This window comes from Anabaena sp. 54, from assembly GCF_017355725.1.
Lineage (GTDB): Bacteria > Cyanobacteriota > Cyanobacteriia > Cyanobacteriales > Nostocaceae > Dolichospermum > Dolichospermum heterosporum.
The window spans coordinates 1-115343 of record NZ_JAAVWA010000004.1 but is presented as its reverse complement, the minus strand read 5'-3'; the positions used below and the strand labels follow the sequence as shown (position 1 = coordinate 115343).

Here is a 115343-nt window from a genome sequence, read left to right as displayed (position 1 = left end):
TGACACCCGCACCTATGGAGATTTATTAACTCCTACTGGTTTGAAAGAAATTGCTGCCTACGCTGATGGTATTGGACCTTGGAAACGGCAGATTGTTTCGGTGAAGACGGTAGACAATAACAATGATGGTAAACCTGACGATCTCAATAACGATGGTGTGATTAACGATGCGGATAAAGTTACCCTAGCACCCACCAGCTTAGTTAGTGATGCCCACAAAGAGGGTTTGGTTGTCCATCCTTACACCTTCCGCAATGAAAGCCGTTCTCTGGCATCAAATTACAATAACAATCCTGAATTAGAGTTTCGTCAATTCATTAATTTAGGTGTAGATGGTTACTTTACTGATTTCCCAGGGACAGGTGATTTAGTCCGCGATCAAATTACGGCGAATCAAGTCCGATCGCCCCAAAATCCCACTGTGCTTTCTACGCCTAAATTTGATACACTTACAGGCAAAGCCCCCATCGTCATCGGTCACCGGGGTGCAAGTGGTGAACGTCCAGAACATACCCTAGCATCCTACAAATTAGCGATCGCTCAAGGTGCAGATTTCGTTGAACCCGATTTAGTGGTAACAAAAGATGGTGTCTTAATTGCCCGTCATGAACCCATGTTAGCAGTCGGCGTTCTCAATACTGATGGCACAATTCAACGAGATGCTAATGGTAAGCCAGTTATCAATACTACTGATACGAGTACGGATGTTTACTTACGGGATAAGTTTGCCGATCGCCTGAAAATCAAAAATTTAGATGGTCGCAATGTCGTCGGTTGGTTTGCTGAAGACTTTACCCTGGCAGAAGTTAAGGAACTGAATGCGATTGAACGGATTCCTGCTTTGCGTGGTACTACTTTCGATCAAGATGGATTGAAAGTACCAACCCTGAAAGAAGTCATTGATTTGGTGAAACAAGTCGAACTAGAAACAGGTCGCAAAATCGGTATTTATCCCGAAACCAAACATCCTACTTTCTTTCAACAGCAAGGTATCAATACTAGCCAAATCTTAGCAGACACCCTCAAAGCTGAGAACTTTACCGACCCATCTCGGATCTTCATTCAATCCTTTGAAGTTGCCAACCTCAAGGCGCTGAAAAATACCATCATGCCCACCGCAGGGATTGATATTCCTCTAGTGCAATTGTTTGGTGGTTCAGGTCAACCTTATGACTTTGTAGTTGCTGGTGATACCCGCACCTATACCAATTTGTCCACCCCCGCAGGTTTAGCCGAAATTGCTACCTACGCTAAAGGAATTGGTCCTAATAAACAGCGCATCGTTCCTCAGTTGACGGTAGATGCCAATAAGGATGGACAGCCTGATGATCTCAATGGTGATGGACAAATCAGTGATGGCGATCGCGTTTTAGGCACACCCACAACCCTGATTCAAGATGCCCACAAAGCTGGTTTAATCGTTCATCTCTACACTTTAAGAAATGACGAGTTCTTCCTTCCCGATACTTACAAAAACGACCCCGGTGCAGAGTTCCGTAAGTTTATTGATTTGGGTGTAGACGGCTTTTTTACCGACTTCCCCAAAACAGGACGACAAGTTCTAGTTAATGATTACCTGGCTGGTACAGGCTATGCCAATCCTAACGGGAATTTAAATACCCCTTACTTCAATAATTCCCCGGAATACTTTGCACCCAATCAGCCCTACTACGGCGACCTCGTAACGGCAAACATCAACCGCTCCCAAGGCTTTGAAGGCATGGCATTTAGTCCTGACCGTCAAACTCTTTATCCTCTCCTGGAAGGGACTGTTATAGGCGATCCTGTTGGGTCATTACGGATTTATAAGTTCGATGTAGCCAGCGAAAGCTACCAAGGTTTGGTAGGACGCTATCAATTAGCCAGTACCAGCAATGCGATCGGTGATTTCACCCCCATCAATAACAACGAGTTCCTAATTATTGAACGGGATAACGGACAAGGTAGTACCGCCCTTTTCAAGAAGATATTCAAAGTTGACTTCAGTAAAATTGATGCCAACGGCTTTGTCTCCAAGGAGGAAGTAGCAGACCTACTCAATATCCAAGATCCCAAGGATCTCAATGGTGATGGTAAAACCACCTACAATATGCCTTTCCAAACCATTGAAGATGTGTTGGTAATTGATAGCAAAACCATTTTAGTCGCCAACGATAACAACTATCCCTTCTCCATTGGTCGTCCTCCAGGAATTGACAACAATGAGATGGTGGTCTTGGAACTAGACAAACCCCTCGCCCTTGATTCCCGTTTAGGTCTATCTGCGTCTATAGCAGAAGCTACCCAATATGTGGCGGGGACAACTGGTAAAGATGATTTGTTTGTCAGTGGTGGCACTGATGGCATCAACGACACCATCTTCACTGGCGCAGGTAATGACACTGTTGATACTGTCTTCGGGGCAATTTCTCCCTTTGCTGGTAACAACATCATTGATCTTGGTAGCGGTGATGATACTATCTTTGTCAACAAAGGCGATCGCACTTTTGGTAGTGATGGTAATGACACCTTTGATGCCAGAGATGGTCAAGGTGGCAACCGCATATCCGGTGGTGTGGGTGATGATACCTTCTACTTGGGTAGCAATGACCGCGCTTTGGGTGGTGATGGTAAAGATATCTTCAGAGTTGGTCTTGGTGGTGGTAACTTAATTTCCGGTGGTGCTGGCGCTGACCAATTCTGGATTGTCAATGCTGAATTACCCTCTTCGGCTAATACCGTGCTTGACTTCCAACTGGGTACTGATGTTATCGGTATTCAAGGTGCTGTTAGCTTAGGTATTACCACATCAACATTGAAGTTAAATCAAGTTGGTGCAGATACCGCGATCGTCTTCAATAATCAAACTTTAGCTACTCTGACTGGTATTCAAGCCAGTAGTTTGAGTTTGACGGATTCTAAACAGTTTGTCTTTGCTTAGAATCTAATTCTCCCATAGGGGTTTAGCGCAATGCGTTAAGCCCTGACGGGGCAAAATCTCTGTAGTTTGGTTTGCATTTTTTTGATCGAAAACTGCTGTAAGACCTGAGTTCGATGTAAATAAAAAGTCTAAAAGTACGTAACAGCAACAGTTCCGTCAATAAGTATTGGTTATTGAGAATTAAAGCCCACGCCAAAAAGTTCTCAAAAAATTAATTTTTTGAAATGTATTTACTATTAGGTAATATTGATATTTAATTGGTAATTAAGCTAATAAAACTGGTAAGGTTTCAATTTCATTTTCATCAAATCTTAAAGAAGGTTTTTTAGGTTGCCAAGTATAAGCTATTATTGCAGCAACAACATTAACCATGAAATTAGTAACACTTCGATGTCGAGAATGAGCAAGTTGTGAAATATTTTTGAGTTGGTCATTAACAGTTTCAATTAAAGAGCGTTTTCGGAGCATTAATTTCTCCTCCAGGGACAAGAGCTTATTCCGCATATTTTTCTTGAAAGGAGTGATTAATTTGAGTCCATTAGACCAAAGTTCAAGCCAGAGTTTTTGAGAAATATATCCTTTGTCTCCAAATATTTTCCCAAATAAGTTCTTAGTCAAAGTGGGAACAGGTTTTCGGTCATCTGTATTTCCAGGAGTAATTTGAAACGCAAGTAACTCTCCTTGATCATTAATAATCAAATGAAGTTTAAACCCAAAATACCAACAAATAGAACTTTTCCCCCAGCCAGCTAAATCTTTAAAGACCTTATTTGTCTTGGCTCTTTTAGAATGACAAATGGGAATAGAGGTACTATCAATAAAACTTATACCTGTATTGAGTCCTTTTCGTGTATTCAGATAATACATCAAGGGAATTAAAGCATTTGGCATTAATTCAACAAATCTTTGATAACTCACTAAATTGGGAAATTCACCTTGGCAATATTTGAAGATATGTTTCAGGTAATAATCTTTAAAATTGCGGTAACTAGAGCGATGAAAATACACAATTATTGTCATAATTTCACTTAGACATAATCGGCTGGGTCTAATTCTTTTTTTTATTTGGGATGGGATAAGTTGAGCTTGAAATATTGGCTCAAAATAGGTACAAAAATCATCAATTTCACAGAAAATAGTTTCTAATTCCATGAGTTATAATCATTAATTTTCTTTAATTAAACCTCTTCTATTGTCCCTAATCTGAGGTACTTTGAGTTTGTATTCAAATAGTATTCGTAATATAAATTTAGATTTTGTTATGAAAATTTACTTAAATCTAGGCTGGTTTCCTATTAATTCTCAATAATTAAGGCTTATTGAGAATATAGGCTCTTTCCAGAAAAGCCTCTAACCCTTTTGAATACTCATTTTTAGCTGGTTTTCTTACATCGAACTCAGGTTGTAAGAGGTTGTTTGAAAAGTATTATATGAAACCCATAATCTCCAAAAACCTAACCCCCCTACCCCCCTTCCCTACAAGGGAATGGGGGTTTTAAAGCCTCTCCCCTTGCAGGGGAGAGGTTTGGAGAGGGGTCAGTTTATACATTAAAAACTTTTCAAACATCCTCTTAGAAGTGTAATCAATCTCAGGAATCTGGGTTATTTTGTAATCACAACAGTGACAAACAGAGATTCCTAGGTCGGGCTTCGCTATCGCTCCTAATCTCAAAGCAAGTTATTGTATTGTAAAATAGGAAATATGAATTGAGTTTGTAATTAGGAATATACTATGACTATAGAACGCTGGAATGACGAAATGCTTGATGAATTAGCATCAAGTGTAAGTGAATTAAGAGAAAGTATGACTGAGGTTAAAGATGGTATAGATGGTTTAAGAATAACTGCTCAAGCTTTGTTACAATTGGCTGCTCAAAATCAACAAAATATAGAATTAATAAAAGAAAGACAGGCTGAAAGTGATCAGAGATTTAATGTTATACTTGAGGAAGTTCGCTATTTAATTCGAGGTAATCAAGCGAGCTAGGGATTGAGTATTACATGGAACACTAATGGTAAGTTTAAACGTACTTCAGGAAGAAGGGCTGCACCATCGAACAGAGCATCTAAGGTTTGAATCATAACTTTTTCCTATACTGCATTACTACCATTATATCGCCTTCAATCTCCTTGTTAAAAAGCGAACTGCTTGCAGCAGTGCTTGCGCTATCGCATCCCATCATCCCCCAAAACAGCGAACTGCTTGCAGCAGCGCTTCGCTATCGCACCTCCCATCATCCCCTACAACAGCGAGCCTATTTAGTTGAGGATGATAATGTTACGAGCGGCTGAGTAATAACTTTTCTGTTTTTAGCTACCTGTTTTTTTCTTAAATCTTGACAAATTTCATGCAAATCATAGTTAAAAGATTTAGCGTGTTCTTCTCGGATTTTGTAAATTTCTTCTAATACTTCATCTTTCCACATATTTAATCTCCCATAAGTTCATAAGGTGTACAAATCGTTGGTAGTTCATATCCAGATTGAATACTAATTTGTGAGAGTTTTTTCTGGATTTGTGCATTGGCAATATGTTTACAGTTCCATGTTAACAAATAATCTACTTTATAAACAGTGGCTAAGGCAATATGCAAGGCATCATCAGATGCTTTAGGAGGAAGATTGCTTTTTGTCAGAAATTGCTGGGCTAATTCTTCCACTGCTTCATTGAGTGCTAATAATGGTAACTCACTTATTAGATCCAGTCGTTTAGTAGCTATTTCTTGATCTCCTCTGGCTAATTCTTCTAGAACTACTTCCGAAATATATAGAGTAAAATTTTCCCGACGAGTATCCCACCAATTTTGTGTAATTACTGAATTTGAAGCAGTAATTAGATTAGTGCTTGGTCTAATTGTTAGATAGCCAATAATACTGGTATCAAGATATAGACTTTCAATCATTATTAAATATTTAAAAAAATTATTTATTATTTTACTATATGATTGCTACAAACAACCGATCGCATCCCACATCCCCAAAAATGGTACATCCCACATCCCAAAAGCGAACTGCTTGCAGCAGCGCTTCGCTATCGCACTTCCCACATTTCCAAAAAGCGAACTGACAAGTCAGCGCTTGGGCTGTCACAAATTAAATTCCTGTCAGACTATAATAAAATCAAGGGATAATCTACTAAATAATAGCCTTGGTGATGACTAAAAAAGAAAAACTATGGCAAAAAGCTAAAAATAGTCCAGAAAATCTAACTTTTGATGAATTTGAAACTCTCCTCATTCAGAATGGGTGGGAATTTAGTCGTCAAAAAGGAAGTCATCGTTTATGGTATTCACCGAGTGGCAAACCTTTACCAATTCAACCTCGTAAAGATGGAAAAGCAAAACTCTATCAAATTCAGCAGTTCTTTGAATATCAAGAGGGAAATCAGTAATGACTTTAAATAATTATAATTTTAATGGCTTTACAATTAATTTATATATTGATGAACAAGGAGATTGGTTAGCACATTTACAAGAAATACCTAATATTTCAGCTTTTGGTGATACTCCTGAAGAAGCTTTGCAAGAACTAAAATTAGCCTGGGAGTTAGTGAAGGAAGATTATCAACAAAAGGGTAAAGAAATTCCCTTTGCTCCTGTGCGTAGAAAATTGTACTCTTCATGAAGCGATTCCTGCGGAGCGCTTCGCTATCGCACTCCCATCATCCCTGAAAGCGAACTGCTTGCAGCAACGCTTCGCTATTGCATCCCACATCCCCTACAACAGTGAACTGCTTGCAGCAGCGCTTCGCTATCGCACCCCCATCATCGAAAAGCGAACTGCTTGCAGCAGCGCTTCGCTATCGCACCTCCCACATCCCCTCACATCCCCTACCCTAAAACAGCGAACTGCTTGCAGCAGCGCTTACGCTATCGCATTCCCATATCCCCAAAAATGGTACATCCCATATCCCCAAAGCGAACTGCTTGCAGCAGCGCTTCGCTATCGCCCTTCCACATCCCCAAAAAGGCGATCGCTCTATTTAATAAATATGATTAATCTCAAGCATCTGGGTTATTTTGTAACCATTGTTCTAAATCAGTAACAGAAGAAAAATCTAACAGAGCCTCACCCAATAATTCTAATTTATCAATTGTTAATCTACGAATTGAGTCAATCAATGATAATTCAATTTCACCAATTCGCCGATTTAGTAAGCGTATAACTAGCTGTTGCTCTCCCCGTTCCATAGCTAGTTGTTCTGTTGGGCTAATCAAAGGCATTTTTCTTTCCTCCTCGAAATGTTTAATTTTAGTAACCAATCCTGCTTGCAATTGTTTAGGTAAAGTCATCATTGTGTCGATGATTTTAAATAACTTAATAACTTTCTCTTTTGTGAAGCCCCGGTCATAAAGTCCTCTAATTAATATCCATTTCCATTGCTCCCTTTCTGTTAAATTACTGGTGGTGGCTTTAGTCTTTAAATGCGCCATGACTATGATAGCAAAGGGATTATCGCTCCTTTCTAGTTCATCCCACTTTGATTCATAATCAAGAATCTTAGCTATGGGGAATTTTAAATTTAGTTCACAATCCAACATAGCTCTATTATAACTATTTGGTCGCCAACTAGGACTTGTATCACCTAAAATTGCTACACTTACTACAAATTGGTGATAAAGGTCGAAGGCTCGGTAATTATAAATGTACATCCGTTCTTCAAAGTTGACATCATATTGACTCTGAATTTCTATGTGGATTAAAATCCATACTTGGGTCTGATCTAATAACCAAACTTTATACAGTTTATCGGTAATTCGGTTTTTGGTTTCTCCTGAAGCTGTAATTTCTTGCAGTTCTTTATCTAAAGATTCAGGGGTTTTTGTCCAATCTATTGCTTGATGGGCTACAGGAAAGAAAAATGCTAGGAAGCTTTCAAAATATTCATTTAATGCTTCTTTCCATGATTGATCATAATTTGCTGTTACTTCACTCATTTTATTTCTATATTACAAAGAAGGGAACAGGTAACGGATAGTATGTTAATTTTGTGTGTTTTGGAGCGATGCCTGCGGCGAGCAAAGCGATCGCCATTTCTAATGTGATCATTTATTTGTTTATCCTGTAACTTTAAGTTACTTCTATTTTATCAAGCGATCGCTCTCCCATATCCCAAATAGCGATTCCTGCGGAGCGCTTCGCTATCGCCTATTTAGTTGAGGATGATAATGTTACCAGCGGCTGAGTAATAACTTTTCTGTTTTTAGCTACCTGTTTTTTTCTTAAATCTTGACAAATTTCATGCAAATCATAATTAAAAGCTTTAGCGTGTTCTTCTCGGATTTTGTAAATTTCTTCCAATACTTCATCTTTCCACATAGTCAATCTCCCATAAGTTCATAAGGTGTACAAATCGTTGGTAGTTCATAAGGTCTCTGTATATATATATTTACTAAAAACATATTGTAGCACCAGCTAATTTAAATACAACATATTCCTGTGTCAACCTACTCAGGTAAGATTCTTGAGGAAAAATTTCAAATATCTAACTTTTGGTAGATGCCAGACTTTTGTATACTCAATATTATTTTTTTGCTACAGCTATGCGCGAAAATTAATTACCATATACTTTTATGACATCTACACCTGCTATGAATGAACCCTATTTAGTTTCAGACATCAATGCAACCACCTACAGTTCTAATCCCAGCAGTTTTATCAACGTTGGGGGAATTCTCTACTTCACTGCTAACAATGATGCCAATGGGATTGAGCTATATAAGGCTGACCCCAGCACAGGAGTTGTTAGCCTCATTGATATCAATGCGGGTAGTGGTGGTTCTTCGCCCACTAATTTAACCAACGTCAATGGTACTCTCTACTTCCAAGCCTATGACCCGACTAATAGTTATGAACTCTGGAAAATTGGCACGAATGGTACACCCACACGCATTGATTTAGGTACTGGTGGTTCTTCTCCAAACAATTTAACGAATGTCAATGGTACTCTCTACTTCGTAGTCTATACTCCAACTGGTAGCTATAAATTGTGGAAGATTGACCCTACCACAGGAACTCCCAGCATTGTTGATATCGTTTCTAGTAGTGGTATTTTCTCTCCAAGTAATTTAACTAATATCAATGGTGTTCTCTATTTCACGGCTTCTACATCAGCTAATGGTAATGAACTATGGAAAATAGACTCAACTACAGGTAGTCCTGTTTTCCTCAAAGACATTCAAGTTGGTACTGGTAGTTCTAGCCCCGGAAACCTGACTTACAGCAATGGTAAACTCTATTTTACAGCCGATAACTTCACTCAAGGGGTAGAACTTTGGCAAACAGATGGGACTCCAGAAGGTACAGTTCTTACTCAAGATATTAATGCAACTACCTACAGTTCTAATCCCAGTAGTTTTATCAATGTTGGGGGGATTCTCTACTTCACTGCTAACAATGATATCAATGGAATTGAGCTATATAAGGCTGATCTCAGTACAGGAGTTGTCAGCCTTATTGATATCAATGCAGGTAGTGGTAGTTCTAGTCCCACCTATTTAACTAATGTTAATGGTACGCTTTATTTCCAAGCCTATGACCTCACTAATGGTTATGAACTCTGGAAAATTGGCACGAATGGTACACTCACACCCATTGATATCAATGCGGGTACTAATAGTTCTAGTCCCACTTATTTAACGAATGTCAATGGCACACTCTACTTCATAGCATATACTCCAACTAATGGCTATAACTTATGGAAGATTGACCCCACCACCGGAACTCCCAGCGTTATTGATATCGGTTCTGGTAGCGGTGTTTATGATCCAGGTAATTTAACTAATATTAATGGTATTCTTTATTTCACCGCTTACACATCAGATACAGGTTATGAACTATGGAAACTAGATCCTGCTAACAACCTACCCGTTTTCATTAGCGATCTTTATCCTGGTGCGAATAGTTCTAGTCCTAGCAACTTCATTAATTCTGGTGGCACAGTTTACTTCATTGCGAATAATGGCACAAATGGCAGCGAACTATTTCGCATTGATCCAACAACGGGGAATCCAGTTCTGCTGGATATTTATGCGGGAGCAAATAGTTCTAGTCCCAATGGCCTCATAGATGTCAATGGGACATTATATTTTAAAGCCAACGATGGAGTAAATGGCAATCAGTTATGGAAGATAGATCCAACTACGGGAAACCCTGTGCGGTTGGTAGTTCCTGATTTGCCTAGTGGCTATGCTGTTTATCTTGATAGCTTCACTAATGTAAATGGTAAACTTTATTTCAGAAGCTCTTTCTATAGCAACTCTACATACCAGCCGTTATATACCATTGATTCAACCACAGGTAATCCTGTTACTATAGCCGGAGTATCTCAGGTATCTAGTCTAACTAACATTAATGGAGTTCTTTATTTCCAGGCATATACTGCTACTAATGGCTATGAACTGTGGAAAATTGACTCAACAACGGGTAATCCTGTAGTCATTGATATTGTTTCTGGTAACGATAGTTCCAGTCCCACTAATTTAACTAATGTCAATGGGACTCTTTTCTTTACGGCTTCTAACGCTGCTAATGGTGAAGAACTATGGAAACTAGACAGCACTGGTAATCCGGTTTTAGTTAAGGATATTTATTCTGGAAGTAATGGTTCATCACCCAGTAGCCTTTTCAATGTCAATGGTACTCTTTACTTTACCGCTAATGATGGGACTAATGGTGTAGAACTGTGGAAAAGTGATGGGACTACTGCGGGTACAGTTCTAGCAAAAGATATCAATGGACGTACCTATAGTTCTAGTCCCAATAGCCTCATAGATGTCAATGGCACATTGTATTTTAAAGCCGATGATGGCGTAAATGGCACTCAGTTATGGAAGATAGATCCAACTACGGGAAACCCTGTGCGGTTGGTAGTTCCTGATTTGCCTAGTGGCTATGCTGTTTATCTTGATAGCTTCACTAATGTAAATGGTAAACTTTATTTCAGAAGCTCTTTCTATAGCAACTCTACATACCAGCCGTTATATACCATTGATTCAACCACAGGTAATCCTGTTACTATAGCCGGAGTATCTCAGGTATCTAGTCTAACTAACATTAATGGAGTTCTTTATTTCCAGGCATATACTGCTACTAATGGCTATGAACTGTGGAAAATTGACTCAACAACGGGTAATCCTGTAGTCATTGATATTGTTTCTGGTAACGATAGTTCCAGTCCCACTAATTTAACTAATGTCAATGGGACTCTTTTCTTTACGGCTTCTAACGCTGCTAATGGTGAAGAACTATGGAAACTAGACAGCACTGGTAATCCGGTTTTAGTTAAGGATATTTATTCTGGAAGTAATGGTTCATCACCCAGTAGCCTTTTCAATGTCAATGGTACTCTTTACTTTACCGCTAATGATGGGACTAATGGTGTAGAACTGTGGAAAAGTGATGGGACTACTGCGGGTACAGTTCTAGCAAAAGATATCAATGGACGTACCTATAGTTCTAGTCCCAATAGCCTCATAGATGTCAATGGCACATTGTATTTTAAAGCCGATGATGGCGTAAATGGCACTCAGTTATGGAAGATAGACCCAACTACGGGAAACCCTGTGCGGTTGGTAGTTCCTGATTTGCTTGGTAATAATGCTGTTTATCTTGATAGCTTTACCAATGTCGGCGGTAAACTTTATTTCAAAAGCTATTCCTACAATAACGACTACACAATTTACCAGCCGTTATATACCATTGATTCAACCACAGGTAATCCTGTTATTGTAGCAGGGGTATCTTATGTATCTAATCTAACTAATATTAATGGGGTTCTCTATTTCCAGGGAGATACTGCTGCTAATGGTCAAGAACTGTGGAAAATTGACTCGACAACGGGTGAACCTGTAGTCATTGATATTGTTTCTGGTAGCGGTAGTTCCAGTCCCACTAATTTAACTAATGTCAATGGAACTCTTTTCTTTACAGCTTATAACACTGCTAATGGTGAAGAACTATGGAAACTAGACAGCACGGGTAATCCGGTTTTAGTTAAGGATATTAATCCTGGAAGTGGTTACTCATCACCAAGTAACTTATACAATGTCAATGGTACTCTTTACTTCACAGCTAATGATGGGACTAATGGTGTAGAACTGTGGAAGAGTGATGGAACTACTGCGGGTACAGTGCAGTTAGAAATTTATCCTGGTGCTAATAGCCCTAATATTACTAACTTTTTAAATGTTGGTGGCGTTCTCTACTTTACTGTGAACAATGCCACCAATGGTCAAGAACTTTGGCGGATTAATTCTACTACAGGTAATCCTGAAGTTATTGATATTGTTTCTGGTACTGGTAGTTTTTCTCCAACTTATTTAACGAATGTCAATGGCACACTTTACTTCCAAGCATATACTCCAACTAATGGCTATGAACTGTGGAAGATTGACCCAACAACGGGTAAGCCTGTAGTTATTGATATTGTTTCTGGTAGCGGTAGTTCCTCTCCAGGCAATTTAACTAATGTCAATGGTACTCTCTACTTCACTGCTTCCACATCAGGTTATTATTATGGTTATGAACTGTGGAAGATTGACCCCACCACCGGAACTCCTAGCGTTATTGATGTTGTTTCCGCTGATAATAGTTCTTCTCCAACTAACCTAACTAATGTCAATGGTACTCTCTACTTCACTGCTTCCACATCAGCTAATGGCAATGAATTATGGAAAATAGATGCAACTACAGGTAGCCCTGTTTTACTCAAAGATATTCAAGTTGGTGGCGGTAGTTCTAACCCAGGAAACCTAACTTATAGCAATGGTAAACTCTATTTTACGGCTGATAATTTCACCCAAGGGGTAGAACTTTGGGCTGTTGATATTAATACGGTAACTACGGTTGGTAGTGTAGCTAAAACAGGTAATGAAGACCAAACTATTACTTTTTCTGCGACTGACTTTTCTAGTATTTTTAGCAGTAGTAGTGGTATCTCCCTCGCAACTATTAAGATAGTCCAATTACCGAGTAATGGCGTACTCAAACTGGCGACTAATAATGTCACAGTAAATCAAGAGATTGCTGTAGCTGATTTGGGAAGTTTAACTTTTGTCCCCAATGCTAATTTTAATGGGACTGCTGGCTTTACTTGGAATGGTTCTGATGGTACGAATTATGCAGCTAATCCATCTAATGTCATCTTCACAATCAATTCAGTGAATGATGTACCGGAAATAGTTAATCCTATTCCCGATATTAATTTCTATAGCAACACTTTCTCTAATTTCAATATTTCTGAGAATGCTTTCCGCGATGTGGATTTGGGTGATTCCCTCACCTATTCGGCAACTTTAGCTGATGGTAGTCCTTTACCGAGTTGGTTAACCCTTAATAACAAGATTTTTAGCGGTACACCACCAATTTCTAGTGCTGGACAATTAGAAATTAAGGTGACAGCTACAGATCAAAATAATGCTTCAGTTACTAATAACTTTATTTTGACTGTTATCAATAGCGCACCTACATCTATCTATCTTAGCAACAAATCAATTCCCGAAAATAGTGCCAATAATACTTTAATTGGTACTCTTAGTTCAGCCGATGCTAATGCTAATGATACCCACATTTATACTCTGATTAATGATGCTGGTGGCAGGTTTGCACTGAATGGTAATCAAATAATTGTTGCTAATGGCGGATTACTGGATTATGAAACTGCAACTAGGCATATTATTCGGGTAAAAACTACTGATAGTAGTGGTTTATTTTATGAGGAAGATATTACTATTTCCATCTCAAATATTAATGATGGTTTTACAGGTAGTTTCTCTTTCACCGCAGCAACCTACAGTTTCAATGAAAGTGGTGCGGCGATTATTAGTCTGACTCGTACAGGGGGAAGTGATGGAGAGGTTAGTGTTACTGTAACTGCTACTGATGGCACAGCTACAGCAAGTAGTGATTATAATAATTCAAATTTACCAATTACGTTGACTTTTGCTAATGGAGAAACCAGTAAAAGTGTCACCATTCCTATTATTGATGACAATGTTTACGAACCCACAGAAACTGTCAATTTAACCTTGTCTAATCCTACCAATGGGACAACATTAGGAACAGAAAAAACAGCAGTTTTAAACATCATTGATAATGATATTAATACTAATTTACCCGATTTAGTAGTTAGTAATATTGTTGCACCAATTAATGCCCAATCTGGAGAAACAATAAATATTAGTTGGACATTAACTAATCAGGGTAATGTAAATGCTTCTGGAAGTTGGGTGGATTACGTTTATCTATCCGATGATGCCAACATAGGCAATGATCAATTGTTAGGATCGTTTACTTTTGATGGAGCGATTGCACCAGGGGTTTCTGTTGAACGGACTCAATCAATCACGCTACCTTTAATACTTAGCGGTAATCAACGAATTATCGTCTCAACTGATGCCAATAATCAAATTCTAGAATATTCAGGAACAGAAACTAATAATACAACAATTGATGATATACCAATTGCCGTTACTTTAAAAACCTTCCCTAATCTTCAAGTATCTAGTGTTGCTGTACCTCTAACGGCCTTTTCTAGCCAATCAACCGCCATTCAATGGACAGTCAAAAACGTCGGTAATGGGGCAACCAGTTCTCCCTATTGGAGTGATGCGGTTTATTTATCTCTAGATAATACCTTTGACGATACGGATATTTCTTTGGGACAAGCGAACAATCCCAGTTATCTTAACGCAGGAGATAGTTATACCAATCATCTGGATGTAACTTTACCGCGTGGCATTAGTGGTAATTATTATTTCCTAGTCAAAACAGATGTTCGTAATAATGTCTTTGAAAATGACAAGGAAAATGACAATCTAACAGTCGGTAGTCCAACAAATGTTTCCCTTACACCACCACCCGATTTCCAAGTTACTAATGTTACGATTCCCTCCCAATCTTTTTCAGGTCAGTCTTTGAATCTCAGTTGGACTGTCACCAATAAGGGAATCGGCAAAAATCTGGAAACCGTCTGGTACGATCAGGTTTTCTTGTCCACTGATGAGGTGTTAGATGCAGATGATCGCAACTTAGGGACGTTTTCTCAGAATGGAATCCTTAACAGTAATGATAGTTACACCTCGTCACAGACGGTTTCCTTGCCCATTGGCATTAGTGGAGACTATTACTTCTTTGTGCGGACGGATGCGGGCAATCAAGTCTTTGAAAGTGTATTTGATGGCAATAATACGGGCTATAAAGCAACCCCAACTCGTATCAATCTGACTCCACCGCCCGATCTAGAAATTCTTTCGCTGACGCTTCCAACCCAAGCAACAGCAAGTCGCGCCCTAAACTTCAGCTATCAAGTTACCAATTTTGGCTCAACGACAACCCCTAATTATTATTGGACTGATCGTTTCTATCTTTCTTTAGATAATAAACTTGATACTAATACCGATCTGCTTATTGGCGATCAACCCCATTACGGAAGTTTGGCTCCTGATGAGTCCTATACCAGCAATTTTAGTTACACTCTACCCAATACTTTGACAGGTAATTACTATCTCTTTGGTATTACCGATAGTAATAATGAAGTATTTGAATTGAATAATGAAAATAATACTTTCCTAGCAACAACTCCCCTTGTCATTACCTCTCAACCTGCGGATTTAGTAGTGGTTTCAGCTTCTGTACCCACGACAGGAGAAGCGGGTAAGGCTCTGCGGGTAGAATGGACGGTTCGTAATCAGGGAACTGGGGATACGGCTGTCAGTAGTTGGACGGATCGGGTTATTCTTTCTAAGGATGCTCAAATCGGTAACAGCGATGATATTGTTTTGGGATCGTTTAGTCGCGGAGAAATTCTAGCTCCTAATCAGTCCTATACTCGCAGTGAACTAGTCACTCTTCCCATTGACGCGATCGCGGGTTATCAGGTATTTGTGGTGACGGATGCTGGTAACTCGGTCTATGAGGCTACCCAAGAAAATAATAATAGCTCTACAGGGCAGCCCTTAACGGTGACACGAGAATCAGCCGATCTTCAGGTCACTGAGGTCAGTTCGCCGAGCAGTGGTCAATCGGGGAAAGCCTTAACGGTTAATTGGACAGTTAAGAACTTTGGAAGTAGTACTACCAATATCAATTATTGGTATGACGGTGTGTATCTCTCTACCGATAACCAAATTAGTAATGATGATATTTTCCTTGGCAATGTCTATCGTTCTGAAGCATTGGATGCGTCGGGGCAGTATAGCGTTTCGCGTAGTTTTAATTTGCCGAATAATTTGCAGTCAGGGAATTATTACACTCTGGTTCGGACAGATGCTTTGAAATATGTTTATGAAGGGGCTTTAGAAAATAATAATGATAAGGCGACTGAGGGAACAACCGCAGGAACGGGAGGAGTAACTACTGGGGGAACAAGCGTTGGTGTTACAGCGAGTCCAGACTTGGTGATGGTCAGTGTAGATGCGCCCACAACTGCTATTAGTGGTCAAAATCTCACGGTCAATTGGACGGTGCGTAATGCGGGAACGGTGGAAACAGGCGATCGCAGTTGGTACGAAGCTTTTTATCTTTCCCGCGATCAGGTATTTGATCGCAACAGTGATATCTATCTGGGCTATCGCTCCTACACGGGAAACCTCGCGGCAGGGGCAACCTACAGCCAAACTGAGTCTTTCCGTTTACCCCAAGGTATATCAGGATCATTCTATCTATTTGCTAAGACTGATGCAGGTAATTCGCTCTATGAGGGAACTGTCGAAAACAATAATGTCGCCTATGATCCCACTTCTGTTGTGGTGTCGTTAGCCCAGCCTGCGGATTTAGTAGCGGGAACGATTACGATTCCAGCCAATGGGGTGACAGGACAGAGTGCCAGCATTACCTATACGGTGACAAATGAGGGTAGTAATGCGGTTGTGGGGAATTGGTCAGATTCTCTTTATCTCTCGAAGGATGGTCAATGGGACATCAATGATCTGTTCTTGGGGCAGGTTGACAATTCGAGGGAAGTCCTCAGTGGCAATAGTTATACCAATACGCTGACGGCTTCTTTGCCAGGGGTGGTTCCTGGGGATTATCAGGTCATTATTCGCAGTGATATTCGCAATGAAATTCCTGAATCGAATGAAAATAATAATCTGAAGGCGACTCTGGATAAGGTGAATGTGGATGTGGAGCGTTTGACGTTGGGAACACCGAGTACATGGTCTTTAGCACAAGGTCAAGGGGTTTACTACCGCTTTGAGGTCGGAGCAGGGGAAACTCTACGGTTGAAGTTGGACAGTGTTTCGACGACGGCGGCGAATGAGTTATATCTGCGTTATGGGGAAGTGCCGACTCGTTCTGCCTTTGATCTCGGTTTTTCAGAGGCGTTATCTCCCGATCAAGAAATTGTTGTACCCGAAACCCAAGCAGGAACTTATTATGTTTTAGCCTATGGGCAAACGGTAGCCGAATCTACGCCAAGTTTTTCGATTGAAGCAAAACTTCTCGATTTTGAAATCCACTCTTTATCAACAAAAGTAGGAGGAAATTCAGGTAAGGTAACAGTCGTAATTTCAGGCGCAAAATTTGATAGTGGAACAACCTTTACTCTTGTGGATAAAAATCTCGGTATAGAGATAGCTACTAGTCGTTTAGATTTACTGGATTCGACTAAAGCATTTGCCACTTTTAATTTAAAAGGAAAAAAAGCAGGAAGTTACAATTTGGTTGCTAAGAATAAAGACAATCAAACTGTTACTTTACAAGATAGCTTCACCGTTGTTGAGGGGGGTAAAGCTAATTTTGAGACTGATATTATTGCCCCCTCAGCAGTGAGACCTGGTGATATTATTGCCATAACAATTCAATATGCCAATAATGGTAATGTTGATTTTGAAAGTCCTTTAGGGTTGTTGGTTAGTGAAACAGAAGCTCCCATTTCTTTTACAAGAGAAGGCTTAACCAATGAAACGAATCTAGATTTAGTCTTAAAAGCAGAAAATAGTCCTTTTGGCGTTTTGGCTCCAGGAGCAACAGGTTCAATTACTTTTTATACCAAAGCTCTCAGTTCTCTTAATTCTCTTGAGTTTTCTCTCAGTGTTCTTGATGATCCGACCACTCCTTTAGATTGGAGTCCATATATTAAAAGGTTTGAAAGTGAGTTTCCCGAATCCTTTACTGATCCGACCTTAACTGCGAATTTTTGGAATATTTTCCGTGCTTCAGTCGGAGAAACTGTAGGTGATTTACAAACTAATTTAGTGGCTGCTCAACAATTATTATTGTCGAGTTTACAAGATGCAGCACAAAGCGCAGGAACAACACTTTCAAAAGATAACTATGCGACTGTTTCTATTGAAGATTTTTACAATGCCGCCTTTTTAACAGCCAGTTCTTATGCCGATCAGCCTATTACCGCTCAAGCAGTAAATAATCTCAATATAGCTCCTTTTAGCGAGAGTTTGTCCGATTCTTCCTTTTCTCAAGAGGTAAGTAAATTAAATTTAGCATCCTCAGAAGGAGCTTTATCTACCTTATCGGCTGGCGACCCTATACTAAATAATGGCTTGACAGACCATAGACAAACAATTAATAGTAAAATTGGTAAAAATATTGATATTTATTTCAATATTTGGAACAAAGGAGATGTTAAGACGAATGAAACTTACGTCATCATTCATGGATTAAATAGCTATGGAGGAAATCCTGGTAATAAATTCCAGGCGGCTGGTTGGATGAAAGACATGGCGGAGGCAATTAAAGTAAAATATCAGAATGCCAACATTAATGCCAACATTATTTTAGTAGATTGGCAGGCAGCCGCTAGTGTATTGCAAACAGATCTTTTTCCGAATCCCCTAAAATCCCAAGCGTATTGGATTGCTGCTGAGAATTCGCAGCTTTTGGGAGATGTTGTTGCTGAATATCTGAAAGAGAAAAATTACGCTCCTGGAAAAGTCACTTTAATTGGGCATAGCTTAGGTGCTCAGATGGCAGGTGATGCAGGTCAATACTATCAGAAATACGGAACAACACTTAATCGAATTATTGCCTTAGATGCGGCTGGCCCATCATTTGAAAATACTGATATCAAAGGACACGTAGATGCTTCTGATGCTAAGCAAGTAATCGGCATTCATAGCTCAAATTGGTTTGGTTATGACGATCCTTTTGGTCACCAAGACTTATATCTTAATTCAAGGATGGGAATCGGCGGTATATCTTATGTTCATCCAACATCAATTCCAGCATCAATAGCACGATTTTTCAAACTAGAATTTTATCAAAAGTTCAATCATGGCTATGCGTATGAAATACTCAATTCAATCTTGAAGAACAATCCAATCAAAGATGAATCTGGCACAAATCAGGTTTTAAATTGGAATGCGTTACTTAATAGTCCATACCCAAATAACTACAAAAAGCTGAAAAAGCCGCCCCAAGGTTCTGTATGGGATTTTCAAGAGCAAAAAATAGCAGTTATTTTAGATGGCGATTCTATTGCTGAAAATCGTGACCCAGTGTACATTGGGAAGTTTAGCACCTATGACAAGAACGCATCTGCCACAGACTTCCAATACAAACTTATCGAAAATCCAGAAAACGGGTTTGAAATAAAAAATAATAATGAGTTATGGTCTACTAAACCGTTTGATTACGAAACAGTCAAATTATACGAAATTGAGGTTGAAACAACTCAAACAGACCCTTCCGATCCAAAATCTTCTCCAATTCCCTATGATGAATCTGTATTTACCATAGGGATTTTGGATATGCCTGGCCCCGATGATCCGAATGACGGTGCAGGTGCAGGTGGGGGTGCAGGTGGGGGTGCAGATGGTGGGGGGATTACATCTGCGTCCTACCGTTCTCAACCATATACTCCACTCCCGCCAAAACCAAAACCCAATAAAAGGAAACGAATACCCGTCGTTTTCCCCCGCGACCCCAACGACATCATTGGCCCCACAGGCTTTGGTGAAGAAAAATGGACTTCTGCCTCCTCCACCCTTCCCTACACCATCCGCTTTGAAAACATATCTACCGCCACCGCACCCGCCCAAACCGTCACCGTCACCCATCCCCTCGATACCGACCTAGACCTCCGTACCTTCCGACTCAGTAGCTTTGGTTGGGGAGGACTAATCTTTGACGTACCCGCCAACACCGCCTTCTACAACCAACGCCTGGACTTAACCGCCACTCGCGGCTACTTCGTTGACGTAACAGCAGGTATTGACCTCGTAAAAGGAGAAGCCTTCTGGACAGTCACCACTATTGATCCCAATACAGGTGAAGTTACTACAGATGCGCTCACAGGCTTCTTACCTCCCAACAACGCCGATGGCATTGGAGACGGCTTCCTTAACTACACCATCAAAGCCAAACGAGACGTGACAACAGGGACAGTCATTGATGCTAAAGCCACCATTGTCTTCGATACCGAAGCTCCCATTGATACTCCCCCCATCTTCAACACCCTTGACGCAGGCAAACCCACCAGTAGCGTTAAGGCTCTCCCCACAATCGTTCCCGACACTGAATTTTTAGTCAACTGGACAGGAAACGACGACGCTAACGGTTCTGCCTTAGCTACCTACACAATTTATGTATCCGATAACGGTGGTGAATTTACACCTTGGTTGGATAAAACTACGCTAACCGAGGCAATTTATGTAGGTAAAATCGGTCACACTTACGCCTTCTATAGTGTGGCAACCGATAACTCAGGCTTGACAGAAGCAGTTCCAAATCAAGCGGATACCATAACAAGTGTTGGCAGTATTGTTGATGTGAATCATCCTCCAACAGTACTACAATCAATTGCAGATCAAAGCACCATAGAAGATACGACATTCAGCTTCACCATCCCAGCCAATACCTTCACCGATATTGACGCGGGTGATGTTCTTAGTTATTCAGCAACCTTAGAAAATGGTAATTCTCTACCAAGTTGGTTGACTTTTAATTCCACAACTCGCACCTTTAGCGGTACACCAACTAATGATCATGTAGGGAATTTGAATGTTAAAGCGATCGCAATAGATAAAGCCGGAGCAAATGTTAGTGATATCTTTGTAATTACCGTTGAAAATGTCAACGATGCACCGATTCTAAATAGTGCGATCGCAGATCAAACCGCCAAACAAGGTGACGCTTTCAGTTTCCAAATTCCCACCAACACCTTCACAGATATTGATGCTGGAGATGTTCTGACTTATTCAGCAACCCTAGAAAATGGCAATGCTTTACCAAATTGGTTAACCTTTAATCCCACAACTCGCACCTTTAGCGGTACTCCCACTAATGATAATGTAGGGAATCTGAATATTAAAGCGATCGCTACAGATAAAGCCGGAGCAAATATTAGTGATATCTTTGTAATTACCGTTGAAAATGTCAACGATGCACCAATAGTTGCTAACCTAATCGCCGATCAAAACGCCAAACAAGGTAACGCTTTCAGTTTCCAAATTCCTACCAATACCTTTACCGATATTGATGCTGGTGATGTTCTAACTTATTCAGCAACCCTAGAAAATGGCAATGCTTTACCAAGTTGGTTAACCTTCAATTCTACAACTCGCACCTTTAGCGGTACTCCAACTAATGATAATGTAGGGAACTTTAATGTTAAGGCGATCGCTACAGATAAAGCCGGAGCAAATATTAGTGATATCTTTGTAATTACCGTTGAAAATGTCAACGATGCACCAATAGTTGCTAACCTAATCGCCGATCAAAACGCCAAACAAGGTAACGCTTTCAGTTTCCAAATTCCTACCAATACCTTCACAGATGTTGATGCTGGTGATGTTCTAACTTATTCAGCAACATTAGAAAATGGCAATGCTTTACCAAGTTGGTTAACTTTCAATCCTACAATTCGCACCTTTAGCGGTACTCCCACTAATGATCATGTAGGGAATTTGAATGTTAAGGCGATCGCAACAGATAAAGCCGGGGCAACTGTTAGTGATATCTTTGTAATTACAGTTGAAAATGTCAACGATGCACCGACATTAGCAAATACAATTGCAGATCAAACCGCCAAACAAGGTGACGCTTTCAGTTTCCAAATTCCTACCAATACCTTCACAGATGTTGATGCAGGTGATGTTCTAACTTATTCAGCAACATTAGAAAATGGCGATGCTTTACCAAGTTGGTTAACCTTCAATCCCACAACTCGCACCTTTAGCGGTACTCCCAGTAATGATAATGTTGGTAGTCTGAATGTTAAAGTCACAGCTACAGATAAAGCTGGAACATCTGCTAATGATATTTTTGCGATCGCAGTTGAAAATGTCAACGATGCACCGATTTTGAGTAATGCGATCGCAGATCAAACAGTTAAGGTCAATTCTACCTTTACATTTACACTACCCAAAGATACCTTCTCCGATCCAGACGCAGTTAATCCCTATAAAAACCTCGTCATCTTTGGTGATAGCCTCTCAGATACAGGTAATGCCTACAAAGCATCTGGTAATACCTTTCCACCATCACCTAATTATCAAGGTCGTCTTTCTAATGGCTTAATTTGGGTTGATTACTTTGCACCTGATTTACAATTTACAAACCCATCAATTCAAAATTACGCCTTTTTGGGCGCAAATACAGGAGTAAGTAATACTTTTGGGCAAATAACCGTACCTGGATTATTAACACAAATTCAGCAATTTAAAACTGTAAATACCAATTCCATCGGTAAAGATGGACTGTATGTAATTTGGGCTGGTGCTAATGATTTTCTGAATCTTGCCACAGATCCTACTCAGGCTGTGACTAATGCAGTTACTAATATTAGTAGTGCAATTACAACCTTAGCCGGATTAGGTGCTAAAGAAATTGTTGTTGGCAATTTATCAGACTTGGGTGCTACTCCTTTGAGTATTGCTAATAACAATGTAGCGAATGCCAGAGCAATTTCTATTGGTTTTAATGCAGCTTTAACTCAAGCTTTAACTAACTTAGAACCAGCCCTCAATGTTGATTTATCTTTGGTAGATATCTTTGGTTTGAGTACAGCATTTCAGACTAATCCTGCTAATTACAAATTCACGAATATTACCCAACCTCTAATTACAGTCACTACTCCAGTTAATCCTGATCAATATGCTTTTTGGGACGATGTTCATCCCACAAACAGACTGCATCAGTTAGTAACAGATACATTTGAAAATACACTGCTTAATGATGGAGTAATTCCTGATTTAATTAAATATTCTGCCACGTTAGCTGATGGTAGTAATTTACCAGATTGGTTGAATTTCAACTCTACAACTCGCACCTTTAGTGGTACTCCCAACATAGGAAATGTCGGTAAATTAGATGTCAAGGTAATTGCGACAGATAAAGCCGGGGCAACTGTCAATGATATCTTTACTCTCGCAGTCAACCAATCTACAACTGTAGGAACTCCAGGAGATGATAAATTAATTGCCACTCCTGGTAGTCAATTCGATGGTCAAAACAATATTGTATTTACAGGTGCAGGTAAAGATGAGTTAGACCTGTCCACTGTATCTAGTTTGCCCAACTCAGGTAGCAATATCGTTGATCTGGGTAGCGGTGATGATACTATCTTTGTGAATAAGAGCGATCGCGCTTTCGGTAGTGATGGTAATGACATCTTTGATGCTAGAGATGGTCAAGGTAATAATCGGATGTCTGGTGGTGCTGGTGATGATATCTTCTACTTAGGTGCAAATGACCGGGCTTTAGGTGGTGATGGTAAAGATATCTTCAGAGTTAGTCTTGGTGGTGGTAACTTAATTTCCGGTGGTGCTGGCGCTGACCAATTCTGGATTGTCAATGCTGAATTACCAAAAGCTGCAAATACCGTGCTTGACTTCCAACTGGGTACGGATGTTATCGGTATTCAAGGTGCTGTTAGCTTAGGTATTACCACCTCTACACTCCAGTTAAATCAAGTTGGTGCAGATACTGCGATCGTCTTCAATAATCAAACTTTAGCTACTCTGACTGGGATTCAAGCCAGTAGTTTGAGTTTGACAGATTCTAAACAGTTTGTTTTTGCTTAGAATCTAACTCACCAGTTAGGGGTTTAACGCAATGCGTTAAACCCTGATGGGCAAAATCTCTGTAATTTGGTTTGCATCTTTTTGAACCACTGTGAAAAGTGTAATCAATCTCAGAAACCTGGGTTATTTTCTAACAATTCTTCTAACATACCTCTAAGATACAAAGCTATCGCTTGACAATCAAGACAGTCGCTACAAAAGTTATAATTATAACTTAGTCGAGAAACTTGTAGAAGCGATCGCCAACCCATAAAACCTATAAATTAAAATTATGACCCTCGCACAAGAAACACGCTACTATTCACCTGAAGAATACCTAGAATTAGAGGTAAACTCGGAAATACGTCACGAATATATCAACGGATTAATTATACCATGACAGGTGGAACACCCAATCACAACCAACTTGCAGGCAATTTTTACGAAATGTTAAATTTTGCGCTCAAACATCAACCTTATCAAGTCTTTGTTCCAGATCAACGTCTTTGGATTCCCACCAGAAAAATTCATACCTACCCTGATATTATGGTTGTGAAAAATCCCTTAGAATATGAAGAAGGAAGAAAAGACACTTTAGTAAATCCCGTGATGATTGCAGAAGTATTATCAAAATCTACCAAAAGCTATGATAGAGATGAAAAATTTGCAGCTTATCGGACAATTCCCAGCTTACAAGAATATATTTTAATTGACCAATACACAATGCACATTGAGCAGTATTTTAAAACCGATAATAATAAATGGATATTTTCTGAATTTACAGACGGAGATAGTAGCTTAGAGACTTCCAAATAAAAAAATGTCCCAAAACTGATGCAGAAATTCTCTCTCTGTGTACTCTGTGCCTCTGTGGTTCGTTTCTTAGGATAATTTATTTCTTGGAAGTCTCTTAAACCTATCTTCTATTCCCTGCCAAATCTTGTTAGCAGATATTTATGATAAAGTAGATTTCAACACCGAAGAATAAAAACTCAATCTTCCTCTCCGCGTCTGGAGCGCCTCTGCGTGAGATAATCATAATTCTAAATACCAAAGGAGTCAATAAAAATGAGTCGCATTAATCCCTACACATTACAAATGCAAATTACCCAAATGTTTGCACAAGGACAATCATTTTTTGCCCTTACTAAAGTTCAAGATTGGTTAAAAGAACATAATCAAAACCCCTTAGATTACGAAATTCTCTTTCATAAAAAACCTGCACCTCCCGGTTCTAAGGAAGTCATGGTAATAGAAATAGAACTTAAACGCAAAGACGGACAACCTGTAGATCCTTGGTTACAAGAACAGGCTAATTTACACGCTTAATTTAGATATTGCATCTTGATTACCCTGTAAACCTCCCGTATGGATTAATAGCAAAGATTCCGATTTAAAAAACCCTTTTGCAATTAAATCCATCACTCCATAAAACATTTTTCCCGTGTATATATAATCTAAAGGTATATCATATTGTTGTTGGAAATCTTGACAAAATAGCTTTAATTTATTAGTCACTTTAGCGTAACCACCAAAATGATAATCACATATAAGTTGCCAAGGTGCAGGAGTATTAACAAGTGTTGGTAAACCAGAAGCTAGATAATTTGTTAATAAGTTATTGATATCTTCGTTGAGAAAATCACCACCTTTCAAAACAGGAAAACCAATTACTTTTTGTTCTTGACTTAATGATAGTGTCATTCCTGCTAATGTTGTTCCTGTCCCGCAAGCCAAACAGATAGTATTAAATCCTCTCACTGTTTGTAATATCTCTATACAACCGCGCAGACCATTTAAGTTACAACCTCCTTCAGGAATAATAAATGCTTCTCCAAATCGCTGTTTTAACTGATTTTGTAATTCTTCTGTATGACGTTTTTTATATGTTTGACGATCAATATATACTAATTCCATTCCCTGTGCTACTGCAAATTGTAAAGTAGGATTGAGAGGGATATTTTCTTCTCCACGAATTAAGCCAATAGTCCGAAAACCAAACAGATTTCCTGCGGCTGCGGTAGCATAAATATGATTAGAATAAGCGCCACCAAAAGTAAGAATTGTTGAGAAATTTTTCTCTTTAGCTTCCACTAGGTTATACTTTAGCTTAAACCATTTATTACCGTTAACATGAGGGTGCATTATATCCAGTCGTAAGACATATAATCTAGTATCTGCAATAGCACAGATTTCACTATGAATTTGTTGAATAAGTGGCGGAAAAAAAATTGATGACATTTCCAATAAAAGTTAATCTTTATTAGTATAGTATAAAATACTAAATTTATAAAAAACATCTACCAATTATGGCTAAACTTTTTGATTTAATCACCGAAGAACTGCAAAAGTTTATTATTAATCAAAAAATATTTTTTGTCGGCACAGCACCGCTAAGTTCGACAGGTCATGTTAACCTTTCTCCCAAGGGTTTGGAAAGTTTTCGGATTCTCTCCCCCGACCGAGTTGGTTATTTAGACGTAACAGGTAGTGGTAATGAAACATCTGCTCACTTGCAGGAAAATGGACGAATAACCTTGATGTTTTGCGCTTTTCAAGAACCTGCTTGTATTCTCCGTCTTTATGGTCAGGGACAAACTATTTTACCGGGTTCTCCCGAATGGGATTCTCTTTATCCTTTATTTCCTCCGCTTCCGGGAACTCGACAAATTATTATTGCAGATATTGAACGAGTGCAAACTTCTTGTGGTTTTGGTGTCCCGCTGTATGAATATCAAGGACAAAGAGATACTTTAGTTAATTGGGCTAGTAAGAAAGGGGAAAAAGGAGTTAAGGAATATCAACAAAAGAAGAATCTTATTAGTATTGATGGATTATCAACGCCTTTGAGTAAATCCCAGAGTGTGGATGATTGCGGATAGGAATAGATAAATAAGATTAGTTGGTTTTACCGCTTTTATTGTGATCAAATATCCTTTTTGTTAATCCAAAACCATGACTGTACATGGATTTTAATTATATCAGTAAAGGATGAATCTGGATGCGTTTCCCCTGCCTATTTTTGATTCAGAGTTATATATACTTATTCCTGCTTCCTTAAATAAGTCCTAGAAGACCCTGGAAAAGTTTTTTGCGAATATCAATATGTCCTTAGCACGCTTTATAAACGCTACGACGCAAATGAAGTTCACGCAGTTAAAATTATTAATAATTATGCTACCCATTTACAAAATACTATATCAGCAGGTATATTGGAAAGTTAAGCCTGAAATATAAAATTACGAACTCAGAATCAAATTAATAAAAAATGAATTCTAGCCCCCTATTGTCCAACATTTTAAACCCGCCAGTGTTATTCTTCTTTTTAGGAATGCTGGCGATTTTTCTGCAATCTGATTTGGAAATTCCCCAACCATTACCCAAATTATTTTCCCTTTACCTGCTACTCGCAATTGGTTTTAAGGGTGGATATGAAATTGAAGAAAGTGCCATTAATCCAGAAATTGTCCTCACTCTTTTAGCGGCTATATTCATGGCTTCTGTTGTTCCTATTTACTCATTTTTCATTTTAAAACTGAAACTAGATACCTATAATGCAGCCGCTATTGCTGCAACTTATGGTTCTATTAGTGCCGTTACTTTTATTACGGCTCAATCTTTTCTCAAAGTTCTCAATATTGATTCTAGTGGACACATGGTAGCTGCTTTAGCACTCATGGAATCTCCAGCAATTATTGTGGGAATTGTCTTAGTGAGATTCTTTGCTAAAAGTCAGTTAGAAGCAGGAGAAGGAGAAGGAAAAGCAGAAAAGTTTTCTTGGGGTGAAGTATTAAGAGAAGCCTTTTTAAATGGTTCTGTATTTCTCCTCATTGGTAGTGTAATAGTGGGAATTCTCACAGGAGAAAAGGGTTGGGAAAAATTACATCCATTTACCCAAGATATATTCTATGGAGTGCTATCATTCTTTTTACTAGATATGGGTATGGTAGCTGCTAGAAGAATCAAAGACTTGAGAAATACAGGTCTTTTCTTGATTGCTTTTGGCATTTTTATGCCTGTATTTAATGCCATTATTGGTATCTTTATTAGTAAATTAATTGGGATGTCTGAAGGAAATGCTCTTTTGTTTGCCGTACTTTGTGCTAGTGCTTCTTATATTGCCGTACCGGCAGCAATGCGAATGACTGTTCCTGAAGCTAACCCCAGTTTATATGTATCTATGGCTTTAGCTATCACTTTTCCGTTTAATATTATTGTTGGTATACCTTTGTATTTCAACATTATTAAGACAATAGGAGTATAGTCAGGTGCAAGTTTTCAAAAAAGTCGAAATAATTATCAATTCTTTAGAACTACAAAAGGTGTTAAAAATTCTAGATCATATAGGTGTTTCTGGATATACAATTATTGAGGATGTCACAGGTAAGGGATACAGAGGTCGAGTTATTGACGATTTAGAAGGTCATGCACTTACCAATAGTTATGTAATGACTATTTGCAATGAAGAACAAGAACGGCAAATAGCTGAAGCTGTTCGACCAATTATCAAAAAATATGGTGGTGTATGTATTGCTGCTGATGTTAAATCAATCGTAGATTAATTAACTTTTGTAAATAACAATCAGCAAATAAAATCTAATTTTTCGATGAATTTTGGCGAATGCTCCGGTACAAAGGAAATAGATGCAGGATTACCCGGTAATAGGTTATAACCCTACATTACTATAATCATTGTACAGATTAGAGAATAATCTCTGGAGTGTACAAAATGAAATCTTTAATTGCAACTTTCACCGAAAAGTTAGATTTTTCGGAATCGGAAATAGAAGCAATACTTTCCACACCCTTAAATGAGGTGCTGAATTCACGGGCTTTAAAACAAGAATTAGACAGTTTAGATATTAGCTTACTCAAAAAAACCTTACCCACAGCCGGTGCAGTTTTATCTGAACATTTACCACTTTTTTATGATTGGCTAAAAAATGAATTAGGTGTTCAGAATGTTCCTGATAGTCCAGACCATACAACAAAATGGGTAGTTGGTTTTCTTAATAATCAGGAAAGTATCAATCATTTGGTTGAATTACACCGTCCCGTTCCCCACGCAGCTTTAGAAAAAGCTGTTCCCCGGTTGGTAGGTTTGTTTGATGGTGTGGAAGATGTAAAAGTGCGTGAAGAATGGGAAAAAGCAGTTGCAGCACTTTGTTTAGTTTTGGTTGTTGATGCTCGTGAACAGGCAAAACTGGCTAGTTAAAATGTCTGAATCAGGATGCTCAGGATTGAAGGATTAACAGGATTGAATATGGAAATATTTGCCAACTTTCTGTTTTTTGAGATTATTTTATGGATAAGAGGATGTTTGAAAAGTCGTATCCCGTAATTTTCATCACATTGTTACCCCCCTTTCCCCTTACAAAGCTACGGTGTACACACAAGTTATCGAATCACCATTATTCCTCAATTTACCCCGGGGTAAAAAATATTTGATACATCAACCATAACTTTTCAAACACCCTCTAACAATCCTGTAAATCTTTAAATCCTGTAAATCCTGATTCTGACTTAAGTAGGTGAACACAATAAAACCAAACTGTGTAAAGAAACGTAAAATCGCCCAAACCCTCTTCACTCTTGCCTCTTGCCTCTTGCCTTTTGCCTTGCCATAACGACAATTTTCAACGCCAACCTACTTAAAGTGATGGCTGGTGTTGAATCCAAGGGTTAGCGGCTTCTAATTGGGCTGCTAGACTAATGAGGGTAGACTCAGCCGCAGGTTTACCAATTAGCTGTACACTCAGGGGTAAACCATTGCTATCAAAACCGACGGGAAGAGCGATCGCAGGTAATCCGGTAGCATTTGCGACAGGACAAGGCGCGACCCAGTGGACAATTTTGGCGAATGTCTCTTCTGGACTCAAATCTGCCCATTCACCGACGCGAATGGGAGAATGTAAATAAACTGGTAATACCAATACATCTACAGTATCAAAAAAGGCGATAATTTGCCGAGAGACTATTTGCATTTGGGAAAGTGCTTGCAGATATTCAGCCACAGAACCGCTTTTGGCGAATAACCATTGGTTCAAAGGTTGCAAAGCTGGTGACGGGATTCCCGCTGCTGCGATTCCCGCTTGCCAAACTACTTTAAATGGTTCGATTAAATTGCTAAAATCTGGGTATTTTTCCTCAACTTGATGTCCAAATTGTGCCAATAACTCGACGGTTTTAAATACTCCTTGTTGACAGTTAGCGTCAGCTTCTCCAAAGGGGAGAATATTGGTACTAAAAGCGATTTTTAAAGGATCTAATTTAACTTGAGTTGCAGACAGAAATGATGGTTGGGGATCTGGTAGCCAATAAGGATCACCAGTGACATAGCCAGAGATTACATCTAACATAGCGGCTGCATCCGCCACCGTGCGGGCAAGGGGACCATCAACAGCGATGCCCCCCAAGCGATCGCCTACAGGGGCTTTAGAGACTCTTCCCCTGGCTGGTTTAATGCCCACAACACCACAACAAGCCGCCGGACCACGCACCGAACCACCACCATCTGAACCTTGAGCGATCGCACTTAATCCTGCTGCTACCGATGCCGCTGCACCACCACTAGAACCACCTGGAGTATATGCCAAATTCCAAGGGTTTCTGGCTGGGGGAAATCCCATAGGTTCGCTGTAAGGATAAGAACCTAATTCAGAAGTTGCGGTTTTACCCAGAATAATAAATCCCGCTTGTTTAATTTTCGTCACCACGCCATCATCATGATTGGCAATATTGTTTAACAGTGCTGGATTTCCATAAGTACAAGTAACACCTGCAACTGCACTTAAGTCTTTAATAGAAATTGGCACACCAAAAAACGGCGGTAATTCTGAAGTTGTAGTTAGTAATTCTGTTTTATTTGTAGCATCAGCGATCGCTAAATCTGCCGTAACTGTAAAATAACTCCCCAATTGGGGATTCAAGCGTTCAATTCTTTCCAAATATACTTCCACCAACTCTAGAGGCGACACCTCCCGTAGACGGATTAATTGTGCTAACTCTAAAGCCGGAGTAAAAGCTAAATCATTGTTATTCATTGCAAAAAAGGGAACAGGTAATGGGTAATGGGTAATAAACACTCATTTTCACCAGTTTAGAGCTTCAGTCAAAAAAAAGATGCTTAGTCTGAAAAAACAGTGCCATTATTTCCATCTTTTCAAAAACATGAGTTTTTTCTGTTCCCTCTGAATTTAGCAGGATTTTTGGGCGTTGCTGATTAAGGGTATGAATTTTAGTCTCACGCAAAGGCGCAAAGACGCAAAGGTAAGATTTTTAAAGGTTCAATTTGGAAATTTCATACCTCGATTCAGCAACGCCGATTTTTGAAGCTTTTGTTGCATCAACTTCATAGCAATAGGTGAAGGTTGAAAATGCCTATTTTCCCAACGGTTAACTGTTTGGCTCTGATGTATGGGCGATCGCTCAATTATTGGTTAAATTGTATCTTCTAAGTATTGCAATCCCCATTGATACAAAGAGCGCATTAATAGATTGTTGAGATTGGGGGGAGTGCTAACTTCCTTGAGTAGTCCCATCATCAGCTTTTTAATGATTTCTGGTGTTGTTGGTATCTTAACCCCGTCAAATCCATTGTTAGCCCAAAGATAGCTAATTTTCGTTGAAGTTATAGATTCGCCATCATGAATAATTGTGTTGCGCTTTTTCCTAATATCGGTCATTAATTTTGACCATTTATTATCTTCTTTGAATTTTTTGTAAATACACCAACCTTGCATTAATTGTTGTAGGGTAGCCTCATCTTGATGATTAACTATCCAACCTTTGACATACCATTTTTGATTGATAGATTGCAGATATAATAATTGTTCTAAAATCTGCACGAATTGAATAAATGCTGTGGTGTAGTTTTCCCGATTTAATGCTAATTCTAATATCAGGGTAGACTCCCATAAATTAGTAATTTTGTCATCTTGCAGCTTTTGCAGTTGGGTTTTCCAATTTTCAACTTGTTCTGCATTGACTAATTTAGATGCATCCTTAGAACTCACCCAATCTTTGAGTTTTTGGTAAAAATCTTTATTAGATTCCCAATTACTATATTGTGCTAAAAACCCTGCTAATTTATATAATACTGGATGACGATGTTGATGGACTTTCAGCCAAATTTGTGCTTCTGAAAAATCTCCCCGTTCCCAAGCAGACTGAATTTTTACTTTTTCTAGTGACCAAAAATATTCAGCCATAGAAATTAAACTGAAAGTTTGGGAATGATTAGCAGTAACTAAACCATTTTCTAAAGTGGTGAAAAACTCCTTTGGTTCATTAGGACTAGCATTAAATACTTGATATTGACGTACTAAAGCGGCTGCACATATTTCTACATTAGAAGCAATGACAGGGGTACATCCTTTAGTTTGTATCCATAGAATAAATTCTTGATTTTCGTTAATACTTATAGCTTCTTTTAAAACCAGTTGTTCTAATTCTTCTCGGATTTCATCACTATTACCAGCATTAATTTTTGGTGAGTGAATATCAACTCTAACATCAGGAAATAAACTTTTAATTTTTCCTTTCATTAATTCTGCTAACCATAAAGTATCTAATCGGCGAAAATTCCAAGTAATACTTGCTGGTTGGTCTGTTCCCCATAAAATAATATGTTTTAAACCTTGGTTTACTCCTCCTTCAATCACAATTTTATCTAATAATAATTCAACATTACTAAAATCGCCACCTAACCATTCTTTACAGTATTCATAATAACGTTGACCTAAATCTCGACCACTCCAAGGATAGGTTTTACCATCTTCATCTTGATGTTTACCGCGTTCTATTCCTAGTTCTTGGTAGAGTTCGTTGATATGCTTAGGATAACTAATATTACCATCTGCACCAAAGGAACGAATGATACTATCTTTACAACGCCATCCTATTTGTCTAGTTCCTACGGTGATGATGAGGGTGCTAACTTGATTTGTGTTATTTGTTGTTTTCATAGGGGGAAGATTTGAACTTTATTTTGTAATGTTTCTAAATATTTTTGACGAGGATCTGCATTAGCACCAAATACTGTTACTACTTGGTAATCACCTAAATCTGCAATCCAGACAGGGGAAGGAATTACTTCACGTTTTATTCCGTTGGGGAAATCTTTCTTAACACCACCACATAGATTTTTTGCATCACTGTAGTTTGGGTTTTCTAATTGGTGAAAATATTTATGTAAAGTTTCTAGTGCATATCCCTTATTCTCATCATCTTTATTACTGACAACTATAATTTTGGCATTAATATCTAATGCTTCAGTCCATGTAAAAGAGTTTACCATTCCACAATTTCTTAGCTGCCGATAATTGAAATTAACGCCTAATGCTTGTAATGCTTGATAAAATGCTTCTAATCTTTGTTGAAATAATTGCTGAAATTCTTTAGGAGTTTTTGGTAATTTCCAAAATGAATCTTTACTACCAGGTATTAGAGTTGAACCACGCAAATAAGGATGTTTTTGACGAGAATAACAAGGTCTTCTTGCACCTTGACCAGTACCACCTAAATGAAACATTAACCAAGTGAGATTTTTAACTAATTTCTGCAAATTAGCCTGTTTATCTTCAGGTATTTCTGGTGAATAATGTAATGTTAAAATCCCTTCTTGTTCATCTTGGTTGCTTTTTACTGCTTTGGATTTTACCTCTAAAGTTCTAATCATCAACCAGCCAAATTTGTGATTGGGGGTAGTAATACCACCAAATATTGTAGCTTCCCATTCTTGGACTTGTGCGGTTTCTAAAACCCCCAAAGTAAAACTTTTAAACCAATAACGTAACATTGATTTAAAAGCAACTGGGCGGATTTCTGGATGATTGATTGTATCCGGTTTTAAATTTCCCTTGTTATCAGTTTTTAGTCTACCTTCTCTGTCTTTTTGATAAGGTTGATTAACATTTCTAAACTTTTGTCTACCATGAATTAACTGGCCTTCTATCATAAATTCAACTCGGAAAAATTCACTTTCAGGTTTATGATTACCTATACCTGCCGGATTTAGTTGACCATAACCTGTGTTAATCTGAGAACCCACACCAGCTTGTAAGCCCTTGATTAACCACTGTTTTACTTGTTCTAATATCTCTTTATCTTGACAGTTACTAGCTAACCGTAACCCAATCATAAACATGGGTTTTTCTAAACTGAGAAACGGGTTAGGATTGGGGCTATATTTGGGTGAATTATTATCCCACTGCCAGATATTATTAGCCATGTCTACAGCTAGTATATTTTGATCACCTAAAGGATAAGCGTCTAGAAATACTACTTTACCTGCTTGATCTTTTTTATTATTAGTTTCTACTGAACCAAACGAAGCAGCAATTTGTTTTTCTGCATTTTTCCAGTCAATATTTTGCTGTGCCATGATTTCCCGGATAGCTTGGGTTCTGGCCACACCACGCAGGGTGCTAGAAGGAATATAAGGAATACCCAAAGCATCAAAAGCAGGTAATAAAATACTTTCTGGTCCTCTATGTCCTCCTACTCTAATTCTCCAAGGACATTGAACTGAAAAACTATTTTGGGCGATTAATTTGGTGCGTTTTGTGAGTTCTTGTAATCGCTTGGAATAGTTTGCCCCCCGTTCTGCCATTTGCAATATTTGGACTTTGGTGGGGTCTTTGTATTTATTATCGGTATCTGGCGATAGCGAAGCGCTGCTGCAAGCAGTTCGCATCCATCGCAGATATTCTACAAAACTGGCTTCTGAATGTGGTTGAGGTGGGTTATCTGGATTCAACCAGGGAGACGGGATAGGAGGTTGATTATTACCACCACCATGACCACCAGGATTACCATTGCCGCCACCATGACCACCGGAATTACCGCTACCATTACCACCCACAGGAACGTTAATTACTTTCTTGGGTCTGTTTACATCTGGTGTGGTAGGTGCAGGTGGTTGAGGTCTTCTAGGTTGATTGGTTTGAGGTCTTTCAAATACCATAATTTTAGTCTCCTTGAATATCTGAATAAACAGCAGTAGCCCAAAAACTAAACTCTTGGGATAAAGCTAGTCCTAAACCTGTGATACCTAAATATTCATCTGTACCAAGATTTTTTAGGGTTGTTAAACCTTGTTGACCTGATAAGTTTGGTATTCCTGATACTGCTTGTAAACATTCAAAGAATTTTTCCACCACTTGTTTTTTACCGAACATCCCATTAGGTAATGCCATTTCTTCAGCTTTTAATCGCATCATTCCCCAAGTAGAAAGATAAGTATATAGTTCTACCGCTTGACTTTTTTGTTGTTTTAAACGAGTATCATCTTGATTGGGTAGTGAACGCAAATTATGTAAAGCGTCATAAATTGGTGTGGCAATTGTTCTAGGGTCAAATGTCATATTAATTTCCTTTTTCTGACTACACTTTTACAGGCTAGAAATCTGTTTTACACAGAAAATTATTGTTTTCATCCTGTAAATCCTGAAATCCTGGATATCCTGATTCAGACAAATTTTCTAATTCTCTTTAGAAGTTTACATCCATTGTTGGACAAATCCACGTCCTAAACTTTCTTGCCCACCAATCTGCAAAATTTCATTAGCGGCTAATAAACTTTTGAAATCATCGTAAGATTTTTGTGATGTACCATTAGCTTGTGATGTAATTCCCCAAGGTAAATACATAAGTGTATCCGGTGGAATTGCTTCTTCATAACGGAAACCACCATCTACAGATTTATGTTCATCAAGTTTAATTTTTACTTGTCGCCATAAACTCATTTGAATTAATGTAGCACAATGTTTATCTGGTAAAATTAATAAACGATTTATAGAAGTTGTTGCTGATGATTTTGGTACAAATTCTTCTGAGTTTGTCCAAGATTTTAATTCATTACCTTTAATAATTGCATCTTTGAGATAAACAGCAGAACCATTAGCAAAGTTACAGCTATATTCAGGAGGTATAGTTAATTTACTACTCTGTAAACGTTGCCAACGTTGTAATAAGAGAGGACAACTAACCCAAACTACACTATGACTTAATGAAGGTACTGGCAACCATAATATAGAAGCATCACCAATCCAAATATTACCTTGTTCTAATTTGCCATCTTTTAAGTCATTGCCAAATAGTTGATATTGTGTATCTTTGTCTGTGACAGTTGACCGAACTTTACCACGAACTGTACTGGACGGAATGTAAGGTAAATTAGTATGTGATTCACGGGCAATTCCTAGCAAGTTACCTTCTTGAGTTGTGCCGCCTGTATGTAATGGTGACAATAGATATAAATAGATGTATTCAATCATGAATTTTCTTCACTTTTTCCTTGATATTTAATCCACAACATTTCCGAATAACCCAGTTGTCTCCAGTTATTGATCCGAGAATCAGTATGATCCTGAAACAATCCTTGAGGTTTATTCAAATAGTATAAACTCCCCGGTGGTGCTGCAAAAACCTGGGGTGCAGGAATACTTTTTACATCATCTTTATCCCTGATTCTACAACTGATTGGGACTGGTCTATCTGTGGACATACTCACAAAATTACCATCTTTGATTTTCCATTCCCAAGGATAAGGACGACATAAATTCATTCTTTGTTGGTGCTTATCTGTATGTGGTCTTTCAAAAACCCCTGGGGTAACTAAATAAGCAATTGATTTATCATGATGATTAAAATTATCACTGGAAATCTTCTGTAATTCTTGCCATTGCTCCCCCAATTCTGGACAAGATTCTACAATTACTCTGTGTCCTTCTCCTCCTAATCTGATTGTAGCAGGTGTTGTAATTTCGTGATTAATTCCTATAGCAAAACTCCAATTTTGATGTAGTCTAATAGCATTTTCCACAAAGTACCCATCGGCATCTTTGACTTGTTTAGTTCCGGGTTCAATACTATTATGAGAACGGGTTTCTATTGTCCAGGGTTTATCTTCGTGAGTACCATCAACGACTTGCCAATGGTCCTTATTAATTTCTCCTGTTTCTAAATAGTTCTTAACAACACAATAAGGTAAATATTGTCTAAATTTTACCTCAGAACTTTCTTCACATTTCTGTAAACTATTTATTTTCTCCTCATCTTTCTCATCTTCCTCATCTTCATCTTTAGCATTATGAGGTTTAACTAAAGGACAAGGTTGAGTTTCATCCCACAAGGCATTATTTATATGAGATTTGGTTTCCCATTTCAAAGGGACAAGGGCTGTAGATTTCACAAACCCCAACGGACGCGGAAGATATAAGGTGTTTTCTGTATTTTCATAGCAGAGGAACGGACCAACTATATTAAATGTTTCTTTTCCTAATAAACCCCGTAATGCCCCAGCAATAGTATGACCATTGGGAGGAAATACACTACCTGCCCAAGCCCTTTCTTGTGGTGAAAATGGTTTGGCATCTCGTAACATCAATATATCTAGTGGTGTGAGTTTGTACCAGTGCATTAATTATCACCTCCTAGTTTGATATCACGGTTACGTTTCACAAATGCCGCAAGTTTCAGCCAACTTTGAATTTCGTTGTCTAGTTCTTTGCTTTGGGTGGTCAGGAATAACGCTTTGAGAAAATTAGCTAGGTTTTCTTGAAACTTTGTTTTCGCCTCTTCATCATTTTGGAATTGGTCACGGCGATCGCAAAATACTTGCGTCCAAGTTAGAATTGCCCCAAAAATCGGCGCTGGATGTTGACTCCACAGACTCGCTGCTTGTTCAAATATGGCGCTGTCTGATTCACACATGATTAATTGTTGCCACTGATAGAAAACATCGAATTTAGCGGTAGATTTTAAAGTATTACCGTTACCATATAATACCCGCACCTGTACAGCATCTTTTTTGTTAAAACAATCTTTTTGACCACAGTTTTCAATTGGTAATTCACAACCATGATAATATTCGTGTTTTTTGGCTGCGTCTTCTGCTTCCCAGAGGCTTTCCAATGCGATCGCCAACGGTACTGAATGATGGGCAATTACGATACCAAAACTAATTGTGGCTGCGCTACCCATTGTAAATAATGGACGATCAACTAAACCAACTTTTTTACCATCATCTTTTAAATATTGCCAATAATCACCCTTATTACTAAACTCTTCATGGGGGTCTTCAGCACCTCTAAAACATTGGCGGATATCCCACAACCATTTATCCCATTCCCAGAGGTTCGTATAGGCTAAAACATCATCACCACCACCGTAAATTAGTTTACCTGCATAGCGGGTTTGAGTGAGGTAAGGAACTAATTGATTAGAGAAGTCTAATAATGCCCGACTTAATGCACTGTGGGTACTTGGTCCCATTCTTTTAGTGAGTTTTAGAAACTCTGGGAAGTTTTTCAGGGTAACTTTATCTGCAAAACCATCAGGAATATATTCGCTGTATGGTTTCATTTTTGTACCCTTTAACCATTCACTCATGCTATCACCATCACCGGCTGCTAATACATACCAATCTGATGGGTTATTGTTGGGATAATGTTTAGTAAGTATCTTTTGAATTTCCTCACGATAATCACGTTTTTTGGCAATGATTTGTTTTCTAATTATCTCCTTGTTTTCTTCATTAGCTTTATCTAACTTTGCTTTTAATATGTTCAATTCTGGAGTTTGTAAATCTTCTACTAACCAACCAGAATTTAACAAGCGACAATGATATTCTTGCGAATGAGGATTATTATTTGGATTATCTATCCAGGGAATACCCCATTTCTTAGACATTTCATCAATTATGGTTTTAGCACTAGGAAATGTTGCTAATATTTCCTGACAGGCATTGTCAAAATTTTCTTGATGCTTACGATTTTCTGCATTAAATTTAAAATAGCCAGCCACCCCTGAAGTTAAATCTGGATAAGATGCTGCAATATCTTCTTCTTTTATTTCTAATAAATCAGGTAGAATTTTATGCAAACAACGTTTGACAACTTCGGTAGCGTTTAGTTGTTCTGTACCGTCAAATAAACCTGCTTGTGTTTCCCATAATTCCTTAGTTTTACTTTCCGTTATCCAGTCTTTTTTATCCTTATTTTTATTATCAGGATTCACAACTGAACCAATACCAGAAATTGTAGAACGTGGTCCAAATGCTGTGGGGAGTTCCCAGTTTCTAGCGTTTTTAACTGATGCTAAAGCCGCACGGGTAGCGTCAAAGATATAAGGCCACCATGAACCAATGTTACCACTAAATCCTCTTTTATATTTTTGTTGACGAACTCTATAGGATTCTTGTAATAAATCTTTTTCTGGTTCTTTGAAAAGCCGATTTTTATTGTTGATTAAATTGTAGGTTTCATTTTGTGATCTTGACCAGGTTTCAAATTCTTGATTTTTGCTTTCGTTAGCAGAACATTTAAATTCTTCCCCTTGTTTACCAATTGGTAATGCTGTCCAATAAAATTGCCACTGGGATTTTAACCATCCTTTCCATGTGGTATGATTGGGGTCTAAACTTTTCATCCAATGCCGTTTATCTTGTAATTCATTTAATACTAAATCCCCAATTTCTAACCATTCTTCTAACAGAGTTTGTTGGGCTGTTTGCATTGCTGCTTGTACTTTAGCTTCAGGCAATACCAATACTATGACATTAGGAAAACCAGCAGTTAATAATGATTCTGGTGATGGTTGGTTTATATATGGCGAAAAATCTCGATATTGTTGTAATAACCAATGGTCAATTAATGGTTGTTCATATAAACTAGGATAAAGTAAGGTATCTGGTCCATATTGATTGGCTAGTTTCCAACAAACTCTAGCTGATAAATAATGTAATAACCAAGAACCCGCCCAAAAATCCCGCATTTTGCGACTAGATTTAATTAATTCCTGTACTGGGGTAAAGCTAAATACTGCTAAATAAGGATGAGAAACTGCTTTACCTCTTGGCCAGTTTTTAATTTCATCTAATGTTAAATCATATCCAGCAAAACCACCAGCTAAGGCTGATGTCATACTTACATGACTCCAAATTGAAGCATCAGGAATCCTGGTTTCTGCTGGCATTAACATTAAAGAACTATCTTCAAAGATATCACAGGTTACTTTAGGTAAACAACGCCATAGCCACCAATATAATTCTTTAATTTTGGGAATATTATCTTGAATTTCATCTTGAAATTTTTGTGGTGCTGTTTCTAGTATTTCTAATAATTTCTCTTCTTTTCTAGATAAAAAATCCGCACGTTTACCATTGATTAATTCTTTGTGAAAACTAACTTTAAAATCCTGTTTCGCACCAGATAGTAAATGTCTAATTTCTAATCCCTTTTCAGGGTCATAGTTTATAAATTCCGTAGTACCACCAATGGCGGATCTATCACTTGCTGAAGCTACATAGTCTGCTAATAGTATATTTGCTAATGCTTTACCACGAGAATCATCGGGGGTTTTGCCAATTTCAACCCAAGCTTTCATTACTTCTAGTTGTTTATAGAAGCTATTTTTACCCCGTCCTGTGTTGTCATGTAATGCCTTTAATACAGGGTCATGTAGTAACCCCCAAATCTTAGCCCGCCAATATTCTGCCGTCATCGGTAGATCCCCTGTGTAGCTTATAGATGAATTATAAGAGCGCGATTCAGTATTTGTCTAGGAATCTAAAATATCTCAAGATTTTTGTAAGGTTTTCTCTAACTCTTACTCTGTAAGCTTTTCCTCACTTTGAGAGTTTTATTACAAATATTTTCTTGTCTTTGACATGGGTTATTGTTTATGCAGCTATCAAGTTACAGCGTTTCCCTTACCAAACATTGATAGTTACAATTTACTGATTCTCAAAATATCAGTAAATATTTTATTATGTATTTATATATACTCCTGATGATCGCCTCCCTCCCCTGTTTCCATTCAATTAATATCCCCAGCGAGTGGGAATATATTTACAAAAACAGCAAGGTTTTAGTCGTGGTGGCGTTGTTTCCATTCAATTAATATCCCCAGCGAGTGGGAATTGGCAATAATTGGGAGTAATGGGGCGATCGCTAGATACAAGTTTCCATTCAATTAATATCCCCAGCGAGTGGGAATTGAAGGAAGAAGTTGGCATCTACAAAACAACAATAACGGTTTCCATTCAATTAATATCCCCAGCGAGTGGGAATAAAAGTAACATAGCTAAAGATTACTTAGAGATAGGGTTTCCATTCAATTAATATCCCCAGCGAGTGGGAATTGTACAGCGATAGGCAAGAAGAAACTGACATACACACATACGTTTCCATTCAATTAATATCCCCAGCGAGTGGGAATCCAGAGGAATAACCTGTATCAATCCTAATTCTCTATCAAGTTTCCATTCAATTAATATCCCCAGCGAGTGGGAATGACAAATTACAGCTATAAATGGCAGACTTTCCAAGCGTTTCCATTCAATTAATATCCCCAGCGAGTGGGAATTTTAATCGTTTTGATAGCACCCAACCAATTTGTTATGTTTCCATTCAATTAATATCCCCAGCGAGTGGGAATGTGGTGAAAGATTTGAAGAGGGGGCAGAGTTAGACCTCGTTCCGTTTCCATTCAATTAATATCCCCAGCGAGTGGGAATTCCGATAAGAAAATCTTATTGATCCCCTCGGATTGATGTTTCCATTCAATTAATATCCCCAGCGAGTGGGAATTATCTTTCATCAGATATCAGCAAGGATCAAAGATTATTTCGTTTCCATTCAATTAATATCCCCAGCGAGTGGGAATTGGCGGTTTACCTACTGAGAACCTGTCCACCAAGAAACAACTGTTTCCATTCAATTAATATCCCCAGCGAGTGGGAATCAGAAATCGAAGAACGCCAAGAAAAATTAAATAAGGGTTTCCATTCAATTAATATCCCCAGCGAGTGGGAATTTGCATATTTCCAGGATAATCCCAAAAACCTCTTTAAAACTGTTTCCATTCAATTAATATCCCCAGCGAGTGGGAATCCTGTAGCTACATGGTATGTAAATCCCAAAAAATCGTTTCCATTCAATTAATATCCCCAGCGAGTGGGAATATTCACCTGTTCTTGAGCGATCGCCCTGGATTCTCTAGTTTCCATTCAATTAATATCCCCAGCGAGTGGGAATGGTTTCCTCTTCAACCATGACCCTGAAGATTATATGTTTCCATTCAATTAATATCCCCAGCGAGTGGGAATGATAAAGAATTATCCGATATAGATATCCAAAATTATATTCGGTTTCCATTCAATTAATATCCCCAGCGAGTGGGAATTTTGATAGAGATAGAATCCCCTAAGAAAGAAGATCGTTTCCATTCAATTAATATCCCCAGCGAGTGGGAATTTGATGATCATCTTAGATATTGGATAGGGAAAGGAATTTCGTTTCCATTCAATTAATATCCCCAGCGAGTGGGAATATAGTTGGGTATTTATTACTACGTCATAGGAATATATCGTTAGTTTCCATTCAATTAATATCCCCAGCGAGTGGGAATTGAGTATTGCCGAAATAATCATTGAAGTAAGAAAACGTTTCCATTCAATTAATATCCCCAGCGAGTGGGAATCCCTTCATTTTAACCCCTTGCTGTGCAAAGAGTCTAGACCCACTTTCCGAAGGTCAGCAAAAATCACCGCCAACCAGCCTACAAAACTACCATTAAAAACCGCGTAACCCTTATCCAATAAGCAACCGAAGTTCACAACCATAAAATCAACACTTCAGCTATTTTTCCCAAACATCGGCAACAACTAAATGATAATTGAACTAGGTGGTTCAATCACAGGTATTCCCACACCCCAAGTTTCCACTTGAGATAGAGTATGTCGAGACAAAGGATAAAACCTGACATTATCTTCTTCTAACTTCAGCTTTTTCCTCAACTGACGACGTAAATCTTGATATTTTTCTGTACTCAATTGACATTCAAACACAGAATACTGTACACGCTGTCCATAACCTTCCAATAAATCAGCTACTTTTTTGCGCCGTTTATTACAGGGAATATCATAAGCAATCACATACAAAAACATAAGTAGGTTAGCATTGAAAATTGTCGTTATGGGAAGGCAAGAGGCAAGAGGCAAGAGGCAAGAGTGAAGAAGCTTTGGGCGATTTTACTTTTCTTTACACACTTTGGTTTTATTGTGTTCACCTACTTAACATAATTTTAGTCAATTCGATAGGGTTGATAATGATGACTAGGATTGTAAACAAACTGCTTAAAAGCCCTCACCTGTTTAGTTAATAAATCCCATTTTGGTTGTTTAATTCCCTCATCAGTTTGTATTTCTTCAGACATCCGTTGTAAAAACGCCCGTAGAAATTTCTTCCTTCCCGCATTATTCAAATAACAGCCACCATTTTTAAACTCAAAATCAGCTTCAGCACTAACAATTTTGCGATTAATTAACCACATGACCAAAGAATCTATAAATGGGGCGCGAAACTCCTCAATTAAATCAGAAGCTAATGCCGCATGACCATCATGAGCTTGATGTAAACAGGCATAATAAGGGTCTAATCCTTGAATTTCAATTAACGCTAATAAATGATTCCAAAGAACTTGATAACCAAAACTTAGCATGGCATTCACTGGGTTTCCTGGAGGACGACGACTCCGACCAGAAAACACAAAATCAGGGTTTGTTAAACATTCACTAAAAGCCGAAAAATATTGAGCCGCACCCGCACCTTCAAACCCCATTAACCGTTCTAAATTATCAGCCTGTGCTACTTGGTCAGCTAGATAATCTAAACTTTGTAAAACCCGTTCTAAAAGCTCCGATTCCTTTTTTTTCCTTTGTCTTCGCAACAACACCCTACTATTTTTTAACTTACCTTTAATCATAGCCCTAGCAGTAATCAACTTTTCTACGGGAGATAATTGTTGTTGATAACGTGATAACTGCCGATATCCCCTAGAAATGGGTAAAATTCTGCCATAGCAATAACCCATGCGTGATAAGTAAGCAATGGGAATATCTCGCCATAAACAAGCACGAATAACTTGGGTGGTTAATTGGGATTTCCCAAAGATCAGAATTTGCTCTAACAGAGGTAACTGGACTTCAGCATATACAGTTTCCCCTTGCTTAACTAGCAAAGTTTCTTTTTGTAAACACACATAGCAATTCTGCTCAGAAACATAAAGAGTTTGCATGAAATTATCAATTATTAACTCAAGTTGCTAGTTATCTCATTGAAGCTGGTAATGGGTAATTGGTAATAGGTAATTGGTGAACACAATAAAACCAATCTGTGTAAAGAAAAGTAAAATCGCCCAAACCCTCTTCACTCTTGCCTCTTGCCTTTTGCCTCTTGCCTTGCCATAACGACGATTTTCAAGGCTAACCTACTTAATTGGTGATGAAAACAGAAATTTCATCCTGTTCATCCTTTAATCCTGGACATCCTGGTTCTGACAATTTACCTAACTAGCAACTTACATTATTAACGCCACCAACGTTGTAAATTAGATTTCTTGGGAGAACGATATTCACCGTTTCCAGAAGATGTTAATTCTGCATTCTGTTCCGGTTCTAACCACAAAACAACTCTAAGTAGGTGAACACAATAAAACCAAACTGTGTAAAGAAACGTAAAATCGCCCAAACCCTCTTCACTCTTGCCTCTTGCCTCTTGCCTTTTGCCTTGCCATAACGACAATTTTCAACGCCAACCTACTTATCGGCTGCACTGGCAACTATATAAGTAGCAACAGCGACTAACATAGTATTAATAATTACTGCTGCTAAACCTAAAGGTGCAATCAACAAAATCACTAAAGTAATACCACCATTAACAGTAGATATAGAAACATTTCTGACAGTGGCAGAACGTCGGGAAATATACATGGTGCTAAAAAGACTGACTTCAAAGTAATGATATTGACTACCATAACCGCAGAATTAGCCAAAAGCTAGAAAAAGGTTATAAACTAAATTATTATAGTTATCTTCCCTAAAGCAATATTGACAATGCTTACAGCCAATTTTTATTAGCATTCTAAATATTTTCTTTTTGCACTGAGATTAATTTACTATAAATTCCTGCCAGTGATTCCTTTACCATGCCTAAAAAACCTACTCATCCTTACACAGAACGGTTAGCGTTTGAACGCTTACTGCTGTTAATTGCTACATTATTAAAACATCCAGGTATAGGTAGTCCTGATTTTTTTGATCTCAGTAACAATGAGAATCATGATGCAATTAGTTCTGTGAAAGTATATCTGCAAAAATTAGCAGCAGAATTGGATATAGAATTACCCGCAGAATATCCAGCAATTCCGACATTACGCAAAGATTTAGAAACCCTCAGACGTTACGCTATCCTTGATCGGCGGATGTATCGTTGGGGATATTATTTAGGTACTGGTGCGCTTTCTATCGCAGAATTAAAAGTAGCATTTAATGCTTTAGCCTCTCAAGCTCAATATCAAGGTGATGCCCAAGCTAGACGCATTCATGAAACTCTTAGTAAAAGATTACGTGGGTTAGATATGGAACTCAAGGGTGATTTTTTTTATCCTACTCGGCAACATCTTAACCGGGCTATTATTCATACCGACCCAGAGGAAATGGTAATTCAGGGAGAAACCCGCGATACACTATTTCATAAATTACCATTATTAGAAAAAGCTATTAGTAAGGGAGAAGCCATTGAAATTTCTCGGAGTAATGACTTTTATGGTTTTAATCGGATTGGACGGATACAGATTTTTCCCCTACAATTAATTTACCATGATATTGCTTGGTATTTACTGTATGAATATTGTGAAAATGGACATTTAGCCATAGGAAGATTAAACCGTTTTAATAATCATTGTATTTTTATTAAAATCCTGCCCAGGGGTTTAGAAAAACAAAAAGAAAGTTTAGTTAAAGCATATAAGTTACTAGAAAATGGCTGGGGTTTAAATTTAGGTGAACCAGAACCGCAAAAATTAGAATTAGATGGAACTCTCAACTTAATTAATGTGAAAGTCCGGTTTTTTCCGCCAGTATCAGCATTTATTTTGGAAGGAGAGCGTCGTCATCCTCATCAAAAAATCACCACTGGATTGATTGATAAAACTGGGCAACATACTTATATAGAATATGCTGTAGATTTACCACCTCGGTCTTTAAATGAATTTAGCCGCTGGGTTTATCGTTATATGGACAAAGCAGAAATGTTGTCCCCTCCTCAATTAGTGGAACAACACCGCCAATCTGCACAAGCTTTATTTGACCGCTATTTTCATGGAGATAGGTAGGTTGGCGTTGAAAATTGTCGTTATAGCAAGGCAAGAGGCAAGAGTAAAGAAGTTTGCAGCGATTTTACGTTTCTTTACACAGTTTGGTTTTATTGTGTTCACCTACTTAGAGAACTCCACAAAAAAGATAATCCAATCTCGTGGGATGGGCATCTTGCCCGTTCTTGTATTATTAGCGGGCAAGATGCCCGCACCACAATAAATTTTGGGATATTTTTTTAATTGGAGAACTCTTAGGTAAATCTCTTAGGGATCACCAAAAAATAAATTACCCAATTTTGTGGGATGGGCATCCTGCCTGTCCTTGGTAATTAGCGGGCAAGATGCCCGCACCACAAGAAACTTTTGGGGATTTTTTTAATTGGAAGTCCCTTAAGTAGATAAACCGGAAAAAACTGAAATATGTAACAAAAAGTAAAGTTGCCCAAAACCTCTTCCTTCTTCCTGATTGTGCTAAAAATATGGTTAATTATGGATGTCACCATTAAAACCCTGCTCGTTTAAAAATTTATGGTTAATTCTAGTCTTGTTGCCACACTCTATGTTAATCCTGTGACAGGAAACGATGCTAATACTGGTTCTCGTTCTGATCCCCTCAAAACCATTACCCGCGCCCTTAAACAAGCGAAAACATCAACAATTATTCAGTTAGCCAGTGGAACTTACAGCACAGCCAATGGTGAAGTATTTCCCTTAGTCATTGCACCGGGAGTATTAGTAGTAGGAAATGAAGCAAATAAAGGTCAGGAAACGATTATTGCCGGCAGTGGGGAATATCAAAGCTCTAGTTTTGGAATACAGAATATTACATTACTCTTACTAGGTGATGCTAGTCTTTTAGGTATGACAGTGATGAATCCTGCCGCTAAAGGGACTGGGGCGTGGATTGAATCATCAATACCGACTGTAGCTAATAGTACATTTAAGGACTGTACCAGAGAAGGCATCTTCATTACCGGCAATAGCAAACCGGGGATTGTGGATAATTTATTTATTAATAACAAAGTCTGTGGGTTGGTCATAGCCAAGAATAGCAAAGGAGAAGTGCTGCGGAATGTATTTCAAGATAATGCTTTAGGCATAGCCATTAGTGACTTTGCCGCCCCTTTAGTTGCCAATAACCAACTTTTAGCCAATGGGACAGCGATCGCCCTATCTCGTGATGCTAAACCAGTATTACGGCGAAATCTGATCACCAGCAATACCCAAGGCGGTCTGTTAATCGCCGGTAATGCCACTCCCGATTTAGGCAGTCCCCAAGACCCAGCCGACAACATTTTTCGAGAACAGGGTAAATTCGATTTACAAAATGTCACAGATCAAAAAATTATCTCCGTCGGTAATCAATTAAGTGTTCCCCAGGTAATTGGGGCAATAGATTTCATCGCTGCTACCGCTGACACCCCCAGTCAAATTGGAGTTAGCAGTAGATTTGCTGATTTAGAAGGAAATTGGGCGGCAGCCTTCGTCGAAGCCTTAGTCAGTAAAGATATTATTAACGGTTTTCCCGACGGCACTTTTCAACCAGCGACACCTGTTAACCGCGCCCAATACGCAGCCTTAATCACCAAAACATTCCAACTACCAGAAAGTAATCAACTAGATAAATTCAAAGATGTCAAATCCGACTTTTGGGCTGCCAAAGCCATAGCCAGTGCGTCCGATAGAGGCTTTTTGAAAGGCTTTCCCGATGGTACATTTCGACCCGGAAATAACATCACCAAAATTCAAGCAATAGTCTCCATTGTCAACGGTTTAAACTTGAGTGGTGGTAATCCTAACGTCTTAATGGTATACCGCGATCGCGCCCAAATTCCCAGCTACGCTACCAATGCCACCACCGTAGCTACGCAAAAACTATTAGTCGTCAATTATCCCCAACCAGATCAATTAGAACCACTGCGGGAAATTACCCGCGCGGAAATCGCAGTCCTAATTTATCAGGCATTAGTCGCCACCGGTCAAGAAAATCCCCTACCCTCCGCCTATATTGTCAAACCAGAGACAGAGATTCCCTCTTTTTCCGATATTGTTGGTCATTGGGCAGAACCATTTATTCGGGCATTAGTTAGTATGAACTTAACCCAGGGTTTTGCTGATGGCACATACCAACCAGATCAAGCCATGAGCCGCGCTCAATATACAGCTTTAATTGCTGCCGCCTTTAATCCCCCAGCCAAACGTCCGTCCCCAGAATTTACAGACATAGCCAAGGATTTTTGGGCAGCTAACGCCATTGAAATCGCAGCCAGAGGCGGTTTTGTGGGCGGATTTAGCGATCGCACCTTCCGTCCTACCCAAAACGTCCAACGGCTGCAAGTCATCGTCTCCCTAGTCAACGGACTGGGACTTGTGGCAAGTGATCAAAAAACCTTAACCTACATTGACCAAGAGAAAATTCCCGAATACGCCCGCACAGCCGTTACCATCGCCACCCAGCAAAAAATTATTCTTAATTATCCCGACCCCAATTTACTAGCACCAACCAGAGAAGCCACCCGTGCCGAAGTTGCTGCAATGGTGTATCAGGCATTAGTCACCAGTCAACGCACAAAAGTTATTAACTCACCTTATATTGTTTTGCATATCAGCAATTGACAAGTAGAATGGAAAACACTGCCTATGACTTTTGCTGCTGGTGAAAAAAAACACTAATGTAGCCAAAAGTACGTTAGACTAGATGCGATGGGTGCAATGTTTATACCTATTGCCTATAACTCACAGCCCATGTTAACAACAGCCCCGGTCACTCAAACTTTCGCACCTCCTGCGGAACTAGCAGCTAAGTTATTAACTCACTACAGCTTTGATCTCAACGGATACAATGCCAGTGAGTTGATTAACCAATGGCAATCTGAATATCCCCTGCATTGGTTACACTTAGCAGTTATCGAAGCTTTGTATCAAGGTCGTTATAAAGCCGTATCTGTACAGCAAATCTTGAACTTTTGGCGACGAAAGGGCGAGACAACCTACCATTTCAATATGGAATTTGAGCGCATGATTTGTAGCAAATTCCCTGAACGGCTCACTTCTGCGCCTCTACAAGTTTTACCACCCACTAAACAGGAAATCAGGATGGAAGAATATAAAAATCTTCGTTTATTACCTGCTCCAGTGAGTTATAAGTATCAAATAAATAAGAATTTACAGCCAATAGAAGAAAACCGAGACTATGCTCCAAAAAGCCTAGCCCCAGTGCCTTCTTTTGGGCAATTAACCGGAAATATCAGACAAAAGCAAGTTATTGAGGAAATTTCACCCCCACCTGCCCAACAGTTAATGCTCACAGCAACAGCCAATCATCCTCCTATTGGTCAGTTTATGCCCCAAAAGAGCGATCGCACCGAATCCTTCACCTCCAAACTCAAATCCATGACCAGTGAAAGATTGGAGTTGGCATTTTAGTCAGTTGTCAGTTGTCAGTGGTCAGTGGTCAGTGGTCAGTGGTCAGTTGTTACCCATTACCCATTACCCATTACCCATTACTTCACAGTCTCAACCACTGATTTTAACCCTTTGCTATTAAAGAGGTTTACTGCTTTAGCGGCACTTTCTTGACTATTGAAAATTCCCACCTGCATCACCCTACGACCTTGCCAAACCTTGGGAAAAGCATCATTAACTAGAGAAACGACTAAATTCTCTTGCTGCTTATTGGCAACCATCACTAACACCCGGTAACTGACATTTTGACCAGTAGCCGTAGACATTTCGGGGTTTGATACAATAGCTGCTTGAGGGGCGACAAATTCAATAGCGCCCGAATCAAGTTGGGTATAATTAAACCGAGGGGAATCCGCTAAATTATTGGGTAATGATGGTAATTGATTGGGATTGGCAACAGGTTGAACTTTTAAGGGTGTTACCGTTCTTTGAGGGGGAGTAAAAGTGATAGGTTTGCGGACTGAACTTGGTGTTAATGAAGGATTAGTACCAGAAATTCTGTCTGTAGATGCGGTTGTACCTTTCAAATCCACATTACCGCTGATGCGATCGCTAACCAAATTATTTCCAGCCGCAGAAATTACCAACTTAGCAGTTTTGGCATTGATATCAAGACGACCATTATTGCGAAAGATATTCTTGCCTGGGTCATAACTACTACCTAAATCTGGTTTAGCTTGGGCAATTACAACTAGACCATCTTCTCTGTTATTTTGAATAAAATTATTCCTTAACATCGGTGTAGCATTGGCTTGGATAATAATCCCTGATCTGTTATTCTGAATTTGGTTAGCTACCACCACCGGAGACGCATTTTGGGCAATATTAATCCCAAAACCAGTTTCTTGAAAGATATTTTCCCTGATTTCGGGGCGAGCATTCCCAGAAATAGTTATGCCATTAGCACCATTGCGAACAAAAACATTTTTACTAATACTGGGTGTGCCATCACCAGCGATCGCAATTCCGTCTTGGGTATTATTAGTAAAGGTACTTTCCCGAACTACAATGTTACTGGATTCAATCCATAGTCCATAACCACGAGGATTGCTATTAGTAACGGTAACACCACTCAAACTAGCTTGGTTAGCACCAACAATAGTCACATTTTGACCACCAAACTTGCGACTGAGAAATTCGCCACCACCAGTAATTGTCACAGTTTGGCCTTTATTGTTAATATTGCCCTGAATGGCTATACCTGGTTTCAAAATTAAAGGAAATACTTCTCCACTTTGGGCGCTATATGTACCAGAAGAGAGGATAATTACACTATTGGATGGTGATGCTTCCAAGGCTTGGCTAATTGTCCGCCAAGGTGCGCTGATACTACCATTACCTGTTTTGTCATTTCCTGTACTGGGGTTGACAAATGACTGGTTAATCTGAGAAATTGTTTTTTCACCTTGAAGTATTTGTTCGCCGACCGTCGGAACTTGAGCAAATACACTACTTACACTTGTCATCAAGAGTATTGTACTCGTCACTCCTAAACCAACTGTTAAACTCAGAATTGAGCAACTCAGGGAGTTATGCAGGGTGTTCACAGATTTTTGGGGGATTATCATTGTTTCTAAAACTCCTCTGAAACTTATAGTAACAACACTGAAAGTCTATTTGGATCTGAGACTGGATATCAACAGCTATCTGGCAACTGCTATACAATCAATTTTTATACTATTTATATAGTAGTATGTCTATGATGTTACTTGTATCTTGACAAATTGACCGCGATTAGTTAGCAAATATTTAATAATCAAAATATTAAAATATGAATCAAGCTGGCTATTACTATAAAAACATTAAAAATGAGGTTTTGTAATGGTTTCAGCCCATAGTCACACACAACAAACTGTTTATCGCATTTTAGATGCTAATTTGGATCGCGCTCGTGAGGGTTTGCGAATTATTGAAGAATGGTGTCGGTTTGGTTTAAATAATGCCCAGTTTTCAGGTATATGTAAACACTTGCGCCAAGAGTTGGGCGCTTGGCATACGGCAGAAATCCGCGCAGCCCGGGATACACAGGGTGATCCAGGAACGGATTTGAGTCATCCCCAAGAGGAACAACGGGCTGATATTACATCGCTATTACAGGCTAATTTTTGCCGGGTGCAGGAAGCGTTGCGCGTATTAGAAGAATATGGCAAGCTTTATCATGGGAATATGGGAGCGGCTTGTAAACAAATGCGTTATCAAGTTTATACCCTGGAAAGTAATTTGATGGGTTATCAGCGTCATCAGTTATTATGGCGATCGCATTTATATCTGGTAACATCTCCCGCAGATAATTTATTCGCAATTACCGAAGCGGCTCTTCAAGGTGGATTAACTCTGTTACAGTACCGGGAAAAGACCGCTGATGATTTAGTCCGCTTAGAACGGGCGATAAGATTGCGTGAATTATGTCATCATTACGGGGCTTTATTCATTATTAATGATCGGGTAGATTTAGCTTTGGCTGTAGATGCTGATGGTGTCCATTTGGGACAACAGGATATACCCATTGCTGTAGCGCGTCAATTACTGGGACATCAGCGCATTATCGGACGCTCTACCACAAATCCCCAAGAAATGCAAGGGGCAATTGCCGAAGGTGCGGATTATATTGGTGTGGGGCCTGTGTATGAAACACCGACTAAAGCGGGTAAAGCCGCAGCGGGTTTAGAATATGTGAAATATGTATCCCAAAATTGTCAGATTCCCTGGTTTGCAATTGGGGGAATAGATATGAGTAATCTTAATGATGTGACGAAGGCAGGGGCGCAACGGGTAGCTGTAGTGCGATCGCTTATCGAATCAGATCAACCTACATTGTCAACTCAGTATTTTCTTTCGCAACTGCACCGAATTAAATAAATCAGGAATGTTGACAGTAATTATGGTAACTGTTCACACTCCCCCCTATCTTTAACGATGAAGTGTGGTCCTTAATATATCGTGTTACCATTATTAATAAATAACCTTGGGAGTTTGACAGATGAATAATTTTAATGTCATCACTTTACCCGATCAACTATATCAAGAACTACAAAAATTAGCTGAATCTGAAAATGATTCCATAGAATCTCAAGTTGTGACACTATTACAGAAAGCCTTACAGGAAAAACAACAGCAAACAGAAACACAACGTCGTCAAAATGTTCTAAAAGTCCTAGAGGAAAGTCGCAATCGTCGGCGCTTAAATCCTGCCGATTTTGGATTACCAGATAGTACAGAAATGATTAGAGAAGATCGGGACAGATGACTACTACTTTTAGATGCGTATTAGATACCAGCGTGTGTATCAAATATTTTATTGCAGATCCACTCACCCCTAAAGTTATTGAACTTTTTGCTCATCTTGCTTATCCACAAACAAAAATGTTTGTACCAGACCTATTTTATATAGAATGTACAAATGTTTTTCTGAAATATGTACGTGCAAATATGTACACTGCTGCTGAGGTACAAGCCGATTTAACTACACTCAAAAATTTACAATTACAGGTTGTTTCCACAGCAAATTTGATGGATGATGCAGTTAATATTGCCTTAAATTACAATATTTCTGCTTACGATGCTTGTTATGTTGCACTTTCTCAACAAAATAATGCTAATTTGTTGACTTTGGATAAAAAGCTAGTCAAGGCTTTAGCCACTTCATCTTATCATGTCCACTTATTTAGCGAGTTCCAAATTCCACCTTTACCATGACAATACCTTGGTCAAAACCCTGAAACCCTTGATTTTTCATTGGTCTACGTAGGTGGACTTCGTTTGTGTAGTAGCGATTTATAATTGCCGTCAACTATAAATGTAACCCAAACTCCTATAATTTTTATAATTCCTAAATTCAAAGTTTTTATTTATGTCCAATCAAATTCATCTCCAAGTCAATGGAGAAACGCGAAATTGTGTATCCCCAACTGCTTTACCCGAATTACTCCAACAGTTGGGATTTAATCTGCGCTTAATCGCAGTAGAATACAACGGTGAAATATTACATCGTCAATTTTGGACAGAAACTCAAATCAAAAATGGCGATCGCTTAGAAGTAGTCACAATAGTTGGTGGTGGTTAGTTCAACAAGCAGGAATAGATTCAGGACTATATAACCAGCAATGATAGGTTTTCCGTATTTTAAGGATTACAAATCGGCAGATTTTAAGCTAATTAGTTCTTATTTGCGGGATACTCAATATTACAAAACAAAGTGCATAATGTGACAGACAAAAAATTGTTATGGGTAGGAATTGGTTGTCAAAAGGGAGTTTCTCAGAACCTAATTAATACTGCAATTAAACAGGTTTTTCAAGAATACCAACTTATATATAGTGAAATATCTGGAATTGCAACTATTGATAAGAAAGCCTCAGAAATTGGTTTAGTAGAATTTTGTAACTCAGAACAGTTACTTTTGAAAGTCTTTAGTGCTGAACTTTTAAATAGTGTCCTTGTTCCCCATCCTAATCATAGTATTACTAAGTTTGTGGAAACATCTAGCGTAGCTGAGGCTTCGGCTATGCTGGCAGTCTCGAAAATCACATCTGCGAAAATAATATTATTAGTTCCTAAACAGATTTTTCGATTATCAGGGGAAATGGGAGCAGTCACAGTAGCTGTGGCTAAAAGTGATTAGAAACTAAATATTTAGTCAAGCATATTAACTATTTGGTTAATAATACCAGAGACAATTGATAAAACAATTGAACCTAAAAAAGCAGGAATAAAACCCCGAATTTCAAAACCATAACCGGGAGTTATCGCACTAGCAAACCATAGAGTTAAACCATTAATCACAAGGGTAAATAAACCTAAAGTTATTAAGGTAATGGGAAATGCTAAAATCTGCAAAATTGGCCGGACAATGGCATTTACTAAACCAATGATAACAGCGGCAATTAAGGCAGCAGTAAAACTCGTGAGAATAATTCCGGGGACAATTTTAGAGGTAATTAACAATGCTACCGCAGTACCAAGCCAAGTTAAAATAAAGTGCTTCATAGTTTAATGTTAAGTAGGTTGGCGTTGAAAATTGTCGTTATGGCAAGGCAAAAGGCAAGAGGCAAGAGGGTTTGGGCGATTTTACGTTTCTTTACACAGTTTGTTTTTATTGTGTTCACCTACTTATTGGGAAGTGCGTTTTAAGAAAACTTTCCATGTACCACCACCGACTACACCGTCAGGTTTTAAGCCATAACGAACTTGTGCAGCTTTGACTGCGGTTTCTGTGGATAGTCCGAAATATCCGTCTATTTTACCATTTAAGAACCCCAAGTTTTGTAGTTGTTTTTGCAATTTAATCACTTCTGTACCACTCATGGGTAAACGCAAAATTGGCCATCCTTCGTCAGTATATTGGATACCGGGCATTTGTTGATGGGGAGGAGTGGGTTGAATGCTGGTATTTTGTGGATTTTTGGTGGTTGGGCGTTTGGTAATTTGTGGTTTTGTAACTCTTACCGGTTGGGTGGGAACAGTTGTAAAACTACTGGCAGGTTTGGCTGTGGTAGCGGTAATAGTTGAGGGGCTGGGAAATAGTTTTTGCCATGTGATATTATCTACATTACCAGTGGGGTTTAAACTGGCAGCTTGTTGAAATTGGGCAACGGCAATAACTGTACTTTGTTGATATTTACCATCTACAGCGCCCGCGTAAAAGCCTAAAAGTTTTAAAGCGGCTTGAAGTTCGGTAACTCGTTCACCTTGACTACCCATATTCAGGGACGGACGATTAATTTTAATGTCTGTGTTAACTTGGACAATTTTGAGTGGTGTGGCTGTGGAAATGAACCCAGTGGAAGTAATTAAGGCGGGTGTTGTGGTTAACAAGATTAAGCAATACCAAGAATTTGCGCCCATGTTGGGAATACTAGCTATCAAAGTATTTTTCATACAACTTTTGTATAATTTTCTGATGCTGATCTTACACCTATTGCGATCGCTTTGTTAGTTGTTAATTTTTTGGGCATGAAGATCAAACATCACCGCATATTTACAGGATTTTACTAGGTTGGGTTTTCTTGCGTCAACCCAACCTAGTAAGTAATTGGACAAAAATATTTACAGTCATTGCGAGCGAAGGGAAGCAATCACAACCCTTGGAATTGCTTGATTTCACTTCGTTCCATATGGCTAACGCCACGCTGCGCTAACGCAATGACATTGTGTAATTAATTCTGTCTCACTACTTAAATTTAAGGTTTCACAAAATAGCTGTCTGAATGGCTTCTTCTGGTCCAACTAAAGATAGGTATGGTGCTTGTAAAAACTTACAAGCGGATGTAATTGCTTCCGTTGCAGTGACATTATTAATTAATTCGGGAAATTGTTGATCAAATTCAATCCCTAAACCCAAAATTTCATACCAACCATATATTTGAGCAATATGTCCATTAGTTTGTTTACCCAAAGCATATTGACCAATGATTTTATTTTTAGCAGTTTGTAATGCTTCTGCTGACAGTTCGGTGCTACACAATAGTTCTACTTCCTGGCGAAGTCCATTAAAAGCAACTTTGGTATTTTCCGGTGCAGTGCCAATATAAACTACAAAGGCAGCGGGAAAAAGTCGAGTTGAATAAATAGCAGATACGTCATAAGCTAAACCTTGCTTTTCCCGTAATTCTACAAATAAACGACTAGAAAGACCATTGCCTAAATAGGTAGCAAGTAACTTGAGGGCTGCATATTCTGGGTTAGTTACTGATGGTCCTAAATAACCCAGCATGATAATTGATTGTTGTGTATTTAAGGGTTTGAGGCAAGGTTTAGGTGATACAGTAATTGGTGGTAAATTCAGGGTAGGTTGGGCGGAATTTGGTATTTCCCAATCACCAAAAATCTTTGTTACTAATTTCTCAGCTTCTGCTGGGGTAATGCGTCCAGCAATGCTAATGACAATATTATCAGGACGGAAATGAGTTTGGTGATATTCTACTAAGTCAGACCGGGTAATGCTGCTCATCGTTGTTTCATCACCTAAAACTGACATAGAATAGGGATGATTTGGGTACATTACCTGACGCAATTGTTCAAAAGCCAGACTAAAAGGTTGCTCTTTTTGGGAACGAATATCTTGGATTGCTAACCGCTTTTCTAGTTTTACCTGATTTTCAGGAAAAGTAGGCGATCGCAATAATTGTCCGGCTAATGATAAAATGTCAATAAAATCAGTAGTGACAGTTTTCAAAGATAGCAAAAAATAGTCTGTAGCCGCATCTGTGCTTAAACTAGCTCCCACAGATTCAACTTTTTCGGCAATTTCTAAACTCGATAAACCATCACATCCCTTTGTCATCACCGCTGACAACAAATGAGCTAACCCTGCTTTTTCTCGCTGTTCATGACAACTACCAGCGCGAATAAAAATCCGTCCCGCAATAATATCAGCAGCTTGATTTTCTGATACTAACAAAACAATGCCATTACTTAATACGGTGCGATGAATCAGAGAGCGACTATTAATAGTTTGCATTTTCAGTTAATAATTAACAAGGTTTGAGCATGGTGACCGCATAATTAGCTGATGAAAGATACTGTTGAGCTAATTTTTGCAGTTCTTGAGGATTGAAAGACTGGATTTCTTGAGGATAGGTAACAGCTAATTCAGCGTTAGCAATAGTATGATAATAACCATAAAAATTAGTTAGCTGATTTGGTGTTTCCGTAGAAAAGGCATAATCATTACATAAAAACCTTTGAATACGATTTAGTTCTGACGTGCTGATTTCTTGATCTTGTAATTCTTGTAAATGATCACAAATCAAATCCTCAACTCGTTCTAGATATTCTGATTCTAACCAAGCCGTAATTGTCAATAAACTTGATTCTTGTTGGAGAGAAAAATTGCAGCAAATCTCTTGAACAAGTTGCTTTTCTTCCCGCAAGTCAGATACTAACCGAGAAATTCTCCCTTCTCCTAGCAGGACTGATAATAATTCTAAACCATGAACAGCCCGAATTTCTTCTACTCCCGGTACTTTCCAAGCCATCATTAACCGCGCTTGTTCTAGTCTGGGTAAGATTAACTCATGACGACGAATTCCGTTAATTAGCGGTGCTACAACTTTGGTAAATTGGGGACAATTATCCCGTTGCGGAAAATCTGCAAACGAACGGTTAACCAATTCCCTCGCGGCTGTTTCGCTAATTCCCCCCACCACAACCACAGTCATATTTTCTGGTTGATAGTAACTGCGATAAAAGCAGCGCATAGCTTCCGGGGAATGCTGCATTAATTCTTCCTCAGTTCCCAGTACAGAACGTCCATAAGGGTGACGTTGGTAAACATTTTTCACAAGAGATTGAAAACCAACCCAATCGGGATCATCATTGTAACTACGGATTTCTTCTAACACCACATCCCGTTCTCTGATAAATTCATCTTCAGGAATGGCTGCATTCAGGAGTAATTCCCCTAAATGGGGAAGAGTATGCTCTAGGTGATTAGCAGCGGTTGTAATGGAATAATGGGCGTAATCGTGGCTTGTTGCGGCATTACTCACCCCGCCAATTTTTTCGATGTGATAATCAAATTCTCCAGGAAGCAGGTTTGATGTCCCTTTGAAAATCATGTGTTCTAGAAAATGTGCCATTCCAAACCAAGGTTCTGGTTCTAGGTTAGTTCCCGCACGCACCCAAACGTCAGCTACCACTACGGGTGTAGTGGATATCTCTTGGTGAATGAGTGTTAAACCATTATCTAGTTTGACAACAGAACCGGGAAACACATTGTTAGTTAGTTGTTTTGACAATTTTTATAGTTTCAAGCACAATATAATTTTGTCATTCTAACCTTGTATTTGCTAAAAAATAAAGTTAAGTCATACAGATTTAGTAAATCACCAAGTTTTACGGATAAACAATGCTTACACTCATCCCAGTCTCAAATTGTATGGCTGCAAAAATAACCAATACGTCCAACCAGCCAAATGAATAGCTACAATAATCCAATAAACTGACTGATAGGAAGACTTTTTACTCTTATGGTGAAGTGTATTCTGAGCAATAAAACCACCAATCCATCCACCGATTAACTCCCAGAAATGTAAAGTTTGTTCAGGAGTACGCCAATTTCCGTTAGTCGCTTGTTTTTTATCATGTGCATAAAACCAATAAGTAATTAATCCTGTCATTGGATAAATAGCCATTAGTAAAGAATTTCTATAAATCATTGACAGCTTGACTGTTCCCCAAATAGGTAAAATTGATAAAACAAGTAAACCAATCATCCACCCTAGAAATTTCTCCTGAATAGAGGCGTTAATAGCCGTGAGTTTGCCTTTTTCATCAGTTGTTAGTTGGTATTTAATAATATCTCCTTCTTGAGGGCGTTTGCGCTTATTTCTTAAACTGGAGATATGCAAGAAAACTTTCTTATCTGTATCATCTAATTTAATAAATCCAAATCCGCGATCATCTTTCCAGATCGTTAATTTCCCTTTGTGCATTTAAAAATTTTTGAGGTTATTTAACTTGATTGTGGTTTAATTAATTTTATACATTATTTTTGTGTATAATAAACTAAAAATATTAAATGTTTTTATGAAGACACGCCCAGGAATTTTATTACTTACTTTAGTCATCCCTGGTTTATTGGTAGTATTGATATCCCTTTATTATTTTGGTACTGATTATGACGCACTAATAAAAGCTGAAAATTATTTAGAAAAATTGGTAAAAGAGGAAAAGCCTAATGAAAGAACTTTACAATTTGCATATCATCGAGCCTTAGCCCATCGAATTAATGTTTTTGCTGATGCTACTTGGGGATTATTGGGAGGTGTGATTACAGCAGTGGGAATACATGGTTTAGTGATGTTGAAGGAGAAAGATTAAAACACTTCCTCCTATTAATTTAAACGGCTAAATTTTCCGTTTTCCAAGTTGCCAAATCTGCCAAGGATCTATCCCGATAACGTCCGTATTTTTCCGGTTTACTCTTAATTTTCACACCCAAATCTGGCACAATGCCAAAATTAGGAGCCATCGGTTGAAAATGCTTTGGTGCGGCGGATCTGATAAACTCAAATAAAGCCCCCATCATCGTTGTCACGGGCAAAATTAGGGGTTCTTTTCCTAAAGCTAATCTAGCAGCATTTGTTCCCGCTAACCAACCTCCAGCGGATGCAGCAGTATAACCTTCTGTTCCTATTAATTGTCCCGCAGCTAGTAAAGTTGGACGTTCTTTAAATTGCAAACTTGCAGACATTAACTGTGGTGCATTTAAAAAAGTATTGCGGTGCATTACTCCTAACCTGACAAACTCGGCTTTTTCCAAACCAGGTATCATTTGAAAAACGCGCTTTTGTTCACCCCAACGTAAATTAGTTTGAAAACCTACCATATTCCAAAGTTGACCGGCTTTATCTTCTTGTCGTAATTGAATTACCGCATAATTACGTTCTCCATTGCGAGGATCAGATAAACCCACGGGTTTGAGCGGTCCATAACGCATGGTATCTTCTCCCCGTCTTGCCATTTCTTCAATTGGTAAACAAGCTTCAAAAAATTTCGCTGTTTCTTTTTCAAAGTCTTTTAATTCTGTTTGTTCCGCTTGACAAAGTGCTTCTCGAAATTGTAAATACTGCTCTTTATTCATCGGACAATTTAGATAAGCTGCCTCACCTTTGTCATAGCGAGAAGCCATAAAAGCAATATCTTTATTGATAGAATCTCCCGTAATAATGGGACTCGCAGCATCAAAAAAGTTGAGATATTCCATCCCCGTAAATCGCTGTAAATCTGCGCCTAAATCGGGACTGGTTAAAGGACCAGAAGCTAAAACAACAATACCTTCAGGAATTGCGGTAACTTCCCCGCGACGGAAATCAATTAAAGGGTGATTTGCTAAGGTTTGGGTTAGATCTTCCCCAAATTGTCCTCTGTCTACCGCCAAAGCCCCACCAGCAGGGACTGCGTGTTCATCTGCTTTGGAAATGACAATAGAACCGAGTTGGCGTAATTCTTCGTGTAAGAGACCGGCGGCGCGATCGCTCGCCATAGCCCCGAAAGAGTTACTACAGACCAATTCTGCCAAATTTTCGGTATGATGGGCAGGACTGAAGCGTTTAGGGCGCATCTCGTGGAGAATCACAGGCACGCCAGCTTGGGCTATTTGCCATGCTGCTTCTGTTCCCGCGAGTCCGCCGCCAATTACTTGTATCGGTTCTTGTGTCATAGCCGTTTTTTATACTATCAATCATTAGGAGAATGCCAACCACTTATTACCCACCGTTTACGAGCAAATATAATCACTGGGTTGTTCATGCGTAGCCTAATTATTGTAGCGCGACCTATAGCAGTTATACCTTCCACTCTTGTACCGTCAGGACTCCAGGTAAAATGTTCTGACCATTTCTGTTTGCGAGGGTGAAAAAGTGATTTTGTTTCGCCAGTTAAGTAGGTTGGCTTTGAAAATTGTCGTTATGGCAAAGCAAAAGGCACTCATGCAAGAGGCAAGAGTGAAGAGGGTTTGGGCGATTTTACCTTTCTTTACACAGATTGGTTTTATTGTGTTCACCTAAGTAAGTAGGTGAACAGAAAAATTTAAAGGTATATAACGGTATGTAAAGTTGTCTCAATGCGAGATTCTGATTGGGTTTCAGCCATTTTACAAAACGCAATACCCCTCATTTTTATTTTGTTTACCTACTTAGACAAACGTTTAGGTCTTCATTATACTAAAAAAGTTCCCAGTAACCCAAAAGCTAACAGTAAATTTGGCAAAATGCGACATAAATAATCTATTTGTTCACAGGTAAAGGTAAATCCCTTGATTGTTTCCTGACTATAAATTTGATCTATTAATGCTCCTGTGTTTACCTGTTCTAATTGTTTACTAGCTTCTTGAAATCTAGCTTCTAATGTTTGGATAATTTTCCGTTGTCCCCCCGCTGATATTGTTTTGATTAATCTTTGGACTTCGTTAGTCAATTATTAAATGGAGATAAAGAGATATGCGAAGAAAAATAGTAAATAGAGATGGGATAACAACCAGCAAGAGAGTGATGAGAATCAAGTAAAGTGGTATTGGTGGCATAAAGATGACCTTTGGTAGTGCAAGAAGTTTGTGAGAATTGGGTAATTTAACGTAAAACCTGTAGCCCGCCTGGGAATGAATTCCCAGTCTAATAGCAAAAGTCATCTGAAGATGACTAAAAATCCCCAGTTTATACTTGAGAAGGTAATAACTTGCGTTTTTACATCATAGCGAAGCGCTCCGTAGGAATCGCTGTCCTCAATTTCATTCACTTAGCATAGAAGAGCGATCGCTCAACAACTAGCTGTACAAACGGTCTTAGGAACAGCTACACTGTTACAAGAAACAAAAATCCACCCAGCGGAACTCAAGGATAGAGTTACCAGTCCTGGTGGGACAACCATTGCCGGTGTCAGCGCCTTGGAAAAAGCCGGTTTTCGTTCCGCTGTGATTGAAGCCGTGAAAGCCTCAAAAGAACGCGCTCAGGAATTGGGGAAAGGGTAAGAGGTGAGGTTGTTGATCCAATCTACCAGTAAAATCACAACTCACATTTACTGTTCATATACTTCACTACGGTGAGCGATAGCCACAACAAATACCTGCACAACTTCATCTTCTATTGAATAGATTACTCTGTAGTCGCCGATTCGGTAGCGATAGTACCCGGCATAATCTCCCTTGAGGGCTTTGATGTTGGGATGCGACTGGGGGGTTTGCTCTAGCTGCTGTAAACATCGGGCAATTTTCTTTGCTAGGGCTTTATCAGCATTAATATAAACCTTTTGGGCATCGGGATGGAGAATAACTTCATACATCAGAGCGAAGAGTTCTCCAGTTTGTGTAATGGGTTTTAGAAGTTGTTTGATTTTGCTTAACTCGTTCTAGCAATCCAGGAATTGCTAAAAGTTCTTGGGTTGCGGCTTCGCTTTCAGCATTTGCTAAGTAAGCTGCAAAATCAGCAAGGACTTGTAATCGCTCTGGTGATAGTTGCTTGAGTAAGTCATTAAGCTGATTCTGTAACTCTGTCACAGATACTAAAACCTCCGATGATCTATCTGAACCTGGGGAATTATCCATAGTATTCATTTACTTGCTTCCACTTTCTGAAATTGCTAAATTAGCTGTTGGGAAATTTTGTAGTTATTCAATCTATTGATCACATTTATTGATATCAAACTTATAAGGAAAAAGTGTGATCACTAATAATCTTCCTTTTTGCGGTCAATAATATCAATTATCAAAAAACCCTGATCGGTTTTTTTAAATAGTAACCGCACAGTGGGATCTACTCTGACTACCCACGTATCTGTATCCTCAAGTTTATCAGACTTTAATCGCTGTGATTTATCAACATCTAGCTACTTTATTACTTTAGAAACCCTATTTTTCTGACTTGATGGCATGGTTTCATAAGCCATCAAAGCTTTTTCTCTAAATTGCACAGTCATATTTATATCTCCATAAACTAGCAGCAGGGGAAGAAATCAAAGGTTTACCCCTATATCATAGCCTTATTTAATCCGCTTCATTAACGTACCCTAAAATATAGTGCGATAGCGAAACGCTCCGTAGGAATCGCTATCCTCAATTTCATTAAATTGGTCTGGGAGAGCGATCGCTCAACAACTAGCTGTACAAACGGTATTAGGAACAGCTACACTGTTACAAGAAACAAAAATCCACCCAGCGGAACTCAAGGATAGAGTTACCAGTCCTGGTGGTACAACCATTGCCGGTGTCAGCGCCTTGGAAAAAGCCGGTTTTCGTTCTGCTATCATTGAAGCCGTGAAAGCCTCGAAAGAACGCGCTCAGGAATTGGGGAAAGGGTGATAAGTGAAGTTTTTTTATGATATGCAGCACGGGAAATTACAAAATACAGCGGTTTATGGTTGAAAACCCAGAAATATCCACTCCCTCTTAACCACGTTTAATGGGTAAAATACGCACCCTAGATTGGGCTTTGTCAACTGTTAGCAACGCACCGGAAAAAAGAGAAGATTCAAACTGGTTCAGGGCTGAAATTACTATATTTTCAATGCTACTAGGCAAAATATCCTGAGTCCGAACCTGAATAACACTGGGAGTATTTGCACCCGTGGCAGCTAACAGAGAACCGAAGTCTAAATCGTGGGTAAAGACGATATATCCATTAGTTCTTGCCCACTCCATAATTACCGAATCTTTCTCACGGGTATCGCCAACGGTAGACCAATGGACAGCGATAATATTATACCTCCCAAAAACCGCTACCCAATCGGGGGAAAGATTCATATCAATCAAAATTTTCATGCACTTATCAACGGGACTTCAATTTCTTCAGCCCGCCATGCAGCATAGGCAAGAGCTTCATAGATATCTACTTCTTCAAGGTATGGATAAGCCTTGAGTATATCACTTGCACTGTGTCCAGATGCCATTAGTCCAACGATAGTACCAACTGTGACACGCATTCCCCGGATACAGGGTTTGCCGCCCATTATTTCTGGGTTGCGGGTAATTCTAGTGAGGTTTTGCATAGCTGATTAGATTGGGAAACCAGAAATGGCTGCGTTAATATTTTCCATTATCACTCTTTTTTACTGAATTTCCCAAGGCTGCAATTGAAAGCAAAAAGTTTTTACTAGTTTTTTGGGATTGTTTTTCAGTTGCTTTATAGCGCAGGTAATCAACAAAATTGATGAGTTCAGTAAGTGAATCTTCTGGCAATGTCTTAATTGACTCAATAATCTGCTCTCGATTTTTGGTTAAAGTATCCATATCTTTATTTAAAGGAATGCTGCTTACTTCAAATACACTATTCTATTTTGACTGAAATTGCTAAATTAGCTGTTAGAAAATGTTGCAGTTCTTGAATCTGTTGATCACATTTGTTGATATCAAACTTATAAGGAAAAAGTGTGATCACGAATAATCTTCCTTTTTGCGGTCAATAATATCAATTATCAAAAAACCCTGATCTGTTTTTTTAAATAGTAACCGCACACTTCCATCTACTCTTACCACCCACGTATCCGTGTTATCGAGTTTATCAGAGTTTAATTGGTGTGAATTTTTGACATCTAGCTGCTTTATTAACTGAGAAACTTTATTTTTTTGATTCAATGGCATGGTTTCATAAGCCATCAAAGCTTTTTCTCTGAACTGTACAGTCATCTTATATCTCCATAAACTAGCAGCAGGGGAAGAAATCAAAGGTTTACCCCTATATCATAGCCTTATTTAATCGCTTCATTAACGTACCCTAAAATATAGTGCGATAGCGAAACGCTCCGTAGGAATCGCTATCCTCAATTTCATTAAATTGGTCTGGGAGAGCGATCGCTCAACAACTAGCTGTACAGACAATCTTAGTAACATCAACACTATCTATTAGCAAGCCGTCAAATTGTGATTTAATTCACAAGAAGTAACTTATAACTTGGCAGTTCGGTAAACTGATCATAGAACTTGGTCTTTATATCTAAAATTTCTCTTTCCATCTCAAGAAAATATTCTCCATTTTTTTCAGTTTCTAGCATTTCTCTTAAACGTGATCCCAATCTACCTGAATGAGTAGATGATAAAAGTGATGCTTTCTCCATAGATTCTCTAGCATCGTGACAATAGTGAGGATAGTAAAAGCGTGATTGATTGTCTCCACTAATACTCAGTTGCTTAGACATTCTTTTCCAAAATTCACCATATTCAACTGAGATCAAAATCTCACCCCAAAATCTCAATACAGTTAATAACTTGATATCACATAGTTCAGATCCAGCAACACTGATAAGCGATTCAATCTCCTCAATTGTACGAGTTGTTGTAACTGTTTGACGAGAACCTGAAATCTCGGACTGCGTAGCTCCAAGAGAAATTAAGTCATAAACTAATTCTTCCCTGTGTGATGGCGTATTTCCATTGATATCAGGGTACTCTTCCCGTAAAATCTTTCGAGCTATCTTGGTAGCTTCTATATCTGTAAGACCATCAATCGCCATATCATAAACTTTAGTAAATTCGAGCGAAAGGAATCTTCGCTGAAGAAGTATTTGAAGAAAATCCTTTTGAGATATAAACTCAATTCCTTGAAAAACTTTGTGACTTCTAAATAAAGCAATCAGTTTCTCTTCTTCGTTGTCAAGATTGGTAATCATTAGTGTTCTCTATTAAACGTTAAAGGATTATAATTAGAATTTGTCAGCCATAATACTGATTTCCGTTCGCCAATTTCTCACATCAGAAAATTCCTGTCCAATACTCCATAACATTGCTACTTCCCTAGAGACTGATTTTCCCAGAATAGAAGTTTCACTCTGTACTTCGATTTGAGGGGCTTTTATAGCAAGTTGTCCATGAAAGAACAGGCTTACAAAAAAGTGTTCATCAACATTATATACAGAAATTGAAGGCATTGCATTATAAAGCTTAATCTGCAAATATTTTCTGTTTTCCTCGTCTACTCTCTCAGCAATGTCACTTAATACATCAAGACAATGTTCTACACCTGATCTAACTTGGTTTTCTTGAAATTTAGAAGTACCAAACCTGTGTAATGCTTCACTACGTAATGTTGCAATACCCGAATTAGGGTACAGCATCAGAATCTGCACAGTGTTTTTTTTACTTAAAGCATCTACTAAGGCATCAGCTAAAAAATCAAGATTTGGAATCCATGTATTCAAAATAGTAACTTTTTTTGATCTACCAATGAGCTTCTCAAAATCTTTATCATATAAGCTTTGATGAACAGCTACTATTCCAGCATAATGAGCTTCCTTCAGCAACTGAGACATAGTTTCTATATCAAATTTGGATAGAATTTCTTCAATCTTGAGCAAATGCCCAATTTTAGTAGTTGGTTCACGTAACTTCTTAACTACATCCTCAACCAATAATTCAGATAACTTTTCAGTATCATTTTTATGACGAATAGATTGAATACGTCGATATATAACAAATGACAATATGAAAAGAAAGGGAACTGGTATCAAATTTGTAAGTATACTTTTTAGAAACTCCAATATCCCTGGAGGAATATTTTGTATTGAAGAAACTACGAAGTAGGTAGCTACTAATGTTATCAATGCGACTATAGCTACGATAAATATTAATCTTTCAACTTCTGCCAAAAGTTCGGTTTGTCTTTTCATGTTTTTTATTGGCACTTAATTTTTATGTATCAAAAAATTTATCTTTTGTATAAATTTTTCTATACTCAGACTATAATATCACACTACTGGTGCGTTTTGCGGGTCAAGGGTGTTGGTATCCAAAATGTACATCTAAAGGCTCTCCCGTAGAATGTCTTGTCCTGATTCGGTGCGAATTTCTTCTAAAGTGGGAAAGTCATCTTTCCAAGTTCCAGCAAGTGAATAAACAAATTCTGACCAAGGTAACTGATCAATATTTTCAACATTTTGACTGTTATTTAGATGTTTAGCACAGATAAATTCAGCAAAAGTCAGAATCTCGTCAGCTTGATCTGGAGGAAGAGTTTTGACAAGTGCATAAATCTGTTCAGCAATAGTCATAATCATAATAGAGTTTTAGATAAAATCAGGTCGGTGAAATTATTTTATCGTAGATGCAACTACTGAGACAAAAATCCACTATGCAAACACTAGCCGTTACTGAAACTATCACCACCATCGCTGAAGCAGAAAAACGATTTGGCTTGAGTCGCAGCGAATCTGAGGATTTTTTTACAGAATGGCATAATCAATTACCTGAAATTAATCCCAATGACCGCACCAACCTAGAAATTCTCTGGAAACGTTATCTTTATCATCGTTCAGGTGGACATTTATTAGAAAGTACGGTGATGCTATTACTCGTTTCTCCATTACTTACAGTTGCAGGTTTATATGATCCACCTTTTCGCATCAAAGCAGAAGAATCTGTACAAATAACAATAGCTGATAGTGAAGAAACCCTCCAGGGTCGAATAGATTTACTGGTATTGCAAGATCAACTATGGGTAATCGTTTTAGAATCCAAAAAAACCATTTTATCAGTTTGGTCAGCATTGCCACAAACCCTGGCTTACTTAATGGCTAGTCCCAACCCTAATCTACCTAACTTTGGAATGTTAACCAATGGTGACGATATTGTATTTGTCAAACTAGAAAATAAACACTATGCCATATCACGAGTATTTTCCCCATTGTCCACCCAAAGCGAATTAGAATCTGCCTGTCAAGTTCTGTACAAAATTGCCGAAATAGTAAAATGATAAAAAAGTGTAAAATTAGGGAAAGAGGAAAAATACTATGCTAACCCAAACAGATTACGCCCTCTGGATTGAAGAGACAATTAATCTATTGAAAGAGCAAAATTATCATAGTGTTGACTGGGAAGACTTAATTGAGGAGATTGAAAGTTTGGGAAGGAGTCAAAAGCGAGAATTGCGAAATCGGCTCATCACAATGTTAGAACATTGTCTTAAACTTTGTTATTCAGACTACGTTCAAGACTATCGTGGTTGGACAGAAACAATTAAGCGTAGTCAGCGAGAATTGAAAGGCTTATTGGAAGACTCTCCCAGCTTAAGACCGTATTGGGATGAAATATTTATAGAATGTTATATCAGCGCATTAACGACTCTGCGAGAGAACTCTGATTATCAATCTTTTTCTTTTCCTGATGATTGTCCTTTTCCTCAAGAAATAGATCAAATTTTGCAACAAACTTCTTGGCAGAAGTAGTCAGTGTAATTGCTTGGCGAGGTCTCCGCAAAATTGCTGAAATAGTAAAATGATTAAAAAAAGCTCAGTAATAGCCTCACAACTTGCGCTTTTCATATCAACGTAGGAAACCACGAATCACGTTATGATAGTGGACAGTCTGCTTGTAAATTATGATTGAGTGAATTATTCTCCCTTCGCTAATGAAATTGACATTGAGTCAATATTCCCCTTTGAATTAGATCAATTCCAGAAAGAAGCGATCGCCTCCCTCAATGCTGACCGTTCAGTAGTTGTCTGTGCGCCCACAGGTTCAGGAAAGACCCTCATCGGGGAATATGCTATCTATCGCGCCTTATCTCGCGGGAAACGGGTATTTTACACCACTCCCTTAAAGGCGTTATCTAATCAAAAACTCCGAGACTTCCGCGAAAAATTTGGCTTTGATCAAGTTGGACTCCTCACCGGAGACGCTTCCATTCATAGGGATGCACCAATTTTGGTCATGACCACAGAAATTTTCCGCAATATGCTCTATGGCACGCCCATAGGTCAAATTGGCATCTCCTTAGCTGACGTTGAGGCTGTAGTGCTAGATGAGTGCCACTACATGAACGATCGCCAACGGGGTACAGTCTGGGAAGAATCCATCATCTACTGTCCCCGCAGCGTCCAACTTGTAGCCCTTTCTGCCACCGTTGCCAACAGTGATCAACTTACCAGTTGGTTAAATCATGTTCATGGGCCAACAGACCTGATTTACTCCGATTTTCGCCCCGTTCCCCTAGAATTTAACTTTTGTAATCCCAAAGGATTGTTTCCGTTATTAAATGAAACTAATACCAAAATTAATCCCCGCTTAGTCAAAAAGGCTAAAAAAGGATATTGGGAAAAAGGCAAAGCTGGTAGACCAGAACCGCCCGGTATTATTTATACCCTGAGCCAACTCCAAGAACGGGATATGCTTCCCGCCATTTACTTTATCTTCAGTCGTCGGGGCTGTGATAAAGCCGTTGAAGAAGTTGGTGATTTATGGTTAGTTAATAATGATGAGTCCCAAATCCTCCGCCAACAAATTGACGAATTTTTACGCCGTAACCCCGATGCTGGCAGGGCTGGACAAGTTGCCCCACTGTATCGAGGTATAGCTGCCCATCATGCCGGCATCTTACCAGCTTGGAAAGGATTCGTCGAAGAACTGTTTCAGCAGGGATTAATTAAAGTAGTATTCGCCACAGAAACCTTAGCAGCGGGAATTAATATGCCCGCCCGGACAACAGTTATTTCTACTTTGTCTAAACGCACTGATAACGGACACCGCTTACTCAATGCTTCGGAATTCTTGCAAATGGCAGGGCGGGCTGGTCGTCGCGGGATGGATATGCAAGGTTATGTAGTAACATTACAAACCCCCTTTGAAGGCGCAAAAGAAGCATCCTATTTAGCTACATCCAAAGCTGATCCCTTAGTTAGTCAGTTTACACCCAGTTACGGTATGGTTTTGAACCTGCTGCAAACCCACACCATAGAAAAAGCCAGAGAACTGATAGAACGCAGTTTTGGACAATATATGTCCAATTTGCACCTCCAACCAGATTTTGAAGAACTGGGACAATTTCAAAGCGAATTATCGCAAATTCAATCACAACTGGCGGCAATTGATGAAAGTGAATTGATGCAATATGAAAAACTGCGTCAACGCTTGAAAGTAGAACGCCAAATTTTCAAAACCCTGCAAGAACAGGCACAGGAAGATAGACAGGCACAACTGGCAATGATGCTAGATTTTGCCATATCTGGAACTATGTTGAGTCTCAACGACAGAAACGCCATGTCACCCCTACCAATAACAGTAGTGCTGGTTGACAAAGCCGTGAGTGTGGGTGAGACATCTTACTTTGTTTGCTTGGGGCAAAATAACCGTTGGTATGTGGCAACTTCAGCAGATATATTAGATATGTATGCAGAAATGCCACGAGTAGAAGTTCCATCTGAGCTAATACCACCTTCAGAATTGAGCTTGAAACGAGGACAATCAATTCGTGGTGATGAAAGCACCATTGCGATCGCTCAAAGCATACCCAATCCTGAAGAATTTAACCATCTACCCACAGAAGTAAGAGAACAACTCAGTCGCCTAACTGCTGTCCAAGAACAGTTAGAAAACCATCCCATTTATAAATCGGGTAACATTGCCAAAATATTCAAAAATCGAGCGCGTTGTGTCGAATTAGAAGCAGAAATTGAACACCTACAAGAACAGGTATCACTACAGTCTCAAAGATATTGGGAAGAGTTTCTCTGTTTAATTGAAATTTTGCAATTCTTTGAATGTTTGGATAACTTAGTTCCCACAAAATTAGGAGAAATTGCCGCAGCCATTCGTGGTGAAAACGAATTGTGGTTAGGTTTAGTTCTAGCCAGTGGAGAATTAGATAATATTGGTCCCCATAACCTAGCAGCAGTAATAGCCGCCTTGGTGACAGAAAGCCCCCGCCCAGATACTAAGGTTGATTTCAACCTGTCTACAGAAGCAGATGCAGCCTGGTTAACATTACAACCTATTCGCCGTTCTGTGTTAAAGGTACAGTATCGTCATGGGGTAGCCTTACCTGTAGGTTTAGAAACTCGTTTTATCAGCTTGATTTCCTTGGTGGAACAATGGGCGCTAGGGGTTGAGTGGAAAGCATTATGTGAAAAAACCACTTTAGATGAAGGGGACGTAGTGCGAATTTTACGCCGCACTCTAGATTTATTATCCCAGATTCCTCATGTTCCTAATTTACCAGATGTGTTGCGACGCAATGCTCAACGAGCGATGCAGTTAATTGATAGATTCCCTGTGAATGAAACAATGGAGTAATTAGGGTTTATATAACTTATATTTGCAGTCAGATCCCCGACTTCTTAGAGAAGTCGGGGATCTCAAACCCTTACGGTTTACAAATCAAAGATGAAACTTTTACCTTTTCTAATTGCTTGTAAGGCTTTGATCTGATGGGAGTAAAGTTGGGTGATTCCTAATGATTGTAGGGCTTTGATTAGTTGTTTTGGTAGGTCTTTGGAGATGGTTTTGAGGTTAGGTTCGGTGGCGGGAATTGTTTGTTGATAGAGTATTTCTTCTGCTAGAAATTCGGTGATTTCTGTTGGTTCTGGGGGATGATTATTTGAGGGGGAATTTTCGGGAATGGGTGTGGTAGGTGGTGTCCACAGGCTTTGTAGTAATAAGCTGTAATTGGGCGTGTTCATGGTGGTGTTTTTTGAACTTTGCCCTCATAAATCCCCCATTGGGGGAAGATATTAAGTTGACAGAAGTAAACTCTGAATTTACAAAGTTATTTTTGATAAATGCTATAGTAATTTACTAGAAAATTATCATCTGGCAAAGATTTTCCTCTCTGAAGGATGTTTGTAATGGGGTTGATTAATTGTTGGACATAAATAGTCAAAGGAATTATCAGTATGTTCTAGTTGCATATTCCGGGGTGCATTTAAAGCAATGACAGCATCTCCAATTTTTTCACAACGGTTGCAGTCACAGGCTGTTGCTCCTTGAGCTAATATTTCTTTTAAATTATTGGCAATATTAATAAATCCTCTAGTATTTGAGTTTTTGGGTAGTTGAGCAGCAATTTGAATTAATTGCTCAATTTCTGCACGGTATTGTACTAAAAGAACTTGGTCAATCTGACAGTTGCTGCGACATTTTTTTACATCTCCAAATTCATCAGCAAACTGTTTTAAGCCAGCAGCCAGATTTTGTAAGTCAAGGGTAAGCGGTACAAGGGCGCGGGTACAGGTGGTAGAATCTGTATTGGTATTATTAAACTTTTTTCTGAGTAGAAGTTCAAAACGTTTGATATAAATTCCTAAAATAGAGATAGCTTTTTCTTTATCTTGGGGACTACTAAAGTTGAGTTGGTGGGTGCTAAAAAGTTGGGGAATAAGTTGTAAAATAGCTTTAAGTTCGCTGGTTTTAAATCTATTACTCCACAGTGCAATAGCATCGCCAATATTATTTATAGTTTCTAGGCGCAGCACAAAGTAGAAGGAAATAAGATTAATCAGATAACTGCGCCTCATCTCCATCTGCACGTAATTAGAAATATAAAGCGTTTGGTCAGTAAGTTGAGATTCAAAATACTGCTTATAGACTTGCGTACCTAGTAGCAAAGAACGTAAAACTGAGGTATCTAGAAAGTGTTGAGGAATAGATTTATCATCCATTTGCTATTATTCCTCGTCTTTATCTATATCCAGGCTTTCATCAAGTGTTACCCCAAATGCTAGGGTATCAAAGCCTAAGTTTTCTAGAGTTAAAATTGCTGTTTCAACTGATGAATTGTTGATTGTTTCTTGATTTACTAGGGATGTAAGTAATTCACAAACTCCTTGATATTGACTGGCATTATAGTCAATCCAACGGTTAGAATATGCCAGTGCATCATGCAGTGCCATTACCACTTCTGTATAGGGGTCAAACGGTAATTTATCGCGCATAATACGCATGGTACGCAGTAAGTTATCTGCATAGACAGATGCTATTGGTTCTCCAGAGCAAGAGGCGAGCTTTTGTAAATCTACTAAGATAGTCTTGGTAAGTTCTAATCCTGAAACTTCTAAGACATTCTGCTTAATGTTCATTGTTTTTGTTTAATAATTTTTGAGGGTTTAAGTTAGCTATTGGCTTCTATTTTAATACATATTTATTCCTATTGATAATTATTGGTGAACAGAGTATTTCTTCTCCTAGAAATTCAGTCATATCTGTTGGTTCTGGGGGATGATTATTTGTGTGGGAATTTTCGGCAATGGGTGTGGTAGGTGGTGTCCACAGGCTTTGTAGTAATAAGCTGTAGTTGGGCGTGTTCATGGTGGTGTTTTTTGAACATTGCCATTATAAATCCCCCAGTGGGGGAAGATGTTAAGTTAGGATAATTATTATGGTTTGCATTCAAAAAAATATCTGCTTTTACAGTATTTATACTCTTGTATAATTATTACGACTCTAATAGGCTGTACATAATGTTAATTTATTGACCTAACTAAAGATACAAGTATGAATATTGACTTAATAGGATATCGTCAAAAAGCTGGACTAAAGCAAGTAGATATTGCTAATGCCTTGAATATTTCTACGGAAGAAGTTGATGCTTATGAAAAAGCACCTAATACTGTACCTATGGGGCTTTTATTCCAATGGTTGCAAATATTAGGAGTTGATCCAAGTACAGCTTTAACACCACCTTCAGCACAATTAAAAGGTATTGATCCCGGTTCTCCATATACAGAGCTTTATCGTAGACTAAATTTACTTGATCAGTATATTGATTCTACTCCTCCTATAGATAAGCTGGATATACCAACACCTCCAAATACTCCTAACGACCTCAAAAAACAACTGAAACGCTACCGAAAAAAACCGAATTTAGTATTAACTGGAGGTTTCGACGCAGGTAAATCGCATCTAGCAAACACTATGTTAGGTACTAAAAATTTGCCTGTTGGTTATCAACCAGCAACAAGAGTTATTACATTTGTGCGTCATGTTGAAGATCGTCCTCAATGGTGTGAAGATGATGTATTAATTGTCAATGATGATTTTTGGCTCAAAGATGAGAAAGGTAAACTAATTCTGGATTTCTTGCTTTTAGATGACGAAGAACGTTTTGAAAAATATTGTATTCAATCAGGAAGTTTTGAAGTTTTACAAAAGTATGGTGTACATGGAGAAAATGAAGATATAGCTGCTCATGCTGCGGTAGTTTACATCAATTCACCTCTTTTGAAAGCTTGTAATTTAATAGATTTACCTGGTTTTTCAGATCAACCTGATGAAGTTTCCAAAGATGTAGAAAAGGCTAATAGTGCTGCACAAATAGCAGATATAGTGATATATGCTTCACCAGCAAAAGGACATATTAATGGTCAGGATATGTTACGGCTTAGTAATTTATTAAGTTTACTTCCTGCTCCAGAAAATGAATGTAAGAATTTTCCTACATTGGGTAATTTGTTTATTGTTGCTACCCATGCTGATCCTAGTATTTCTAATGAGCAACTTCAAAAAATTCCAATTGGTGCGGCTAGAAGACTCTATAAACAACTTAATGAGGGAGTTTTAAAGAATCGTAGAGAATTAATAAAACGTGATATTTCTCAACAAGATTTACAAAGCAGATTCTTTACATTTTGGGCAGAAAGACCTGATAGATGTCAAGGTTTATTTAATGACTTTACTAAATTAGTAGGGGAATTTTTACCTCAAACAGTAATGTTTCGTGTTGAAAGAGAAATCAATGCAATCAAAGAAGCTAATATAGATAAATGTGCTAAAGCAATAGAGGCTTATCAAAAGACCCTTGATGATATAGATTCACGACGTAAACAGCTAGAAGCATTGAAAGAAAATGAAGAAACTCGTAAAAAAGAAACTCAAAATAAACGTGATTATGTAATCAAACTTATCAATAACTTAAAGAAAGATACTCATACTTCTTTCAAAGAGTACACTAATAAGATCCTCACCGTTGATGCTGTTGAAGGAATTATTCGTAATCAGTATGATGATAAAAAAGAGGCTAAAGAGGGTATTTCTGGTTATTTAATTGGAAAGATTCAACATAAATTAGAAAAGACCATTAAATTAAACTCTGATAAGTTAACACCTGCAATTGAAGATTTTCTGGGTTCATATCAAGAGGCGTTATTAAAACTCCCAAATTTTGATATATCTATGGAAATACCATTTGATACCAAAGGTGCTTTTTTAGGCGGTTTAGCAGGTTTAGGTAGTATAGGTGCTTTATCAGTTTGGGCGGCTGCATTAGGCAATCTTGGAGGTTATATTTTAGTAGCTAAATTAGTTAGTTTACTATCAGCATTGGGTATTAGTATTGGTGGAGGTACTGCTGCTGTCATAGCTTTTGTAGCAGCTATTGGTGGTCCCATAGTTTTAGGTATTGGTATAGCTGCTGCATTAGCTTCACTTGCATGGAGTTTATTTGGAGAATCTTGGCAAAAACGTTTAGCAAAGCAGACAGTTAAATATTTCCAAGAACAAAATATAAATGATAAATTTGCAAATGGAATTGATGAATTTTGGAAAGATACAACTAAAGGTTTTAATCAAGGTGCTGATGCTGTTGAAAAATCCTGGCAACAATATATTAACCATTTGCGGGAAATAACTTCTCCTGAAATGGATTCAAAAGAACGTATTGAGGAAATTATTAAGATATTGGAGGAACTTCAGAATTTTTTTAAACAAATTCCTTGGGTAAGTTTTAATCTCAAGGATTGTATGTAAATTTCTGGGTAGTTTTTAAACTTAAAGGCTACCTATGTTAAAATAACTGAAACTTTGACTTTATTGAATTAGAGGATTATCATGAGCAATCTTTATTTTGGAGAACGAGAATTTGGATTAAAGCCAAGAATTGAACATGAAATTAATGATAATGTTTGGGGAGGATTAATAGCTTTAATTAATAATTTGATTGAGGAACAATATTTCGCTCAATCTTTTCCTGAAAGGTGTCTTGATTTTCCTAATTCTCTTGATCATATTTATGGAACTAATCTCTCAAGGATGAAATTAGCCATTAAAGGTGATTTTGCAAATTTTCAATTTCCGCCAATTGAATTAGATAGACCTCTAACTTTGACTATTCTTGAGTTTATAGAATTTTGTCATAAGCATATATCTAAACCAATTGATTTTGAAATTCATCCTTTCTGGCAACACCATCATTTAAGTTTTGATAAACAAGAAGGACAAAATGAGTTTCGTGATAAAGTAAATGATTTATTTAAACGAAATGGTATAGCTTTTGAATTACAAGAAGATGGACAAATTAATCGTTTAGCTCCTCCTTTTTTAAGAGATAAATTAAATAATTCTATTTTTCAAACAAATGATGAAATATTGGATTCATTACTTGAAACTGCTAGAAAGAAATATCTTGATCCAGATTTGAATGTACGTAAAGAATCATTGGAAAAACTATGGGATGCTTGGGAAAGAATAAAAACGCTAGATGATCCATCAGATAAGAAAAACTCTACAGAAATACGTTTAAAAAAAGTTGCTTATGAAAATATGTACACAGTGCTTAATGAGGATGGTTTTTTATTAACTAAAATAGGAAATGACTTTATGATACGACATACAGAAGTAGGAAAAATTCCTATCACTTCAAGCGCACACGTTGATTATTTATTTAATCGTATGTTTGGTCTTATTTACCTGTTTTTAGGTAATCAAATTGGTAAAAAGTCAGATTTAACTGTAAAACCAGAAATTCGAGAAGATAAAGTTATGGATGAATTAGAATTTTAACTTTAATCCGTGAACATCAATGAGGGTTGTAATTCTTGTAAAATAGCGATTACGATTTTAGCGAAGCAGCTTTGCTCAAGTATACTAAGTTGAATAAACGGTTGGGCTGAACTATTGACAAATTTAAGCCCAGCAGCTTATTGCAAATGGGTTTACTATTTAGTAATATAGTATTTGCGTTGTATTATTGTCTTGGGAGTATTTATATGTCCGATTCAGAACAAAAAAAATCCTTGAATCATCCAGAGATTGATTTTCTAGGTGGTCAGACTATTGAAGAAGCTACTGAGGAAGTTGAAGAACTTTTTTTAGATGGTAAAACTATTGAAGAAGCTACTGAGGAAGTAATTAAAGAGTTGGGTGGAAGAATGAATAATGATGAAATACGTAAATTATTTGATTAGACAATCATAAACCTAAATTATCAACAAATACCTGGATTTAGTAAAATAAATTTACTAAGTTCAGTTTTTTTATAAAATAAACTTAGAGTTTAATTTAGAATATATTTTATGATGATTTAAATAAATTATTAAAGCTATTGAAAATTTACACACACGGTATATAGGGTATTTATTTGAGTCTCTTTGAAAATTCGCCACCTGTACCACCAGACTTTGATCCACAACAAGCTAAATGGGAATATTTAAAGGAGAAACATAACCTGTAAAATTCTAGCTTGTTCCTAATATTATTATCAATGAAATTAGATTTTAGACCGACATCAAACATCCAATCCAAAATCCAAAATTATCCCTCAACTTCATCCTAATTAAACCACTTGAAACAACCTACAAACACCAAGAATCACCACCAACAAATCCCTACCATCAGCACCCCTCTTCATTTTGTAGAACTTTAGCCGCTTATCCACATTATTAGCCACAAACACCAAAGGACAAGGTATTGTTGATGAAAGCGATTTTAATTTGTGTTGAGCGCAGATGAGGTAATAAAAAATGATTGCTGTAAAAGATAAGTTCCCTAAGTTAACACCCGAAGAATATTTTGTCTGGGAAGAACAACAACTGCTTCGCCATGAGTATCTTAATGGTGAAATTTACGCTATGAGTGGGGGAACTCAAAATCATGGACGGATTGCTAGTAATATTATTTTCATTGTTAAAGGTCATTTACGGGGTAGTGGTTGTCAGGTTGGTAATTCCGATTGTCGTGTAAATATTGTGGAAACGAAAGATTATGTTTATCCTGATGTGAGCGTTACTTGCGACGAGAGAGATAGGACTGCAATCCAAGCAATTCAATATCCCTGTCTAATTGTTGAGGTTTTATCTCCCAGTACAGCCAGTTATGACCGAGGGGATAAATTTAGATTGTATCGTCGTAATCCTAGTTTGCAAGATTATGTTTTGGTTGATGCTGAGAAAATAGCGATTGATTTATACCGCAAAAATGATCGCGGTAATTGGGAAATTTTTAATTATCAGGTAGGGGATAATATCGAGCTACGAAGTATTGATTTAAGTTTTCCCATTGAGTCGGTTTATGAGGATATTGTTTTTGAGGAATTAGGATAAATTGTTTTTAAACTCGTTCCTGGGCGCAGACCCTGCGCCCCTACCTCCTGAATCTGTGACTTTTATCTGACGGAAAATGCTTCGCTGAAACGTCGAGTAATCGGTTCAATAATGAATGTTAAAACTGACTTTTTGCGAGTGACAATTTCGGCATTTGCAGCCATACCTGGATTGAATTCTACCTCTTGTCCACGTACATTCAAGGAATGTTTACTTAATTTAATTCTGGTGGGAAAAACCAAACCTAAGTCTTTATCAATTATGGCATTGGGACTGATTTGTAATACTTCACCGTCAACTACACCAAATTCTTGAAACGGGAAAGTGGCGATTTTAACTTTTGCTTTCATTCCCTGATTAATAAAACCAATATCACGGTTAAGAACTTTTACCTCTAGCAGCATTTCTTCTCCTTCTGGTAAAATTGATAGTAGTTCTTCTCCAGATTGGACTGGACCTTTGGTAGCTTTAATTTTGTAAATTGTGCCAGCAACGGGGGCTTTAATAGTTTCTCCGTCTTTTTGTTGTTTGGCTTGTTCTAATTGACCGGCAACGGTAGCTAATTCTTCTTTGCGTTTATTAATTTGGGTGAGAATTTCACTTTGACGTTCTGAGGTTAACCGGATGTTTTGATTTCGGGCTGTTTGATAAGCCTGTTCTGCTTGATTTATTTCTTGAAATTGGGCAGCAACGTCTTTTTCTAAAGAGGCAATTTTATCTTTTGCTTCCGTTAAATTATTTTGGTTTTTGGTAACTTCATCAGCATTTCTGATAATATCTGCATTGGCACGATTTAATCTTTCTTTAGCATCTAAATAATCAACTCTGGTTAAAGCACCTGGTTCAACTAAGGTACGAAGATTTTCTTCCCGTTGTTTAGCAATAGATAAATTATTATCTAACATAGAACGTAAACTTTTGACATTTTCTAAGTTTTTTTGCACATTGGTAAAACTGACTTTAGCATTGGCTAAATTTTCTTGTAAGCGACTCAAACGGACTTTGGCTTGATTGAGAATTGATTGTTGACGTTTGGCTTCTGCTGCTGCTGCTGCTTGTTTGGCTTTATAGTCTAATAACCGCGAGTTTAAAAGTTCATCTTGGAGGATTGTTCCCGCAGTTTTGCCTCCAGAACGTTCAGCTTGTAATCGTTGTAAATCATCTTCAATTAATTTACTAGATTTGGCTAGACGGTTGACATCTGTTTGCTGAAAATTGGGATCACGTTGAATGAGAATTTGATCTTTGGTGACGCGATCGCCTTCTTTCACCTTGACTGCTAAAATAGAACCATTACCCAAAGCTGTCACCGGTCTAACTTGGGTAGAAGAAATTAATTCTCCTGTTGCTGTGGCGACTTCATCAATTTCTGAAAAATGCGCCCAGGAAATTGTTCCAAAGATGATGAAACTAATTGTTCCTGCTAATAATCTTGTATAAAGCGGTGGTAATTCCTGGACAGCTTTCCCCAATTCATAGGATAATTGTTCTTCTGGTTTTGCAAATCTTTCTTTTGTTTGACGCGCTTGCACAGCATTTGCAGCTAGGGAAAATTTCATAATTTGTCAGTTTTGTTAGTTGTTTTTTTATTGATTGATGCCAATTTCATCTCAGCCTTATCAAACTAACTTCTTCAGGGGAAAAGGCTTAATGTGGTAATTTTGTGAAGCTGCATTAAGAATTGGTGTGGGCAATAACTAAATGTTTAATAGTAATCTATGCCAATATAAAATATTGTTATGTAAGTCACTGAACATATCCAGATCCCCGACTTCTTAAAGAAGTCGGGGATCTATATTAATTATTCTGGTTATTTTGATAACATGATTGTTTTTAGGAAAATTATCTGTATTTATTCCTACAGTTAGAAGCACTTTTCTCTACAATATACGTTAATAAGCTAGTAGCTTACTAGATAGGAACGTAAAAAATTAACTCTATGATTTACCATAGCAATGCGATCGCATCTCGTAAAGAGGGAAAATTTTCAGGTGTGTGTGGGCTTGATTTGTATTACCAAAGTTGGCATCCTGGCGGTGAAATCAAGGGAATCTTAGTCATAGTCCATGGACTCGGAGGACATAGCGGACTTTACAAGACGATAGTTGACCATTTGTTACCAAAAGAATATGCTATCTATGGCTGTGATTTACGTGGTCACGGGCGTTCATCTGGTCAAAGAGGTTACATTAATACCTGGGCTGAATTTCGTGATGACTTACAAACTTTCCTCAATTTAATTCGACAACAACAACCAGGATGCCCAATTTTTCTATTAGGACATAGCATGGGGGGAGTAATTGCCTTAGATTATACTCTTCGTTATGTGCAAGATAAATCTGCGTTGTCAGGTGTGATTGCTTTTGCACCCAGCATTGGTCAAGTGGGAGTACCCCTGAGTCGCGTCGTTTTAGGTAAATTACTCTCCCAAGTGTGGCCCCGTTTTTCCTTAAATATTGGCTTGGATGTCCGCGCAGGTTCACGAGATCAGAAAATCTTAGATTCCTATACTCAAGATAAATTACGCCATACTCTCGCTACTGCTAGGTTATCTACGGAGTTTTTTGCCACAGTAGATTGGATTCATAATCATGCGAAAAAATGGCAAGTACCATTGTTAATTTTACATGGTGGTGCGGATAGAATTGCCTTGCCAGCAGGAAGTGAAATATTTTATCAAAATGTTATCTATCCAGATAAATTAAGAATTGAATATCCTGGAGGTTATCATGATTTACACTACGATATTAATTATCTTCAAGTAATCACTGATTTACTTAATTGGATGGATCAACATTTACCTGCTACGGTAGTTCCATTAGAATCAACGATCAGTAATGAATAATCAATAATAATACAGTAGAATTCAGGAGTCAGGAGTCAGGAGTAAAACTGGTTTACAAGCATATTATAGCCCCCTCCTCGCTTGCGGGGAGGGGTTGGGGGTGGGGTTAAAAAATGCCCTATACATATACATTTGCATTTAGTGTATATTGACAGTTAATTAATCCGAAATAGATAAAAGCCAATAAGTACCAAAATAAAAATCATAGTTGTAGAATAGACAATTACATCTTTCACTAAAAAGGAAATCCAATCTTTTCTCAACTCCTGTTTAAACTTGAGTTCTCGTAATTTACGCTCAAGTTCTATATCTTCTTGATCAGGTAATCTAGTGTAAGGAATAATTTGGATATCATTAATAACTTCATCTGTTGTGTCTGGATTTTGCCAATTATCCAATCCATGATTAGATTCAGTAGAAATAATTGGTAAATTATCTAAATTGCCATTTTTAAGTTCTTTTTTAATGACCTTCTTCGCAATTTTGACGATTAGATCTTCTAAATTTTTATCCACCATATCTGGTAAGGTTACATCTTTTGAGCAGGGGGACTAAAAATATTGACTAAAACTTGGACAAGGTTGTTTCTTTGACGACGGGTAAGTTTACTAATTGCCATGCGATCGCCAACTAAAGGATTTTGTGTTAAAATGTCATTGCCTGGATAACTATCAACATATATAGTCTCATTCGCATCCAAATAATCAGCCAAAGTCAGTTTCCAATCCAGGCGATAAATTGGGGATCTACCCTTATTATAAATATGATAGCGAATTAGGCGACTAGCCAAAGTATCTGTAGCTACAATTTTTCCAGTTACTTTACTAACATATTGGTTTTCTTGGGGAAAATCAGGAATTTGTTGATATACTTTTTGCCAGACATCGCTAGGAGTAAATATTTGCGCGGCTGCGGGTGCAATATGCAATAAATTAGTATTTCCTATTCCCAAAACAACTATTATCACCGACATTAAAGTAATGATAAATGGTGAAAAAAATTGCCCTATCAAAAGTTTTTGCTGTTTCATTTACATTACCCAAAATACCGCCAAATTTAGAAGTAGGGCGACTATAAGTCGCGTCTACACAGATAAAACCCACTTTCGTGGGTTAAATTTCTATGAGTCCACGAAGGTGGACTTTGCTTGTGTAGCTGCGAATTTTATTCGCCAGGATTTTTTTAAATTACAATTCACCGATAATTTCTGGCTGATTTAATTCATCAGACATTTCAATAATTGCTCTGAGTACAGGTTTCATGATAGAATCTTCGTTATTTTCAAAATCTTCATAACGTCGCCGTTTAGCACGATTTGCCACCTGTACGGTAATGCGATAGCGGTTTGACGCAGCACTAATTAATTCCTCAGCACGGTGCATGATTTGAGACTGAGTTGTCTCGAACTTAGAACGCTTAAGCATAATTGATGACTCTGGAGATTCTATCCTAGTTTACTCGGATTTTTCAAATTTAGATATGGAAACGGGAACGATCCTTGAGAAATTTGCCTAAGTAGGACAATGAGACTGAGAATTTGCCGGAATTGTTGGATTTTTTGTTTAAAAAGTTGGTTCTCTAAATGGAGATTTGCAATCTTTTTTTTAGCTAAATAAATATTATCTGGCAACCTATGTAAAGCTGCATAACTAGCACATTCATATTGATTAAATATATCCGTTATCAAGGCTAGAGTATTTTTGGCTTTTCGTAATTGTTGAGCTAAATAAAAGAGCATAATAGAAATAAAGATGTTAATCAGGACAACGATAGTTACCATACTTTATATTGCTTGCCACTGATTTAATCGCAATTGTAGCCTTATTATATCAGCATTGTCAGTTTTTAGCCTTTTATCTATAGGAATTAAAAAATCAGGCGTTACTGATAGCCTGCGTGGCGATAGCCATATGGAAAGATGAAATTGGTAAATTTAACCTTTGCAACCTTAATTCTTTGCGCCTTTGCGCCTTGGCGTGAGACATATTCATATATTTTAGGACTTACGCACGCTCACTAACTTACCATCATATGAATGAACGAAATTGCGTCGTTTTCGGCTTTGGGAATAACTTATTGAGTAGGGTGCGTCAGATAGAGGAAATCTGTTTTTTACCAAATTATTGGGTCTGACGCACCCTACAAGAGATAAAATCCACATCACATATTTAGAAAACTTTGTCAATGCGTAAGCCCTATATTTAATCAGCAACACCAAAAATCAAATTAGAATTACTATAGAATTTTGTATATCATCCTTTTCTAGTTTCTGTCATGACCGCAAGCACAAGAGCAATAGTTGTATTTGATATAGACGGGGTTATCCGTGACGTTAGCGGCTCATATCGTCGGGCAATATCTGATACAGTCGAACATTTTACCTGCCAAGCCTATCGTCCCACACCAACAGACATTGACAACCTCAAATCAGAAGGAATTTGGAATAACGATTGGGAAGCCTCCCAAGAATTAATTTACCGCCATTTTGTCAGTCAAGGACAACAGCGAGAACAACTACAATTAGATTATGAAAATATTGTTACTTATTTTCAAAGCCTTTATCGGGGTACAGACTCCGAAAATTGGAACGGCTACATTTGTCATGAACCTTTATTAGCACAGCCTAGTTATTTTCAAGAACTCACGCAATCTGGTATTGCTTGGGGTTTTTTTAGTGGTGCTACTCGCTTGAGTGCTAACTACGTTTTAGAAAAACGCTTAGGTTTACAATCTCCTATCCTAATTGCTATGGAAGACGCACCCGGTAAACCAGATCCTACCGGACTTTTTGCGACTATTAACATCTTAGAAAATGGTAATAATCAAAAACAAACAGTTGTCTATGTAGGTGATACTGTAGCAGATATGCACACTGTAGAAAAAGCCAAAGCCATAGATAATTCTCGGATTTGGTTAGGTGTTGGAGTATTACCTCCCCACGTTCAGGAAACAACAGCAGTTAGTGAAGCTTATACACAAAAGCTGATACAAGCTGGGGCAAAGCTAGTGTTTAATAATGTGCAAGAATTAACAATGAAAACGATTTCTCAATTAGAATCGTGAACTCATACCCGCCGATTTTTCTGAATTATCTAGAACAATAGAGAATTTATCAAAATGTCTAATTTAAAACTACCTAATGGACCGAACACTCACCCTTGGATACAAACATTCCAATGGGTAAAAAACCCTTTGGGATATCTGGAAGAATGCGCCAAAAATTATGGTGATACTTTCACCTTAAGAATCGGTCCACTTTTTAAACCACAAGTATTTATTAGCAATCCCCAAGGGATTCAACAGATTTTTACCACAGACCCCAAACAGCTAGATTCTGGTACGCCCGCAGGATCGGGAGTGCCGCTTTTGGGACCAAATTCTCTCTTATCCTTAGAAGGTAAAACTCACCAAAGGCAGCGAAAATTATTAACTCCTCAATTTCATGGGGAACGAATGCTAAATTATGGTGAATTAATTAATAATATTACTCAGCAAGTAACTAGTAAATGGCAAATTGGGGAAGTTTTTCCAATTTTGTCTTCTATGCAAGAAATTTCTTTTCAGGTAATTTTAAAAGCTGTATTTGGATTGAAAGACGGGGAACGTTACGACAAACTCAAACAAAATCTAATTGCTATTCTCAATCCCAAAAGACCTTTGTTCAGGGTAGCAATGATTATGTTTCCATTCTTGCGACGGGATTTAGGTGCATGGAGTCCTTGGGGACGCTTTTTAAGATTACGTCAAGAGCTAGATGATATCATTTATGCAGAAATTCACGAAAGGCAATTACAACCAGATCCATCTCGGACTGATATTCTATCTTTAATGATGGCTGCTCGTGATGAAGTTGGAGAAGCAATGACAGATATAGAATTACGTGATGAGTTGATGACTTTGTTAGTCGCAGGTCATGAAACTACAGCCAGTTCTTTAGCATTTGCTCTATATTGGATTCATTCTCAATCAGGAGTCCGTGAAAAGCTATTAGCAGAATTGGATAGCTTGGGTGAAACTCCTGATGCAAATGCAATTTTCAAATTGCCTTATTTGAATGCTGTTTGTTCAGAAACACTGCGTTTATATCCAGTAGCAATGTTAGGATTAAATCGCTTGGTGAAATCACCATTAGAAATTGGAGGTGAAAAATTTGAGCCGGGAACTATTGTCGTTCCCTGTATTTATTTAACCCATCATCGCCAAGATTTATATCCTGATTCTCAACAATTTAAACCAGAGCGTTTTTTAGAACGGCAATTTTCTCCTTCTGAATATTTACCTTTTGGTGGTGGTAATCGTCGCTGTATTGGCATGGCTTTTGCATTATTTGAAATGAAAATTGTGTTGGCAAAAGTGCTATCTAATTGGCATCTAAAATTAGCGGAAACCGAACCAGTTAAGCCTGTTCGCAAAGGCTTATTATTAGGTCCTGGTGGTGGTGTCAAGATGATTCTCAAGGAGAAACGTCGGCAAAATCAACCAGTTATCTAAAAAGCGCGTTAGTTAAAGAACCTGCCTCAGAACGAATTTTTGTGGCACATTGAGTGGAACATTTAATTTCTAGCCACAATACCTTCGGAGGCAGCCGAGATTATGCCACAATAGCGAAATTAGCTAACAGCATTAGGAGTTTTAGTTGTGGAGTCCCCCCAAAAAACGTTATACCAACCAGCCACAATTGAGGAAAAATGGCAAAAAACATGGTCAGAACTTGGCTTAGATAAAACACCTCAAGATCAAAATAAGCCAAAATTCTACGCGCTTTCCATGTTTCCCTACCCCTCCGGTAGCTTGCACATGGGTCACGTTCGTAACTATACAATTACAGATGTGATCGCCCGCCTCAAACGGATGCAAGGGTATCGGGTATTACATCCAATGGGTTGGGATGCTTTCGGACTACCCGCAGAAAACGCCGCCATTGATCGAGGTGTACCCCCTGCCAAATGGACATATCAAAATATTGCCCAAATGCGGCAACAATTACAACGTCTGGGTTTATCCTTAGATTGGGAAACTGAACTTGCTACCTGTTCCCCCGATTATTACAAATGGACACAATGGATTTTTCTGCAATTTTTACAAGCCGGTTTAGCTTACCAAAGAGAAGCCGCAGTGAATTGGGACCCTATTGACCAAACTGTATTAGCAAATGAACAAGTTGATAATGAAGGACGTTCTTGGCGTAGTGGAGCAATAGTAGAACGTAAATTATTGCGTCAATGGTTTTTCAAAATTACCGACTACGCAGAAGAATTATTAAATGATTTGGATAAACTTACAGGTTGGCCAGAGCGAGTTAAATTAATGCAAGCCAACTGGATAGGAAAATCCACAGGCGCTTATTTAGAATTTCCTATTGTTGGTGCAGAGGAAAAAATCGGCGTTTATACCACCCGTCCCGATACCATTTATGGTGTGAGTTACGTCGTCTTAGCCCCAGAACACCCTTTAACTAAAGTGGTGACAACTTCTGAACAAAAAGCAGCGGTAGAAGCCTTTATTAAGGAAGTCAGCAACCAAAGCGAGTTGGAAAGAACCGCAGAAGACAAACCAAAACGGGGTATTCCTACCGGGGGGAAAGTAATTAATCCTTTCACTGGCGAAGAAGTACCGATTTGGATAGCTGATTATGTTCTTTATGAATATGGTACAGGTGCGGTAATGGGTGTACCTGCACATGATGTCCGAGATTTCAAATTTGCCAAAGAACAAAATTTAGCTATTAAAGTGGTAATTGTTCCGGAAATTGGTGGAGAAGAAACTTTAAAATCAGCCTATACAGAAGCGGGAATTTTAGTTAATTCTGGTGACTTCAATGGCATGAATTCTGTAGATGCGAAAAAAGCCATTATCGAATTTGCCCAAAAACAAAACTTCGGTAAATTAAGAGTACAATATCGCCTCCGAGATTGGTTGATTTCTCGACAACGTTATTGGGGCGCACCTATCCCTGTTATTCACTGTCCTGAATGTGGAATTGTGCCTGTCCCCGACAAAGATTTACCTGTACAATTACCGGAAGATATTGAATTAAGTGGTCGTGGTGGTTCACCTTTAGCACAATTGGAAAGTTGGGTAAATGTTCCTTGTCCAACTTGCGGTACTCCTGCGAAACGGGAAACCGATACGATGGATACTTTTATTGATTCTTCTTGGTATTTCTTACGTTATCCAGATGCAAAGAATGAAGAAAAGATTTTTGATTCTGGTAAAGTAAATGATTGGATGCCAGTAGATCAATATGTGGGGGGAATTGAACACGCAATTTTACATTTATTGTATTCGCGTTTCTTCACCAAAGTATTAAGAGATAGAGGTTTATTTAACTTTGATGAACCATTTCAAAAGTTATTAACTCAGGGCATGGTACAGGGTTTAACTTACATGAACCCGAATAAAGGTGGTAAGGATAAATGGATTCCTTCAAATTTAGTTGATGCTAATAATCCTGTAGATCCGCAAACTGGAGAACCTTTACAACGTCTCTATGCTACCATGTCCAAATCAAAAGGCAATGGTGTTGCACCGGAAGATGTCATTAATAAATATGGCATTGATACGGCGCGAATGTTCATTTTATTTAAAGCACCTCCTGAAAAAGATTTGGAATGGGATGAGGCTGATGTTGAGGGACAATTCCGCTTTTTAAATCGCGTTTGGCGGTTGGTGACAGATTATGCTGCTGCGGGAGTTTGTCAGCAAAAAGCCGAAGTTGATAAGTTAAATAAAGCGGAAAAAGATTTGCGTCGGGCAATTCATATTGCGATTCAAGCAATTACGGAAGATGTGGTAGATGAATATCAATTCAATACTGCTATTTCGGAATTAATGAAGTTAAGTAATGCCTTAACTGATGCTGATTGTCATAATTCGCCAATTTACGCGGAAGGGATTCTAACTTTGGTGATTATGTTAGCGCCTTTTGCACCACATATTGGTGATGAATTATGGCAACTGTTGGGGAATAAAAATTCTGTACATACCCAAACTTGGCCTAGTTTTGATCCTGCGGCTTTGATAGCTGATGAAATTACTTTGGTGATTCAAATTATGGGTAAAACTCGCGGTGCTATTCAAGTTCCTTCAAAATCTGACAAAGCGGAATTGGAAAAATATGCGCGGGAGTCGGAGGTTGGACAACGTTATCTTGAAGGTAAGGAAGTTAAAAAGGCGATCGTTGTTCCTGGTAAGTTGGTGAATTTCGTTTTGGGATAGTTTTTGGTTTGTAGCGATTATCTTGATTGTCAAGCGATCGCTACAGATTTTTAGCAGTATGTATGGTTTATTTTTGTTGTATTTTAATGATTTTAGATATGATATATAACAATTTGGTAAGCAAGTTGGCAGAAAAATTTGAGCGACGGTTTTCGGACATATCTGTTCACTATAACTTTGATAATGGTGATGAATTTGAAATTGCTCTTTGTGAATCAATTCGATCAGTTTTACCTCAAAAGTATGGTATATGTCGAGGATTTATTGTAACTAAAGATAATAAATGTGAAGGTGACGATATCATAATTTATGAACGGGACAGATTCCCAACATTTAAATTTCTTGAACAGGACAAATTTGATCGGAAAGAGGACATTCCTATTGAATCAGTCTGTGCTTATATTGAAGCTAAAAATACACTTTATATTGATGATGACGGCGGACAAAGCCTAACTAAAGCCTTGAAACAAATTGAATCAATTAAAAAATTAGACCGTAAAGTAATTAATAGAGGAATAATTGAAATTGATAATCAATATTTTCGACTTTTTGAACCAAATCGAGACGATTGGCCTCAAGCTGCTAACCCTATTTTTACAGCCATATTTGCTAGAAATATCAAGATAAGTAAGAAAAATAATACTGCTCCTATAAGTGTTAAAGAATGTTTAAATACTTTGGATGGCTTATCTAGCAAGACATCAAATAATGATCTGCATCCAGATATTATGATATGGGGAAGAGATATTATTGCTTTCCCATGTATCAGAGAATCAAAAGATGGAAAAACTTATAATGTTTTTTCTTCACCATTTTTTATAAAAGATAAATCGGTTATTTGTTTACACCAAGAACCCCAAAAAGCTTTCGGACTGGGTGTAATTTTATTATTGTACGCCTTGGAAAATATAAGGCTTGAAAAAATGCAATGGAGTGACATTTTAGCATCTGAATTGGGTATGGAACTAGAGTAGTTTGTAGATTGGCTTAAATGAAATGCAACTCAACATATTTATTATTGTTGGTTGATGTTGGGTTGCACTATTGATTGAACCACGAAGACACGAAGGAAGAAAGAAGAAGATAATACAAGTAATCTTACACTAGCAAGAGAGTATAATAGGTATAATCCACTCGTAAAGTTAAAACACTATATTGATTTATGCACATACAAAGAATCCAAGTACCTGATTTTCGGGCTTTAAAAAATGTAGATATTAGTTTTGAGAAGGAATTTACTCCGCGTATTTTTCCCCTTGGTAGTCAAAATGGTGGTGGTAAAAGTACATTGTTACAGTTGATTTTTGTTTTATTACACTGCTCTGGAAATCCTGATAGAGTGGAGTTTATTCAAAATTTACTAGATGGTTTTCATGTTAATGATGAATTAGGTAAAAGAACATTAGCTATTGTTGATATTTGGGATGGTAGTAAAACTGTAAAACTTGATTTTTTTGTTGGTAATAAAACTTATATTTTAAATTTATTAGAAGAAGATAATGATGATATAGAATCATTTAGAACCTACGATTATTTTCCTGGCTATGTATTACATGAACCTAAATTAACATTACCTAATCCCAAATCACCTAGAGCAATATTATCAACTACAAGTGAGATAAAAGAGGAAGAATATTCTGAAAAAATGCAAGCAGAGCAACTTCAGTTAAACAAGAAAAAGCAAATATTTAGTATGTTAGATATTATGCTTAACGATTCTTTTTTTAAACGTAATTCAGTACCAATTTGTAATTTTATTGAGAATAAATTAAACCAAAAAATTATAATTTGTAGAGTTGATGGCATAGATATAAATGAAGTAAATAATTTTTTAATAGATTTATCTAATAAAATATTCTTAACTGCTCATATTTCACAAATATTTCTATTTCTACAAGCAGATAATAGAAAATCACTATTTAAAACTCAAGCAAACAATCAAATTAATTATTATCAGCAAATTAAAGCAGCTAATTCTAAATTACCTGGATTTTTCACCTATGACTTCCTATCAATAGATATTCTTATTGAAGCATTCAAAAAAGCACGGGATGATGATTTTAAACAGGCTGTAGAAAAAGGAGGAAACTATGGTAATAATTATGTAAAACTATTAGATGAACTTAACAATTTATTGAATAACAAAAAAATTAACGTCCAACCTGATTTATCTGGAATTAATTTTAAAATTGATTTTAAAATTGATGGTGATCAAACAGAACTTTATCCAGAAGATTTAAGTCATGGAGAATTAAAAAGATTATGTATATATATGTGGCTAAAACATAATAAAATAGAAGATGCTATTGTATTGATGGATGAATTAGAAATATCTTTTCACCCAGATTGGCAATATCAAATAGTTAGAGATTTAGAAGAATGGGGTGCGACTAATCAATATATTCTCGCAACTCATTCCTATGAATTATGTAATGCAGTTACACCTGCTCATGTTAAGGAATTAGATCCAAAATTACAAGCAAGAAAAATTAAATAATCAACCTAATTAAGAATATGAGTTTTAATGAGCAGGAACTAAAAGAACATTGTTTAAAGATTATTCGAGATAGCAGAATTAGAAATAAAATTGTCATTCTCTGCGAAGGTCTTATTCCCCCAAAAGTAGAAGGTAGACGCTCACCGCAATTATATAAGCAAATGGAACAAATGCCAGATGCTAATTTTTATAATGCTTGTGTACCAACATGGTGGAAGGAATATAGACCAATTTTTTTTAATTGTGGAGATAGAAATGATGTTTTAAATACATTCTTTGGAATTTTAGATTTACATAATGCTGATAGCCGCCAATCATTTTTAAATCCTGATAAACTTTTTGCGATTGTAGATTTAGATATTCAATTTGCAGATATAAAAGAAGATTACAAGTTTAAAAATACGGATGATATTTTCTATAGCATTTATAATGAAACAAAGATTAATGAAACGCTTCTAAACCATCATCGTATATGGGTTACTGGTTTAATTCATAAGGAAGCTTACTTTTTAAAACCTGATATTCAGGAAGTTTTTGATAACCAATATATTATTTCTCCTTTATATAAAGAAACTCCTGTTAATTTAGAAAATATTTATTTAGATATGGTTAATGATATGACTAATGATGCAGATTTACAAATTCATTGGTCAAGAGTAATTAAGAGAATTAGTCACCTTTCTAATTTTGATGATATGGAAATAGATAAATTTCAATATTTTTGGGAAGAAGAGTATGAAAATAATCAAAGTTTAGATTATAAAAATAAATTAATAAATGCGTTATTAATGCTGGTTAAATCTAAAGAATATTGGAAGCAAATTTTACCAGATGATAATTGGCCGCATTCACCATATAAATTTAGAGAACAATTATCTTTGGAAATTGGTAAATTTTATTCAAAACAAGATTGTATTGTTGAAAATCATATTCCTTTTTTCTTTAAGACGCTATACAAATTAATTGAAGAATAAATAATTTTGTAGGTGACTTTTTTAGAAAAATCTGGTACTATTGAGAATGGGTATATAAATCATTGCAAGTAATGAAAGTGAAGCTTCGCAACAATGCAAATTCTTCTCGTACAGGTGTAAATCGTTCCAGTAAGTACATAGTTGTTTATCACAAAAAGGGAGAAACACTAGGGATGAATAAAATATTTAACCCAATTATGAAAGATATGAAAGATAATTCTATTGTTAAAGCCTTTTTAGATTTTATAGCTAGAAATAGAAAGGCAAATCTTGCTACTGCTGATCAAGTAACCACACAAGAAGCGGCTAAAATTCTCAATGTTTCTCATCCTTATGTGATTCAATTATTAGACTCTGATGAAATTCCTTGTCATAAAGTCGAAAATCGTCGCAGAATATTCTATCAAGATTTGATAGAGTATAAAAATATAATTGATGCTAAACGTAGAGAAACTTTAGCAGAATTAGCAAATCAAGCTCAAGAATTAAATATGGGATATTAAATGCAAGCAAGTGGTTTGATAGTTGTTTATGATGCTTGTGTTTTATATCCTGCACCACTCAGGGATTTTTTGATGTGGTTAGCTTTAACTGATTTATTTCAGGCAAAATGGACTGATAAAATTCATGAAGAATGGATAAATAATGTTTTAAAAAATCGTCCTGATCTGACTTATAAACAGTTAGAAAGAACCAAAAATTTAATGAATCAAAATGTTCGAGATTGTTTAGTAACAGAATATGAACAATTAATTGATGAATTAGAACTTCCAGATGCAGATGATCGCCATGTTTTAGCAGCAGCTATTAAAAGTGATGCTGAAATAATTGTATCGTCGTGCTTCATTGCTTACTGAAGGTATGGAAGTTGATCTTGATGAAGAGTTATCAGAGGATTTCATATTTGAATAAATGTTAATGAGTGGATAGATTCATCCTGTCTTTAGTGAAAAATATAAAAAATTGATGATTATCGCTTCTAAGTATGATATTTTCATTTATTATGGAAAAAACAAATTTGTTAATTAATGTTAAGTCAAGAAAAATTTGAAACCCTTATATTAGATCCTAATAAATTTGTTGAGGGTGACATTATATGGGATAAAAATAAAAGAAACCCTCCTGCTTTTGAATTTCGCGTTAAAATCGTATCAGATGAGTCTTATCCACTTATTATTAAGGGTTGGTATAACTCTTTTGCCAATAAGCTTAGTTACGCAATTATTCATCTTGATTTCGGTAATAGAATATACGGTCTAGATTTAGGTGAAGACCATGAGAATCCTGATCGTGTAAAAATAGGTAGAAAGCATAAGCATCGTTGGGTTAATGACTATTTTAATGATAGATTTATTGGAGATAGAAAAGCTTATGTTCCAGATGATATTACTGCTTTAGCCAATGATCCAATAGGAGTCTGGGAGCAGTTTTGTTTGGAATCGAAAATAACACATAATGGGATCATGCAAAGACCACAAGTATTAGCATTAGATTTATGACACTCAATATTTGTGAAAAAATTAATCAAACTATTGGAGGGCTATTTGCTTGCTCACCTGTAAATGAATTTGTGCAAATATCTACTCCTTTTATTCTTCCTGATGGTAGTGTAATAGATTTATTTTTAAAAGAGAAAGAAGAATCCTATGTATTAACCGACTTAGGTGAAACTTTTGGTTGGCTTTATTTACAAACTGCTGCTTATAGCCTATCAAAAAACCAAGAAATAATTATTAAAGATATAGTTATCACTCATGGAATTGAACAATTTAATGGGATGCTAATTACTCGTTTAAAAAAAGATGATAATTTAGCTGATGCAGTTCTTCGTTTATCTCAAGCAATAATTAGAGTTGCTGATACTAATACGAAACTAAAAGTACCAACTTTTGAGCCTATTACTGAAGAAGTAACAGAGTTTTTAAATAAGAAGAACTTAAATGTTGAAAGAAACAAAAAATTTAGAGGAATGTCTGGAACTGATAGGACTGTAGATTTTTGTGTCTATCGTCCTAATGGTAATACTTTAATTAATACACTTAGTACACCTCTTCGTCGAACGGCGAGAATGAGAGTAGATAAAGTTTTTACTACTTGGTCTGAGATTAGTGATTTAAAGGAAAGTAACTATAACTTTATTTCATTAATTGATGATAGTACAGATTTGTGGAATGAAAATAATATCACTTTGTTAAATCTTGTATCTAATGTAGTGAAGTGGTCTAATAGGGATGAGCTTCAGAAGTTTCTTGAATAAAAATAAAAGTCCTCCAGTCGGCTTAAACCGGCTTTTGCTATTAGACTAAAAATTAATTCCCAGACGGTTATTGTAAAATTTGACTACGCTTTTCAAAGCTTTTATTCAGCTAATCAATAAACACTACCAATTAAACAAAATTATGAAATATGTATTGATTATCCATGAAGTTGAAGACTATGAAGCATGGAAAAAGGTTTTCGATGATGCTACCGATATCCGCAAGGAAGCTGGAGAAATAGCATATCAGGTTTTAAAGTACGAAAGTAATCCCAATAAAATAGTGCATTTTTCATCATGGACATCAATAGAAGATGCAAAACGGTTTTTTGAATCTCCCAAACTCGTGAAAATTAGACAAGAAGCTGGAGTTAAGTCTCCTGATTTCATATATTTAGATCAACTAGAATCGGGGACGTTGTAGAGTTATAATCCGTAATCTCACAACCTACCGAAATTTATTTTTATCAAGTACCAAAACTCGACGGGGAAAATTTTTGTCATCATTGACTGGAATCTGCCAAATTTTAATTAAATTATCTTCACCACCACTAACTAGAAACTTCCCGTCAGCACTAAAAGCAAGGGAGGTGACAGCATTACTATGTCCCGTCAATGTTAGTATTTCCTCTCCTGTAGCTACGTTCCAGAGTTTAATGGTGTGATAGATTTGTTCTTCAGAAATATTTCGTCCAGCACTTGCTAAAATTTTACCATCAGGACTAAAAGCAATAGTATTAACACTATTATCTTCTACCATGAGAGTCCGAATTTCTTTGAGGGTTTGCAGATTCCATAATTTAATTGTGCGATACCTTCGGTCAGCGCTTACGCTATCGCGGCTGGAACTTGCTAAAATTTTACCATTAGGACTAAAAGCCACAGCTATAACTGTTTGTGAACTGGTAGCTAAATTCAGAATTGGTGCTTCTTGATTAAGATTCCATAATTTAATCGTTTTATCAAAACTACCACTTGCTAAGGTAACACCGTCAGGACTAATATCTACAGAACGCACCCAATATTTATGACCAATTAAAGTGCGAATTAGCTTACCTGTGATTAAATTCCAAACTTTGATAGTTTTATCATCACTAGCACTAACTAGAATTTTACCATTACTACTAATAGCTAAACTATGAATCGCATCTGTATGACTCTTTAAGGTGTGAATTAATTGATTTGTTTGTAAATTCCAAATCTTAATAGTTTTATCATCACTAGCACTAACTAAAGCTTTACCATTAGGAGTGATAGCTACTGCATTGACATTTTGGGAATGTCCCTGAAGACTAGCAATTTCTTTACCTGTAATGATATCCCATAATTTAATATTATGACATAGACTGTTATTACTTTTTTCGCAATCCCCAGCACTGATAATTAATTTGTCATTTGGACTCATAACTACTGACAAAACTTTGCTTTTATGTCCAGAGAAAGTATTGACTAAAGACAAATTTTTTTCTGATGTTGCAAATGTGGGTGGACTATTGCGAGGTTGACTCCAACTAAATGAAAAGTTAGTTTTTAATTTGCGAAATTCTCGATAACCGGATTCTACTAATGCGAAAGAGACAACTATCCCAAAAATGAAAATTAAATTTCTAACCCAAGTATATTTTGATGAGTGTGGTTGAGAATTTTTTCTAGGTGATTTTATGATTTTATGCTTCGCTGCTGGCAGAATATGATTATGTTTTTTCATCAAATCTCTAATTACTTCATCAGCAGATTGATAACGACTATCTATTTCTTTTTGAAGCAATTTATCTATAATTTCTGATAAGTCTGAACTCAAAGGAAAGCGTAAATACTGCTGCCAATTTTCTACCCAAGCATAACCATATTCCATCCATAATTGAAAAGGAGAAATTCCTGTTAATAGATGAAAACAAGTAGCGCCTAAACTAAATAAATCACTTGCGGGATAGGCTTTTCCATCTCTAATTTGTTCGATGGGAGAATAACCATGTGAACCGATAGAAGTACCATTTTTTCGCTGTACCTGTGCGGTTAATTGTTTGGAAGAACCAAAATCAATGAGTGTTAATCTCCCATCAGTTTTTCGGCGAATAATATTTTCTGGTTTAATATCACGATGAATTACTCCATGTTGATGCACAAATTTGATAATTGGTAATAAATCTAATAAAATAGATTGAATATCCCAATCTTTATAAATTCTTCGAGATTTCAATTCATTAAATAAATTTTGACCATCAATAAATTGTTGTACTAAATACAGACAATTATCTTGCTGAAAATAAGCTATAAGTGTGGGAATTTGGGGATGTTCTCCTAATTCTTGCAGTCGTCTGGCTTCTTCGGAAAATAGTTGAGTTGCTTTTTTTTGTGACCAAGTACCTTGAAATTTTGGTGCTAGTTGTTTAACTACACATAATTCATTTAATTTATCAATATCTTCGGATATATAAGTTCTGCCAAATCCGCCTTCATCAGAAAGAACACGGAGGACACGAAACCGATTTCTCAAAAGTGGCACTAACGGAGTGTGACAAGTTTGACAAAGTTGATGATGATCTGGATTTTGAGGATTTGAACAATCGGGATTTAGACAGCAGATCATGATCTATATGGTGCATCTGCATGATAAAATATATAGATAAACCTAGATTTGACTATGGCAATTAGTAATTATATTTAACCTGGAAATACAAAAGTTACTTTTCTTAAATATGGAAAAGCTGAAAATATCTATTACTGCCAATTTTCTCAATTATAGTTTATCTGAAATTGAAGATAAAGGCATTTTGCCATTATTATGTTCTCTGTGTATTTTGATTAAAAATTACATTTATTTTTTAAGTAAAAACAATTGTTTCTTATGTATATTCTCCCATAAAAATCATTTATTAATCTGTATTTTTATTTACAGATATGTAAAATTGTGATAAAAATTAAAAATATTTTATTGACATTTTGTTTGTAATTATTCAGAGGTGACAAAATCTAATATCTATTCTATTACAGGTGATTAACAAAATTCTCATATCTTTAGTTAGATAGCAGTTATACAGATAAAAACCACTTACCCTGATTATCGTTTCGGATATTGCGTTTAGTGAAAATAAAAGATATTATCTAAATACGATAATATATCACAAATCTAACCATTGTCAGTAACCCAGCCCTAAAGGGACTGAGCCTGCAAGAGAAATCAAACAAGCTGTACTGACCAGACCACCCTGAGCATAGTCGAAGGGTAGCCGTTATTTGAGTCACGACACCCCGGAATGCGAAGCTAGTTCCCTGCCCTGTCGCTTGTGATTAAACAGTTCTAAGGTCACTGGAACAGTGTTACAAGCCTAACAAGCTCTTATAACTGGTCGAAGCTAACATCACCCCAGAAATGGGAGGCTCTTTGGAGCAAAACATTATGCGTACAGAGTTGAGAAATTTGAATCGGTAATTGTCCCGTTGAAAGTACATCACAAAAGTACCCCGAATTTCCCAACTCCAAGGCGGTAATGAAAAAAGATTCAAAGCGGTTAAAACCGCACGAATCGCTTTCCTCTCAGCACTAAAGTGGCTGAGTTTCCCACTTACCGCGAGGTCTTATGAAGAATATCATGCCTGTCCAAAACCAGCCTGTAGAGGCAATTAAGTCTCATTTTCATGTAGTAGAGGAACAGTTATCAATCAAACACCTGGAAAATTTACTCAAAGCTCAACCTTCTCAACCAAAATTAGTAGCAGCAGACGGTCAAGAAATTATTATTCCCGACTCAGTGTATAAGATATTACTTCAAGCTGTTCATGCAATGGCTTTAGGTAAGGCCATTTCTATAGTCCCCCAAGAGCAAAAATTGACAACACAAGAAGCAGCAGACCTTCTTAAAGTTTCCCGTCCTTACCTGATTAAGTTATTAGATCAAGGTGAAATTCCTTGTATTAGGGTAGGAACACATCGCCGTGTCCGTTTTGATGATTTGATGAAATATAAGGAAGAACGAGATACTAAGCGTAGGGAAGGAATTAAGCAATTTACTCAGTTTTTGGAAGCTGAAGGGTTCTATGATGATGAGAGTAGCGAATTAGATCAGTAAAATGGTACTCTCTGTAATTTTAGATTCCTGTGTCATCTACCCTATGCCTTTGTGTGATACTTTGATGCGTGCTGCTGAGGCAGAATTATACGAACTTCATCTTTCACAAGAAATTCTGGATGGTGCTACTCGCAACCTAATAAAAAATGGAAGAATAACTGATGCTCAAGCAGCATACTTTCAAGAACAAATCAAGACAAACTTTCCTGATGCGATGGTGGAAGTACCTTCACAGTTAATAGCAGCAATGACCAACAATCCAAGGGATCATCATGTTATTGCTGCTGCTATAGTTGCTAAGGCCAAAGTTATTGTTACTGTTGACATGGATGGTTTTCCTACACAAGCTTTAACTCCTTGGGGTATTGAAGCTTGGCACGCAGATGATTTTTTGGTGTACCTTGATGAGCAAAATCCAGGAACAATGATTAAAATCATTTGGGAGCAGTCTAATGAGCTTAAAGATCCAAAAAGTGTTCCTGAGATTATTGACAAGTTAGAAACAACTAATTTAAATAGAAAGAATAGAGTACCAAAATTTACTCATACTATTCGCTGCCAATTTTATTCCGGCGAGATTGTGCAAACTGCCAAAAAAGTGTTAAATATACTAGGTATAGTAGCACCAGAGGGTGGGCGATACTATGAGGGTACGCGATATCGCCTCTGGCAAAAAGGGGAAATTTTAACAATTACTGCTAAAGACAATCGTGATGAGATTCTCAGACTTGAAAATGGCGAAATCGGGGGATATCTTTCATCAGCAGATGTTGAAGCATTCCAAATTTTTGAACAAAGCTTAGAAACACAATTAGAAAAAGCTAAAAGACAGAAAGATAAAACTCCATAACTTAACCTCACCCACAAAATGTTAAATCTAGTAACGTTGAATAGTGGAAAACCAACGTGAAAGCACAAGTATTTAGAGGCGTAAATCAATTATCCTACGAAGAAGTCCCAGTTCCTACCCTAGACGCAGATGAAGTGCTAGTACAGGTGAGGGTTGTGGGTTTGTGTCAGTCAGATATTAAAAAGATTCGTTATCCTTTGTATGAACCGCCCCGCATATTTGGACATGAAACCGCTGGAACTATTGCGGCTGTTGGTTCACAGGTAAAAGGGTGGCAAGTAGGACAACGGGTAGCGGTGATGCACCATATACCATGTATGCGTTGCGCCTATTGCTTAAATGATAATTTTTCCATGTGCGATGTTTATAAAAATATCTCGACTACCGCAGGTTTTAACGCCAGTGGTGGCGGTTTTGCGGAGTATGTGAAAGTTCCAGCCCACATTGTCGAAAATGGTGGCTTAATTCCCATCCCTGATGATATCAGTTTTGAAGAGGCGAGTTTTGTTGAACCCACTAATTGCTGTTTAAAAGCGGTGAAAAAAGCTGAAATTGCACCTGGACAAACTGTATTAGTAACTGGTGCAGGTCCCATTGGGTTAATGTTTATGATGTTGGTGAAGTATTTTGGAGCGAAAGCGATCGCTACTGACCTCTTACCATCTAGAATTGAAAAGGCTCTGGAAGTAGGTGCAGAAGCGGCTTTTGATGCCCGTGACCCTGATTTACCTACCAAAATTCAAGCTTTAACTGGAGGAATGGGTGTTGATGTCACCTTGTTAGCTGTTCCCAGTGATAAAGCGTTTTTTCAAGCTTTAGACTGTACTCGCAAAGGTGGAAAAATTCTCTTCTTTGCAGAATTCCCTGACGAGTTAACCATCCCCATTAACCCCAATACTCTCTACCGTCGGGAAATAGACTTAATGGGTAGTTATAGCTCATCCTACCGTCTGCAAAGTCTATCTGCGGACATAGTATTTAATCGCCGCATTGATGTCAAAGCTTTAATTAGCGATCGCTATCCCCTCCAAAATTTACCACAAGCCGTAGACCAAGCGATCGCCCCCACGGCGGAAACTTATAAGATTTTGATTTATCCATAGTGGGGGAGTAGGGGAGTAGGGGGAGTAGGGGGAGTAGGGGGAGTAGGGGGAGTAGGGGGAGTAGGGGGAGTAGGAGGGGTAGGGGAGTAGGGGGAGTAGGGGGAGTAGGGGGAGTAGGGGGAGTAGGGGAGAGAAATATTCTTTTGCGACAACTAACAACTGACAACTGACCAATTTCATGAAGTTTTATAACAAAAATATCATTTTGTAGTTTACGCTACAGAATTTTATGCTCTCATCGAAAATGCAAGCAGGATAGAGGAGATATAATCATATCAATCCTATTCATTTAAGATTCTGTAGTTTACGCTACAGATTTTTGTGTTATCATCAGATTGCAGGGAATAGTAAATTATTCCTTAGTAAATAAATACAGGGAGGTAGTGTCATGTCTATTCAAGAAAAAGCCCGTCAATCAATTGTACGTCAACATCAGCAAGCTAAGAATCGTCAACAATCCATGTTGATGCGGGCTGCACAGGAACTTAATTTGCATGAAGGAATATCTCACTACTGGAATCCCATTCAAGGTAAAATGGATGCAGCTACTCAGACGCTTTATGGACGTAGCCAAGCGACTATGAGTTAAGTGAAAAAGAAAGCCACCCCAGAGGGTGGCTAAAAAATTCACTAGTTGTACGTTAGTAATTGTTGTAATTAGCAATCGTAATACAAGAAGAATTCATAAGGATGTGGACGCAATTGCATTTGCTTAACTTCGTTAGCAACCTTGTAGTCAATCCAATTTTGGATAAAGTCTTCAGAGAAAACGCCAGTTTCAGTTAAGAAAGCGTGGTCATTTTCCAAAGCTTCCAAAGCCAATTCTAAAGAACCAGGAGTAGAAGGAATCTTAGATAATTCTTCTGGTGAAAGTTCATAGATATTTTTATCTAAGGGTTCACCAGGATGAATTTTGTTTTTGATACCATCAATCCCAGCACAAAGCATAGCCGCAAAAGCCAAGTAAGGGTTAGAAGTAGCGTCTGGACAACGGAATTCTAAACGCTTGGCTTTGGGGTTGTCTCCAGAAAGAGGAATCCGCACAGAAGCAGAACGATTACCTTGGGAATAAGCCAAGTTTACAGGTGCTTCATAACCAGGTACAAGGCGTTTGTAGGAGTTGGTGGTGGGGTTGGTGATTGCCAACAATGCTGGAGCGTGTTTGAGAATACCACCAATGTAGTAAAGTCCCATTTCACTCATACCAGCGTACTTGTCACCCGCAAATAGAGGTTGACCATTTTTCCAAATGGATTGGTGACAGTGCATACCAGAACCATTATCACCAAAAATGGGTTTGGGCATAAAGGTGACGGTTTTGCCATATTTTCTGGCAACATTCTTGATGACATACTTGTAAGTCATCAACCAATCAGCAGCTTCAATTAACTTACCAAATTTGAACCCAAGTTCGCACTGACCACCTGTTGCAACTTCATGGTGTTGCTTTTCAATGGGTACGCCACAATCTTTCATGGTTAGCAGCATTTCTGTCCGCATATCTTGAAAGCTGTCAGTGGGAGGAACTGGGAAATAACCTTCTTTGACGCGGGTTTTGTAACCCAGGTTAGGTCCTTCTTCTCTACCAGTGTTCCAACGACCTTCTACAGAATCAACGTAGTAGTAACCGGAGTTGGTGGTTTGGTCGTAGCGGACATCATCAAAAATGAAAAATTCAGCTTCAGGACCAAAGAAAGCTGTGTCACCAAGTCCGGTGGAAGCTAGATAATCTATCGCTTTTTGGGCAATAACGCGAGGACAACGGTTGTACCATTGGCCAGTACGTGGTTCTTTAATACTACAAATGATACTGAGAGTTGGCTCTTTCATGAATGGGTCAATCCAAGCGGTGTTAGGATCAAGCACCATGGTCATGTCAGATTCTTCGATACCTTTCCAACCCCGAATACTAGAACCGTCGAAGGGAACACCATCAGAGAATGAACTTTCATCAATCTGGTCTTGGTACATGGTCAAATGTTGCCAAGTTCCCAGTGTATCAATGAATTTCAGATCAATCATCTGAATTTTTTCGTCTTGAATCTTCTTCAAGATTTCTTTTGGGGTTGTCATTTTTACTTTACTCCTGATGTAGCCAATTACCTAATATAAACCCAGAGTCTGCCCAAGCATCCTCACCTTGTTACGCTAACCCAAGTTGTCATACACTACCTGGAATATCGTAAATAGTTAACTTGACCTGATTTTGTCGTGTTTGTTACAGATTGCCTGGATTACAGGTTATGTTAACCTTTCTTTCTTAATCTGTACAAAACTAGAAAATTCATGATCAGGGGTCAACTTTGGCATAAAATCCTTAGATAGCAGATGGATAGTTTTTGTGCCAGTGTCTATTTTATGTGAATTGGCACAGAATCTTGTTGGTGCTTCATGGCAACCAAATTAATATCAAATCATAGATAGCTAATGATTGGGAGAAAAAAGAATGCGTGATGCCGTTACAACTTTAATTAAGAATTATGACGTAACCGGACGTTATTTTGACCGGAATGCCATTGATACTCTCAAATCCTACTTTGATAGTGGAACAGCTAGAGTCCAAGCCGCAGCCGCGATTAATTCCAATGCAGCCGCAATTGTGAGACAAGCTGGGGCAAAGTTATTTGAAGAACTACCAGAATTGATTCGTCCTGGTGGCAATGCTTATACAACCCGTCGCTTTGCCGCTTGTTTGCGAGACATGGACTATTACCTGCGCTATGCTACCTATGCGCTAGTGGCTGGTAATATGAATGTTCTGGATGAGCGTGTATTACAAGGACTCAGAGAAACTTACAATTCCTTGGGTGTACCCATTGGTTCAACTGTTCAGGGTATCCAGATAATGAAGGGTATTGTTAAGGAACAAGTAGCGGCTGCTGGTATTGCTAATACTGCTTTTGTGGATGAGCCTTTTGATCATATCACTCGTGAATTGAGTGAGATTGATGTTTAATATCTAATTTTTGGCGATTAGAAAGATGCCTCCGGCACGCTTCGCGAACGCGGCTACACAATCAAAGTCCGCCTTTGCGGACTAAATACATATCGCACTTTGGCTTTTTTGGCAAGGTGCGTTTATTTTTTTTAATAATTGTCAGAATCAGGATTTACAGGATGTTTGTTTGAGTAATGTATTGTATATTACTGGATAGTAGATAAATTTGGTTGTTACATCTACCAATGCTGAGGAGAACATATACTAATGGTGTTTCAGAAAAGGTCTTGGCTGCTGATTTTATTATTGCTGGCATTGGTAGGTGCGATCGCTTTTCATATAGTCCAAATATCTAAAACTGAAAAATCATATCCCATGAGTATGTTGCAAAAGGGATATGAAACCAAGACTGAAAACTTATACCCCATCAATTTTAGCGGTAAGGGATATGGATATGTCAACCAGGCTGCACAGTTGGTTATTGAACCTCAGTTTGATAAAGTAGGAAAATTTTCTGAAGGATTTGCACCTGTAATAGTCAAAAACAAATGGGGCTTTGTCAACCTTAAAGGGAACACAAGTATTACCTTACAGAATAATATTGCTGATGAGTCAAATGATAGCAAGCGTGATGATCACAATAAATCTTCAACTGATTTGTCCGAGAATATCTTGCCAGGATTTCTAGATAAAAAACTCACAGACAAGTATCGTGATGAGGATGATATGCTATCAAGTTCTTTTTCAGAAGGTTTGGCAGCTATCAAACTCAATGGCAAATGGGGATTTATCAATCAGAATGGAAAATTAGTAATTCCATATCAATTTGACGAAATTCAAAAGTTTTCTGGTGGGCCAATGACTACAGATAATAATATCAATATCCAAACTTTTATTATCTGCTGTTGGTATTCCTTGACTACGAGCAGAAGCCCAAAGTGTAGATGCTTCTTTTAATAATTCCCAGTCTATAGGTAAAAACGAGATTATTTCTTGGAGTTTATCTAAATTCTGAATACTATTTAAGTGAGGTTTTTTCTGATATTCTAGAATTAGATTTCTTCTAATCTCAAAATCACAAATTTCAGAGGAGCAGATATACACACCTTGTGAAAGCAATTTGTAAAGCCATTCTCTACATTTATTTGGTTCACCGATTTTATTAGGATTGGCAATAATTCCCAATACACTAGAGTCAATAAATACTATCATACTTCTGAATATAATTTTTGTCCTTGTGGTCTTTCAGCATCCATTCTTTTTTTGAGGTTTTCAAAGATTTCTTCTCTTTCCCTAGATTCTTCATCAGAAATATTTTGATATTCCTGTATTTGTTGTGCTAAAATTGCCATTGCCTTTTGATTTTTTTGAAGTTGTTCTTGTTGATTCCATGTTGATTTATGGGTGCTAACTGGGGTATTTTGATCTAGTTTTGATTGCAAAATTATTTTCAGATTTTGAGCATCTGATGATTCTAAATTGATGGGATGAGGATATCCTTCTAAAATGAGTTGATAATCACTATCAATATTATTGTTATTGGGAATTAGGGCAATAAATCGGGTGATGTTGAGGATTTTACCGCTAGGAAGTTCTATGGAGGTGTTCATGGTATTCTCCTTTGTTTCACTAATTATTAAACAGTTCTTTAATTTTATCATGGATATTTTCCAAATTTGATCAAAATAGCCTGTTGCTTTGCCAGGGTTATTCGCGTTAGTGTGGCGTTAGCCATAACTCAACAAATGCGTTGCCAGGACGGGCAAGATGCCCATCCCACAAGATTGGATTATCTTTTTTGTGAAGTTCTCTAATTAAATTCGGTGATTAAAGTAGGTAACTATATGGTTCTTCCAGTGATTGTACGGTACTGGATTTGATGGCATCTAAATAACGCAGTAATAACTGGACTTGTTGAAGATTGGGACGATAGGAAAGATTGCCTTGTTTTTCAAATAGTGGTGGAGAGTTTATGCCTGTTTTCAGGGACTCAATCGCTTTATAATCGAGGTTTTCCTGAGAGTGATGGGTAAGCCAAAGGTGATCTGAAGTCCCAGGAATTAAGCCCGGTGGTAGTTCACCTTCTAAGAAAGCTAATAATCGCTGTTGACAGATGCGGGTATTAATACCACGACTTTCAAATAAGTGTAAGACTTCACCAAAGGATAAAGAACGATTGGGTAGTAGTTTTAGCAGTTCAGAAAACAGGAAATAATCTGTGTATTGTTGTTTGGGTATGTCTAAAACTTGGGGATGCAAAGGTAACATAGTTAAACCTAATGCCACGCGACTACAATTGGGAGTGCCATTTTCACCCAGGTATAAGTCTTGAATAATTTTGGCATTAGGCAGTTTTTGCCGTAACCAACGGTTAATTGTGCCAACGGAAGCTACACCACCACTGAGGACGGCTTGATTAATGGCTTCGGTGGGAATACCACGAGCTACTAATAATTTGTTAAGTTCTCGATTGAGACGACGGACAAAGGGAACAAAGACTTGACTTTCCAAGTCTCGGCGCTGTAATACCCAACATTGGTCGGCAAATTCTAGGGTAAAGGTTTCTTGGTGCTGTAAAATCAATTTCAACGCTAAGGCTGCATCTAATAAAGCTTGTCCCAGGAGGGAACTTTCTAGGCGTTGTTGGAGACGAATTCGCGCTTCTGTGTCTGGTTCACCAACTTTGGGTAATGATAAGGCTTCTAAACCCAAGTTAGAAAATTGCATTTGGTCTAAACCTGGAATCGAGGGTTGCCAATGCCAAGGATTTGTGTTGGTTGGTTCATGATGAGATTGCCCGGGTTGACGGGGTTGGCGGGATTTTGGTGGTAGTAGTAATTGACAAATAATGTCCTGTTCAATGCCTTTGCCAGAGTAGGCAAAATTGTGCAGCATGAAGTCTTTGTATGTCAGTTTTTCCAGATTTGCTGGTATATCTACCAAGGTCATTTCTACTTGCGTTGCGCCAATATTAATGGCTAAAGTGTTACCTAATAGGGGATAATCACTGGTTTTTAAAGGGCGTAAACCTTGATTTTCGCTAATTTGGATAGATTGACCATTAGCACTGTCTAATTCTGGCAGCAAACTGGCGATCGCTTCCTCGACAAACAAGATTTGTTGGGGATGAGAAACAAGTTCACTGGTGACAATCGCTTCCCGCACATTAAAACGATATTGTTCATTCCAACTGGAAGGACAAGTACAGATAACACCCGCGATATTCTTAATTACTCCTGAAAAAGTCGCTGTATTCATGCCCACAGCATTAGCAATTAAAGCCGGTGTGGTACTGGTTTGAATAGACCTGAGAGTTGATAATAACTTAGAAAGCGATCGCACTACCCAAATTAACGGACCTGCGGAAAACTCGTTCAATTGCAACATCGGCTCCCATTTTTGCCGTTCTTGCTGATAGGGAACTGCTATTTGCAAATAAGGCTTTAACTGTGCTGAATAAAGATGAGGGGAAAAATCTGATTCTCCACTTTTCCCCTGATGAGAACCTGAATTAGTAGGTAAATAAACTTCTGCGGGTAACCGGAATGATTGCTGAAAACTAGAACCATCAACTTGACTTTCGGCTGACCAATAAATTGGATAAACTATCAATTGAGAGCGATTTAATAAAGCCGCAGAAATTCCCGTCGTCCCAATATCAATTCCTAAATACCAACTGGCATCCAAAGTATCATTAGAAATCAGATTATTCTCTTCTTCATGGTAAATTGATGTTTGATTATTGGTAGTTGGAGATTGCTCCTCAGTGAGTGGAGATTGCTTAACATCTTCTGGTTCAGCCTCTACATCTGTCTGAGTTGTTAAACTTAAATCTACTTCCTGACCCGAAACTATATTTACACTATCAACTTGACTGGTAGAATCTAACTTAGTTATAGATTCTCCAGCATAATTTAATGGTTGATCAAAATTAGCTAAATCTTGATCTAATTGTTGCAACTGCTTGGCATCTAAAACAATTTCTGGTATTTCCGAAACATCATTATCTAATACAGACAGCAAATTTTCCCTAGCAGAAGCAGCAACAAAGTTATTCAATACTAACTGCTGATTTTCTGTTTCTGTGTCTGCATTATCTAATTGATTGATAACTTCTGACGGTAATATTTCATTACTAGTATCCACTAATAAATCAGTTAAAACTGTAATTGTATCAACAGGATTTGGTTCTTTTTGAAGTTGTCCTACTACTTCTTTTTCTTCTGGCAAAAATGGGACTTTAATTTCTGTGGGCGCAGGAGCAATTATTGTTTGTGGCTCGTGATTCTCATCATCGTCTTTTGGTTCTGCTAACATAGCAGTGTCAGCTATACTAGAAAATGTTGAACTGTTAATTTCCAGTGCTGATAAATTATTACTGACCTCTTCAGCCGCAATGGGTAAACTTTCATTTTCCCTAAATTTCAGATCAGGAGAAAAGGAGAAATTTAACGATGAGGAAATTTCAGTATTAAAGAAACTTGCATAAAGTTCATCTACTTCATCAGTATTTGTTAACTGTAAATCTTTAGCAGATTGTGATTGATTCTGTAACAATTCTGTAGCCATATTAATTGGCAATATTTCCGCCTCAGAATTTTCTATAGATATATCTTCTGAGGTTTTTGATTCTTCAATAACCGAAGATTCAGCTAATGATGGTGATGTTGCCACAAGATTTTCTATAGATATATCTTCTGAGGTTTTTGATTCTTCAATAACCGAAGATTCAGCTAATGATGGTGATGTTGCCACAAGATTTTCTATAGATATATCTTCTGAAGTTTTTGATTTCTCAACAACCGAAGATTCAGCTAATGATGGTGATGCCGATACTATTTGAGGATTTAAAGGAGAGATAGAAGACTCATTAATCAAAACTTGCTGTTGTAAATATTGAGTCAAATTATTGAGGAAATTTGCCATTAATTGTTCACCCTGTATCCCCTGATCGTGCATTTTAGCTAATGCCTGAGACAAGGAATGATAATAGGCGTTAATATTACGTTCTAGTGCTTCAAAAACACTATTGACAGTTCCATCTAAAGACAGTAAACGTTGATCTAAATTCCGAGCTAAATTTGCTAACTGTTCTATCCGTTCTGCTGATTCTAAAATCGGTTGAATACCAGAAGTAATTGCGTCTAGGTTCTGGACATTAGCGTTAATTATTAACCCAGAATTTGATTGTAAATGTGGTACTAAACGACCCATGAGGACTTCTAAAAAATCAGAAATCATCTCCTGTTGATTAGGTAACTGCTGGCTTAATGAAGAGTTTTGTAGTCGCTTTTGCTCTAGTTGTCTAATTTCCTCAATCAAATCTGCTCTTTCTGCCAATAGCCTGGATAATTCTGCTTGTAAAGGCTGAAATAAAACCGTTATTTCTTGTTTGGTTTGCGCGGTTTCATCACTACTTGTCTCTGGTGGGTGTCCAGAAGACTCTAAAATAGATGGAAGGTGCTGTTGATTAAATTGTGTCAACAGAGATGAAAATCCTGGTGTGGGAGATGATTGAGTAGTTTCTGGTAGGACATCATTCTTTGATACTTCATCTTCCTCCAATTGCACTAAAAAGCTACGCACTCGTTGTAAAATCTCTTTTTCCTGTTGTCCTTGGTTAGAAAGGAACTTAGAAAGACCTTTAGCACTATGAGACAGTAAGTGATCAATATCTGCAATTAGTTGGTGAATTTCATCAGTATGGTAAGTCACGTTAAATTACCTTAGTTAAAAATGTACGTTGATTTGTAAGAGACTGACAATTACAAAAAAGGGAACAGGGAACAGGGAACAGGGAACAGGCAATAGGCAATAGGCAATAGGCAATAGGTGATAGGCAATAGGTGATAGGCAATAGGTGATAGGCAATAGGTGATAGGCAATAGGCAATAGGTGATAGGTTATAGGCAATAGGCAATAGGCAAGAGTAAAGAAGTTTTCAGCGATTTTACGTTTCTTTATAGAGTTTGGTTTTATTGTGTTCACCTACTTATAGCCATATTTACTGATAAAGACAGTGAAAAAAATTGTAGAAGGAATACCTTCGCCAAATTTCAAAAAGCTTTGATTCGTAGGTCATGTTGTTTACTTTAGCGTGCCGGAGAGATTAGGCACAACCCAACAGATATGTATTTGTTGCGCTGTCGCTCAAACCAACCTACAAAAAATGGCGAAGGTATTGATACGATTAAGGTTTAGCTAGTTTCTCAGTGTAGGATGCAGTTAATGAGATTGCGTGATGTTGGTCATGCACTCTCGTTGAGGATACACGAAAATCAAATAATACTTCTATATTAGTCAATATTGTCAATCAGTATTTACCACAACAATGACAACAATCTCAGAAAAAAGGTTATATTAGGGGTATATTTTTACTTTTTTACATAACATAGTTAGTCCAATTTAAGACAATCTCTGTTAGACTTGTCGGTTAAGGAAATGTAGGTTGGGTTGAGGAACGAAACCCAACAAAATCCTTGATAATGTTGGGTTATGGCTGATGCCTCCGGCCAGCGCAGGGATACGCCACACTATGGCTAACGCCTCCCGTCAGGGATACGTAAACGTTCCATTGCTCCGCGTTTACGCAGTGTCCCGCAGGGATACGTAAACGTTCCACAACACAATCTACCAGATAATGACTTTTTAGGCTTAACCGAGCAGTATTGGGTTTAGAATAACGATTTTAGTGTTGTGATGATAGCAACTTTAATAAACAAGATGCCCTGATGGAAGAACGATATAATACAAATAACGCATCCCATACATGGGTCAGTAACCCAGCCCTAAAGGGACTGAGCTTGCAAGAGTAATCAGGCAGGCTGTGCTGACCAGACCACCTTGAGCTTAGTCTCATGGTAGCCGTTATTTAAGTCACGACACCCCGGAATGCGTAGCCCCTTCGGGGTTCAGCAGTCGCTCATGGGGGAAACCCCCAAGACCGCGCTGCTTCACTAGTTCCCTGCTCTGTCACTTGCAATTAAACAGTTTTAAGGTCACTGAAACAGTGTTGCAAGTCTAAAAAGCTTTTATAACTGGTCGTTCGCGCCAGCGTGCCGGAGGCATCTAGCTAACATTACCCCAGAAATGGGAGGCTCTTGAGAGCAAAACATTATGCGTACAGAGTTAGAGAATTTGAATCGGTAATTGTCCCGTTGAAAGTACATCACAAAAGTACCCCGAATTTCCTAACTCCAAGGCGGTAATGAAAAAAGATTCAAAGCGGTTAAAACCGCCCGTGTCGTTTCCCTCTCAGGGAGCCAAGCCGCTGAGTTTCCCACTTACCGGGTATTCTTATGATTACAGTGCCATTTTTTCAAGGCTTGCCAGAACTAGGCTTAGAAAAGGTTCTAACTCATCTTGTTACTCGTACTCATCCAGCTAACCAAGTAATTTTACTAGAAAATGACTGGGGAGGTTCTGTATACTTTATTATAAATGGATGGGTAAAAATCCGTACATACAATTTAGAGGGGAAAGAAGTAACGCTAAATATTATTGGTAGAGGGGAATTATTTGGGGAAATGGCAGCGTTAGATGAAGTTCCCCGTTCTACTGATGTTATTACTCTAGCAGAGACGACGATTGCGAGTATACCTGCTCAGGATTTTGTGAATTTGCTGCAAACAGAACCTTTAGCCGGCGTGAGATTGGCTCAATTAATGGCGAGAAGGTTGCGACAGGTTAACAAAAGATTACGTCTTCGGGAATCAGATAGTCAGTCACGGGTGGCTGATACGTTGCTATTTTTGGCAGAGGGACAAGGAAAACAAGAGAATGCCGGCACGCAACTTCCTAATTTACCACACCGAGAGTTAAGTAGTTTAAGTGGATTGGCACGGGAAACTGTGACAAGAGTGCTGACAAAGCTAGAAAAAAAGGGTTTGATTGTGAGGGATCAAGATAGAATTCATATTCCAGATTGGTCAGCTTTGGAAAAAACTATAGTTTAATTTAGTTGTTTGGCATGAGTATCGTTGATTCCCTACCAGAAGAACCAGAGCAAGATTCATCTCCTGAATCTCTTTCCCAAGCGCGATTACAGTACCAACCTCTGAAGGTTGAAAGTACCTTAAGGATGGTGGAAACGGCTTTTTTAGCCAGTACGGCGAGTTTAATTTGGTTTATTAATTTTTATTTTCCTTTGGGTCCAGTATTGCGGGTATTTTTCCCTATTCCTATTGCTTTGGTTTATTTACGTTGGGGTAAACGAGCAGCTTGGATGGCAGCGGTGACTTCTGGGTTGTTGTTGTCTGTGTTGATGGGTCCGGTTCGGAGTTTATTATTTGTCATGCCTTTTGCCTTGATGGGTGTGCTGCTAGGGGCGACTTGGTATCGCCGTGTACCCTGGATTGTTTCTATTGCTTTAGGGACGCTGTTGGGGACGCTGGGGGTGTTTTTTCGCCTGTGGTTTTTGTCGGTGCTATCGGGGGAAGATTTGTGGGTTTATGTGATTACTCAGGTGACGGAAATTATTGAATGGATTTTTTTAAAATTGGAATTGTTAATGACTCCCAATTTACTATTAATTCAATTGGGAGCGATCGCTCTTATTCTTCTCAATAATTTTATTTACTTGTTTATAGTTCATCTTACGGCTTGGTTACTTTTAGACCGTTTAGGCAATCCCATTCCCCGTCCACCTCATTGGGTGCAGGTGTTGATGGATTATGATTAATATTTACACCCAAGTTCCCCAGGGTGAAGCATGGCTCAATCGTTATCGCGGTAAATTACCGATATTTGCCTGTGTTTTAGGATTTACAGAAACTGGTTTGATTCCTGGGATTTCTGCCGCTGGTTTGACTCCAGATGATCGCCGATATACGGCTTGTGCTGATGCGGAATTTCTCTATTACGGCGCTGAATATCAACCTAAGTACCCTCTGCCACCTTTGACTTCGGGGGCTTCTCCTGTGCTGATTTCGCGGGCGGTGGTGGCTAATTTAAATATCCCTGTTTACTTATTTAATGCCGGATTACTAAATATTCCACCTGTGCCATTAATTGAGTTGGGTGGTGCGCCGGCGAGATGTTTAAGTGGGGGTGCGGCTATGAATGTAGATACTGTTAAACATTTACTAGTTGAAGGATTACGTTGGGGTTCTCAATTAAGTTCTCAATTAAATTCTGATGGGTATTTAATTATTAGTGAGTGCGTTGTCGGTGGCACAACAACGGCTTTGGCAATTTTAACTGGTTTGGGGATTGATGCTGCTGGCAAAGTTAATAGTAGCCATCCTGTGTGTAATCATGGGCAAAAATGGGATTTGGTGCAGACTGGATTGGCAAAAATTCCTCCGTCAGTTGATCCTTTAGAACTGGTGGCGGCGGTAGGTGATCCTATGCAGGTGGTAGTAGCAGGAATGGCGATCGCTGCCAGTCGAAGTTGTGGGGTATTATTAGGTGGAGGTACACAAATGTTAGCAGTTTATGCTTTAATTCAAGCGATCGCTCACAGATATGACCTATCTTGGCAACCCGCAGAAATTGTCATTGGTACAACCCGTTGGGTAGCAGAAGATTCCACAGGCGCAACAATTGACTTAGCCCAAAGTTTCAATAAAAATAGCATCCCCCCCTTGTTAGCCACACAATTGAGTTTTGCTAATTCCCGATATCCCCAATTTCAAGCTTATGAACAGGGTTTTGTGAAAGAAGGTATTGGTGCCGGTGCGGCTTGTATTGCTGCTGCTTTAAGTCGAAATTGGCAACAAAATCAACTATTAGCAGCAATTGAAGCCCAACTTGAGCAACTTAGCACCCATCAATAAACCCTCTGTTTGAGTAACTGTTCTTCTAAGGCAGCAATCCGATGATATGCGGCAGTTAACTGAGTTGTTAGCCGTTGAATTTGAATTTCTGGTGTTATTTGTTTATCTATAGCCTGATAACTCATTTCGGGAATACTATCAAGTAAAATATCCTTATGCTTCCATTCTTTTAACTCATTTGCCGGCTGCTTTTTTTCCAAATAATGCTCTATGGCTGGTAATTGCCGTAAAGATGAATCTGACAAAGCTTGAGATAGGCGCATATCAAGCCTTTCAATCACTTCATGGATGGCATTAACCTGCTGGCTTAACGTGAGAATTTGTTTTTCTAATGATTCCATTTAATACCTGCACCAAAAAAATATTTTCTCTATGTTATTCACTTTACTGACAATCTTAGTTATACTTATGAATTATTTAACTTTTGATGACTTTCATCAAATTTTAATGCCATGTATAGAAGTAAATCAATAATATTGATAAGTTGGGCAACTTTACTTTTCCTTACATATTACTCTTATGAGAAGCCGCTCCGCGTCTACGGTTTTTTCCCGTTCACCTACTTATCATCCGTAATTATACATATAGAACTATGGACAGACGATCTTTTTTATTAAGTATAAGTACCTTAGCACTTTCTCAGGCGATCGCCGGCTGCGGAACAAACCAGCAACCACTCTTAAATGTCCAATTATTAAAAAATTCTATCCCCGGTCAGGTAGTTAATCAGTTTCGGAAAACCGTAACTCAAGGGGGGAAATTAAAATTTACCCCAATTAATCAATTGGAGGATTTATTCAAATTATTACAAACTTGGCAACAACCACCGACTAATAATCAGCAACAATGGACTCGTTATTTACCATTCCATCAAAATCAAAAATCACCAACTGCCAATTTAATCACATTGGGAGATTATTGGTTACAAGCAGCAATTGATCAAAAATTAATTCAACCATTAGCAACAGCAAATATCAAAAATCTAGTTAACCTCAATCAAAAATGGCAACAGATAATTAAGCATGACCAAGAGGGTAAAATTTGGGGCGTTCCTTATCGGTGGGGGAATACAGTAATTATTTATAATCAAGAAAAGTTTCAACAATTGGGTTGGACACCAACAGATTGGAGTGATTTATGGCGGAGTGAATTGCAAAATCGCATTTCTTTACTAAATCATCCCAGAGAAGTCATTGGTTTAGTTTTGAAGAAATTAGGAAAATCTTATAATACAGACAATATCAATCAAATCTCTGCCTTAGAAACGGAATTAAAAGCATTAAATCAACAAGTCAAATTCTATGATTCTAAAAACTATCTAGAACCACTAATTATTGGGGACACTTGGTTAGCAGTTGGTTGGTCTGATGATATTATCCCCATCATCAATCGTTATCCAAAATTTGCCGCAGTTGTCCCCAAATCGGGAACAGCAATTTGGGCTGATTTATGGGTAAGTCCCACAGGTGTTAATAATGACAGTTTAGCATACCAATGGCTAGATTTTTGTTTACAACCCAATACATCTAAACAAATTGCCCTACTAACTAAAAGCAATTCTCCCATTGACAAGACTATGGTTAATGGGGATATTCAGAAGCAGTTACAGAATTTATTATTAACTGATTCAGAAACTTTTGCCAAAAGTGAATTTTTACTGCCTTTCCCTCCAGCAGTGATGAAAGAGTATGAAGATTTATTTATGAAGATCAAAAAATCCTAATTTGACAAAGCAAAACTGAAACCGACTTGACTTCGATGATTCATCTGAAGCCGACAGGAAGCAGGACTTTGAGAAAAATTGCAGGTGTACGTTGCTAAAGCTTCTTTCTGGTAGTTAAAAATTCGGATATTGTAACCAAATTTACTAGCTAGGCTACCTAAACGATTCACAAAAACATACTTACCAAAATAGTCTAATAAGCCCCAAATTTGCTGATTAACAATTAAATCTGCCCGGGGTGGTTCTGTTTGCGAGGGCGGGTAAACTATCCAATTATCTAAAAGTTGTTTTTCCGAGTTTTCCTTAGCCCACCATAAACTAGGAACTGTTAATTTTTGGGGATCAATAGTTTTAGCTGTGATGATATTATCCTTTGATTGGGTAAGTAAATCTAGCTGCAAAGGTGCATCAGAGGGGAGAAAAATATTTTCTGCTTTTGATGGGAGAATGGGTAAAAGCGAAGCAGTAAAAAACCCCATTGCTAATAATAACAGTGGTTTTTTACGGATAAATAACTTATTGTTAGTCATAGCTTTGATACTTGATATTTATTTCCCATAATGTTCATGGTTCAATCGAGAAAATCCTGATTGAAATATAAAAATTTTATGGAGGAGGAGTTCAGAAGTCAGAAGTAGGGGGAGTGGGGGGAGTAGGGGGAGTGGGGGGAGTGGGGGGAGTGGGGGGAGTAGGGGGAGTAGGGGGAGTAGGGGGAGTAGGGGGAGTTAGGAGTTAGGAGTCAGGAAGAAGAAGAAAGAAGAAAGAAGAAGGAAGAAGGAAGACGTTGCGCTCTAGGGTTAGCTTTTCAGTTATGCTCTTAACTTGACAATAGGATATACAGCAAGTTGCGTAGTTATGAGGTATAAAATCTAAATTGAAACCTATACAAAAAGCCAGTTTTACTTCTGACTCCTAACTCCTGACTTCTGACTTTTAACTCCCCTACTCCCCCTACTCTCCCTACTCCCCCTACTCTCCCTACTCCCCCTACTCCCCCTACTTCCCCTACTCCCCCTACTCCCCCTACTCCCCCTACTCCCCCTACTCCCCCTACTCCCCCTACTCCCCCTACTCCCCC

99 protein-coding genes, 4 pseudogenes and 1 CRISPR repeat array (1 of these 104 running past the window's edge) are annotated in these 115343 nt (G+C 37.9%); of the genes and pseudogenes, 52 read left to right on the top strand and 51 right to left on the bottom strand.

Annotated elements, in window-relative coordinates; genetic code table 11:
• Positions 1-2920: the 3' end of a phytase gene (locus HEQ36_RS06715; RefSeq protein ID WP_168635549.1), read on the top strand. 6335 nt of this gene lie to the left of the window's left edge; only the last 2920 of its 9255 coding nucleotides appear in the window; the start codon falls outside the window, past its left edge; it ends in the stop codon at positions 2918-2920.
• Between the two features lie 264 nt (positions 2921-3184).
• Here HEQ36_RS06715 and HEQ36_RS06710 read toward each other — a convergent pair whose 3' ends face one another.
• Positions 3185-4072 carry an IS982 family transposase gene (locus HEQ36_RS06710; RefSeq protein ID WP_168634808.1) on the bottom strand — a complete coding sequence of 296 codons (888 nt, stop codon included), beginning with the start codon at positions 4070-4072 and terminating at the stop codon, positions 3185-3187.
• Positions 4073-4652: 580 nt separating this feature from the next.
• Here HEQ36_RS06710 and HEQ36_RS06705 point away from each other — a divergent pair.
• Entirely contained in the window at positions 4653-4907 is a 255-nt protein-coding gene (locus HEQ36_RS06705; RefSeq protein WP_168636592.1) for a hypothetical protein, read from the top strand.
• Positions 4908-5175: 268 nt separating this feature from the next.
• On the opposite strand, the gene HEQ36_RS06700 is transcribed toward HEQ36_RS06705, so the two are convergent.
• From HEQ36_RS06700 to HEQ36_RS06690, 3 genes are read right to left on the bottom strand one after another with little or no spacing between them, the layout of a single operon-like run.
• A complete protein-coding gene (locus HEQ36_RS06700) occupies positions 5176-5346 on the bottom strand; it encodes a hypothetical protein (RefSeq protein WP_168204483.1) in 171 nt (56 codons plus the stop codon).
• Positions 5347-5348: 2 nt separating this feature from the next.
• The gene (locus HEQ36_RS06695) at positions 5349-5822 is read right to left on the bottom strand and encodes a type II toxin-antitoxin system VapC family toxin (RefSeq protein ID WP_015079758.1); all 474 of its coding nucleotides are present in this window, start codon (positions 5820-5822) and stop codon (positions 5349-5351) included.
• A gap of 34 nt (positions 5823-5856) precedes the next feature.
• On the bottom strand, positions 5857-6009 hold the full coding sequence (locus tag HEQ36_RS06690) for a hypothetical protein (RefSeq protein ID WP_168636593.1): 153 nt from the start codon (positions 6007-6009) through the stop codon (positions 5857-5859).
• A 64-nt stretch (positions 6010-6073) separates the two neighbouring features.
• On the opposite strand from HEQ36_RS06690, the gene HEQ36_RS06685 reads away from it, so the two are divergent.
• From HEQ36_RS06685 to HEQ36_RS06675, 3 genes are all read left to right on the top strand, one after another.
• Positions 6074-6310, top strand: coding sequence for a type II toxin-antitoxin system HicA family toxin (locus HEQ36_RS06685; RefSeq protein ID WP_015079757.1), 237 nt, complete (start codon positions 6074-6076; stop codon positions 6308-6310).
• On the top strand, positions 6310-6543 hold the full coding sequence (locus tag HEQ36_RS06680; RefSeq protein ID WP_053540398.1) for a type II toxin-antitoxin system HicB family antitoxin: 234 nt from the start codon (positions 6310-6312) through the stop codon (positions 6541-6543). Before HEQ36_RS06685 ends, HEQ36_RS06680 begins: the two co-directional genes overlap by 1 nt.
• Positions 6544-6771: 228 nt before the next feature.
• Positions 6772-6918 carry a hypothetical protein gene (locus HEQ36_RS06675; RefSeq protein ID WP_205748580.1) on the top strand — a complete coding sequence of 49 codons (147 nt, stop codon included), beginning with the start codon at positions 6772-6774 and terminating at the stop codon, positions 6916-6918.
• A gap of 2 nt (positions 6919-6920) precedes the next feature.
• On the opposite strand, the gene HEQ36_RS06670 is transcribed toward HEQ36_RS06675, so the two are convergent.
• Positions 6921-7856 carry a DUF4351 domain-containing protein gene (locus HEQ36_RS06670; protein ID WP_168636595.1) on the bottom strand — a complete coding sequence of 312 codons (936 nt, stop codon included), beginning with the start codon at positions 7854-7856 and terminating at the stop codon, positions 6921-6923.
• Between the two features lie 211 nt (positions 7857-8067).
• Complete coding sequence (locus HEQ36_RS06665) at positions 8068-8238, bottom strand: hypothetical protein (protein WP_015079759.1); 171 nt, start codon at positions 8236-8238, stop codon at positions 8068-8070.
• 254 nt (positions 8239-8492) lie between these two features.
• On the opposite strand from HEQ36_RS06665, the gene HEQ36_RS06660 reads away from it, so the two are divergent.
• The 3 genes and pseudogenes from HEQ36_RS06660 (at position 8493) to HEQ36_RS06650 (ending at position 25211) form a co-directional block, all read left to right on the top strand.
• Positions 8493-23903, top strand: coding sequence for an ELWxxDGT repeat protein (locus HEQ36_RS06660; RefSeq protein WP_290707099.1), 15411 nt, complete (start codon positions 8493-8495; stop codon positions 23901-23903).
• Positions 23904-24174: 271 nt separating this feature from the next.
• A pseudogene (locus HEQ36_RS06655) lies at positions 24175-24683 on the top strand (Uma2 family endonuclease); the annotation flags it as partial.
• Between the two features lie 267 nt (positions 24684-24950).
• Positions 24951-25211, top strand: coding sequence for a hypothetical protein (locus tag HEQ36_RS06650; RefSeq protein ID WP_027404460.1), 261 nt, complete (start codon positions 24951-24953; stop codon positions 25209-25211).
• On the opposite strand, the gene HEQ36_RS06645 is transcribed toward HEQ36_RS06650, so the two are convergent.
• Positions 25200-26123, bottom strand: a complete 924-nt coding sequence (locus HEQ36_RS06645) for a 1-aminocyclopropane-1-carboxylate deaminase/D-cysteine desulfhydrase (RefSeq protein ID WP_168636597.1) — start codon at positions 26121-26123, stop codon at positions 25200-25202. The genes HEQ36_RS06650 and HEQ36_RS06645 overlap by 12 nt on opposite strands.
• A 68-nt stretch (positions 26124-26191) precedes the next feature.
• Between HEQ36_RS06645 and HEQ36_RS06640 the strand changes: the two genes are divergently transcribed.
• The 4 genes from HEQ36_RS06640 to HEQ36_RS06625 all read left to right on the top strand — a co-directional run bounded on the left by HEQ36_RS06640 (position 26192) and on the right by HEQ36_RS06625 (position 29097).
• Positions 26192-26764 (top strand): pyridoxamine 5'-phosphate oxidase family protein, encoded by a 573-nt coding sequence (locus HEQ36_RS06640; RefSeq protein WP_168636598.1) that lies wholly within the window; start codon positions 26192-26194, stop codon positions 26762-26764.
• Between the two features lie 386 nt (positions 26765-27150).
• Positions 27151-28146 carry a sodium-dependent bicarbonate transport family permease gene (locus tag HEQ36_RS06635; protein ID WP_053540392.1) on the top strand — a complete coding sequence of 332 codons (996 nt, stop codon included), beginning with the start codon at positions 27151-27153 and terminating at the stop codon, positions 28144-28146.
• Positions 28147-28150: 4 nt separating this feature from the next.
• The gene (locus HEQ36_RS06630) at positions 28151-28444 is read left to right on the top strand and encodes a P-II family nitrogen regulator (protein WP_168636599.1); all 294 of its coding nucleotides are present in this window, start codon (positions 28151-28153) and stop codon (positions 28442-28444) included.
• Positions 28445-28611: 167 nt separating this feature from the next.
• Positions 28612-29097 (top strand): hypothetical protein, encoded by a 486-nt coding sequence (locus tag HEQ36_RS06625; protein WP_168636600.1) that lies wholly within the window; start codon positions 28612-28614, stop codon positions 29095-29097.
• Positions 29098-29533: 436 nt separating this feature from the next.
• Here HEQ36_RS06625 and HEQ36_RS06620 read toward each other — a convergent pair whose 3' ends face one another.
• The 11 genes and pseudogenes from HEQ36_RS06620 to csx18 all read right to left on the bottom strand — a co-directional run.
• Entirely contained in the window at positions 29534-30925 is a 1392-nt protein-coding gene (locus HEQ36_RS06620) for an amidase (protein WP_053541354.1), read from the bottom strand.
• Between the two features lie 396 nt (positions 30926-31321).
• Entirely contained in the window at positions 31322-32848 is a 1527-nt protein-coding gene (locus HEQ36_RS06615; protein ID WP_168636601.1) for a hypothetical protein, read from the bottom strand.
• A complete protein-coding gene (cmr6, locus tag HEQ36_RS06610; RefSeq protein ID WP_168636602.1) occupies positions 32845-34848 on the bottom strand; it encodes a type III-B CRISPR module RAMP protein Cmr6 in 2004 nt (667 codons plus the stop codon). Before cmr6 ends, HEQ36_RS06615 begins: the two co-directional genes overlap by 4 nt.
• Positions 34849-34852: 4 nt before the next feature.
• A complete protein-coding gene (locus tag HEQ36_RS06605; protein ID WP_168636603.1) occupies positions 34853-35248 on the bottom strand; it encodes a hypothetical protein in 396 nt (131 codons plus the stop codon).
• 135 nt (positions 35249-35383) lie between these two features.
• Positions 35384-36160 (bottom strand): type III-B CRISPR module RAMP protein Cmr4, encoded by a 777-nt coding sequence (gene cmr4 / locus HEQ36_RS06600; protein WP_168636604.1) that lies wholly within the window; start codon positions 36158-36160, stop codon positions 35384-35386.
• Positions 36157-37305, bottom strand: coding sequence for a type III-B CRISPR module-associated Cmr3 family protein (locus HEQ36_RS06595; protein WP_168636605.1), 1149 nt, complete (start codon positions 37303-37305; stop codon positions 36157-36159). Before HEQ36_RS06595 ends, cmr4 begins: the two co-directional genes overlap by 4 nt.
• Positions 37305-40388 (bottom strand): type III-B CRISPR-associated protein Cas10/Cmr2, encoded by a 3084-nt coding sequence (gene cas10 / locus HEQ36_RS06590; protein WP_168636606.1) that lies wholly within the window; start codon positions 40386-40388, stop codon positions 37305-37307. The genes HEQ36_RS06595 and cas10 overlap by 1 nt, the downstream gene beginning before the upstream one ends.
• Before the next feature lie 307 nt (positions 40389-40695).
• Positions 40696-42368: a CRISPR direct-repeat array (repeat unit 36 nt; unit sequence GTTTCCATTCAATTAATATCCCCAGCGAGTGGGAAT).
• Positions 42369-42552: 184 nt separating this feature from the next.
• Positions 42553-42834 carry a CRISPR-associated endonuclease Cas2 gene (gene cas2, locus HEQ36_RS06585; RefSeq protein ID WP_039203883.1) on the bottom strand — a complete coding sequence of 94 codons (282 nt, stop codon included), beginning with the start codon at positions 42832-42834 and terminating at the stop codon, positions 42553-42555.
• 137 nt (positions 42835-42971) lie between these two features.
• Complete coding sequence (gene cas1, locus HEQ36_RS06580; protein WP_168465205.1) at positions 42972-43964, bottom strand: CRISPR-associated endonuclease Cas1; 993 nt, start codon at positions 43962-43964, stop codon at positions 42972-42974.
• A gap of 290 nt (positions 43965-44254) precedes the next feature.
• Positions 44255-44470 (bottom strand): hypothetical protein, encoded by a 216-nt coding sequence (locus HEQ36_RS06575; protein ID WP_081424284.1) that lies wholly within the window; start codon positions 44468-44470, stop codon positions 44255-44257.
• 17 nt (positions 44471-44487) lie between these two features.
• Positions 44488-44658: pseudogene (csx18, locus tag HEQ36_RS06570) on the bottom strand (CRISPR-associated protein Csx18); the annotation flags it as partial.
• A 215-nt stretch (positions 44659-44873) separates the two neighbouring features.
• Here csx18 and HEQ36_RS06565 point away from each other — a divergent pair.
• The 3 genes from HEQ36_RS06565 to HEQ36_RS06555 all read left to right on the top strand — a co-directional run bounded on the left by HEQ36_RS06565 (position 44874) and on the right by HEQ36_RS06555 (position 49469).
• Positions 44874-46061 (top strand): WYL domain-containing protein, encoded by a 1188-nt coding sequence (locus HEQ36_RS06565; protein ID WP_039203888.1) that lies wholly within the window; start codon positions 44874-44876, stop codon positions 46059-46061.
• Between the two features lie 510 nt (positions 46062-46571).
• A complete protein-coding gene (locus tag HEQ36_RS06560; protein WP_168636607.1) occupies positions 46572-48659 on the top strand; it encodes an S-layer homology domain-containing protein in 2088 nt (695 codons plus the stop codon).
• Between the two features lie 96 nt (positions 48660-48755).
• Complete coding sequence (locus HEQ36_RS06555; protein WP_233455537.1) at positions 48756-49469, top strand: hypothetical protein; 714 nt, start codon at positions 48756-48758, stop codon at positions 49467-49469.
• A gap of 77 nt (positions 49470-49546) precedes the next feature.
• Here HEQ36_RS06555 and HEQ36_RS06550 read toward each other — a convergent pair whose 3' ends face one another.
• The gene (locus tag HEQ36_RS06550) at positions 49547-50974 is read right to left on the bottom strand and encodes a DUF1565 domain-containing protein (RefSeq protein ID WP_290707213.1); all 1428 of its coding nucleotides are present in this window, start codon (positions 50972-50974) and stop codon (positions 49547-49549) included.
• Between the two features lie 355 nt (positions 50975-51329).
• On the opposite strand from HEQ36_RS06550, the gene HEQ36_RS06545 reads away from it, so the two are divergent.
• The 5 genes from HEQ36_RS06545 (at position 51330) to HEQ36_RS06525 (ending at position 54129) form a co-directional block, all read left to right on the top strand.
• Positions 51330-52367, top strand: coding sequence for a thiamine phosphate synthase (locus tag HEQ36_RS06545; RefSeq protein ID WP_168636609.1), 1038 nt, complete (start codon positions 51330-51332; stop codon positions 52365-52367).
• A 121-nt stretch (positions 52368-52488) separates the two neighbouring features.
• Complete coding sequence (locus HEQ36_RS06540; protein WP_027404437.1) at positions 52489-52755, top strand: hypothetical protein; 267 nt, start codon at positions 52489-52491, stop codon at positions 52753-52755.
• Positions 52752-53204, top strand: coding sequence for a type II toxin-antitoxin system VapC family toxin (locus HEQ36_RS06535; protein WP_027404436.1), 453 nt, complete (start codon positions 52752-52754; stop codon positions 53202-53204). The genes HEQ36_RS06540 and HEQ36_RS06535 overlap by 4 nt, the downstream gene beginning before the upstream one ends.
• A gap of 154 nt (positions 53205-53358) precedes the next feature.
• A complete protein-coding gene (thiS, locus tag HEQ36_RS06530) occupies positions 53359-53571 on the top strand; it encodes a sulfur carrier protein ThiS (protein ID WP_168636610.1) in 213 nt (70 codons plus the stop codon).
• Positions 53572-53712: 141 nt separating this feature from the next.
• Positions 53713-54129 carry a cobalamin biosynthesis protein gene (locus HEQ36_RS06525; protein ID WP_234413230.1) on the top strand — a complete coding sequence of 139 codons (417 nt, stop codon included), beginning with the start codon at positions 53713-53715 and terminating at the stop codon, positions 54127-54129.
• Positions 54130-54140: 11 nt separating this feature from the next.
• On the opposite strand, the gene HEQ36_RS06520 is transcribed toward HEQ36_RS06525, so the two are convergent.
• The 5 genes from HEQ36_RS06520 to HEQ36_RS06500 form a co-directional block, all read right to left on the bottom strand.
• Positions 54141-54494: a phage holin family protein gene (locus HEQ36_RS06520; RefSeq protein ID WP_168636611.1), complete on the bottom strand. Its 354-nt coding sequence runs from the start codon at positions 54492-54494 to the stop codon at positions 54141-54143.
• 123 nt (positions 54495-54617) lie between these two features.
• Entirely contained in the window at positions 54618-55385 is a 768-nt protein-coding gene (locus tag HEQ36_RS06515) for a peptidoglycan-binding domain-containing protein (protein ID WP_168636612.1), read from the bottom strand.
• A 310-nt stretch (positions 55386-55695) separates the two neighbouring features.
• Complete coding sequence (locus HEQ36_RS06510) at positions 55696-56967, bottom strand: pitrilysin family protein (protein WP_053540361.1); 1272 nt, start codon at positions 56965-56967, stop codon at positions 55696-55698.
• Between the two features lie 13 nt (positions 56968-56980).
• A complete protein-coding gene (locus HEQ36_RS06505) occupies positions 56981-58222 on the bottom strand; it encodes a pitrilysin family protein (RefSeq protein ID WP_168636791.1) in 1242 nt (413 codons plus the stop codon).
• 144 nt (positions 58223-58366) lie between these two features.
• Positions 58367-58942, bottom strand: coding sequence for a cold shock and DUF1294 domain-containing protein (locus HEQ36_RS06500; RefSeq protein WP_168636613.1), 576 nt, complete (start codon positions 58940-58942; stop codon positions 58367-58369).
• A gap of 94 nt (positions 58943-59036) precedes the next feature.
• Between HEQ36_RS06500 and HEQ36_RS06495 the strand changes: the two genes are divergently transcribed.
• The gene (locus HEQ36_RS06495) at positions 59037-59330 is read left to right on the top strand and encodes a hypothetical protein (RefSeq protein WP_053540358.1); all 294 of its coding nucleotides are present in this window, start codon (positions 59037-59039) and stop codon (positions 59328-59330) included.
• A gap of 19 nt (positions 59331-59349) precedes the next feature.
• Here HEQ36_RS06495 and trmFO read toward each other — a convergent pair whose 3' ends face one another.
• Positions 59350-60672 (bottom strand): FADH(2)-oxidizing methylenetetrahydrofolate--tRNA-(uracil(54)-C(5))-methyltransferase TrmFO, encoded by a 1323-nt coding sequence (gene trmFO, locus HEQ36_RS06490; RefSeq protein WP_027404427.1) that lies wholly within the window; start codon positions 60670-60672, stop codon positions 59350-59352.
• A 497-nt stretch (positions 60673-61169) separates the two neighbouring features.
• The gene (locus HEQ36_RS06485) at positions 61170-61427 is read right to left on the bottom strand and encodes a hypothetical protein (protein ID WP_053540357.1); all 258 of its coding nucleotides are present in this window, start codon (positions 61425-61427) and stop codon (positions 61170-61172) included.
• 334 nt (positions 61428-61761) lie between these two features.
• Here HEQ36_RS06485 and HEQ36_RS06480 point away from each other — a divergent pair.
• Positions 61762-61977, top strand: a pseudogene (locus HEQ36_RS06480) (pyrroline-5-carboxylate reductase family protein); the annotation flags it as partial.
• Between the two features lie 47 nt (positions 61978-62024).
• Here the strand turns inward: HEQ36_RS06480 and HEQ36_RS06475 are convergent.
• Positions 62025-62288 (bottom strand): type II toxin-antitoxin system RelE/ParE family toxin, encoded by a 264-nt coding sequence (locus HEQ36_RS06475; protein ID WP_168636614.1) that lies wholly within the window; start codon positions 62286-62288, stop codon positions 62025-62027.
• Positions 62281-62550, bottom strand: coding sequence for a hypothetical protein (locus HEQ36_RS06470; protein ID WP_233455538.1), 270 nt, complete (start codon positions 62548-62550; stop codon positions 62281-62283). The genes HEQ36_RS06475 and HEQ36_RS06470 overlap by 8 nt, the downstream gene beginning before the upstream one ends.
• Positions 62551-63081: 531 nt before the next feature.
• On the opposite strand from HEQ36_RS06470, the pseudogene HEQ36_RS06465 reads away from it, so the two are divergent.
• Positions 63082-63303: pseudogene (locus HEQ36_RS06465) on the top strand (pyrroline-5-carboxylate reductase family protein); the annotation flags it as partial.
• Positions 63304-63390: 87 nt separating this feature from the next.
• Here HEQ36_RS06465 and HEQ36_RS06460 read toward each other — a convergent pair.
• From HEQ36_RS06460 to HEQ36_RS06430, 7 genes are all read right to left on the bottom strand, one after another.
• Positions 63391-63762 carry a DUF5615 family PIN-like protein gene (locus HEQ36_RS06460; protein ID WP_168632271.1) on the bottom strand — a complete coding sequence of 124 codons (372 nt, stop codon included), beginning with the start codon at positions 63760-63762 and terminating at the stop codon, positions 63391-63393.
• Positions 63759-63989, bottom strand: coding sequence for a DUF433 domain-containing protein (locus tag HEQ36_RS06455; protein ID WP_168636616.1), 231 nt, complete (start codon positions 63987-63989; stop codon positions 63759-63761). The genes HEQ36_RS06460 and HEQ36_RS06455 overlap by 4 nt, the downstream gene beginning before the upstream one ends.
• A 34-nt stretch (positions 63990-64023) precedes the next feature.
• Positions 64024-64230 carry a DUF2281 domain-containing protein gene (locus HEQ36_RS06450; protein WP_168636617.1) on the bottom strand — a complete coding sequence of 69 codons (207 nt, stop codon included), beginning with the start codon at positions 64228-64230 and terminating at the stop codon, positions 64024-64026.
• 144 nt (positions 64231-64374) lie between these two features.
• The gene (locus tag HEQ36_RS06445; RefSeq protein WP_168636618.1) at positions 64375-64626 is read right to left on the bottom strand and encodes a hypothetical protein; all 252 of its coding nucleotides are present in this window, start codon (positions 64624-64626) and stop codon (positions 64375-64377) included.
• Positions 64627-64865: 239 nt separating this feature from the next.
• Entirely contained in the window at positions 64866-65606 is a 741-nt protein-coding gene (locus HEQ36_RS06440) for a hypothetical protein (protein ID WP_205748582.1), read from the bottom strand.
• A gap of 33 nt (positions 65607-65639) precedes the next feature.
• The gene (locus HEQ36_RS06435) at positions 65640-66602 is read right to left on the bottom strand and encodes a hypothetical protein (RefSeq protein WP_053540352.1); all 963 of its coding nucleotides are present in this window, start codon (positions 66600-66602) and stop codon (positions 65640-65642) included.
• A gap of 132 nt (positions 66603-66734) precedes the next feature.
• Positions 66735-66983, bottom strand: a complete 249-nt coding sequence (locus HEQ36_RS06430) for a DUF2281 domain-containing protein (protein ID WP_168636793.1) — start codon at positions 66981-66983, stop codon at positions 66735-66737.
• Between the two features lie 80 nt (positions 66984-67063).
• Between HEQ36_RS06430 and HEQ36_RS06425 the strand changes: the two genes are divergently transcribed.
• From HEQ36_RS06425 to HEQ36_RS06415, 3 genes are all read left to right on the top strand, one after another.
• Positions 67064-67684 carry a type I restriction endonuclease gene (locus tag HEQ36_RS06425; protein ID WP_168636619.1) on the top strand — a complete coding sequence of 207 codons (621 nt, stop codon included), beginning with the start codon at positions 67064-67066 and terminating at the stop codon, positions 67682-67684.
• A 37-nt stretch (positions 67685-67721) separates the two neighbouring features.
• A complete protein-coding gene (locus HEQ36_RS06420) occupies positions 67722-68156 on the top strand; it encodes a DUF29 domain-containing protein (protein WP_168636620.1) in 435 nt (144 codons plus the stop codon).
• 160 nt (positions 68157-68316) lie between these two features.
• Positions 68317-70998 carry an RNA helicase gene (locus HEQ36_RS06415; RefSeq protein WP_168636621.1) on the top strand — a complete coding sequence of 894 codons (2682 nt, stop codon included), beginning with the start codon at positions 68317-68319 and terminating at the stop codon, positions 70996-70998.
• A 77-nt stretch (positions 70999-71075) separates the two neighbouring features.
• On the opposite strand, the gene HEQ36_RS06410 is transcribed toward HEQ36_RS06415, so the two are convergent.
• The 4 genes from HEQ36_RS06410 to HEQ36_RS06395 form a co-directional block, all read right to left on the bottom strand.
• Positions 71076-71384, bottom strand: coding sequence for a hypothetical protein (locus HEQ36_RS06410; RefSeq protein ID WP_233455539.1), 309 nt, complete (start codon positions 71382-71384; stop codon positions 71076-71078).
• 126 nt (positions 71385-71510) lie between these two features.
• Complete coding sequence (locus tag HEQ36_RS06405) at positions 71511-72362, bottom strand: hypothetical protein (protein WP_053540346.1); 852 nt, start codon at positions 72360-72362, stop codon at positions 71511-71513.
• Between the two features lie 6 nt (positions 72363-72368).
• Positions 72369-72779 (bottom strand): hypothetical protein, encoded by a 411-nt coding sequence (locus HEQ36_RS06400; RefSeq protein WP_168636622.1) that lies wholly within the window; start codon positions 72777-72779, stop codon positions 72369-72371.
• A 46-nt stretch (positions 72780-72825) separates the two neighbouring features.
• Entirely contained in the window at positions 72826-73008 is a 183-nt protein-coding gene (locus tag HEQ36_RS06395; protein WP_168636623.1) for a hypothetical protein, read from the bottom strand.
• Positions 73009-73194: 186 nt separating this feature from the next.
• On the opposite strand from HEQ36_RS06395, the gene HEQ36_RS06390 reads away from it, so the two are divergent.
• The 4 genes from HEQ36_RS06390 (at position 73195) to HEQ36_RS06375 (ending at position 78014) form a co-directional block, all read left to right on the top strand.
• Complete coding sequence (locus HEQ36_RS06390; protein WP_168636624.1) at positions 73195-75444, top strand: dynamin family protein; 2250 nt, start codon at positions 73195-73197, stop codon at positions 75442-75444.
• Between the two features lie 81 nt (positions 75445-75525).
• Positions 75526-76476 (top strand): AbiJ-NTD4 domain-containing protein, encoded by a 951-nt coding sequence (locus HEQ36_RS06385; RefSeq protein WP_168636625.1) that lies wholly within the window; start codon positions 75526-75528, stop codon positions 76474-76476.
• 206 nt (positions 76477-76682) lie between these two features.
• Positions 76683-76880 carry a hypothetical protein gene (locus HEQ36_RS06380; protein ID WP_168636626.1) on the top strand — a complete coding sequence of 66 codons (198 nt, stop codon included), beginning with the start codon at positions 76683-76685 and terminating at the stop codon, positions 76878-76880.
• 555 nt (positions 76881-77435) lie between these two features.
• On the top strand, positions 77436-78014 hold the full coding sequence (locus HEQ36_RS06375; RefSeq protein ID WP_168636627.1) for a Uma2 family endonuclease: 579 nt from the start codon (positions 77436-77438) through the stop codon (positions 78012-78014).
• A 62-nt stretch (positions 78015-78076) separates the two neighbouring features.
• Here the strand turns inward: HEQ36_RS06375 and HEQ36_RS06370 are convergent, their stop codons facing one another.
• Positions 78077-79573: an HlyD family efflux transporter periplasmic adaptor subunit gene (locus HEQ36_RS06370; protein WP_168636628.1), complete on the bottom strand. Its 1497-nt coding sequence runs from the start codon at positions 79571-79573 to the stop codon at positions 78077-78079.
• 380 nt (positions 79574-79953) lie between these two features.
• On the opposite strand from HEQ36_RS06370, the gene HEQ36_RS06365 reads away from it, so the two are divergent.
• Positions 79954-80859 (top strand): alpha/beta hydrolase, encoded by a 906-nt coding sequence (locus tag HEQ36_RS06365; protein WP_053540335.1) that lies wholly within the window; start codon positions 79954-79956, stop codon positions 80857-80859.
• Positions 80860-81014: 155 nt separating this feature from the next.
• Here the strand turns inward: HEQ36_RS06365 and HEQ36_RS06360 are convergent, their stop codons facing one another.
• The 4 genes from HEQ36_RS06360 to HEQ36_RS06345 all read right to left on the bottom strand — a co-directional run bounded on the left by HEQ36_RS06360 (position 81015) and on the right by HEQ36_RS06345 (position 82639).
• The gene (locus HEQ36_RS06360; protein WP_205748583.1) at positions 81015-81377 is read right to left on the bottom strand and encodes a hypothetical protein; all 363 of its coding nucleotides are present in this window, start codon (positions 81375-81377) and stop codon (positions 81015-81017) included.
• An 11-nt stretch (positions 81378-81388) separates the two neighbouring features.
• Positions 81389-81832: a hypothetical protein gene (locus tag HEQ36_RS06355; protein WP_325064625.1), complete on the bottom strand. Its 444-nt coding sequence runs from the start codon at positions 81830-81832 to the stop codon at positions 81389-81391.
• A gap of 214 nt (positions 81833-82046) precedes the next feature.
• Positions 82047-82283, bottom strand: coding sequence for a DNA-directed RNA polymerase subunit omega (locus tag HEQ36_RS06350; RefSeq protein WP_015079483.1), 237 nt, complete (start codon positions 82281-82283; stop codon positions 82047-82049).
• A gap of 20 nt (positions 82284-82303) precedes the next feature.
• On the bottom strand, positions 82304-82639 hold the full coding sequence (locus HEQ36_RS06345) for a hypothetical protein (protein WP_053540333.1): 336 nt from the start codon (positions 82637-82639) through the stop codon (positions 82304-82306).
• A gap of 494 nt (positions 82640-83133) precedes the next feature.
• Between HEQ36_RS06345 and HEQ36_RS06340 the strand changes: the two genes are divergently transcribed.
• From HEQ36_RS06340 to HEQ36_RS06290, 11 genes are all read left to right on the top strand, one after another.
• Positions 83134-83922 (top strand): TIGR01548 family HAD-type hydrolase, encoded by a 789-nt coding sequence (locus tag HEQ36_RS06340; protein WP_053540332.1) that lies wholly within the window; start codon positions 83134-83136, stop codon positions 83920-83922.
• Positions 83923-83976: 54 nt separating this feature from the next.
• Positions 83977-85350 (top strand): cytochrome P450, encoded by a 1374-nt coding sequence (locus HEQ36_RS06335; protein ID WP_053540331.1) that lies wholly within the window; start codon positions 83977-83979, stop codon positions 85348-85350.
• Positions 85351-85497: 147 nt separating this feature from the next.
• Positions 85498-88077 carry a leucine--tRNA ligase gene (gene leuS / locus HEQ36_RS06330; protein ID WP_168636629.1) on the top strand — a complete coding sequence of 860 codons (2580 nt, stop codon included), beginning with the start codon at positions 85498-85500 and terminating at the stop codon, positions 88075-88077.
• 125 nt (positions 88078-88202) lie between these two features.
• Positions 88203-89051 carry a DUF6602 domain-containing protein gene (locus HEQ36_RS06325; protein ID WP_205748584.1) on the top strand — a complete coding sequence of 283 codons (849 nt, stop codon included), beginning with the start codon at positions 88203-88205 and terminating at the stop codon, positions 89049-89051.
• A 188-nt stretch (positions 89052-89239) separates the two neighbouring features.
• Positions 89240-90574: an AAA family ATPase gene (locus HEQ36_RS06320; protein WP_168636631.1), complete on the top strand. Its 1335-nt coding sequence runs from the start codon at positions 89240-89242 to the stop codon at positions 90572-90574.
• A 17-nt stretch (positions 90575-90591) separates the two neighbouring features.
• A complete protein-coding gene (locus HEQ36_RS06315; protein ID WP_053540327.1) occupies positions 90592-91548 on the top strand; it encodes a hypothetical protein in 957 nt (318 codons plus the stop codon).
• A gap of 71 nt (positions 91549-91619) precedes the next feature.
• Positions 91620-92051: a helix-turn-helix domain-containing protein gene (locus HEQ36_RS06310; RefSeq protein ID WP_053540326.1), complete on the top strand. Its 432-nt coding sequence runs from the start codon at positions 91620-91622 to the stop codon at positions 92049-92051.
• Entirely contained in the window at positions 92052-92405 is a 354-nt protein-coding gene (locus tag HEQ36_RS06305; RefSeq protein ID WP_081424278.1) for a PIN domain-containing protein, read from the top strand.
• Positions 92406-92576: 171 nt separating this feature from the next.
• Positions 92577-93047, top strand: a complete 471-nt coding sequence (locus tag HEQ36_RS06300; protein ID WP_053540325.1) for a hypothetical protein — start codon at positions 92577-92579, stop codon at positions 93045-93047.
• On the top strand, positions 93044-93805 hold the full coding sequence (locus HEQ36_RS06295) for a DUF1828 domain-containing protein (RefSeq protein WP_053540324.1): 762 nt from the start codon (positions 93044-93046) through the stop codon (positions 93803-93805). The genes HEQ36_RS06300 and HEQ36_RS06295 overlap by 4 nt, the downstream gene beginning before the upstream one ends.
• 142 nt (positions 93806-93947) lie before the next feature.
• Positions 93948-94229 carry an antibiotic biosynthesis monooxygenase gene (locus HEQ36_RS06290; RefSeq protein WP_053540323.1) on the top strand — a complete coding sequence of 94 codons (282 nt, stop codon included), beginning with the start codon at positions 93948-93950 and terminating at the stop codon, positions 94227-94229.
• 24 nt (positions 94230-94253) lie between these two features.
• Here the strand turns inward: HEQ36_RS06290 and HEQ36_RS06285 are convergent, their stop codons facing one another.
• Complete coding sequence (locus HEQ36_RS06285; protein WP_168636632.1) at positions 94254-96395, bottom strand: serine/threonine-protein kinase; 2142 nt, start codon at positions 96393-96395, stop codon at positions 94254-94256.
• Between the two features lie 991 nt (positions 96396-97386).
• Between HEQ36_RS06285 and HEQ36_RS06280 the strand changes: the two genes are divergently transcribed.
• From HEQ36_RS06280 to HEQ36_RS06265, 4 genes are all read left to right on the top strand, one after another.
• On the top strand, positions 97387-97875 hold the full coding sequence (locus HEQ36_RS06280) for a helix-turn-helix domain-containing protein (protein WP_168636633.1): 489 nt from the start codon (positions 97387-97389) through the stop codon (positions 97873-97875).
• Between the two features lies 1 nt (position 97876).
• Complete coding sequence (locus tag HEQ36_RS06275) at positions 97877-98725, top strand: PIN domain-containing protein (RefSeq protein ID WP_168636634.1); 849 nt, start codon at positions 97877-97879, stop codon at positions 98723-98725.
• Between the two features lie 56 nt (positions 98726-98781).
• A complete protein-coding gene (locus tag HEQ36_RS06270; RefSeq protein ID WP_168636635.1) occupies positions 98782-99828 on the top strand; it encodes a zinc-dependent dehydrogenase in 1047 nt (348 codons plus the stop codon).
• Between the two features lie 388 nt (positions 99829-100216).
• A complete protein-coding gene (locus HEQ36_RS06265) occupies positions 100217-100417 on the top strand; it encodes a hypothetical protein (protein ID WP_053540318.1) in 201 nt (66 codons plus the stop codon).
• A gap of 68 nt (positions 100418-100485) precedes the next feature.
• Here HEQ36_RS06265 and glnA read toward each other — a convergent pair whose 3' ends face one another.
• Positions 100486-101901 (bottom strand): type I glutamate--ammonia ligase, encoded by a 1416-nt coding sequence (gene glnA / locus HEQ36_RS06260; RefSeq protein WP_015080355.1) that lies wholly within the window; start codon positions 101899-101901, stop codon positions 100486-100488.
• A 373-nt stretch (positions 101902-102274) separates the two neighbouring features.
• Here glnA and apcB point away from each other — a divergent pair, with 373 nt between their 5' ends.
• Entirely contained in the window at positions 102275-102784 is a 510-nt protein-coding gene (gene apcB / locus HEQ36_RS06255; RefSeq protein ID WP_168636636.1) for an allophycocyanin subunit beta, read from the top strand.
• Positions 102785-103141: 357 nt separating this feature from the next.
• On the top strand, positions 103142-103723 hold the full coding sequence (locus tag HEQ36_RS06250; RefSeq protein ID WP_168636637.1) for a WG repeat-containing protein: 582 nt from the start codon (positions 103142-103144) through the stop codon (positions 103721-103723).
• Between the two features lie 251 nt (positions 103724-103974).
• On the opposite strand, the gene HEQ36_RS06245 is transcribed toward HEQ36_RS06250, so the two are convergent.
• The gene (locus HEQ36_RS06245) at positions 103975-104376 is read right to left on the bottom strand and encodes a hypothetical protein (protein ID WP_053540314.1); all 402 of its coding nucleotides are present in this window, start codon (positions 104374-104376) and stop codon (positions 103975-103977) included.
• Between the two features lie 217 nt (positions 104377-104593).
• Entirely contained in the window at positions 104594-108481 is a 3888-nt protein-coding gene (locus HEQ36_RS06240; RefSeq protein ID WP_168636638.1) for a hypothetical protein, read from the bottom strand.
• A 1583-nt stretch (positions 108482-110064) separates the two neighbouring features.
• On the opposite strand from HEQ36_RS06240, the gene HEQ36_RS06235 reads away from it, so the two are divergent.
• The 3 genes from HEQ36_RS06235 to cobT are packed head-to-tail and all read left to right on the top strand — an operon-like array spanning position 110065 to position 112542.
• Entirely contained in the window at positions 110065-110721 is a 657-nt protein-coding gene (locus HEQ36_RS06235; RefSeq protein WP_168636639.1) for a Crp/Fnr family transcriptional regulator, read from the top strand.
• A gap of 14 nt (positions 110722-110735) precedes the next feature.
• Complete coding sequence (locus HEQ36_RS06230; protein ID WP_168636640.1) at positions 110736-111446, top strand: DUF2232 domain-containing protein; 711 nt, start codon at positions 110736-110738, stop codon at positions 111444-111446.
• The gene (gene cobT / locus HEQ36_RS06225) at positions 111439-112542 is read left to right on the top strand and encodes a nicotinate mononucleotide-dependent phosphoribosyltransferase CobT (RefSeq protein WP_168636641.1); all 1104 of its coding nucleotides are present in this window, start codon (positions 111439-111441) and stop codon (positions 112540-112542) included. Before HEQ36_RS06230 ends, cobT begins: the two co-directional genes overlap by 8 nt.
• Here cobT and HEQ36_RS06220 read toward each other — a convergent pair.
• Complete coding sequence (locus HEQ36_RS06220) at positions 112536-112883, bottom strand: hypothetical protein (protein WP_053540310.1); 348 nt, start codon at positions 112881-112883, stop codon at positions 112536-112538. The two genes, cobT and HEQ36_RS06220, sit on opposite strands and share 7 nt — an antisense overlap.
• Positions 112884-113134: 251 nt before the next feature.
• Here HEQ36_RS06220 and HEQ36_RS06215 point away from each other — a divergent pair, with 251 nt between their 5' ends.
• Entirely contained in the window at positions 113135-114265 is a 1131-nt protein-coding gene (locus HEQ36_RS06215; RefSeq protein WP_168636642.1) for an extracellular solute-binding protein, read from the top strand.
• On the opposite strand, the gene HEQ36_RS06210 is transcribed toward HEQ36_RS06215, so the two are convergent.
• Entirely contained in the window at positions 114262-114795 is a 534-nt protein-coding gene (locus HEQ36_RS06210) for a hypothetical protein (RefSeq protein ID WP_233455540.1), read from the bottom strand. The genes HEQ36_RS06215 and HEQ36_RS06210 overlap by 4 nt on opposite strands.
• 323 nt (positions 114796-115118) lie before the next feature.
• The coding region (locus tag HEQ36_RS06205) for a hypothetical protein (RefSeq protein WP_290707046.1) at positions 115119-115343 on the bottom strand (225 nt) is incomplete at its 5' end.

Coding starts and splice junctions, on each gene's coding strand:
- HEQ36_RS06710 (WP_168634808.1), bottom strand. CDS start 4,072: ATGGAATTAGAAACTATTTTCTGTGAAATTGATGATTTTTGTACCTAT.
- HEQ36_RS06705 (WP_168636592.1), top strand. CDS start 4,653: ATGACTATAGAACGCTGGAATGACGAAATGCTTGATGAATTAGCATCA.
- HEQ36_RS06700 (WP_168204483.1), bottom strand. CDS start 5,346: ATGTGGAAAGATGAAGTATTAGAAGAAATTTACAAAATCCGAGAAGAA.
- HEQ36_RS06695 (WP_015079758.1), bottom strand. CDS start 5,822: ATGATTGAAAGTCTATATCTTGATACCAGTATTATTGGCTATCTAACA.
- HEQ36_RS06685 (WP_015079757.1), top strand. CDS start 6,074: ATGACTAAAAAAGAAAAACTATGGCAAAAAGCTAAAAATAGTCCAGAA.
- HEQ36_RS06680 (WP_053540398.1), top strand. CDS start 6,310: ATGACTTTAAATAATTATAATTTTAATGGCTTTACAATTAATTTATAT.
- HEQ36_RS06670 (WP_168636595.1), bottom strand. CDS start 7,856: ATGAGTGAAGTAACAGCAAATTATGATCAATCATGGAAAGAAGCATTA.
- HEQ36_RS06665 (WP_015079759.1), bottom strand. CDS start 8,238: ATGTGGAAAGATGAAGTATTGGAAGAAATTTACAAAATCCGAGAAGAA.
- HEQ36_RS06660 (WP_290707099.1), top strand. CDS start 8,493: ATGACATCTACACCTGCTATGAATGAACCCTATTTAGTTTCAGACATC.
- HEQ36_RS06650 (WP_027404460.1), top strand. CDS start 24,951: ATGAGTCGCATTAATCCCTACACATTACAAATGCAAATTACCCAAATG.
- HEQ36_RS06645 (WP_168636597.1), bottom strand. CDS start 26,123: ATGTCATCAATTTTTTTTCCGCCACTTATTCAACAAATTCATAGTGAA.
- HEQ36_RS06640 (WP_168636598.1), top strand. CDS start 26,192: ATGGCTAAACTTTTTGATTTAATCACCGAAGAACTGCAAAAGTTTATT.
- HEQ36_RS06635 (WP_053540392.1), top strand. CDS start 27,151: ATGAATTCTAGCCCCCTATTGTCCAACATTTTAAACCCGCCAGTGTTA.
- HEQ36_RS06625 (WP_168636600.1), top strand. CDS start 28,612: ATGAAATCTTTAATTGCAACTTTCACCGAAAAGTTAGATTTTTCGGAA.
- HEQ36_RS06620 (WP_053541354.1), bottom strand. CDS start 30,925: ATGAATAACAATGATTTAGCTTTTACTCCGGCTTTAGAGTTAGCACAA.
- HEQ36_RS06615 (WP_168636601.1), bottom strand. CDS start 32,848: ATGAAAACAACAAATAACACAAATCAAGTTAGCACCCTCATCATCACC.
- cmr6 (WP_168636602.1), bottom strand. CDS start 34,848: ATGGTATTTGAAAGACCTCAAACCAATCAACCTAGAAGACCTCAACCA.
- HEQ36_RS06605 (WP_168636603.1), bottom strand. CDS start 35,248: ATGACATTTGACCCTAGAACAATTGCCACACCAATTTATGACGCTTTA.
- cmr4 (WP_168636604.1), bottom strand. CDS start 36,160: ATGATTGAATACATCTATTTATATCTATTGTCACCATTACATACAGGC.
- HEQ36_RS06595 (WP_168636605.1), bottom strand. CDS start 37,305: ATGCACTGGTACAAACTCACACCACTAGATATATTGATGTTACGAGAT.
- cas10 (WP_168636606.1), bottom strand. CDS start 40,388: ATGACGGCAGAATATTGGCGGGCTAAGATTTGGGGGTTACTACATGAC.
- cas2 (WP_039203883.1), bottom strand. CDS start 42,834: ATGTTTTTGTATGTGATTGCTTATGATATTCCCTGTAATAAACGGCGC.
- cas1 (WP_168465205.1), bottom strand. CDS start 43,964: ATGCAAACTCTTTATGTTTCTGAGCAGAATTGCTATGTGTGTTTACAA.
- HEQ36_RS06565 (WP_039203888.1), top strand. CDS start 44,874: ATGCCTAAAAAACCTACTCATCCTTACACAGAACGGTTAGCGTTTGAA.
- HEQ36_RS06560 (WP_168636607.1), top strand. CDS start 46,572: ATGGTTAATTCTAGTCTTGTTGCCACACTCTATGTTAATCCTGTGACA.
- HEQ36_RS06555 (WP_233455537.1), top strand. CDS start 48,756: ATGTTTATACCTATTGCCTATAACTCACAGCCCATGTTAACAACAGCC.
- HEQ36_RS06550 (WP_290707213.1), bottom strand. CDS start 50,974: ATGACAAGTGTAAGTAGTGTATTTGCTCAAGTTCCGACGGTCGGCGAA.
- HEQ36_RS06545 (WP_168636609.1), top strand. CDS start 51,330: ATGGTTTCAGCCCATAGTCACACACAACAAACTGTTTATCGCATTTTA.
- HEQ36_RS06540 (WP_027404437.1), top strand. CDS start 52,489: ATGAATAATTTTAATGTCATCACTTTACCCGATCAACTATATCAAGAA.
- HEQ36_RS06535 (WP_027404436.1), top strand. CDS start 52,752: ATGACTACTACTTTTAGATGCGTATTAGATACCAGCGTGTGTATCAAA.
- thiS (WP_168636610.1), top strand. CDS start 53,359: ATGTCCAATCAAATTCATCTCCAAGTCAATGGAGAAACGCGAAATTGT.
- HEQ36_RS06520 (WP_168636611.1), bottom strand. CDS start 54,494: ATGAAGCACTTTATTTTAACTTGGCTTGGTACTGCGGTAGCATTGTTA.
- HEQ36_RS06515 (WP_168636612.1), bottom strand. CDS start 55,385: ATGAAAAATACTTTGATAGCTAGTATTCCCAACATGGGCGCAAATTCT.
- HEQ36_RS06510 (WP_053540361.1), bottom strand. CDS start 56,967: ATGCAAACTATTAATAGTCGCTCTCTGATTCATCGCACCGTATTAAGT.
- HEQ36_RS06500 (WP_168636613.1), bottom strand. CDS start 58,942: ATGCACAAAGGGAAATTAACGATCTGGAAAGATGATCGCGGATTTGGA.
- HEQ36_RS06495 (WP_053540358.1), top strand. CDS start 59,037: ATGAAGACACGCCCAGGAATTTTATTACTTACTTTAGTCATCCCTGGT.
- trmFO (WP_027404427.1), bottom strand. CDS start 60,672: ATGACACAAGAACCGATACAAGTAATTGGCGGCGGACTCGCGGGAACA.
- HEQ36_RS06475 (WP_168636614.1), bottom strand. CDS start 62,288: ATGTATGAAGTTATTCTCCATCCCGATGCCCAAAAGGTTTATATTAAT.
- HEQ36_RS06470 (WP_233455538.1), bottom strand. CDS start 62,550: ATGGATAATTCCCCAGGTTCAGATAGATCATCGGAGGTTTTAGTATCT.
- HEQ36_RS06460 (WP_168632271.1), bottom strand. CDS start 63,762: ATGAAAATTTTGATTGATATGAATCTTTCCCCCGATTGGGTAGCGGTT.
- HEQ36_RS06455 (WP_168636616.1), bottom strand. CDS start 63,989: ATGCAAAACCTCACTAGAATTACCCGCAACCCAGAAATAATGGGCGGC.
- HEQ36_RS06450 (WP_168636617.1), bottom strand. CDS start 64,230: ATGGATACTTTAACCAAAAATCGAGAGCAGATTATTGAGTCAATTAAG.
- HEQ36_RS06445 (WP_168636618.1), bottom strand. CDS start 64,626: ATGACTGTACAGTTCAGAGAAAAAGCTTTGATGGCTTATGAAACCATG.
- HEQ36_RS06440 (WP_205748582.1), bottom strand. CDS start 65,606: ATGATTACCAATCTTGACAACGAAGAAGAGAAACTGATTGCTTTATTT.
- HEQ36_RS06435 (WP_053540352.1), bottom strand. CDS start 66,602: ATGAAAAGACAAACCGAACTTTTGGCAGAAGTTGAAAGATTAATATTT.
- HEQ36_RS06430 (WP_168636793.1), bottom strand. CDS start 66,983: ATGACTATTGCTGAACAGATTTATGCACTTGTCAAAACTCTTCCTCCA.
- HEQ36_RS06425 (WP_168636619.1), top strand. CDS start 67,064: ATGCAAACACTAGCCGTTACTGAAACTATCACCACCATCGCTGAAGCA.
- HEQ36_RS06420 (WP_168636620.1), top strand. CDS start 67,722: ATGCTAACCCAAACAGATTACGCCCTCTGGATTGAAGAGACAATTAAT.
- HEQ36_RS06410 (WP_233455539.1), bottom strand. CDS start 71,384: ATGAACACGCCCAATTACAGCTTATTACTACAAAGCCTGTGGACACCA.
- HEQ36_RS06405 (WP_053540346.1), bottom strand. CDS start 72,362: ATGGATGATAAATCTATTCCTCAACACTTTCTAGATACCTCAGTTTTA.
- HEQ36_RS06400 (WP_168636622.1), bottom strand. CDS start 72,779: ATGAACATTAAGCAGAATGTCTTAGAAGTTTCAGGATTAGAACTTACC.
- HEQ36_RS06395 (WP_168636623.1), bottom strand. CDS start 73,008: ATGAACACGCCCAACTACAGCTTATTACTACAAAGCCTGTGGACACCA.
- HEQ36_RS06390 (WP_168636624.1), top strand. CDS start 73,195: ATGAATATTGACTTAATAGGATATCGTCAAAAAGCTGGACTAAAGCAA.
- HEQ36_RS06385 (WP_168636625.1), top strand. CDS start 75,526: ATGAGCAATCTTTATTTTGGAGAACGAGAATTTGGATTAAAGCCAAGA.
- HEQ36_RS06380 (WP_168636626.1), top strand. CDS start 76,683: ATGTCCGATTCAGAACAAAAAAAATCCTTGAATCATCCAGAGATTGAT.
- HEQ36_RS06375 (WP_168636627.1), top strand. CDS start 77,436: ATGATTGCTGTAAAAGATAAGTTCCCTAAGTTAACACCCGAAGAATAT.
- HEQ36_RS06370 (WP_168636628.1), bottom strand. CDS start 79,573: ATGAAATTTTCCCTAGCTGCAAATGCTGTGCAAGCGCGTCAAACAAAA.
- HEQ36_RS06365 (WP_053540335.1), top strand. CDS start 79,954: ATGATTTACCATAGCAATGCGATCGCATCTCGTAAAGAGGGAAAATTT.
- HEQ36_RS06360 (WP_205748583.1), bottom strand. CDS start 81,377: ATGGTGGATAAAAATTTAGAAGATCTAATCGTCAAAATTGCGAAGAAG.
- HEQ36_RS06355 (WP_325064625.1), bottom strand. CDS start 81,832: ATGTCGGTGATAATAGTTGTTTTGGGAATAGGAAATACTAATTTATTG.
- HEQ36_RS06350 (WP_015079483.1), bottom strand. CDS start 82,283: ATGCTTAAGCGTTCTAAGTTCGAGACAACTCAGTCTCAAATCATGCAC.
- HEQ36_RS06345 (WP_053540333.1), bottom strand. CDS start 82,639: ATGGTAACTATCGTTGTCCTGATTAACATCTTTATTTCTATTATGCTC.
- HEQ36_RS06340 (WP_053540332.1), top strand. CDS start 83,134: ATGACCGCAAGCACAAGAGCAATAGTTGTATTTGATATAGACGGGGTT.
- HEQ36_RS06335 (WP_053540331.1), top strand. CDS start 83,977: ATGTCTAATTTAAAACTACCTAATGGACCGAACACTCACCCTTGGATA.
- HEQ36_RS06320 (WP_168636631.1), top strand. CDS start 89,240: ATGCACATACAAAGAATCCAAGTACCTGATTTTCGGGCTTTAAAAAAT.
- HEQ36_RS06315 (WP_053540327.1), top strand. CDS start 90,592: ATGAGTTTTAATGAGCAGGAACTAAAAGAACATTGTTTAAAGATTATT.
- HEQ36_RS06310 (WP_053540326.1), top strand. CDS start 91,620: ATGAAAGTGAAGCTTCGCAACAATGCAAATTCTTCTCGTACAGGTGTA.
- HEQ36_RS06305 (WP_081424278.1), top strand. CDS start 92,052: ATGCAAGCAAGTGGTTTGATAGTTGTTTATGATGCTTGTGTTTTATAT.
- HEQ36_RS06300 (WP_053540325.1), top strand. CDS start 92,577: ATGTTAAGTCAAGAAAAATTTGAAACCCTTATATTAGATCCTAATAAA.
- HEQ36_RS06295 (WP_053540324.1), top strand. CDS start 93,044: ATGACACTCAATATTTGTGAAAAAATTAATCAAACTATTGGAGGGCTA.
- HEQ36_RS06290 (WP_053540323.1), top strand. CDS start 93,948: ATGAAATATGTATTGATTATCCATGAAGTTGAAGACTATGAAGCATGG.
- HEQ36_RS06285 (WP_168636632.1), bottom strand. CDS start 96,395: ATGATCTGCTGTCTAAATCCCGATTGTTCAAATCCTCAAAATCCAGAT.
- HEQ36_RS06280 (WP_168636633.1), top strand. CDS start 97,387: ATGAAGAATATCATGCCTGTCCAAAACCAGCCTGTAGAGGCAATTAAG.
- HEQ36_RS06275 (WP_168636634.1), top strand. CDS start 97,877: ATGGTACTCTCTGTAATTTTAGATTCCTGTGTCATCTACCCTATGCCT.
- HEQ36_RS06265 (WP_053540318.1), top strand. CDS start 100,217: ATGTCTATTCAAGAAAAAGCCCGTCAATCAATTGTACGTCAACATCAG.
- glnA (WP_015080355.1), bottom strand. CDS start 101,901: ATGACAACCCCAAAAGAAATCTTGAAGAAGATTCAAGACGAAAAAATT.
- apcB (WP_168636636.1), top strand. CDS start 102,275: ATGCGTGATGCCGTTACAACTTTAATTAAGAATTATGACGTAACCGGA.
- HEQ36_RS06250 (WP_168636637.1), top strand. CDS start 103,142: ATGAGTATGTTGCAAAAGGGATATGAAACCAAGACTGAAAACTTATAC.
- HEQ36_RS06245 (WP_053540314.1), bottom strand. CDS start 104,376: ATGAACACCTCCATAGAACTTCCTAGCGGTAAAATCCTCAACATCACC.
- HEQ36_RS06235 (WP_168636639.1), top strand. CDS start 110,065: ATGATTACAGTGCCATTTTTTCAAGGCTTGCCAGAACTAGGCTTAGAA.
- HEQ36_RS06230 (WP_168636640.1), top strand. CDS start 110,736: ATGAGTATCGTTGATTCCCTACCAGAAGAACCAGAGCAAGATTCATCT.
- cobT (WP_168636641.1), top strand. CDS start 111,439: ATGATTAATATTTACACCCAAGTTCCCCAGGGTGAAGCATGGCTCAAT.
- HEQ36_RS06220 (WP_053540310.1), bottom strand. CDS start 112,883: ATGGAATCATTAGAAAAACAAATTCTCACGTTAAGCCAGCAGGTTAAT.
- HEQ36_RS06215 (WP_168636642.1), top strand. CDS start 113,135: ATGGACAGACGATCTTTTTTATTAAGTATAAGTACCTTAGCACTTTCT.
- HEQ36_RS06210 (WP_233455540.1), bottom strand. CDS start 114,795: ATGACTAACAATAAGTTATTTATCCGTAAAAAACCACTGTTATTATTA.